Source organism: Saccharothrix sp. ALI-22-I, from assembly GCF_001984175.1.
Classification (GTDB): domain Bacteria; phylum Actinomycetota; class Actinomycetes; order Mycobacteriales; family Pseudonocardiaceae; genus Actinosynnema.
This window is the reverse complement of record NZ_MTQP01000048.1, coordinates 1-115343: the sequence shown is the minus strand read 5'-3', so window position 1 is coordinate 115343 and position 115343 is coordinate 1. Positions and strand designations below refer to the sequence as shown.

Genomic DNA, 115343 nt, shown 5'->3' with positions numbered 1-115343 from the left:
GCCGCCGAACTGGCGGCGCGCCACGGGCCGTTCGGCCCTGAGGTCGTCGCGGTGCTCGCGTACTGCATGGCCGCACCGATCGCCCAAGAAGTCGCGGCGCTGTGCGGCGCCATCCCGCTCGTGCTGTTCGACGGTGAGCCTTCGACGCCCGCCGGGATCGCCGACCAGTACGAGGTGAGCGTGACGCAGGTCCGGGAGCAGTTGGGGCTGCCCGCAGTCGACCGCGGGCTGCCGTTCGAGGACGGGTTGCTGTCCGAGCGGCCGGGTGAGTGCCTGGAGTCGATGCGTCGAGCGTTCGTCGAACTGGCCGTATCCGCGTTGCGCGCGGACAGCGCGGACGAAGACGCGGAGGTCGTCGCCGCCCAAGTCGCCGACTTCTACCTCGATTGGCTGAGCCACCTGGTCGCGGCGCACAACGCGTCGTGGCCCGCTTGGGGCGGTGAGGTCCTGCACATCGCGTCGCGGCGGCATTCCTTCACCGAGGACTGGCCTGGCGCGCGTCGGACCACGGTTCACCGGGTGGACACCGAGCGGAACGATCTGCTGCGGCACCCGCACACCCTCGAACTCGTGCGCTCGTTCCTGGCCGAAGCCGGCACGGGCGACGGTGCGCGCTTCGACCGGAACGAGGCGCGGGCATGACGGCCGTGACCGAGTGGCGTGTCGTCCTCGACGGGGCAGGGCGGCCGAGTGTGTGGCCTGCGGACCGCGCCGTGCCAGCCGGCTGGGAGCCGACGAGTTTCACCGGCACCCGCGACGACTGCCTCGAAGACATCGAGACCACGACACCCGGTGACTGGTCACCGGGTGTCCGGGCGTCCGACGCCGGCACAGTGGTGGCGTTGTTCGAGCGCACGGTCCGACACCACCCGGACAGGACCGCGGTGAGCGACGACCGCGGTGCCATGACCTACCGGGAGCTCGCGAACCGCTCGGACGGTTTGGCGCACGAGCTGCGTCGTCGTGGAGTCCTCAGGGAGAACCGGGTCGCGGTCCACATGTCGTCCTCTGTGGACCTGTTCGTGGCGGTCCTGGCGATCCTCAAGGCGGGCGGGGCGTACGTCGCGGTCGACGTGCGCTACCCAGAGGTCCGCCGGAACCTCATGATCACCGCATCCGGCGCGCGATTGGTGGTCACCACCTCCGAGCTCGCACCCGCTCTGGCCGGACTCGGCGTCGACGTGTTCGACCTCGGTGCGACGCGGGACACCGTGGCGCAGGACGGTCCGCCGCTGCCGGACGTGGACGGTGCTGACGCCGCATGCGTCCTGTTCACCTCCGGCTCGTCCGGCGAGCCCAAGGCGGTCGTGTTGGAACACCGCAACCTCGTGCACTTCGCGGACAACCGGGCACTGCCCCGGCTGCGGCCGACCGACCGGGTCGGACAGGTGTCCAGCCTGTCGTTCGACGCGTTCCACTTCGAGACCTGGTGCGCGTTCGCGGCAGGCGCCGAGGTCGTGGTGCTGCCCGGCATGGCTGAACTGGTGGCCGACGACCTGGGCCGGGAACTGCGCCGCAGGCGGATCACCGCACTGCTCGCGCCGACCATGGCGGTCAACCACGTGGTGCACGTCGACCGCGAGGCGTTCAGCACGCTGCGGGTGCTGCACACCGGCGGTGACGTGCTCCAGCCCGCCGCCGCACGCGCGCTGCTCTCCGGGGATTTCGCCGGCGAATTCTGCAACCTGTACGGCCCGACGGAGGCCACAACCGCTTGCACCGCCCACCCGGTCGCCAACGTGGCCGCGGACGCCACGTCGGTGCCGATCGGCCGGGAGCTGGACGGCGTCTCGGTGCACCTGCTGGACGCCGATCTCACGGAAGTACCCGCCGGCTCGGTGGGCGAACTGCACATCGGTGGACGCGGGGTGGCACGCGGCTACCTGGGGCGTCCCGGACTGACCGCCGAGCGGTTCCTGCCGGACCCGTTCGCCGCCGGTGGCGGTCGGATGTACGCGACCGGTGACCTCGCCCGCCGTATCGAGGGCGGCTCGCTGGATTTCGTCGGCCGCGCCGACGACCAGGTGAAGATCCGGGGTTATCGGGTAGAGCCGCACGAGGTGGAGCGCGCGCTACTGCGCCACCCCGACGTGCGGGACATCGCCGTGATCCCTACCGGCGAGGGACACGACCGCAGGCTCGTCGCGCTGGTCGTGTCGCCACAGCGGTTGGCGCCGAAGCAGTTGCGCGCCTTCGCCGTGCGAGAGCTGCCGGACTACCTCGTGCCGAGTTCCTTCGTTCGGGTCGCCGAGATACCGGGTGACGACCACGGCAAGCGCGACCTGCGGGAGCTGCGCCGGGTGGCCGCCGAACAACGCGGCAGGCAGTCGCGCAGGGTGGCGCCTCAGGACGATGTCGAGCGGTACTTGGCCGACCTCTGGGAGGAGCTGCTGGCCGTGGAGTGGATCGGCGTGGACGACGACTTCCTCGGACTCGGGGGCAACTCGATGCAGGCGTTCCGGCTGCACCGACGGATCAAGCACGACCTCGGCGCGGTGGTGCAGGTGCGGGAAATCCTGGAGGTCCGCGAACTCGCCGGCCTGGCGAAGCTGGTGCGCGAGCGGTCGGTGCGGCCGTGACCGGAACCGGGACCATCGACCTGACCGACCTGGACCTGTTCGAGACGGAACGCCACCACGAGGCGTTCGACTGGTTGCGCGCGAACGATCCCGTCCATTGGAACCCGACCCCGGACGGTTCCGGCTTCTGGGCGCTGACCCGGTACGACGACTTGGTCACCGCCTACCGCGAGCACTCCACGTTCAGCTCGGCGGGCGGCGCCGTGTTGGGTGGGTCGATCGGCGGCGCGGGCGACAGCGCCACCGGACTGATGCTGGTGGCGTCCGATCCACCGCGGCAACGCCAGCTGAGGCAGGTGTTGCACCAAGCGTTCACCGCGCCCGTGCTGGACGCGATCGCCGAGCGGGTAGCCGAACTCGTGGACCGGGCGATCGATACCACGCTGACCGACGGCGGGTGCGACTTCGCGGTCGACGTCGCGCCGGAGCTCCCGGCGGGCGCGCTAATGGCAATGATGTCGTTGACGCACGACGAGGCCCGCCACCTGGTGGACCTGACTCGCCGGATGATCGGTTTCAACGATCCACTGGTCGTAGGCGGGTCCGGGCACGATCGCCTTGGTCTGGCCGAGACCCAGGCCGAGATATTCGACTTCTTCGCCGACCTGCTCCCGGACCGGCGGTACGCCGATGGTCGCGGTCTGCTGGGAATGTTGCTGCGCGCGAAGGTGAACGGACATCCGCTGTCGGAGGAAGAGATCCTCTATAACTGCATGAACGTGGCGGTCGGAGGCAACGAGACGTCGTCCTACACCGCGTGCGCCGGGCTCCGGGCGCTCATCGAGCACCCGGAGCAGTGGGAGCTGCTGCGCAGGTCCGCGGTGACGCCCACCACCGCGATCAACGAGATGCTGAGGTGGGCGTCCACCAATGCCTACGTACAGCGGGTGGCCAAGCACGATTTCACGTTCGGCGCGACGACGATCCGCGCGGGCGATGCGGTGACGCTGTGGAACGTCTCGGCCAACCGCGACGAAGCCCGGTTCCCCGAGCCGCACCGGTTCGACCTCACCCGCACCTCCAATCGGCACCTGTCATACGGCAGCGGGATCCACCGCTGCATCGGCGCCCAGGTCGCGCATGCCGAGCTGTCTTCCCTGTTCGGACGGCTGATCCGGGACGAGGTGCGCTTCGAGTTCGCCGGCGAGGTACGGCGGTTGCGGTCCAACTTCATCCTCGGCATGACGAGGTTGCCGATCACCGTCGCCGGACGACGCTGAAGTGAGCCCGTCACGATACGGACCGCCGCGTCGGCGCTACGCGGTGGCGTGGGCACGGCGGTCGAGCAGGTCGGCGTACATGAGCCACTGGTCCGCACACATGCGGGCCAACGCCGACACCGCATCCGCACAATGCGCCGGCACGTCGTTCACGAGCCGCTGCCAGTCCTGATTGCCCACCGCGTGCACGTCGAGCATCCGGAGCAGGCTCCGGCCCGACTCGTTGAACCGTATCGACGGGTCCTGCCGCAACCTCGACATCAACGCGGCTACATCTGGTCGGTCGCTTTCCCTCGCGTCGGGCACGGTGCCGCGCCGTGCGGAAACCGGATTCACGCCGGTGCGAATCCTCTCGCGAACGCTTCGCACCGTCCCGGGTGACACCCCGGCCTCCCGTGCAATCTCGCGCAGTGACGCGTCCGGCTTAGCCGCGATCAGTTCACTGGCACGCTGCCGTCCCACTGAGGCGTCGAGCGGACGACTGCGGCCGTCACGCCCGACCCGGGCGTGCAACTGCGGAGTTTCCTCGGTTGCACGCCGCCGGATGGCGGCGACGGTCTTCGCCGACAGGCTGGTGACCGCAGCGACGGCTCGGTCGGACCAGGCGGGTTGCGACCGGATGATGCGCACGGCCGCAGCAGTACGATCGGCAAGCGTCAGCGGAAGTCCGTGCGTGACGTTCTCTTTGACGGCAAGCACGAAAGCGTCCTCGTCGTCCCCCTCGAAAAAGCGCACGAGGATCGTCTCCTCGCCTCGGAGCATCGCAGCACGCAACCTGTGCATCCCGTCAATGATCCGCATCGAAGGCCGGTGCACGAGGATGGGTGGCAACACCGCATCCGAATCGGCGAGCAGACGCACGTGCGTGTCGTCTTCACCGGACCGTCGAGGCGAATCGGCGGCCACCAGCGCGCCAAGCGCCACCTGCGCTGGTGTCAGATCGGCGCATCGCCCGTCACGCGGCCACCCGACGCAACTCTCGCACGGCTCAACCACAACAGCATCGTCAGTGCTCACCTTCACAGATCCCCCCTTGCGGCCGAATAAGTCCGCCGCATTCCACTCCGAAACCATCCACACCCACATGCGGACGTACTCCCGATTAGCGATACATCGAAGTGCGTGGGACTACCCTCCCGTCATCGTGGTCAGCACGATCCCCCGGCTCGGGAACACTACGAAGCAGCCCTCACACTGTGGTCACATCAGCTCACTCGTGGGTCACATCAGCTCACTCGTGCCGCGAGCGCTGGACCTCCCGACTCGCTTCCTCCGGGTCGCAGGCATCTGCTGCGACGTCACAGTGACGTCGCGTGTATGGCCGCTTTCCTTGTGCACAGCCAACACCGATACGTCTTATCCGGATCGGCCAGGAACTCCTGGTCCAGCAACACCACCACCGTGCCCACAGTCGCGCCTGCACTGCGCCTGGAGGTCTTGAGAGGGGGTCGCTCCCCAAGAGCGGCTGGCGCCGCGAGTTGCTTCGACGGGACCGGGTGGTCGCCGCGACGGAGTCGCTGTCGCACGTCCTGCGCCGTCGCAGGCGAGATGCCTGCGGCTTGAGCGATCTGCCGCACCGACGCGCTCGGCGTCTCCGCGATCAACTTGCTGGCCAGTCGCCCGCCAACTCACACCACCACAGCCGGAACACCCGATCGCAGAGCCGGGCTGCACGTCGACACGTCGCCGACCAGTCCTCGGCGGCCTGATCAACGAGCACGAACCCGCAGCAGCCTGAAGCGCAGGTCAGACCACATGGCCGGCTCTAGGCACCCCACAGGGATCACGCGATAATCAGGGGAACCGCACACCGGACGGACCCGACCCGGAGGACTGCCGCCGTGACGACCGCCGCAGTGGTCGGCAGCGGGCCCAACGGGCTTGCCGCCGCCATCACCCTCGCCACCGCCGGGCTGCGCGTCACGGTCCTGGAGGCGGCGTCCACGCCCGGCGGCGGCACGCGCTCCGGCGAGGCCACGGTGCCCGGAGTCCTGCACGACGAGTGCTCCGGCTTCCACCCGCTGGCGGTGGACAACGCGTTCACCCGCGCGTTCGACCTGTCCCGGCACGGGCTGCGGTGGGCGTGGCCCGAAGTGCAGTACGCGCACCCCCTCGACGGCGGCCGGGGCGCGGCGGTGTGGCGGTCGGTCGAGGAGACCGCCGCGGCGCTGGGCGAGGACGGCGCGGCGTACCGGCGCACGTTCGGACCGCTCGACGCCCGCTTCGACGCGATCGCGGAGGAGTTCCTCCAGCCCGTGGCTCACGTGCCCCGGCACCCCGTGGCACTGGCCCGGTTCGGGCTGGGCGCCGCGCTGCCCGCCACTGCGCTGGCCCGCCGGTGGCGCGGTGAGCCCGCCCGCGCGCTGTGGGCGGGCGTGGCGGCGCACGCCTTCCGCCCACTGGGGACGGTGGCGTCGTCGGCCATCGGGCTCGCCCTGGGCACGGCCGCGCACCACCACGGCTGGCCCGTGGCGCTCGGCGGCTCGCGGTCGATCGCGCGGGCGATGCTCGCGCTGCTGGCCGAGCTGGGCGGGCGGGTCGAGACGGGCGTCCGGGTCACCTCGGTGGCCCAGTGCGAGGCCGACGTGGTCCTGTTGGACACCTCCCCCGCCGACGCCGTGCGGATCCTCGGCGACCGGCTGCCGCCCCGCGTCCGCCGGTCCTACCTGCGCTACCGCCACGGGCCGGGCGCGTTCCAAGTGGCGTTCGCGGTGCGCGGTGGTGTGCCGTGGACCTACGAGCCGGCCCGCCTGGCGGGAACCGTCCACATCGGAGGTTCCCTCGCGGAGATCGCGGACGCCGAGCGCGCGGTCTGGCGGGGACGGGCGGTCGAGCGCCCGTTCGTCCTCGTCGGCCAGCAGCACCTGGCCGACCCCGGTCGATCGGCGGGCGACGTGCACCCGGTGGACGTCTACGCCCACGTGCCCGCCGGGTACGACGGCGACGCGACCGAGGCGATCACCGCCCAGGTCGAGCGGTTCGCGCCGGGGTTCCGCGACCGCGTCGTGGCCAGGTCGGTCCGCACGACCCGCGCCATCGCCGGGCACAACCCGAACTTCGTCGGCGGCGACATCACCACGGGCGCGAACACCGCACGACAACTGCTCTTCCGCCCACGAGCGGTGGCCGACCCGTACGCCACCGGTGTTCCCGGCGTCTACCTGTGCTCGGCCGCCACGCCGCCCGGCGCGGGGACGCACGGCCTGTGCGGGCACCACGCCGCCAGGTCGGCGTTGGCCGACCTGGCCCGGCGTCGCTGATCTCGCGGACGCGCTGTCGCCGGGTGGCGGACCGTGTGCCGCTCGAAAAGTCATCGTCGCTGGTAGAGCGAGGATGTCAGCGTGTTGAGAGCATGTCATAGTGATCGTGTCCCTGCTGTACAAGGTGACCCGGAAGCTGCTGTCCGTCCCGTCGATGGTGCTGCGAGGCGAGGCGGCCAAGGACGCTGAACTGCTCGTGCTACGGCACGAGAACGCGGTCCTTCGCCGGCAACCAACGGGTCCGGTCCGCTACGAGCCCGCCGATCGGTTTTGGTTCGCCGCTCTGTCCGGGCTGGTGGATCGTCGCCGTTGGCCGGAGGTCTTCCCGGTCACGCCGGGCACCCTGCCCGCCTGGCACCGCAGGTTCATCACCCGCAAGTGGGACTACGCCGCACGTGGACGCACCGGACGCCCAACGACACGAACGGCGATCAAGACGCTCGTACTGCGGCTCGCCGGAGAACAACCCGCGGTGGGGCCATCGGCGGATCCAAGGCGAACCGGCCCGGCTCGGCCACAGGATCGCCACCTCGACTGTCTGGCAGACCTTGCACGACGCGGGCATCGACCCGGCACCACGCCGCGGTGACCCGACCTGGCGAGAGTTCCTCACCGCCCAAACCGAGAGCATCTCGCGGCGGATTTCCTCCACCTCGACACCGTGCTCGGCAAATCGCCTTTGCGCACTGGCCTTCCTCGAACACGGCACCAGGCGCCTGCACATCACCGGCGTCACCGCCCACCCGACACAGGCACGGACAGCACAACAGGCCAGAAACCTCGCCGCCAACCCTTGGACAGCGGATGGAGTCCCTACACTTCCTGCTACGCGACCGCAACGCCAAGTACAGCCAGACGTTCGACACCGTCTTCCAAGCCGACGACCTGCACGTGCTCACAACCGCGCCGCAGGCACCCCGGATAAACGCCCACTGCGAACGGGTCATCGGCACCATCCGACGCGAACTCCTCGACCACATCCTGATCACGGACGGGAGCCACGCACATCAGGCCTTCAAGACCTACGAAGACCATTACAACCGACACCGGCCTCACCAAGCCCGCGACCAGCGACCACCCGAGGCTCAGCAGCGCTCCACAGCGGTACACGACCTCGACACCCACAGAGTGCTACGCACCCGCATCCTGGGCGGCCTCATCAACGAGTACAGACATGCCGCTTGACCAGCAGCGCTGACTTCTCGAGCGGCACACGCTCCAGGAAGATCTCGCCTGGGCCGTCAACGTATATCGCGCGATTCCCGTTACCGCGCGCCCGAACGGTCGATGTCTCGTACCGAAGTCCCGACCAGCACGGACTTCAGGCCGCCCTCGGCGTCGCGTCGCGCACCCGTCACGAGTCGTAGTATCCAGGAGCAGCGACAAGCACCGACTCGAAATACCACCCCTCATGCTCCTCGGCGCTGTCGGACCGGAACGGTCGCGCCAGAGCAAGGAGCAGGTCCGGCGCCACGACGTGGGTCCCATCGCCCTCGACCTCCAGGCGCGTGATGTCTGAAAGACGCCGAATTACCTCGTCGGCAGGGGTGTCGAACACCGCGATGTCCCCGAACAGGACGGTGACGTCGCGCTCCGGTCGGTAGAGGTCGACGGCCTTCACCCTCCCGTCCCGGTCAGGGCCGAGCGAGATGGTCAGCTCGGACTCGTAGTGCGCGAACCCGGGCGAGCTCTTGTGTCCAGGACTCGGGGAGCGATACCCGTCGAGGGAGCGCAGCAGTTCGACCGCCTCGTCGAACGGCATTCCGATCCTCAACGGCCCCACCGCTCGCGGTGGGTCGATGACCAAGTCCACTGGCCCCTCCTGCTCGACGGGTCTCACCGTAGCGTCAGCCCGCCGAGGTCATCGACAAGCTCGGGCTCTGGTGACCCCTGTGACCACGCCCGCGTTCACCGCGCCCGGCTCGGTGCTTACCGTGATGGCCCACCCCGACGACGCCGAACTGTGGGCCGGGGGCACGCTGGCCCTGTGCGGCGCCGCCGGGGCCGCCGTCACCATCGCCGTCCCGCGCCATCCCGAACCGCGCGCCGCCGAGGCCGCCGCCGGGGCGGCCGTACTCGGCGCCGGGCTCTACCAGCTCGAGCAGCCCACCACGGCGGCCCCGCGCGAGCTGCTGCTCGAGACCCAACCCGAGGTCGTCATCACCCACCCGCTGCGCGACGTGCACGCCGACCACCGACGCATCGCCGAAGTCCTGCTCAACGCACTGCCCGAGGTGGTCATCACCACCGGGCATCCTCGTCGCGTCTACACCGCCGACACCTACAACGGCCTCACCCTCGACGGCACCATCCCCGCGCACACCGTCGTCGACATCAGCAGCACCTGGACCACCAAGCAACGCGCCCTGGCCGCGCACGCCTCGCAACCGCAGGGCCTTGGCCGACCACCACGTGCCGCACGACCCCGGCCTTGGGGTCGCGGACAGCACGGAGCGGCGCGAGGGCTACGACCACGTAGGATCCGGGTCATGGCCGGAAGCCCGAACAGCAAGTCCGACCGGGTGACGCCCGAGCACCTGGGGCACGACTGGCCGGCGCACGGTGGCAACCCGTTCGACGCGGACCTGCCCTGGGCGGGCCGGCTGTACTGGGCGCGGGCCAAGCCGTCACGGGTGTTCCCGCCCGACCGGGAGCCCGCCGGGGACGAGCTGTACGCGGCGATCCCGATGGGCTACACGACGCTGGCCACGCTGGAACGGCTCGCGCTGTTCCACCGCGGCCGGCGACTGGCCGCCTGGGAGCAGGGGCCGCCGTCGTCGAACGTCCAGTTGGCGGGGTTGCAGCAGTACCAGGTGCTGCTGCCGCCGGACGACGAGGGCCGGTACCAGCTGGTCGGCGTGAACTGGCCGGAGCGGTTCGCGGTGGGTGCCGCCGAGCAGTTGTCGGGCCGCGTCGACGGGCCCGTGCTGCTGTGCCGGGTGGTCGACCACTGCGGCTGGCACTGACGGGCTCGGGGTTCGACCGGCCGGCAGACTCGCCCGGCCAGGCTCGGGGTTCGATCTGCCAGGCTCGGGGGTCGATCGGCCGGCAGGCCCGCCCGGTCAGGCTCGTCGGACGGCGGCGCGCACGTCCTGGTGGGGCGGGTGGACCGGGGTGAAGCCGGCGGCGCGCAGGTCGGCGGTGATGGCGGCGCGCGGGGCGGGCCCCTGCCTCGCCCGCCATGCCGCCGCCGTAGAGGTTCTCGCTGGCGGCGAGCGTGCCCGTCATGAGCTTGACCTGCTCGACTTCGGCCCATCCGATGCTGTGCCGCTCGAAGAGTCATCGTCGCTGGCAGAGCGCGAGATGTCACCGTATCGAGAGTGTCGCTCGCCCCAAGCCCGTCGCCGCCTCACCGACGGAACGGGCGCCGTGGGTCGCGTGGTGTCATGTGGTCGAAGGTCGTGAACCAGGCCGGTGGGGTGTAGTCGCCCATCCCGATGCTGCGGTTCTGCTCGTCGTCGGGATCTTCGATGCCGTCGCGGCCCGGGTCGAAGAGTTCGAGGATGTCGTGGTCCTTGAACAGCACGTCCGCGAGCAGCGTCCACTGCAGGTCGTTGTCGTATACGGGCAGGTGGGCGAAGTGGGTGTCCAGGCCGGACGTGCCGTCGTCCGCCAACTCCTCGCCGTAGCGCAGCATCAGGTGCAACGCCATCTCCTCGGCCGGGCACGTCGGCTGCGGCCATCGCCCCGCCAGCAGGTCGGCGGCGAGATCGTCGAAGGCGCGGGCCGCCCGCCGACGCCAGATCGCGTCCTGCAGCCAGGTGATCCTGGGAAACTCGTCGAACACCGACCACATCGGGTCGTCGGGCTCCACCGGGTCGTCGCCGTGCTCGATCACGTCGTCGTAGGCGTGGTCGGCGAGCAATCCGGCCATCCCCCACAGCACCGCCGCCGTCCGAGGGGTCACGTGATCGGACGCGCAGTCGTCGCAGTCCGGCATGTCGCATCCGCACACGGGGAACAGGGTGGCGAAGTCCGGCCACGACGGGACCGGGCGATCGTGTTCGTCGACTTCCACGGCCTCGCACTCGGAGCCGGAGAACTCCACGCCCTCGACATCGACCATCAGGTACGGATCGACCAACTCCAACAACGCGCCCTCGACATCGCCGCGCACCCTGTCCCGCTCCTCAGCACGCACCTCGTCGACGCTCGGCCCGATGTCGTCGACGCAGTAGTCGACCTCGTCGATGTGCCGCAACGCGGCCCGCTCCAACGCCACGGGATCGGTCACCTCGACCACCACGGCCACCGTTACCCGCAGCCTGCGCACGATCGCGTCGGTTCCGGTCATCCGGCGAGCCTACGACCCTGGTCAGGCCGGATACGGGCGGTTGGGAGAGCTTGACGCCGGTTCACTCCAGCGGGTGATGTTTGGCGTTGGTTGGGCGGATTCACCCGTTCGAGGCGACCCCATTTGGCGTTGGTCAAAGATCCGGAGCCACCCGCTCCTGATTTCGCTCCTTAACAGCGTTCACCAAGATCGCGAAGTTACCGTTCCGTTACCGATTCAAGATCGATACCGGCGCACAAAAAAGCCCGCTGACCTGGGAAAACTTCCAGATCGAGCGGGCTTCTTCAGACCGTCGGAACGACAGGATTTGAACCTGCGACCCCTTGACCCCCAGCGGGACAAGGGGTGTCCACAGTGGTTCGTTCAGGTCCGTTGTGGCTGGTCGAGTCCGGCGGCAGTCCAGGTCAGGGCCTCCATTCCGGCCCCGTCTAACAGGTTCGTGAGACGCCTGTGAGACGGGACCCGAGCACCAGAGGTCCTGTTCACGATGAGCACCACCCACTTCTCCACATCCACCACGCCGCTTCGACGGCCACCGCAGCGCCTTCGTCCACCCTTCGACATGGAAGACGTCGGGCATCTCGATGACCGACGGCCGGGTGAGAACACCGGCCAGTGGCGCGCTCGCCGCCACACCGACCGCGTCGCCGCTCTCCTGGAGCCGCTGGACGGTATCGAACTGGGCGAGCACGACCGCCGCATCATCGAGTGGCTGGCCGACCACGACACGTCCGTGGTGGGCACCGTCGCCAGCCTCCTCTACCGCGCCCGCACCGCAGGCGGTGCCTGGTGAGCATCGAGGCCATCGACTGGGCACTCAACCACGCCCCCATCCCCACCGACCGCAAGGACGCCTCGACGCTGGCGATCACGCTGATCGCGCTCGCCAACCACGCAGGCCCTGACGGCCGTGATGCCTTCCCTTCGGTCGAGCGCATGATGCGCTACACCCGACTGTCCCGGCGGACCATCCAGCGTTCGCTGCGCTCTCTGGAGGAGCCGGGCCTGATCCGCTTGGGCAACACGCGCGTGCGCGACGCCAAGATCCCGGAAGCAAACTCACGGCCCCAGGTCTACAACCTCGTCCTGTCCGCGAAGTTGTCCACAGCCTCGGACCAGGGGCGTCAGGATGACGCCCCACTGACCAGCAGGGGGCGTCAGCAGAAGCGTCCGGGGGCGTCAACAGAGACCAACGGGGGCGTCACCACGACGCCCAAACCGTCCTTTAGCCTCCGACACCGGCATCAAGGTCGTGAAAATTCCACCACGCTGCCCGAGAGCCAACGCCTACGCCGAACGGTTCGTCGGCACCGTCAGACGCGAAGTCACCGACCGACTGCTCATCATCAACGAACACCACCTGCAAGCGGTCCTGGACCGCTACGCGGCCCACTACAACCACCGCCGACCACACCAGGCGTTACAGCTCGCACCACCGCGACCAGACCAGCCGATCACAGAGCCGAGCTGCACCTCGATACGCCGCCGACCAGTCCTCGGCGGCCTGATCAACGAGTACAAACCCACAGCAGCCTAACCGCAGGTCAGGCCATGTGGCCGACTTTCGGCACCCCACAGGATGAAGAAGACGACCGCGGCCACCGTGACGAGGGCGGCGGGCTGAGCATCGGCCGGTCGTCGGCACGGGCACGCGCAAGGCTGCCGAGCACTGCAACGAACGGCGGTATTCGAGACGCCGTCCGCTTCCCGGAGTGTGGATCAGGGCGTCCGCCTCTATAGTTCGGCCGCCCTGATCCACGTTCGGAGGGAATACGACCATGTCGAGACGATTAAGACGAGCATTGCTCTCGTTGTCCGGCTGCGTGGCGCTGCTCGTCGCCGCGAACGGCACGGCTTCCGCCGACGGCACGGCTTCCGCGAGCGGTTCAGCGTGGCAGGCCATCGCCGCCGTCAATCCCGTCGTCGGCACCCGGCTCCAGCCCAACGAGGGCCTGTTGAGCGCACCGACCTCGATCACCACCCCGTTGCCCGCCGACCCGGTCGGCGCGCTGGCCACCGCCGTCTCCGCCCTCTCCGCCGGGGTCGGCCTGCCGCAGGACGCCGCTGCGGCCATCGGCTCCTCCGGCCTCTCCACCGAGGTCGCGGGCCGGGTGGCCAACCTGCTCACCGCGATGGCCACCTGTCAGCAGGTCACCGAGACGCGCTTCGCGGCCATCCCGACCGGCCTGCTGCCGCTCGTGCTCAAGACCGGCGGCGCCCTCGACCCCTTGGCGCACGCCGGGATCCGCGCGTGCGCCGAGCCCGTGTGGCGGCGGACGGTCGAACTGCAGCTCACGCTGGACGACCTGGCGTCCCAGCCCACGGTCGCCTCGTGCGCCGTGCCCGGCACCACCGACCTCGACCTCTGGCCCGTGCTGCGGCTGGACGGCAGCACGTGCGGCGACAACACCTACGCGCACGACTACATGCTGATCATCGACGTCGGCGGCGACGACACGTACCGCAACAACGCCGGCGGCAACATGGTCGACCTCAACTTCTCCCCCGCCGGGTCCGCCGTCACGGGCTTGCGCGGCACCGGTCCCGCGCAGGGCTGCCAGCGCGCCATCCCCGGCCTGACCGCGATGGACTGCGTGCCCGCGGTCGGCGTCCTGCTCGACCTCGCGGGCCAGGACACCTACGGCGTCAAGGAGACCCCGGACCACGACACCGGCTGCACCACCGACCCGGTCGTGCGCCGGATGATGACCGGCGGCGCGGGCTTCCTCGGCGTGAGCGTCCTGCGCGACTCGGGCGGCACGGCCGACACCTACACCGGCAAGACCGGTTCGCTCGGCGCGGGCCACATCTTCGGCGTCGGAATGCTGTCGGACGACGGCGGGAACGACACCTACTCCGCCGTGCGCAACAGCCAAGGCTTCGCGCTGGTCGGCGGTTTCGGCCTGCTGCACGACCAGGCGGGCGCCGACACGTACGACTACTACATGCCCGCACCGATCAACCCCTCCGCGCCCAACCAGACAGAGGGAGCGGGCGGCGTACGGGACGACGAGGGCGAGGGCCTGTGCGACCGCATCCCGCGGTTCGTCCAGGGCACGGCCAACGTGCTGCCCGGAACCACCGGCATCCTGATCGACGACGCCGGCGCGGACAGCTACCACGGCGCGTTCGCCGGTGAGTTCGTCGGCCCGATCCAGAACCCGAGCACCAGGGCGGGCAGCCTCGGCTTCGGCAACAACCAGGGCCTCGGCGTGTTCCTCGACCGCGCGACCACCGACGACACCTACGTGGTGGACGGCGAGCCGACGGTCGTGGGCGTCCCGGCGCGCGGCGACAACGTGACCGTGCAACCGGGCAACGACTCCTCCGGCTCCGGCCTCGGGCAGGGCTTGTTCATCGACCAGTGACGCCGGACGGGTTCCGTGCCCATCCCTGTCCGGGTGGGCACGGAACCCCGCTCGCCTACTGGAAGACGACGTCGCTGCAGAAGTAGTACGACTGGTCGGAGTGGCTGGCCTGCCAGATCGTGTAGACCACGTGGCGGCCGGTGCGGCTACCCGCGTCCACCGCGACCCGGTAGTGGTCCGACGGCGCGGAACGGCCGGTCGTCGCGACCAGGTCCAGGTGGTTCCAGCCCAACGGCGTCGTCGTCGCGTTGTAACCCTGCTTGGACACGTACACCCGGAGGTAGTCCACGCCGTGCCGGGCTTGGTCCCAGATGTCCAGGGTGAACTGCCGCGGTCGCGCCCGAGGATCAGGTGCGGGTCCACCTCTGGTTGGTGCCGCCGTGGCAGTCCCAGATGATGACCTTCGTCCCGTTGGCGGTGGCGCCGCCGTTGACGTCCAGGCACTTGCCCGATGCCACCGCCGTCACGCTGCCGTCGGAGTTGACGCGGAACTGCTGGTTGCCCTGGCCGTTGCAGTCCCACAACGTCACGGCGGTGCCGTTGGCCGTGCCCTGGTCGTAGACGTCCAGGCACTTCGCGCCGTCGTAGGCGCGCAGCTCGCCGGCCGCGGTGGTGGTGAAGCGCTGGTTGGTCTGGCTGTTGCAGTCCCAGATCTGGGCCAGGGCGCCGTTGGTCGGCGTGCTGCCGGGGATGTCCAGGCAGCGGCCGGAGCTCTGGCTCACCAAGGAGAACGACGTGGGCGCGGGGCCCCCGCCGCCGCTGACGACGTACACCGCCGTGCCGTGCGCCGGGACGCTGGCCGAGATGGCGCCGGAGGTGGTGGTCGTGCCGTTGGTCCAGGCGTCGCGCAGCGTGAACGAGCTGCCCGACAGACCGATCGCGCTCGCCGTGGTCGAGACGGTGGTCGTGCCGCCGCCCTGGTTGAACAGGGCGACCGCGACGTTGCCGTTGGCCAGCCGCTTGGCCAGGACGCGGCGGGTTCCGTCGTTGGAGATCTGCCGGGCTTGCAGGCCGAGGCTGTCCTGGTTGATCGCGATGAGGTTCGCGTTCTTCAGGATCGTGGACGTGGCGGCGTTCATGTTGCGCAGGTCGTTGCCTGCGATCAGAGGTGAGGCCATGATCGCCCACAGGGCGAAGTGGCTGCGCATCTCGGTGTCGGTCATGCCGCCGCGGCCGACCTCCATCATGTCGGGGTCGTTGAACGCCCCCGGCCTGGCGTAGGAGGCGAGCGGCACGGTGACGTTGACGATGTTCTGGATGCCCATCGGGTAGCCGTTGGTCTGCCCGGTGTCCCACTTGTTGGTGATGTCCTCGGTGGTGCGCCACATGTTCGCCACGTCGCCCCAGTCGCGACGCGGCCCGGTCTTGTCGTGGATGCTGTTGGAGTTGATGCTGTAGACGATCGGACGCCCGGTGGCGGCCAGCGCGTCGCGCATCTTGGCGAACGTGCGCACCTGGTCGTCGATCGTCCCGCTGGGCGAGCACCAGTCGTACTTGAGGAAGTCCACACCCCAGGCGGCGAACTGCCGGGCGTCCTGCGCCTCGTGGTTCAGGCTGCCGGTGGCGCCGGGGTAGGAGTCGAAGTACTGCGCGCACGTCTCGGCCAGCGGCGCCTGGTAGATGCCGAACTTCAACCCGCGGGCGTGGATGTAGTCGCCGAGCGCCTTCATGCCGCTGGGGAACCGGCTCGGGTCGCCCTGGAGGTTGCCCGACGAGTCGCGGTTGGGGTTCATCCAGCAGTCGTCGACGACCACGTACTGGTAGCCGAGCTCACGCATCCCGGAGCCGGCCATCGCGTCGGCCATCTGCCGGATCAACGTCTCGTTGATGTTGCAGCCGAACGTGTTCCACGAGTTCCACCCCATCGGCGGGGTGCGCGCCACTCCGTTCTCCAACGCCTGCGCGGACGACGCGTGCAGTACCGCCGTCACCGCGGACAGCAGCAGCATGCCTGCTGCCAACAGCGTTGCCGCCCTGCGGGGACGGGGAAGTCGAGTTGCTGTCACCTGATTTCACTCCTCGGTGCGTACGACATTCCGGCTGCCATCCGTGCTGCCGCACGGCCGGGCGAAGCGTTGCCCATTGCTCCGGAATTCCGGGTCGAACAGGTCCGCCGGCGGGCTGTGACGGGGCGGCTTCCGTCAGGGGCGCAGGCTTTGACGGAGCCAGTGTCGCACCCGTTGTTCACGCTCACAAGAGCCTCCCGGTGAAAAGGAGTTTTCGTTGGCTGGCGCGAGGTCTCTATTCGAGACGGTACGCTCGCTTGCGGCCGTAAACCGCACCTACCTGCGGTTATGTGATTTTGAGGTCAGGTGCTTCGACGATGATTCGACGACATTAGGCATAGGTGAGCGCTAACAATTTAGCTGAGGTGGTGCGTTGACTCTCTGCCCCCTCCATGGCTACATTGGCTCGCGAGTCACGGCCCCGCGATCCAGTACGGCACTCGCGGCGACCTCCCGTCGATGACGACGTTGGGAACTGCCATGCGAACACTTCTCCCGGCGCGAATCCGCGCCGCACCCGTGCCGTGCACGCTCGGCCCTGTCCACGCGATCGTCGCGTAGCCGATTCCCGAAACCGCGCGTACGACGACACGACCTCCTCCATCACCCCTCGCACCCCCGGCCATCGCACGGTGGCCGGAACGCCGCCGCGCCCGCCGCCCTCCACCCGTCGACGCGGCAAGCGGCGACATGCCCTGAGGGGCGGTGATGACGGCGGTGGTCCACTCAGGAGCCACACATGAGACGAATGCTCACCACCCTGTTGACGATGGCGTCGCTGCTGTCGCTCGTCCTGGGCGCCGCGCTGATGTCGGCAGGGCCCGCGGCGGCCGCCACGCTGACCCGCGTCACCGACTTCGGCGCCAACCCCACCAACCTCGGCATGTACGTCTACGTGCCCGACAACGTCGCACCTCGTCCCGCCTTGCTGGTCCTCGTGCACTACTGCGGTGGATCGGCCGACGCGATCTTCAACGGCAACGGGCGCGACTTCGCCACCGCCGCCGACCGGTACGGCTATGTCGTCGTGGTGCCCGAGGCCACCCGCGAGGGGCACTGCTTCGACGTGTCCACCCGCGCCGGGCTGATCCGCAACGGCGGCAGCGACTCCACGGGCATCATGTCCATGGTCGGCTGGACCCGCCAGCGCTACGACGTCGACCCGGCCCGCATCGTCGTCAGCGGGTTCTCGTCCGGGGCCATGATGACCAACGTGCTGGCCGCCCAGTACCCGGACGTCTTCGCCGCGGCCTCCGCCTTCTCCGGGGTGCCCGCCGGGTGCTTCGCCACCACCAACGGCTCGCTGTGGAACAGCCAGTGCTCCAGCGGGAACATCGTCAAGACCCCGCAGGAGTGGGGCAACCTGGCCCGGTCCATGTACCCCGGCTACACCGGCTCCTACCCGAGGATGCAGCTGTGGCACGGTGACCAGGACACCACGCTGGCCTACCGCAACTTCGGTGAAGAGATCAAGCAGTGGACCAACCTCCGAGGGCTGAGCCAGACACCCTCCTTCACCGATCGCCCGCAGTCGAGCTGGACGCGGACCCGCTACGGCGACACCGGTACCAGGGCCACGGTGGAGGGCATCAGCATCACGGGCACCGGGCACACCCTGCCGCAGGCGGGGATGCTCGCCTACGCCATCGCCTTCCTCGGGCTGGACGGCGGCGGTGGCGGCGGCGCCACCGGTCCGCTGCGCTCGGTGGGCGCCGGGAAGTGCCTTGACGTGCCGAACCAGTCCACCACTGCCGGCACCCGGCTCCAGATGTGGGACTGCTGGAACGGACCCAACCAGCAGTGGACGTCCACCACGACGCAGGAGCTGGCCGTCTACAGCACCGACTCTCGGCGCTGCCTCGACGCCGAGAACGCCGGCACGACCGCCGGCACCCTGGTGATCATCTGGACGTGCCACGGCGGCACCAACCAGAAGTGGCGGCTCAACACCGACGGCTCCATCACCGGCGTGCAATCGGGACTGTGCCTGGAAGTCACCGGCGGTTCGACCGCCAACGGCGCGTCCGCGCGGCTGTGGACCTGCAACGGTCAGAACAACCAGAAGTGGAACCGCGTGTGATGCGGTGACGAGCCGAGGTCGACTCCACGGCCTGCGCAACACCACCGGTACCGCGCCGACGGGCTTGCGATGCCCGTCAGCGCGGCACCGGGCACCCCTACTGAAGGAGGCAACCGTGCAACGTCGAAGGCGCCTGCTCGCCTGGGCCGTGGGTGTCATATCGGCCCTGGCGCTGCTCCCGGCCACGGCCAGGGCCGACAACCCCATCGTCCAGCACGTCTACACCGCCGATCCGGCGCCCATGGTCCACAACGGACGCGTGTACGTCTACACCGGACGTGACGAGGACGGCTCGACCACGTTCAACATGCGTGAGTGGCGGGTGTTCTCCTCCGCCGACATGGTGAACTGGACCGACCACGGCGTGCCGATGAACCTCGGCACCTTCGCGTGGGCCGACGCCAACGCCTGGGCAGGGCACACGATCGAGCGCAACGGCAAGTTCTACTGGTACGTCCCGGTCCGTCGCCGAGGCGGCGGCATGGCCATCGGCGTCGGCGTGGCCGACAGCCCCACCGGCCCGTTCCGCGACGCCATCGGCCGCCCGCTGGTGGAGAACGGCGAGATCGACCCGGCGGCGTTCATCGACGACAACGGCGAGGCGTACCTCTACTGGGGCAACCCGAACCTGTGGTACGTGCGGCTCAACGCCGACATGATCTCCTTCTCCGGCAGTCCCACCCGCATCCCGCTCACCGCGGCAGGATTCGGCGCCCGCACCGGCAACCCGAGCAGGCCCACGCTGTACGAGGAAGCACCCTGGGTCTACAAGCGCAACGGCCTGTACTACAACGTCTTCGCGGCGCAGTGCTGCTCGGAGTTCATCGCCTACTCCACCGCTCCCGGTCCCACCGGACCCTGGACCTACCGCGGCACCGTCATGCCCACCCAGGGCTCCAGCTTCACCAACCACGCCGGCATCGTCGACTTCAAGGGTGGCTCCTACTTCTTCTACCACAACGGCGCCTTGCCGGGCGGGGGTGGTTACACCCGCTCGGTGGCGATCGAGAAGTTCGCCTACAACAGTGACGGCACCATCCCCAGGTTGACCATGACCACCGCCGGGCCCCCGCCGGCGGACACGCTCAACCCCTACGTCCGACAGGAAGCCGAGACCATCGCCTGGGGCTCGGGCATCGAAACCGAACCGGCCTCCGAAGGCGGTATGAACATCGGCTCCCTCCAGAACGGCGACTACACCAAGGTCCGCAACGTGGCCTTCGGCACGGGTGCCTCGTCGTTCACCGCCCGGGTCGCCTCCGCCGGCTCCGGCGGCACGATCGAGGTGCGCCTGGGCAGCGCCACCGGCACCATCGTGGGCCGCTGCGCCGTGCCCAACACCGGTGGCTGGCAGACGTGGCAGTCGGTGACGTGCCCCGTCAGCGGCGCCTCCGGCAACCAGGACCTGTTCCTGCGCTACACCGGCGGCAGCGGCTACCTGTTCAACGTGAACTGGTGGCAGTTCTCCACGGGTGGCTCGTCCGGCGACGTCACGTCACAGCTGCGCGGTGTGGGGTCCAACCGTTGCGTGGATGTCGACAACGCCTCCACCGCCCTGGGCACGACCGTGCTGCTGTGGGACTGCGGCACCGGCGCCAACCAGCAGTGGACGACCACCCCGAGCGGCGAGGTCCGGGTCTTCGTGGACCGCTGCCTGGACGCCTACGAGCAGGGCACGACCAACGGCACCAGGGCGGTCATCTGGTCGTGCAACGGTCAGGACAACCAGAAGTGGACGTTGGGTTCGGACGGGTCGATCCGCAACGTGCGTGCCGGGCTGTGCCTGGACGCCGACGGAGCGGCCACCGCCAACGGCACGCGGTTGATCCTGTGGACCTGCAACGGTCAGAACAACCAGAAGTGGAACCGCGTCTGACGGTGCCGGCTGACGGTGCTGGAGTGCCGCGCGCCCGTCCTGACCGACGGCGCGCGGCACTCGCGGTCAGGCGCTGCCGCCGCGCAGGAGTTCGGTGGGCAGCAGGAGGCCGGGGTCGTCGTCGCGGCCGCGTTCGACCTGGCGCAGGCAGCGGGTGACCAGTTCGCGGGAGATGCGCTCGACGGGGATGCGGGCGCCGGTCAGGGTGGGTTCGGTCGCCAACGCGACGGCACCGCCGTCGAAGCCGGTGATCGCCACGTCCGTGCCGACCTTGAGGCCGAGGGAGTGCGCGACGCCGATTCCGACGACATCGCCTCGCTACGCAAGAACGGCGGCCTACCCCACCACGTCCGCACACGCATCACCGTGCTACCCCGGCAGCGCGTCCTGGAGATCCTGGTCGAGGGCCTGTCGGTCGAGAACGACCCGAACCGCACCACCAGCCGCGAGGTGATGAACACCCTCTTCGAGCTGGCCGGCGACCACAACATCATCACCCTCGACGCCGCCTCACCGCCACTGTTCACCCAGCGGATCGTGCTGGTCGACCACCACGGGCACCCGTTCGCCGCGAAGGTCGGCGCGGGCATGGGCGAACCCGAACCGTTCATGCCGCTGTATGTTCTGCGCGGAGACGAGCACGGTCTCTAGGTTGACGAGCACGGAGGCCCTTGCGAGAACCTTGGGTTCTAGCGGTGGTTGCAACACCTGACTTGTTCAGGGGTTGCGGTGTTCGAGATCCGCGAGGACCGGTCGCCTCAGGGGCCGACGAAGTTGTCAGCCGAGCGCCACGCTTATCTTGATCTTGTGGCGCGAGGAGTGGGAACCGCCGAGGCGTGCCGGATCGTCGGGATCAACCGGCGGACCGGTCACCGGTGGCGGAACGGGCGAGTGAGCCAGGCCAAGGCCGGGCAGGAGCCGGATCGACGGCCTCCCGCCCGGCCTGTCCCGTCCTCGGACCGGTTCCTCTCGGTCGAGGAGCGGATCACGATCGCCGATCTGCGGCGCGAGGGCCGCTCACTGCGGTCCGTCGCCGCCGAGCTGGGACGCGACGTGTCCACGATCAGCCGGGAGGTGCGCCGCAACGCCCATCCCACCTCGGGCGACTACCGGCCGCATGCCGCCCAGGCCCGCGCCGACGCCCGTCGCCCGAGGCCCAAACCCGGCAGGATCGCGGCGAACCCGGAGCTGCGGGCGCTGGTGCAGGACATGCTCGAGGAGAAGTTCAGTCCCGAGCAGATCAGCCGCCGCCTGCGCCGCGCCCACCCCGACCGGCCGGAGCTGCACGTGACCACCGAGACCATCTACCAAGCGCTTTATGTCCAGGGCCGCGGCGAACTGCGCCGCGAGCTCACCCGGGCGTTGCGCACCGGACGCACCGTGCGCAAACCCCGCCGCACCGGCGGGCAGCGCCAACCCCGCTTCGCGCACCCGATGGTCATGATCAGCGACCGGCCGGCCGAGGCCGACGACCGCGCCGTGCCCGGCCACTGGGAAGGCGACCTGATCATCGGCGGCGGCGGCACTTCGGCCATCGGCACCCTCGTGGAGCGCGCCACCCGCTACGTGATGCTGGTCCACCTGCCCGAACGCCACGACGCCGAAACCGTCCGCGACGGCCTGGTCTCGACCATGACCACCCTGCCCGCACACCTGCGCAGGTCCCTGACCTGGGACCAGGGCTCCGAGATGGGCCGCCACCACGAGTTCAGCCTCGTCACCGACATGCCGGTCTACTTCTGCGACCCGCACTCGCCCTGGCAACGCGGCTCCAACGAGAACACCAACGGCCTGCTCCGCCAGTACTTCCCCAAAGGCACCGACCTGTCCGCCCACACCCCAGAGGACCTGGCCGCCGTCGCCGCCCAACTCAACCGCCGCCCACGCAAAACGCTCGGCTGGGACACCCCAGCCGAGCGCTTGGCTAAACTCCTGGCCGAAGCCAGTTGATCATCTGTGTTGCAACGACCCCTGGAATCCGCCCACCGGGGCCTCCGCGCAGGAGGGAAGACGCCGGGTACAGGCCCGTGACGTGACGAGCGGAGCGGAGCAATCCAACGCCGCCCGATCCCGATGAGTCTCTCCCGACCCGGCAGTCTGTACTGCCATGGGAAAGCTGACCTATGGCATGAACGTCTCGGTGGACGGCTACACCACCGATGCGAACGGCGACCTCGGCTGGGGCGTGCCGGACGACGAGTTGCACCAGTACTGGAACGACCGGACCCGGGACATCGCGCTGTCGCTGTACGGGCGCAAGCTGTACGAGCTGATGTCGGCCCAGTGGCCGACCGCCGGCCAGGCGCCCGGCGTGCCCCCGGTGGAGGCCGAGTACGCCCGGCTGTGGCTCGCGATGCCGAAGGTGGTGTTCTCGCAGACCCTGGAGTCGGTCGACTGGAACTCCAGGTTGGAGCGGGGTGACGTCGTCGAGGTCACGAAGAGGCTCAAGGCCGAGACCGACGGCCTGATGGAAGTGGGTGGCGCCACGCTCGCCGCGCCCCTGGTCCGGGCCGGCCTCGTGGACGAGTTCCAGGTGCTGGTCACACCGGTCGCGATCGGCGGCGGCACCCCGTTCTTCCCGTCACTGGACAAGTGGCTGAAGCTGGAGCTGGTGGAGAACCGAACCTTCTCGTCGGGCGCGGTCCTCCTGCACTACGAGCCCGTGCGCAGCTAGGAGACGCCGACGACCGGGAGCCCGTCCCGGCGGTCTCCCCGCCTCCTCGGCGATGCGCATGGCGCTGGAACCGGAGGCGCTCGACGAGCGCGAGCGGCTGCGCGAGGCCCACGAGCAGGGTGACCGGCCGCCCCGCGCGGCTGCTTCGCACCGTGGGGCAGAGATAGGAGACCAGGGCCGGTTTGGCACTCTTTCCGCGGTATCCGATCAAAGATCGGACAACTGTCATCTGCACGCGGAAACTGTCATTCTTGCGCGGAAACTACACCTCCTGTGCTTTCCGCGTGAACATGAGCAGATTCGACCGCACGACGTGGTGTTTCCGGGCAAAATGATCGCTCGGCAGTCCACCGCTGCGATGGTGAAGTCCGGACGGGTTGCGAGATCAACGAAGGAGAGCACTCCCGGAGGCTACGAGGAGGAAGTGACAGTGACTTAACGGTAGTTTGTTAAGTCAGGAGATAGGGATTCAGTGTATGTCCATTAGCGACGGTGTCGAGCAATGTCTGCAACTCCACGGGCGGGGGCCTGGTTGACCACGCTCGCCAGTAGCGCTGAAGCAATCTCCAGGGGGCCAGCCAGCCACGGACTCGCCGTAGAGCTCGTGGCCAGGACGGGCGCGGGATCGTTCTGTCCGCTGCGGACTCCGCCGTGGATCCCCCTCTCTCGCCGGTCCGGTCGTGTGGCCGGGACCGGCCGCTGCCTCACAGGGTCTGGTGCCGTCGGTGCCGGATCGGCGAACCAGGCGTTCCAGCAGAAGGAGAACGCGGCGTTGACCAGGCATTGGTGCCGGCGGATCGCGGTGTCGGAACGGACCCTGGAAGTCGGCCCATCCGAGTTCGTCCTTGACCTGCTTGTAGCTCTGCTCGATCCAGTGCCGGATGCCGTAGAGCCGGACGATCTCGGCCAGATCCGCGGGTGGGTGGGGGCCGTCGTGCTCACGAGGGCCGCCGGGGCGGGACAGGTTCGTGGTCAGGTACCAGGTGGACTTGTCCGGCAACATGCCCGGGTCAGTGGTGGCCACGACCAGCCGTATCGCGCCGTCCGGTCCCCACTGGCCCAGCCGGGCGTCGGCGGCCCACCAGGTCCGGGTGTGCCCGTCGCGGAACACGCGGGTGACCTCGACCCAGTCGCCTGGATCCTCGGGGCCGGTCCCGGCCAGCGCGAGGGCGGCGTCCACCGGAGTATGCGCTTCGTCCTGACGGGCCCAGGTTCCCCGCTTCGGCCTGAGTGCCATCACGAAAGGCAGCCCCGCGCGCGACAGGTCACCGCGGAAGGCGTCCTGGTCGCCGTAGGCGGCATCGGCCACCACCGCGCGGAAGGCGACGCCGGCCGCGTGCGCGTCACGGGCCAGACCGGCGCCGATCTGTAGCTTGGTACGGAAATCCGGGTCGTTCTTGTCTTCGGGGAAGCAGGAGGCCGGGGTGTAGGGCACCGAGTGCAGCGGGTAGTACAGGTTCTCGTCAGCCCACAATGTGGTCACGGTGACGATCCCGCGGTCGATCTTGCCGTATCGGCCCAGGTACTGACTGCCCACATGCGCGGTCGCATTGCCGTCCTTGCGGTCACCGGAATCGTCGACGACCAGCACACCGTTCCCGTGGGGCGCGGTGGCGGGATCGGCCAGCAGCAGCTCCAGACGCCGGGCATCGACCGCCTCGACGTCCCAGGCGGACTCACTGAGGAAGAACTGCAACCGTTGCACCGCCGGATGCTGCGCACCGGTCACCGGCTGGCCCCGGCCAGACAGGTCAGGGTCTTGTTCCGCTCCCGGGGCGACAACAAGCCCGTCAGGTACTCCCGAAACCCCCGCCGCTGCGCCAACGAGCGGAACAGGTCATCGAACCCGGCCGCGTACTCCTCCAACGGCCCCGGCGCAGGCGGACACGGCCGACGTGGCGTCATGGCACTCACCTCACGCCACGATTGCCCATTTTCCGAGGTCAACAAACTACCGTTAAAGATCTTTCGGTATTTGAGTGAGGGCTGTCATAAGCGGAGGCCGGTGTGGTCGAGGAAGCTGAAGCACAGCTGGTAGCTGCTGCCGACTCGTTCCAGGCCGGCCTGTGCGGCGATGTGGGCCTCGTCGAGAGTTCGTTCGCGCAGGATCGTCCAGGTCTGGGTGGTCGAGTACCGCACTCCGGTGACCCGCTCGATCACCTCCGCGACCCGGGCCAGGGTCCACAGGTCGGTCGGGAACCCGTGGGCCTTCGGGCCTTCGGCCAGCTTCGTCTCCACTGCGGCGAGTTGGTCGTCGGACAGCCGGGGCAACCGCCCGGCGCGACCGGCGCCCGCCAGCGCCTCCCGGCCGCCGGCCAGCCAGTCCCGGTGCCACCGCGACGCGGTCTGCGCCGAGACCTCCAACTCCACCATCACGTCGACCTGCCGCCAGCCGCGGTCGAACATCTCGGCACCACCGCCACCCACGCCGACCGCGGCCCGCAAGAACCCCCGAACGGAGGACATGGTTCGCTTTAGCCAACGCGACCCCATTTCACCCCGCGCGACGCGATCCTCCCAAAATCCTCCCGCTAGGCGTGTTACCTGCCAGTACGGTCCACAGAGGACAGCTATCTCGAGATCGACACGAGCGCGCGAAAAAGCCCGCTGACCTGGTAAAACTTCCAGATCGAGCGGGCTTCTTCAGACCGTCGGGACGACAGGATTTGAACCTGCGACCCCTTGACCCCCAGGGTGGGCCAGATCATGACGTGACCTGCGGAAACATCGAATCAGCAGGTCATCACGGCGCAGTTGGATGCACTTGAGCCCAGCTCGATCCTGTTGCCGCGCCTTGACTTCTCCCAATTTCCTCCCATCTTCCTCCCACGATGGGCCTGTGTCGACCGCTGCGGGCGTCGAACGCCTGTGCGCACTTCAGCGCAGTTCGCTCCGAGCCAGCAGCCGTCACTCTCGACAGCGGCGGACTGCCACCAGCAGTTCGAGGAAGTGCACTGCCCCTGTCTCACCGACGCGACGGATGAGCCAGGACTCGATCGATTCACCCGGCCGACTCCCGGTTGGCCGGTACGGACCAGGAGTCCAGAGCCGCAACGCGTTCACCGGAGCGCTACGCAGCCGGTCGGGCAGCGGCATGGCGTCGAGGAGCGGACCGGCATCACCCAGGTAGGCGAGACCGATCGCCCGACCGTGCACAGCGCCCTCCTGCCGCAGATCGCACAGCACCCGGTGGACTTGGTCGACCTCGGGGTCACCCGGGTCGCAGTCGTATCGGAGGCGTGCCAGGTATCCCAAGGCGGCGAACGTTTCCTCGGCGATGTGCTGGCGGCGGACACCGTCACGAGCGGACGACCGCCACACCGCGGTCTCGTCGAGGATCAATTCCGCCACCAGGCGACGCACGACAGGCAGAGCTTCGGTCAAGCCCGCGGTGGCTGCGGCGGCGATCCAGCGGACGACCTCGGCCGGTGCGGCCTCTGCGACCGGCATCGCCGCCAGCAGGTTCCGGCGCGCTCGCGCACTGTAGTCATGGTCGGGACGAGGTGCGGCATCCAGGGTGAACCGGGCGGTCGACAGGGCCTCCACCGCGCTGGTGACGTCTTCCTCGACGCACAACATCGCGTCCCACTGGGCGGGTGTTCCACGCCAAGTGGCGAGCGCGGTCACCCATGGCCGGCAATGCCTCTCCGGCAGGTCACGCAGCACCAACGTGCGCGCCACCCTCCAGGCGGCTCGAACACCTCGTTCCGAATCGGCCGCACTGATTCCGGCTACCAGCGCCGCCAGGCATTCCACCTTGCCCGCGTCGGCCTCGGCAGCCACCCCGTAGAGCAGTTTCTCGGCGGCGTCGAGGTCGTACCTCGACGCACCGGCCGCGATCAGCAGCCGATGACGAGGTGCTGCCGGGCCGACGTAGGAGAAGAGCGCCGATGCGACTTCGGGTGCCTCGCCGAGCAGGCGATGGGCAGCGGCGAACGCGACTTCGGGTTCCGCGGTGTTCACCTGGTCAAGCCACTCGGTGGGAAGGCGGGAGCCGTTGAGGAGCGTCCGAACCGGATCGTCACCGTCTGCCGAGCGCATCCTGTCGATCATGCGGCCCACCTCGACGCCAATGTCGAAGGCGAAGCGCATCGACAGCAAGGCGCGCACCTCTCCCGCCTCCGCGAGCGTCGACAGCAACGCAGTTCGTTCGTCGGCCAACGTACTGGCAACGTCCGGGTTCACCGGCCCGTCGAGGGCGGCAGCCACCGTTCTCAGGCGGTCCGCGCACGCGCTGAGGTACACGGCCGTGCGCTCGGGGCCGAGGTGGCGTCCGAGGTCCGCGATCGTCGACACCGCTTGGCGCACGACCGACCACTTCTGCCCGGGCACGATCTGAGCCGCAACGTCCTGGGCCAAGACGGGGAGGTAGGCTTGGGCCACCGCACGCAGTGTCGCGACCGTCAAGGCGGTACCGGTGACCTCCTCGATCAGTCGACTGACGAGGTCGTTCAACTGCCGGTAGTCTCGGCCCACCTCCAGCACGGCGTCGAGCGCGGCCGCGCGGGTACCTTCGGCCACCCCGTCGTCGCCGGCCACGTCCACCAGTCGTCCGACCTCGCCGAGGGCAGCCAGCACGCGGACACCGACAGCCGCTCGGCCGGAATCGTCCGACCTCACCCAGGTCGACGCGTCGGTCACGACGCGTTCGACGATGCCGCGGTGCATCGACTTCGCACCGGACAGAACACCGGCGGCCTGCACCGGATGCTCGGGCAGGAGTGCGGACGCCAACAACACCACGGTGTTGTCCGTTGTGGCCTCAAGCGCGGGCAAGACACCCAATGGCCCGTCCCAACGGCTCCAGTGCTTGGCGGGTGAGGACCGGCCGTCCGCGAGCTGGCGAACCAAGGCTGACGCGGCGTGCAGTACGCGGGCCACCGGGTCCACGAACGCGACGAGGCTCCGCTCGCAACGCAAGACTCCGGCCTCTCGCAGACGCTCCAGCTCCCCGGTTGGGACCGGCACCACCTCCACCGGTAGTTCCGCGACCCCGTTGTCCGTCAACAGTTCAGCGATTTTCTCGGCATTCACCCGGTCCAGAGCGGACAGACCTCGATAGTACGTCCGCGCGAAGACCACACCGGGATGGACAGGCAGCTTCCAGGTCGCGTCCACGTGGCGCAGCAACAGGTCCAGGACCGCAGGCTCCTTGAGATCGACGTGTTCCCAGGAGATGTTCGACAGCACGGCCAACTCCAGCACGGCATCGCGTTCCGACTCGGCGTGCAGGTCGAGCCTACTGAGCACCATTTTCCGTACCGTCTCCACGTCTAAGGGCACCAATCGGTACGCCCTGAAGCCCGACGGGGGTTGGCAGGGACTCGAAGAGCAGAGAAGGATCGCCATCGCGGGGAACTCCTGCTCCACCTCCCCGAGCCACCGGTCCAGCACGGCGCGGGCCTCGGGCTCGTCCTGGCCCCAGTCGGTGATCACCAGGTGGAAGGTCCCGAGAGTCGCCGCCTGTCCGGCGATCGCGACCCAAGGTGCACCCGCTGACGCCTCCAGCGGCCCGGTGACGCTCGGCGATGCGCCGAGCGATCGGACGAGGTCCCCGGCGGCGACCATCAGCGGCAGCCGGTGCCCTGAGCCGGCGAGCGCATCGGCGGCGAGCCGTCGAACGACCTGATCCGCGACCCTGGCGGCCTCTCCCGGTTGCGCACCGGTGAGGAACACCCGCTGCTCATCGACCAGGGTGGACACCGCAGGCAGTGGACGGGAGCCGCGTGCACCCGGTTGATCCGTCACGACCCGCCGCTCGACCCGGCAGCCCGAATCCCCAGAAATCAACCGCCGCAGCCACTCGGTGCGCGAGACCCTGCCTGCCAGCACCTGCCTGCCCAGTTCACGCGCGTCGCATGGGGACACTCCGGCACCGAACAGCTGTGCGGCGAGGTGCACGGTCTGGTCAGAGCCGAAGTGCGGCTGCTCTTTCATCGCCGAGCGCGCAACAGCGATGTCGGCATCCGGCCAATTCTCGAACGGTGACACGTCGTCGTTCAGCCACTCACCGGCCACACCGGCGATCGCCGCCGACACCCGGAGCTTGTCAGGGGTCTGAACCGGACCCGTCCACCTCAGCGACCGATGCGCGGCTATCAGGAGAACGTCCAGGTAGTCACGCCACCACCGCACGCGTTCCTGCTCACGGTGGCGATCGAACAGCTTGCGCCGCACCGCGAACAGCACGCGGAAGGCGGCGGACTCCGCACGCGTGCCGTCCAGAAGCGGCAGGGCGCACCGCTCGGCTTCGTCCCCGCCGCATTCCGACATCAACGCCGATGCCAGGGCCGCCGCCCGCTGGAGCCTGAGGACCGCCTCGAAGCCCAGCCCGGCCAAGACGTTCCGCACCAGGTTGACCTCCAGCCACGCGAAGTCCGTTTCGAGCAGGCCGGGACTGGTGCGGTCGTAGTCGATCACGGACACTCCATCACCCGCGAGCAACACGTTGTCCGCATTCAGGTCGCCGTGCACGACCTTCCTCGGCCGCGTATCCCGTTGTGCGGTGAGAGCGGGCAGCAGTGCCGCAAACGGACTCGCCATCGACAGCCCGTCCACCGACCAGTGGTCGTCGGACTCGGTCAATGCCGGTCCGAACGCTTCACGGAGCAGCTCCAGGCGGTCGACGCCACGCACACTCACGACCTTGCCGCGAACGTTCACCTCCTCTCCCACAGCGAACCCGAAGCGCAGCGTCGAGCGGATCAAGACCGTGAAGTCGTCGCCCCGCAGCACCAGTTCGGGCTCGACCTCCTTGACCTTCAGTCGTAGCAACACGACCAGTCGGCCTTGCCCGAGCAGCTCTTCCTTGTGGTTGTTGGCGAACTCTATGACGTCAAGACCTGTGACAAAGGCGTCGCGTGCCACACCCGTGCCGTGGTAAGACAGATCCGGTCCTTGGACCCTGTCGACCTCCAGCGTGAGGCTCGGACCGAGATCCACGTTCAACGCCCGCAGCGTGACGCCGCTGTCGCCTGTCGGCACGTCGTGCAAGAGCCGGAGCCCGTCGAACAGTCGCCCGATCAGGCGAACCACCGGCTCTACGTCCTGGTCCCCGAAAACCGCTCTTCGGACGCCCTCTCCCAGCGACGTGCACTGCTGCCCTCCTCCACCGAGGTGGTCGGCGACGTGCCGGTAGACCAGCGCGGCCAACGGACGGACCTCGTGGTGTGAAGGGGAAGCGACGAGCGATGAGTACGCGACTATCGGGCTGTACTGGGCGTTGCCGGTCGGGAGGACGTGCTCGTTGAAAGCGTTCCACTCCTGGGCGAGCTTCTCCGCATGATCGACTTTCACGACGTGGCGCAGCCATCGGCCGAGGCTCCGCACACGGGCTTCGAGAACCACGGCGCCGCTGCGCCCTCCGTTCAGCACACCGCAGACGTCGATCTGCTGAACCGACATCGGCCACCCGCCGGGGGCGGGCCAGTCGCCGATGTCCGCGAGCGCGGTTCGAACGGCACCCCTGGTCTCCGTGTCGATGCCCTCGGCGCTGAAGGTAATGTCTGGCTTCAACCCGTTCCCTTGCTGACGGCAGCGGCCCAGCCGCGTGAGGCAGTGGTGTTCACGTATGACCGACGAGCGCGAGTCCATTGAGCAGGCGCACCTCTGCGCCAACTTCAGCCGACTCCTGGTGGCGGCTTCCCAACTCGGGGAAAGCGACCGCCTGTACGAGCTCAGGGACACCCCCGGGACGACCATGGCCGAATGGCGGCGATTCCAGGCCGACCTCCACGCGCGTGACGCCTCGGTGAAGGCGTTCGACGGCCGCGACGGCTGGCGTGCGACCGACGTTGCCTGGTACCGGTTCGGGGAGACGTTCGCGTGTCCGCAAGCCCGGTGCTCCCGGTTGGAGCGCCGGACCGATCTCGGCTACGTCCCTCAGTGCGGAGTCCTGAACATGCCGATGGTGCGGGCCGACTGACCGCGCGGTGGGGGGCTCACCAGGAAAGGTCACCGAGATCCCCCAGCTCGAACGGGTCGTCGTGGCCCACAGTCGCCGCCACTTCCCGCACCGCGCGGACCAGATCCGGGTCCTCCAGGCAACGGAGCAACCGCTGGTCCGCGGCCAGGCGGATCGACTCGACGGTCGTCAGCCCTTCCTCGACCAGTGCCCGGCAGTGCGGACGAGTCAGCCGACTGCCCAATCTGGCGACGAGGGGAGCGGGCCCGGCGCGGACCCCGAACTCGAGCCGGGTACCCAGGAGCGCCAGGTTCCCGCCGAACTCCGCCTCCGGCCAGCAGCTCTGCGCGATCTTCAGCACCGTGTCGATGACGTCCGCGGTGCGCGACGTGACCTGGCGAAACGGTCCAGGGTCCGCCTCTGAGGTCTTGGAGTTCAGGATGTGGCGCTCGATCTCGATCCGTTCTACGCCGGAGATCCACGCCAGACATGCGTCGGCCCGCCGCAACCGGTGCACCGCCTCCTCCCGGAGCACGCCTTGAGCGGCTGCCGTCGTGAACTCGCGCGGTAGCCGGTAGTTGTCCATCCGACTTTTCAGCTCTGGGAGGTTCCGTCGACCGAACAGCGGGATCTCCCCCAGTTCGTCCGTCAGCTGCGCGGCGAGGATCAGGACGGCCTCGTCGACCCGACGCACCGACTGGCCCACACCGCGCAACGTCGAGCCGAGTCGAGACGCCGATCGCAGGCTCAGGCTGCCGGTCGCGACCACTTCGCCCAGTTCGGTGAGCACGAGATGGGGTGGACGGTCCACCACGTACTGGTGTTTGTCGAGGCGTGCGATGACCTCCATCACCACACCCTCGATCGGCAAAGGGTTCCGGGTCGCCACCCGCTTGCAGTGCGCGGCGAACGTGTTGGAGAACATCTCGGTGATCGACTTGATGGTCACAGGTCCCCGCGCGTGCGCTTGGAGGGCGGCGATGGTCCTCAACACCTGGGTGTCGAGTTCGGCGTCTTGGTCGAACAGCGGCGAGTACAACGGCGGGATGGTCGCGGTGACGTACTTGTTCCAGACGTCCTTAGCGGCGTCCTTGCTATCGGTCACCGTGATCACGAGCCCCGGCCGTTCCTTGCCGAGTTCGTCCATGCCGAGACGTCCGGTGCGCCCCGCAATGTTGCGGTAGAGAGCGGGCGAGTACGGCTCGTCGGCCGCCCCGCCCTCGTGGTGCAACTCCGCCACGACGACCGCGGTCGGGCGCACGTTGACCCCGTGCGCGAGCGTCGTTGTGGACACCACCGCGTCCACGTGGCTGTCCTGATCCCGGAACACCCGCGCCACGGATTCCTGCTCGACCGGGGAGAGGTCACCGATGTGCACTCCCACTCCATGAGCAAGGCAATGGCGGAGCGTCCGCCCCGCAATGCTCCGTTCGACCGAGGCAAGCGCATCGAGAGACGACGGACTCGACTGTAGGCGCAATTTTGCGGAAATCTGTCGAGCGCACCGAAGAGCCCGTCCCCTGGTGTTGCGGAACACGAGGACGCGGTATTTCTTTCGAACCAACGCGACGACAAGTCCGACCACTGCGTCATCAATCGACATCGAGCGTCGGAAATGGAACAGGTGTTCGAGTCGCGGGACCCCTTCGGACACCCCGGCAGGAAGGCAGCCACCGGGGAACAGGACCCGATGGACCAGCGGAACCGCCGGTTCCCGCTCACGCACGAGAGCAGCACCGTCGAGCCAGGAACCCAATCCCCCGGATTCGTCCACGGCAGCCGACAGGGCTACGACCCTCGGGGTTCTCCCGGATTCCCGGAACGCGTGCATCGCCAGGGTCAACAGCAGATCCAGCGTCGGACCGCGCTCCCGGTCCGCCACGTGGTGCACCTCGTCCACGACGAGCAACGAGATCCGCGCCAGCAGCCGCCGCCTGGTCGAGGCGAGCCGACCGAGCATCTCGAAGGTCATCACGGCGACGTCGAACCGGCCGGCCAGGATGTCTCCGACCTGGTCCAATGTCTGACCGGTCGCGCGCACGACCCGCATCCAGTCGCCGTAGGCCTCCACCAGCTCGCCGTAGCGCTCGTCCACGAGCGCCCTCGTCGGCGCCAGGTAGACGGTTCGGCCTCCGTTCTGCTTGGTCCGGATCGTGGCCATGTCCGCGATGAGGGATTTGCCGGACCCTGTGGGCGCCAGCACGAGCACGTTGCCGTCGCCCAGAATCCCGCCCTCGTTGACCGCTCGCACCTGCACGTCACTCAGTTCGCGGACGCCCATGCGCTCCCAGGTGTCAACCACCGATGACGGGATCCCTAGTGGCACCAGGCTCCGAGGGTCCCGCGTGGCCGTGTCCTCGCGGTGATCCCGGTGGACGTTCCGGTACCGCTGCCCCTTGAGCAGTACCGGCAGCGCCAGTTCCCCCGCACCTCGGGTCACCGCGCTGGGACGTTGGACCTGCCGGTACAGCGCCGAGGCCGCTTCCTGGACCTCTCGGGTCACCGAGGCCAGCACATCCGCGAGCGGCAACGCCGCGAACCCGCTCCACTCCCCGGCGCCGGTCAGGGCGCGGCACAGCGCGTCCGTCAGCAGTCCGTGACGCAGTCGCCGGCCTTCCAGTGCCTGTTCACCGATGGCCGAAGCGCTGATCAGGTACCGCTCGTCGGCGGGCACACCGCGGTCCAGGCTCAGCTCCGGCGCTCGGGCGTCCGAGTGGCAGCAGTCGAGCACGACAACCACCCGGTGCGCCCGCAGCGACCGGAGGATCTCGGCCAGTTGCGCGAGCGGGAGGGCCGTACCCACGGGGTCGTCGGGGTCGGTGTCGACGAGGTAGAGGTACTGCTCATCGGACGCGTGACCGGAGAAGGTGAAGACCACCAGGTCCGCCTCCGTGCAGCTGTCCACCACCCGGCGGAGTTGGTCGAACACCGCCTCCCTGGTCGCCCGGCCTTTCACTAAAAGTGCGGATTCCTGCTCGTACGTGTCCGAGAACAGCGCCCATAGAACTTCTGCATCACGCTCGGCGTTGCCCAGGTTTTTGATCTTGCCCGAACGGTAGTCGTTGATTCCGACGAACACGCCGCGCAGGGTTCTCCAAGTCGGTTCCAACCGGCCTCCTCGAGTTCCGTGAGCATCCTACTCAATAACAACACTGGGCCAATAGGGTGACACCGGTGAACCGCAGTTGCCTCGGCCTGCTTTCGCCCGACAGTATCTCCCCGATTTCATACGACGGTCGCCGGGACGGAAGTTCCCGGCTCGGGTGCTGAAGGCCCGGTGAGACTGATAACCACCTCGGAATCCGCTGCGACGACCAAGCGCGGCCTGGACTACCTGATCCTCACGCTGCTGGCCTCCGGCTTGGCGGAAATCGCCCGCAGGCGGCACACCTCCGACCGGGCCACCGGCTCCCGACGCCACGTCCCGTACCGCCCGCTGCCGCTGCCGGATGCGTGGCGGGAGGCGTCCGCCCGGCTCTGGTGGCACTACCACGAAGCCGGGAAAGTCCCACCTGCCGACGACTTCGAACTCCTGGAACTGTGCCGCACGGCGTTCGACAAGTGGGACGCGCCCCTGGAACTGTCGCCGGTGGACCGCCAATCGAGTCTTCTGGACGGGGACGAGATGACGGACCTGGCGACCGAGGCCGCGCGGGCAGGCACGAGGGACCCAGGCGCCCGGTTCGCCGAGGAGCAGGCGTACGACGCGCTGGTGACGACCGCCGAACTGAACGGCACCTCGGAAGAGGACATCCAGCGCAACTACGTCAGGCTCCGCAGGTGCCTGATTGAGCACCCCGTCGTGACGGACAACGAGGTTCGCAAGCTCATGAAGGTTTTCCCCGCAAGCGCGACCCAGGCCCAGCCCGTCGTGCTGCAGCTGATCGACTCGGCGTACGAACGACACGTCACGGGCGGTGCCCCCGTGACGATCCGCATCTGCGGCGACTGCGGGAACCTGGTCTCCTACAGCTCGGACCGGTGCGGCACCCCTGGATGCGTGGGGCAGCCTTACGCGGACACCCTACGACCGCTGGACGCGTACTACGTGCAGAACCGCGGTGTGCGCAAGTACATCCATGATGCCGGGCGGCTCGACGTACGGCTGCACGACAGCCTCCAACGGGATCTCCTCGATGAACCGGTTCTGCTGGAACTCTGGCCGGGGCGCGACACCCTGGACCTCCTGGTGTCGTTCCTCGACCCCGACAACCCGGACCCGGCGCACCCTGTGGAGGTATGGGGGGCAGACGGGAAGGATCACGCGGCGCCCGGCTTGCTCGGTGCCCGGTTCACCTGGAACTCGCGGATCCCGTGCGACCGGAAGTTTCTGGTGCTGCCCGAGCACAGGCTCGACCAGCCGAACTACCTGGTAGACCTCGTGACCACGCTCGAAGGCAGGGTCCCCGACGTCCGGGTGATGGGCGAGAAGGACTTCGCCAAGCGGGTCGTGAGGCATTGGAGGGAGATCAGGAGCCGATGAGGGACACGTCCGGCTGGTACAAGGAGTTGATCGAACCCCTGCGGCAGCTGCTGGCGAAGGTCAGGGCCGAGTCGCCACAGCTGAACGACGACATGCCCATCAAGGACTTCTTCTCCGTCGAACTCGGTCTGCGCTTCCTCTCCACGCACTTCCCCGGAGAAGGGGTCGGTGCGCTGTGGGCGCTGATGTCCGGGTACCTCCCGTGCCCGGAGCACCTCGTTCCCGTGCTGCGCAGGTTGCGGATGCGCATGGGCGAGGTGGGGCACAGCAACTACTTCCTCATCTGCCTCAACCGGTACGTCGGCGTCGACGAGCGGGTACGCGGCTTCGCGACTGCCGAGGAAGTGGCGCGGGTAACCGATTCCACTTCGTTCCGGCAACTCGACCCGGCCCAACTCGCCGATCGTTGGAAGTACTACGACGACGCGCTCGCCACCCCGGTGCCCTACGTCGCGTCGACCACCCGCGCCCTGGCCGAGTCCGGCGAAACGTACACCTTCACGAGACGGGACCGCCGGGTCGAAACCGTGCGCATCCCGGAGGTGCCCGCAGGCTCGGCTCCCCCCAAGCTGCCCTCGAAACCGACGCGAGAGCGCCACGCCGCGAAGATCTGCCGCGACGAGCTCAAGGCAACAGCCGAGGAGATGGACGACGATCTGCGGAAGGCCGCGGTGAAGCATCACGGCGTGCCGGAACCGTACTTCACCGCCTTCTGGGAAGGTGTGCAGGGCTCCTCGGAAGGCGTGCAGGACTTCGTCTTCGAGCCTGGGACGGACGAACTCGTCCAACCGGCGTCGATCGAGATCGACGGGCTCATCCACGAGGTCGGGCTGATGAACAGCGGGAAGTCCACCAAGGCCCTGATCCTCGTGGTCAACCGGGTGCGGAAGGCCGGCTGGCACGTGACGCTCGTCGTGAAGTCCGTGATGAAGGTGTACGAGGCGGTATCGCTGCTGAGCTACCTGGGCATCAAGGCAGCACCACTCGTCGGCCGGTCCAGCCGCACCGACCACGTCGCCGCGTACTGGCAGTCGGTGCTGTCCGACTCGGCCACGACGTTCCCGACCGGCGAGGACCCGGCGGCGGTGTTCACCAACAACATCTGCCTGCTGGAACCGGGGTGGCGACGCATGTCCAACAGCCCTGATCTCGAACCGCTCCACCCCGACGACTACCCTTGCCGGGGACGGCTGCGGAAGATGGACGACGACAGCGGCCATCCGGAGCGCTTCGACTGTCCGCTGCTGGCGGTGTGCCCCACCCAGGCCGCGGAGAACGCCATCGCCGAGGCCCGCGTGTGGGTCACCACCCCGCAGGGCCTGGTGCGCAGCCGAGCCACGGCGATGCAGGACGACATGCGCTGGCTCGAAGCGTGCCAACACCACACGGACCTGATCGTCGTGGACGAGGCCGACCAGGTTCAGCAGACCTTCGACAGCCAATTCATGCAGGCCGAACTACTGGTCGCCGCCGAGACCGGCTGGGCGGACAACACTTTCACCCAGTCCCTCCAAGGCCGCATCCGGCAGGACCGGCTGCCGATGCAGAGCACGGAGGTCAAGCGCTTCTGCGGCTACAGCCGAGACCTCCTGGAAGCGGTCGACGAGCTGTACAGCCTGCTCGTCGACGACACACCGACCAGTGAACGGCTGCGGGACGTCCTCGACAAGACCCCGTTCACGGGGTACAGCCTGCTCCGGAGACTCGCCTGGGGCGTTCGCGGTCTGCCGTACGGCAAACCCGCCGAGGACGGGGCCGACGAAGCCGCCGAGGCATTCCTCCGCAAGGTGCTCGGCCCGCTGGCCCTGGACCCGTTCCGGCCGCCGAAGGGCGCGCTGCGACGGGTCGCCGAGGCGGTCATCGGCCGCTACCGCGATACCGAGCGGACCTCCGTGATCGACGACTGGCTCATCGCACAGGCTCCCGAGGAGAAGAAGGAGCAGGTCCGCGAGCGAGTCGACTACCTGCGGCTGCTGCTGCGCGCGGCGATGTGGAGCAGCCGGATCACCGCCGTCTTCCTGGAGATGTCCACCCTGTACCCGGCGGTTGCCGACGACCTGCAACTGCCCGACGGCGACAGCTTCTGGCAGGGACAGCCACCCGAGGACTACCAACCCCTGGTGCCGGAAGCGCTCATGGGCAACCTGATGGCGTTGCAGTGGAACCGGAAAGGCGACGGATTCACCGGAGACCTGCGGCTCATGTGGGTGCGCGGTGTCGGGCGTTGGCTGCTGCACCACCTGCACGACCTGTTGGAGCCCGAAGGGATCCAGGGCCCGCATGTCCTCCTGACCTCAGCGACGAGCTGGACGCGCCACTCGTCGCTGTACAACATCGACATCACGCCGACTGCGTTCGTCCGCGAACCGCCGCAAGACCGCGAGGCGCTCCACAAGTCCACAATGGAGTTCCGACCGGTTGATCACGAGAACACCCGGGTCTTCGTCTCGGGTCGAATGGGGGACGAGCGAGAGCAGGCGCTGAACCTGCTCGCCACCCACCTCACCGTGCCCGGCCGCCACCAACCCACCTCATGGCTGGACGACCTACGCGCATCGCTTCCCGCCGGACGGAAGAAAGTCCTGTTCGTCACGCTGAGCGGTGACGACGCCGAACGCACCGCGAGGTGCGTGAACGACCACAGCGCGTTCACGGCGCACCACGTGGTTCCGAACAACCTGCACCCCGGGGAGTTCGGACTTCACCTGCGCCGGGTCGCCACCTTCGGCAAGTCCGACACCGACATCCTGGTCGCTGCGGAGCTGGCCATCCAACGCGGGCACAACATCCTCAACGCCGAGCGGACGGCCGCTCTCGGCGCACTGTGCTACCTCGTTCGCCCCCACCCGCCGGCGTCCGACCTCTCTTTCCCTCTCTCCCTCATGAACCGCGACGCGATGCGCAGGATCCTCTCGCCCCCGGCAGGAACGGGTTCACTGGCGGCCGAAGCGCGCAAACTGCGCAAGCAGTCCCGAGAACGCTGGCACGGTCTCCTCGGCGAACAAGTGATCTTCCGGCGGCTGCGCAAGGACGCCCACCTGGCGTTCGTCGCCAACAGCTTCGTGTCCATCTACCAGACCATCGGGCGCACCATCCGCGGCGGCACCACCACACGGGTGTACTTCTGCGACGCGGCCTTCGCCCCGAGAGGCGGACCGGGCGGTGGCCGGGGCACGGACTCGGACACCATCCACACCAGCCTGCTCCTCGCGATCGCCGCCATGCTCGACGGTCTTGTGGAGCCGCCCGGCCGCAAGGCCAGCCTGGAACAGCGCCGCGACCACGTCGTCAACACCACGCTCTTCGCACTCGCACACCGGTTGTTCGACTCGATCACGTGGCCCGAACCGAGGAGAGTCCCTTGAGCACCGACAAGAAGGCAACACCCACAGGTGACAAGTCGACGATCATCCTGCCGGTGTTCGAGTTCGACCGCCCCGGCCCGGAAATGCACTTGCGCTCCCTGGCATTCCCACCGCGATGGATCACACTGCTGAAGAAGGCATGGCACCAGCGCGGGAAGCCTTCCGGTTGGAACCTCCCGACGACTTCGCTCATCGAGCTGATGTCCAGCCTGGACGTCCACATCCTCGGGATCAGCCGCAACATCCACGACGAGCACTGGATCCGCGCCTACCGCGACGTCGACCCCACAGTGATCCACATCGCGGTCGCCACGTGGGCGGCGACCGCGGTGACCCCGGACGACGCCTCGCTCGACTGGGAGGAGTTGCTCGACCCCGGCCTGCTCCGATGGCAGGACGAGCACCTCGTCCTGGCCGAATGGGGAACCCGCGCCAACGGCACAGCCGATGTCTCGCCGCACACCTACCAACTCCTCCCCGCGTACCTGGCGAGCACCGTCGTCGACCAGGGCCTGCTGCTCGGCGGTGTCGAGCGGAAGTTCGTCCTGGGCCCGCTGGACCCCGGTGGTCCGCGAAGCGCCGTCTCGTGGCCTCCCGAGAAGCTGCCCGGCAAGAAGGCCGGCGACGCCTGGTGGTCGATCGAGATCGTCTTCCGCGTCCGTACCGTCCCCGGGCACCCCGTTCCCAGGGTGCACGCAACGCTGGGTGTGGTCCGGTACTCGTACGAGCCGGTGGTCTACGTGCCCGGGAAACCCAAAGGCGTGACGCTGTGGATGTTCGCCACGCAGGGCGCGCTCCGGTCGAAGGAAAGACCGACGCTGCTGGCCGCAACGGCGGGGTGCTACAAAGTAGCGGGCGAATGGGCATGGCGTTGGAACAGCCGCCTCGCCCGAACGCTCGGCAACCTCACCACCCGGGCGATGCCCGACCCCGCTGCCGTCCTTCACTCGCCCCGCGACCACCACCCCGACGCGGTCGGTGACGGACTCGCCGCGATGGCGATCTACCGCAACGGCACCAAACTGGCCCTGCCGACCACTGAGGAGGCCGGCGACGACGCCGGTAAACCGAAGGCCAAGCACTTCCTGCACGAGGCCGGAACCGGGTTCCAACCGGGCGACCACATCGAGGTCCACGAGGAACTCGGCCGGATCTTCAAGTCCGCAGGCCTGATCGCGGCGGGATCGATCGAACGCCGGAAGAGCACCGCCGTGGGAGACCGACTGCCGCGACAGCAACTGCCGGACCAGCACTATCACCTGGAGCTGTGGACGCAACCAGGCGACACGCTCGACGCCCTGCTGACCGTCATCACTCATGAGAAGGGGCTCGGACTCGAACCAGGCCCCACGCAAGAGGGCAGGTTGTCCTTCACCGGGGACTACGGCCTCTCGGTTTCCCTCCACAGCATCGGCCGACTCGCGGACGGTATCTCCGCACGACTGGAAAGCGACGACGATCCCGCCGCATCCCGCGACGCCGAGCACGCGACCGCGGAGCGCATCGGGGACATAATCGAGACGCTTCCCCCCGTCGCCGAGAGGACTGCGGCTCTGGTGGAAATCGACAAGCCCTTGACCTACCTCGCGCAGGGACGAGTCGATCCGTACAAGGCGATCAAACTCGGCTTCCTGCGGTCCGGTCGGCTGCCCCAGTGCCTGCACCCGATCAGGAAGCAACCCGATCCCGCGCCCAAGGCCACCCAGCCGGACGACGGGGAGGCAAAGGCGTCCAAGCGGAAGGAGAAAGCCGATCGACGACTCGACGGAACGCAATATCGGCCCGGCGACGCCAAACGGGCCGTGCTGGCGATCTCGGACAGCCTTCGGCAACTGGGCCGCAGCGCAGTCCCGCCCCCGCTCCCCGGCATCGACGGCCACTTCGAAGTCACCGGGATCTGGTTGGAGCAGCGCGGGAAACAGCGGGTGCCGATCATCGTGACCGCCGATCGCACCGGTGCTGTCCGAGCGCGCTTGGTCGACATCGGCGAGTTGACCGTCGCCGAACTGCCGGCGGCGCTGGACGCCGGTCACGGCCGGCTGGATCCGGAGGTCGAGACAGCTGACCGGCAATTGGCCGGGTTCATCACGAGCGGGCTGGACCCCGACGCGACCCACGATCGATTGGTGCTGCTGAGAGCCGCCAACATCCGCAACCGCGGCTGGCGCTGGCTGCAGGACCAGCACATCACCCGCGACTCGCTAGTCCTCCCCGGTCACAAGCCGGACACCAGGGGGCTTTCCCCGGCCGATCTCCCGGGGCTGCGGTTCGTCCGCCTCCGCGAACACGACAATGACGACGAGGTGCCCAGGGCGTTCGTCTCGTACTGGGACACGAAGGATGATGATCCCGAGCCGATTCGTCGAGCCGCCCGCACCAGAGGCGTGTTTCCTTTCAGCGATTGGGTTTTCTACGGAATCGCACCCCGGTCCGATCAGGCGCAGACACCGCTCTCCGTGTCCAAACTGGACCCTCTGCGCGCGGTGGATGCACGGAAACCGGGCTACAACTCGAACCCGCTGGAGATCGTCACTGCTTTTCTCCAACCCGGTGATGCACCCCTCGACTGGGCGGCCTACACGCAGTCGTTGAGGCGGGCGCACTTGCACACCGACATCGCGACGGTTTTTCCCGTGCCGCTGCACCACGCCCGCCTCGCGGCCGACTACCTCATGTGACGCGACGGGTTCGTCGCCGGACCCCCGGGAACGTGGAGCCACGCTTGACTGTGAAACCGCTTCGCGGGGAGGTCGATGGTCACGGGCGTGAACTCTGCCGGGGAAAGCCCTCCGTAGCCGTGTCGGACGACGTCCTGGAAGACGGTGTCCGACACGGCCAAGACGAAGTCCGGGTCGCGATCGGCAGCCAGCGCCGACCGCAGCGGGGGCGAGTCGAGAATCCGGTGGACGCCTACCACCACATCACCCACCCAACCGTTCGAACCCCGCTGCACCACACCGCGGTCGAGGGCCACTCGCAGCCGAAGTCGGGAACCGCTGTCCAAACACCGGTTGAGGTCGGCGAGGGCGATGCCTATGCCCCTGACCAGACGCGGGAGCGTCACCACTTCGTCGAGCGCTGCGGGGAGGATGGCGAACTGACTGTCCCCCGCCCCTTCGAAGACGACCGCTCGTTCATCGATGCCGGCATACCTCCGTGCCGACTTCAGCACGTCGAGCAGCCGTTCCTGCGCGCGGGCCGCTTCCGGGTTCCGGAAACGGCTGTAGCCTTCGATGTCCACGGCCAGGCACAAACGCACGCCCAGGCCCGCCCGGACCATCGGTGCGGGCCTTGGGGGTGGTAGGTCGGGAGCGGTGTCGTCGGCGGGCAGCGTCAGGGGGAACGTCCACAGGCCCGCCGGCCCGCAGTGGGTCAGACGGCGCCGGAACATGGTACGTGCGGCCGAGAGGTCGACACGGACTGTGAGGGCGACTTCACGAGGTTGTGCAGTCGAGGCGGCCATGAGGACAGGCGAAAGCGGAGAGGTGTCCAACCAACCGCGGTCGAAGTCGCCACAGTTCCATTCGACGATCAGTTCGGAGCCGTCGACTCGTGCGTGCACACCGGACATGTTCGACAACTCGACCACGTCGACCGCGGGGACGATCGCCCACCGGATGGAAGCTGCCACGTAGCGCCATCCCGGCGCGAGGCGCCCGAGCGACACCGGGAGCCTGATGGCCACGGCACCCGCGACGGCTGTGACGTCGACAGGCCCGCAGTCCGGCTCCGAGAAGCACCGTCGGCGTACCGGCGGTCGAACCGGCGAACCGAGCCTGACTGCGACCGCGCTCATCGGATCGGCGGTAGGTCGGGCCGCGTTCGCACGCCTCCCACCAGATAGGCGGTATGCGGTGTGATGAGCGCTCGCCCGGCACGACCGTAAAGGATGTCATCGGAGGACGCCCCGATGACGGTCGTGACACCTTCGTCCTCCGCGAGCCTGAACAGGGCTTCGCGCAGTCTCAGCGATCGACGGTCGGTGCACACGAGGTCGTAGAACTCCAGGTGGCGCAACTGCTGGTACGGCTTGTGCGGCAACGGGGCAGGTCCCTCGACAACCGTGCGGATGTGCGCGAAGCGAATTCCACCGAGGTCGTCGGCCAGCTCCGGGAACCCGACCTCGCCCAGTTCCTCGGCCAGTTCGCGGATGAGACATTCTTCGGACGACTCGCGGTACGCACCGCTGTCGAACCAGCGCAGGAAACCCGAGACACCGCTCGCGGGGAGGAAGCCCCTCAGGTCACAGCGCATGGCGACCCCGAGGTCGGTCCACCGCTCCGGGTGAAATCCCAGGCGGTCGAGCAGGTCAGTGGCGGCATCGAAGTACTTGAAGACCCCTCCGGGTGGAGTGAAAGCTCCCGGCCTGGAGTTCGCGTGGAACAGCACGTGCGTGTTGTCGTCACGGACCCGCAGGACTGCCGCGCACGAAACCCTCATCCGTCTCACACGACGCTCCGGGGTCACCTGACCTCGCTGTCGTATCACGACCGGACTCGGCCTTCGCCCCACGACAACCCCCTGGTCCACGCTTCGACGCCCCGACGTTCATTGTGCGGAACCGACGACTGCCCTGGGACGCGCTTCACTCGGTTGCAGGACACCCACTCGTCCTTTCCCCTCCGCATTTCCGGAACCGTGACGTCCGGTTCGTCCAGTCGTTGGAACGAGTGGGGTCGGACGACGGAAGGCGGCGGTATGGCGGGCGAGCGGGTGCGGTTCTAGGAGGGGATCGAGTTGCACCTGGTCCGGACTGGGCCGGTGGGTGCGGCGGTCACTGTTATGTTGGCGCACGGGTATGCGTTGGACCGTCGGAGTTGGCATCGGGTTGTGGCGGGGTTGCCTGACGAGGTTCAGGTTGTCGCCTACGACCACCTGGGAGCACGGTGAGTCCGGGGCTGCTACCGCCGAGACCGAGGCTATCGAGCAGCTCGGCGACGACCTCGACGAGCTGATCGAGAAGGCCGTTCCTGAAGGTCGAGTCGTGATCGTCGGGCATTCCAACTCGCCGAAGCCGAGCAGCGCATCCAGCACGCACCCAACCCGGACCTCATCGACACCCTGCCCGTGACCAGGATCGAACTGGACCGGCTACCCGAAGACCTTGCCCGCGCCCTGTTCGAGGCACTCCGCCTGGAGATCCACTACGACCGCGACACCAACACCGCCATCTACCACATCACCCTGACCGGCCCTGTGCCGCTCGAAAATTCATCGCCGCTGGTCATGCAGCATGAACCGATTTTCGGCACTGGCCCACCGCAGGAGTGACACATCCAAGCCGCGTGGTGAGGTGGCGACAAGTGCCACGAGCACGACCTGCGGTGTCGTCCTCGGTGGTCGCGGTGTGGTCGCATGCGGCACACGCTCGTGTTCCACCTCCAACACGGGAGGCGGAACACGAGAGAAGGTCATGATGAGCAACCCTCAACGTGGGCGCGTGTATCGACGGTGTGGCTGTAGGGACCACACAGGCAGGCAGCTCGGCGCCCGCTGCCCCGAGCTGGCGAGCGGCAGGCACGGGCGGTGGGCGTTCGCGGTTGACCTGCCGTCGTTGGACGGGCGTCGGCGGACCATGCGGCGCAGCGGCTTCGCCACCAGGACAGAAGCTCAGGTCGCCCTGGCCAAGGTGCTGGAGTACGAGCGGACCGGCATCGTCACCGACGACAAGCAGACCGTCGCCGACTACCTGACCACGTGGCTACGCGACAAGGCATCGACGCTCAAGCCGACGACCACCGCCCGCTACAGCGACTACGTCTGCAAGAACCTCGTTCCCGCCCTGGGCGCGGTGCGGCTGGACGCGCTCAACCACCAGCACATCACGCTGTTCATCCACGACCAGCTGGCCGCCGGGCGCGGTCCGGTCACCCTACGGCGCTGCGTCGCCACCCTGTCCAGCGGCCTCACCGACCGTCCGACAACGACGACTGGCCCACAACCCCGCTCGCTACGTGCTGGTGCCGCAGCCGCCGAAGTACGAGCCCGCCTGTTGGTCACCGATCGAGGCCGCACGATTCCTGCGCTATTGCCACGACCACGATGACCCGCTGACCGACCTGTTCGAAGTCATCATCGGCACCGGCCTGCGCAAAGGCGAGGCGCTCGCCCTGCACTGGGACGACATCACCCTCGACGACCAGGTGGCGTTCATCCGCTACACGCTGTCCAACATCAACAACACCACACCGGTCCTCACCGCCCCGAAGACCAAGAGCAGCCGTGCCTGGATCGGCCTGTCCGACCGCGTCGTCACCGCGCTGCGCCACCAGCGGCTCCGCCAACCCGGCGACGGCCTGGTGTTCCACCGCCGCGACGGCAGGCCACTGCGCCCCGAGTACGTGCTCCGGCACTTCCACCAACTCGCCGACGCCGCCGGACTGCCCAGGATCCGCGTGCACGACCTACGGCACTTCGCCGCCACCACGATGCTCAGCTCACGCGTGCCGCTCGCCGTGATCTCCCGCGCGATGCGCCACTCGACCCTGTCCACCACCACCGAGGTCTACGGCCACCTGCTGCGCCACGTCGCCCACGACGCGGTCGACGTCATCGCCCATGCGCTGAACGAGGCCGACGTCGCCTGACCGGCCGACTGCGACCACATTGCGACCACAACAGCCGAAAACGACACCAGCGGGCTTGCCTCGAAAGGCAAACCCGCTGGTCACTGGCCGTCGGGACGACAGGATTTGAACCTGCGACCCCTTGACCCCCAGTCAAGTGCGCTACCAAACTGCGCCACGTCCCGGCCGCATCCCGTTGTGGGGTGCGTGGATAGCTTAGCGCACTCGCAACGGGCCCCCGACGCGGGCCCCTGGATTGGGGGGTCAGGCGGTCTAGCTGGGGGAATGACAGAGGCCCGCCAGGGGCGGGCCTCTGTGCTCCCCTCGGTCTCACCGCTCCCCCGGATCGACGCCTACCTACTGTGCGTTCGCGGGGTTTCGTGCACTACCGCCGAAAGTCGAGTCATCTGTGTCAACTTTCGACGGACCCGTGGGTAGGTTCGCGTCCAGTGCGAAGCTGCCGTCTGGTCGGGGGGTGGTGGTCAGGGTGCCGCCTACCAGGGTTACGCGTTCTCTTAGGCCGTGTAGGCCGTGGCCGCCTTGGTCTGGTGGTGGCACGTGGGTTGTGGGTGGGTCGTTGACGATGGACACGTGCAGGTGTCCGTCCTGTTTCGACAGTCGCACTTGGACTTCGGCGCCGGGAGCGTGTTTGGTCACGTTGGTCAGGGCTTCTTGGATCACCCGGTAGACCGCTCTGCCTGTGGCCGGTGGTGGCGGCGCGCCGCTTTGGTCTTCGTAGCGGACGGTGAGGCCTGCTGATCTTGCGCGGTCGATGAGGGACTGGATGCCTTCGAAGCCTGGTGTCGGTTCGGTGTTGAGCAGGCCCAGGGCTGCGCGCATTTCGGCTAGGGCTTCCTTGGCCAGTGCGCGGAGGCGTAGGGCTGTGTCTCGGGTCTTTGTGTCGTCTGTGGTGGCGGCTAGGGCTGCTGATTCGACGGCTATGAGGGTGGCGTGGTGGCCTACGGCGTCGTGGATCTCGCGGGCTATGCGGGCGCGTTCGGACGCTCGGGCGCCGTCTTCGCGTGCCTGCAGTTCGGCGGTTCGGGCGCGGGAGGCTTCGGCGAGGCTTGCGGTGAGTTCGCGTCTGGTGGTGATCAGGGCGCCTAGGGCGGTGGGGGCGCCGGACATGAAGAGGCTGAACGCGAACGTCAGGAGGGCGGCGCTGGGGGGTAGGGCTTGGGTCACTACCACCAGGGTGGAGGGGAGGATGGTCGCGACCGCTACCCACGTGATCATCACCGGTACGGGTGTTTTTCGGCCGATGCGGTACATGGCTATGACGGTGGGTGGCCAGCCGAGGCCGCCGATCAGGCCTGGTAGGCAGAGCAGGGCCGCTGTCCAGGGGCGCCAACGGCGCAGTGGGAGGAGCAGGCACGCCGCCAGGGCCGTGGGGATGGACCACGTGTACGGCACGTAGTCGGCCATCAGCACCATCGCGGCGGGCACCGTGACGACCAGGAACTCCAGGAAGATCACCACGTGCCCACCTGGTGCGCCACCAGGGCGGCTTGGACGCGGTTCTCGACTCCTAGTTTGGTGAGGACCGTGGAGACGTAGCTCTTCACCGTGGCCTCGCTGAGGCCTAATGCGGCGGCGATCGCGCTGTTCGGTTGGCCGCTGGCCAGCAGGGTCAGGACCTGGCGTTCGCGGGCGCTCAGGCCGTTGAGGTGCGGGTTCTCGCGCAGGCGGGTGGCACGCAGCTTGGGCAGCAGGCGGGCGGTGATCCGGGGGTCCAGGACCGCTCCCCCGGCGGCCAGGTCGAGCACGGCGCGGGCCAGGGCGTCGGGTTCGGCATCCTTGAGCAGGAAGCCCTGGGCTCCCAGCTCCAACGCCGTCGCCACGTATTCGTCCAGGTCGAACGTGGTCAGCACGGCCAACGCGGGCGGGTCGGGCCACGCCAGCAGCGCCTTCAACGCCGTCAGCCCGTCCATGCCCGGCATCTGCACGTCCACCAGCGCCACGTCCGGCCGGAGGCGGCGCACGGCTTCGAGCAGGCCGGCGCCGTCCGCGGCCTCGCCGACGACCTCGACCCGGCCGTCGGCCTCCAGCAGCACTTTCAGCCCTCGGCGGAGCAGCGGTTCGTCGTCAGCGAGGACCAATCGCACCGGCACGGTGCCAGGCAACCGCATTCCGCCTGCCGGAGCAACCGGATCACTTCTTCTGGCGCTTCTCCCGCACCCGCACCGAGATGCGCACCGGGCTGCCCGCGAAGTCGAACTCCTCGCGCAGCTTGCGCTCGATGAACCGCCGGTACCCGGCCTCCAGGAAACCGGTCGTGAACAGCACGAACGTCGGCGGACGGGTGCTGGCCTGGGTGGCGAACAGCACCTTCGGCTGCTTACCGCTGCGCACCGGCGGCGGGGTCGCGGCGATCAGGTCGTTCAGCCACGAGTTCAGCCGCCCGGTGGGCACCCGGGTGTCCCAGGATTTCAGCGCGGTCCGCAACGCGGGCGCGAGCTTGCGCACCGAACGCCCGGTCAACGCCGAGACGTTCACGCGCTCCGCCCACGGCACCCGGACCAGGCCCCGCTCCAGCTCACGCACCATCGCGTGGCGCCGGTCCTCGTCCACGAGGTCCCACTTGTTGAACGCCAGCACGCACGCCCGACCAGAGTCCACGACCATGGTCAGCACCCGCAGGTCCTGCTCGCTGATCGGCTCGGACGCGTCCAGCAGCACGATCGCGACCTCGGCGGACTCGATCGCGGCCTTGGTGCGCAGCGACGCGTAGTACTCCGCGCCGGACGCGAAGTTCACCCGCTTGCGCAGGCCGGCCGTGTCGACGAACCGCCACACCTCGTCGTCCAGCTCCACGAGGGAGTCGACCGGGTCGACGGTGGTGCCCGCGACGTCGTGCACGACGGACCGGTTCTCACCGCTGAGGCGGTTGAGCAGGGACGACTTGCCGACGTTCGGCCGGCCGACCAGCGCCACCCGGCGCGGGCCACCGCGAACGGCCTCGAACGTCTCGCGCGGCGTCTCGGGCAGGGCCTTCAGGATCGCGTCGAGCATGTCGCCCGAACCGCGACCGTGCAGGCCGGACACCGGGATCGGCTCGCCGAGGCCCAGCGACCACAGTGACGCGACCTCGGCCACCAGCCGCTCGTCGTCGACCTTGTTGGCCACCAGCAGCACGGGCCGCTTGGACCGGCGCAGCAGCTTCACCGCGGCCTCGTCGTTGGTGGTCGCGCCGACGGTGGCGTCCACCACGAACAGGATCGCGTCGGCGGTGGCCATGGCCAGTTCGGCCTGCGCGGCGACCGCGGCCATCATGCCGACGGCGTCGGGCTCCCAGCCGCCGGTGTCGACCACGGTGAACTTGCGGCCGTTCCACAGCGCGTCGTACGCGACCCGGTCGCGGGTCACGCCGGGCACGTCCTGCACGACCGCCTCACGGCGGCCGATGATGCGGTTGACCAGGGTCGACTTGCCGACGTTGGGCCGGCCGACCACGGCCAGCACGGGCATCGGCGGCGCGCCGCCCTCCTCGCCCTCCACCGTCTCGTCGAACGCGGTCCAGTCGGACTCGTCCGCCCAGGTGCCGTCCAAGTCCGTCATCTTGCTTCTCCTCGCTGGCTGTCGAGCTCGGCCACCAGCGTGGCCAAGCGGTCGCGGACCTGCTCGGTGGCCTTGTCGAGCGCCTGACGACCCTTGTCGGTCGGCAGCTCGAACGGCTCACCCACGAGCACGTCCACCACGGGCCGGAACCGTCGTCCGGTTCCGGCCGGGCGCAGGGTGCCCCGGCACGCGACGGGCACGACGACCGCGCCGGACGAGCGGGCGAGCCACGCCGCGCCCTTCTGGGCCTCGGTCACGTCGCCCGAGCCGCGGGTGCCCTCGGGGAACACGCCGACCACGCCACCGGCCCGCAGCACCTTCTGCGCGGCGAGCAGCGGCGCCCGGTCGGGCTCGCCGCGCCGCACGGCCAGCTGGCCGATCTTGCGCAGCAGCGTGCCCACCACGCCTTTGAACATCTCCTGCTTGATCAAGAACACCACACGCCGGGGCAGGGCGCCGAACAATATCGGCCCGTCCACCATCGAGCTGTGGTTGGCCACGACGACCACGGGGCCTTCCAGCGGCATCCGCTCGGCGCCGTGCACCCGTACGCGGAACGGCGTCCGGAAGGGCCCGCGCGAGATCCATCGGCCGATGTCGTGCAGCCAGGGCGCCGAACCCTCGGGGAGCTGATCGGTCACCCGCACACCCGTCCGCTCGGCTGGGCCAGCAGCCCGTGCTCGTCGACCAGGTCCAGCAGCGCGTCCAGCGTGCCCGGGAGGTCCAGTGCCGTCGTGTCGAGCACCACCGCGTCGTCGGCGGCACGCAGCGGCGACACCGCGCGCGACGAGTCGTAGGCGTCGCGGCGCTGCACGTCGGCGAGCGTCGCGTCCAACGTGGACTCGCGGCCGGACGCGCTGTCCTGCTTGGCGCGGCGTTGGGCGCGGGCCTCGGCGTCGGCGGTGAGGTAGACCTTGAGCGGCGCGTCGGGCACGACGGCGGTGCCGATGTCACGGCCCTCCACCACGATGCCGCCCGCCTCGTCCAGCGCGGTGGCGATGATGCGGCGTTGTCGGTCGACCAGCAGCCGGCGCACCGCGGGCACGGCCGAGACCGGCGACACGGCCAGCGTCACCTCGGGACCGCGGATCTCGGCGCCGACGTCCTCGCCGTCCAGGAAGGTCGTCGACCGCTCCGGGTTCGTGCCCTGGACGACGACCGCCGCACCGGCGACCTCGGCGACCCGCGCCTGGTCGGTGAGGTCGACGCCGGCGCGCAGCACGGCCAGCGTGATGGCGCGGTACATCGCGCCGGTGTCCAGGTAACGCGCGCCGAGCGTGGCCGCGAGTCGGCGTGCTGCGGAGGACTTGCCGGTGCCGGACGGCCCGTCGAGGGCCACCACGCCACGCAGCTCACCGTGTCCCACGGGGTTTTCCTCCTCAACGCGACGACGGTCGTCAACCTCCAATTGTGCCTGGTGCGGCCCGTCACACCCGCATCAGGTGGCTAGTGCCCGCCGCGGTCGAGCAGCGGTTCCTCTTCAGGTGATGCCGGACACGGCCGGTGGGGCGAGGAAGACCACGGCTGCGGCCGCCTCTTCCGGCGTCATCGGGCGGCGCAGCGGTGTGCGCGCCGCCACGTCGGAGACCTGACCGCAGGGTCGCTCGGACTTGTCCACAGGCGCACGGCCGACCCTCGAAATTGTCGGACCCCGCCGGCAAGATCAAAGCAGGGGTCCCCTGGGCGGGTACCCCTGCGAAGCCTTGGACGCGCTCGTCCGGGCCGGTCCGGGGCAGGGCCGGTCCGGGGCGGGGCCGCTCGGGGTTCTGGTGACTCGGACCAGTCAGTCCAGGTCGGCGAGCAGCAGGCCGCTGCGCGGCTTCGGGGTGAAGTAGGTGCTCTTGCGCGGCATCCGGCCACCGGCGGCGTGGACGGCCAGCACGTCGGCCAGCGGCACGGGGGCTATCAGCAGGACTGCGTCCGCCTGCGCGCCGTCGGCCAATGGAACGTCACCGGTCACCGGGCGTACGTGCGGGCTCTCGGGGTCGAGTCCGAGCGCCTTGTCCAACAGCACGGCCTCCACGAACGCGTGGTCCACGCCGGCTGACGGCAGTTCGACGCGAACGGCGGAAGTACCGGCCACCGCGATCAAGATCCCGGGCGACGGACGGGTCGCGACGTCGACCGGGGTGACCGTCAGGCCGACGCCGCGCCACGCGACGGTCAGGTCCGCCAACGACAGGCCGGTGCCGACCACGGCTCGGTGAATCGGTCCGATCCGCACGTCCGGACCGGCTGTGACCAGCGCCAACAGTCCGGACAGCCCGGCCGACGCGGCTACCCGGTGGTTGCCGTCGGCGACCATCAACGGGTGCTCGCCGGCCGCGGCCAACAGGGCGTCCTGGCGTTCACCAGGCCCGACCAGCCACAACCAGTGCCGTCGCCCGCCTGGATCGACCACGGACACGGCGGGCTCGTCGTCCACCTCCGCCACCAGCCGGGTCAGCCGGACCTCGCGTGCGACCGGCACCAGCATCGCCGCGCTGGTCACGCAGCCGAGGCCGGACAGGACGCGGGCGCGCTCGGCGACCACGTCGGGGTAGACGTCCTCGGTGTGCCCGACGGCCGCCGGGTCGACCATGCACAGCAAGCCGTACGCGGTGCCGTCCGGGCCGTCCACGCGGTACGGCGCGACGACGTCCCGCACCTCGCGGTAGGCGTTGCGGCGCAGGTGGGCGAGTTCGGCGCGGGCGTGCGGCAGGGCGTCGAGGAGGCTGGAACCGGCGGCGAGCGCGGTGGGCGTGCGGTGCGGGTGCTGCACGGCGAGCAGCGTGCCGGGACGGGCGCGGGCCAGGGCGGCGACGATCCGCTCCGGTTCGGCGAACTCGTCCACGTCCGGTCCGGGCACGCGGTCGCGGACGACCCAGCCCCGGCTTATCGCCCGTACCCGTCCCATCACGCGATTATGATCGAACGGGTGAACGTCGAGGTGACGCCGCTACCGGGGATCGGCACCCGTCAGGACTTCATGATCCGCGCAGGCCGTCGGATCGGGGTGATCACGCACCGGGACGGCAAGTTCGAGCTGATCGTGTCGAGCCTCGACGACCCCGACGACTGCATGGCGTCGATAGCGCTGACGCCCGCGGAGGCGAGCACCCTCGCCGGGCTGCTCGGCGCGCCCAACCTGGTGGCGCAGTTGCAGGAGCAGCACCGCGACGTCGAGGGCATCTCGACCAAGCAGTTCCCGATCGTGCCCGGTTCCCGGTTCGACGGCCACGCGTTGGCCGAGACCGAGCTGCGCACCCGCACCGGCGCGTCCATCGTGGCCGTCGTGCGCGCCGGCGCGGTGCACCCGTCGCCGCGTCCGGACTTCGTGTTCGCGGGCGGTGACCTGGTCGTCGTGGTCGGCACCGCGGACGGTCTCGCCGCAGCGGCCGAACTGCTGGGCGGTGGCTGAAACCCTTGGAGAGCACCGCAATCGCACTCATCCAATTGGGCGCGGTCTTCTTCGGGCTGGGCCTGCTCGGCAAGATGGCGTGGCGGATCGGCATCTCCCCGATCCCGCTCTACCTGATCGGCGGTCTGGCCTTCGGGCAGGGCGGCCTGGTGCCGTTGCACGGCATCGAGGACTTCACCCACATCTCCAGCGAGATCGGCGTGATCCTGCTGCTGCTCCTGCTCGGCCTGGAGTACTCGGCCGCCGAGTTGGTGACGGGGCTGAAGCGGTCGTGGACGGCCGGTGTGGTGGACATCGTGCTGAACGCGACGCCGGGCGTGATCGCCGCGCTGATCCTGGGCTGGGGCGCGGTCGGTGCGCTGGCGATGGGCGGCGTCACCTACATCTCGTCGTCCGGGATCATCGCGAAGGTGCTCGGCGATCTGGGCCGGCTGGGTAACCGGGAAACGCCGGTGGTGCTGTCCATCCTGGTGTTCGAGGACCTGGCGATGGCGGTCTACCTGCCGATCCTGACCGCCGTGCTGGCGGGCGTGAGCTTCCTCGGCGGGCTGAGCGCGGTGGGCATCTCGCTCGCCGCCATCACCGTGGTGTTGATCATCGCACTCAAATTCGGCCGGTACGTGTCGGCACTGGTGGACAGCCCCGAACCCGAGGTGTTCCTGCTCAAGGTGCTCGGCGCGGCGCTGCTGGTCGCGGGCGTGGCGTCGCAGTTGCAGGTGTCGGCGGCGGTCGGCGCGTTCCTGCTGGGCATCGCGATCTCCGGGTCGACGGCGGAGAACGCCACCCGGATGCTGGAGCCGCTGCGGGACCTGTTCGCGGCGATGTTCTTCGTGGTGTTCGGACTGAACACGGACCCGGCGTCGATCCCGCCGGTGCTGGCGTTGGCGGTGGCGCTGGCCGTGGTCACGACGTTGACGAAGGTCGCGACCGGGTGGTGGGCCGCACGGCGGCAGGGCGTCGGGCGGATGGGCCGGGCGCGGGCGGGCGCGGCGTTGGTGGCGCGGGGCGAGTTCTCCATCGTGATCGCGTCGCTCACGGTGGCGTCCGGCGCGGTGGACGGGCGGTTGGCGGCGCTGGCCACGGCGTACGTGCTGCTGATGGCGGTGCTGGGGCCGGTCGCGGCACGCGTGGTGGAGCCCTTGGCCAGAAAGTTCACCCGAAAGCCTGGTACCGCGCCGGCGGCGGCCTGACCTGTATCTCTGCGCCGATCGGGGCCTCCAGTAGGGCATACGAACCACGCTTGGGCCAGGCCGACTCGTATGGGCGATTGAGTGCAAGCGTGATCCGGCGTTACACCTGACTGCCGTTCCAAACCCCGAAGGGGATCGTCATGTCACAACCAACGGGTGCCGAGACCACCGGCCGCTACCTGGTGCTCCTCGAAGACAAGTCGGTCGCGGCCGGCGCGCGGGAGATGAACCGGGTCGCCGGGATCTCCGCCGCCAGCACCGCGGACAACGCCAGCAGCGAAGAGCTCGCCGCGGCCGATGGCCTGATCTTCCAGGACCTGGGCATCGCGGTGGTCGACGCGACGCCGGACCAGGTCTCGCAGCTGACCCGGGCGGCCGAGGCGCCGGGCCCGATCTCCGTGGTCGAGGCCGAACGGGTCGTGCACGCCATCTCCGCTCCGCCTGAGGCCGGCACCGATCAGGCCGCGGCCCCCGCCGTGGACGAGTCCGTGTTCACCTGGGGACTCCAGGCCGTGGGCGCGAACCTCAGCTCGGCCACCGGCAAGGGCGTGCGCATCGCCGTGCTGGACACCGGTTTCACCGTCGCGCACCCGGACTTCGCGGGCCGCGTCGTGATGACGCAGTCGTTCATCACCGGTGAGACGGTGGACGACGCGCACGGCCACGGCACGCACTGCATCGGCTCCGCCGCCGGCCCGCGCCAGCAGGGCAAGGTCCCCGGCTACGGCGTCGCCTACGAGGCCGAGATCTACGCGGGCAAGGTGCTGTCCAACAAGGGCAGCGGCACCGACAGCGGCATCCTGGCCGGTATCGAGTGGGCCATGGCCAACGGCTGCGCGGTCATCTCGATGTCGCTGGGCGCCGCCGTGCGACCGGGCACGCCGCACTCGCAGATCTTCGAGCAGGCCGCGATGCGCGCGATGGCCAAGGGCACGTTGATCATCGCGGCGGCGGGCAACGAGAGCAACCGGCCGGGCACGATCGCGCCGGTCGGCCACCCGGCCAACTGCCCGTCGATCCTCTCCGTCGGCGCGATCGACGTGCAGCGCGCGATCGCGTTCTTCTCCTGCGGGACGGTGGACACCGTCGGCCAGGTCGACCTCGTCGGGCCGGGCGTGGACATCTACTCCAGCTGGAACAAGGAGGACGGCAGCCTGGGCATGCACAAGCGCATCCAGGGCACCAGCATGGCGACACCGCACGTCGCGGGCGTCGCGGCGCTCGTCGCGGAGAAGTACGGCGCGCGCGGGTGGGAGCTGTGGGCGAGGTTGTCGCAGACTGCTCGTCGGCTGGGCTTGCCTTCCACGGATGTGGGTGCAGGATTGGTGCAAGCTCCCTAGATGCCCTGAGGAGCCGGATCACTGACGGAGGCGCCGTGGACAAGGTCGTGGTCTCGGTAGCCGACGACAACCTGGCCGATCTGCCCACCGTGGTGTCCGCGTTGCGTGACGCCGGGATGGTGGTGGACGACGTGCTGGAGACGCTGGGCATGGTGACCGGGTCGGTCGCTCCGGGGGTGGGCGACCTGCTCGGTGCCGTGCCCGGCGTCTCGCGCGTGGAGGTGGACCGCACCGTGCGGCTGCCACCCGATCCCGGTGTTTGACCTGGTGGTTCGGCCTGGTGTTCGACCCGATCTCCTCGGGTAACCGGTGCGCGAGAGATGAACCGGTCGTCCGAGGAGGTCCAAGACGATGAAAACCCTGCTCGCCGCGCAGACGGTGCAGGCTCAAGGCATCGGTGACGCCACCGGTGACGCCCTGCGCTCCGTGGTGACCTTCCTGCCGAAGCTCGTCGGTTTCCTCGTCGTGCTGCTCATCGGGTGGATCGTCGCCCGGGTGCTGCGTGCGGCGGTGAACAAGGTGCTGGAGCGGGTGCACTTCGACCGCGCCGTGCAGCGCGGTGGCATCAGCGACGCGTTGGCGCGTTCGAAGTTCGACGCCTCGGGGCTGGTCGCGCAGCTCGTGTACTACGCGGTGCTGCTGATCGCGCTCCAGATCGCGTTCGGGCTGTTCGGGACGAACCCGGTGAGCACCCTGCTGACCGAGATCGTGGCCTGGCTGCCGCGGGCGATCGTCGCGATCGTCATCATCGTGGTCGCCGCCGCCATCGCGCGGGCCGTGCGCGACATCGCCACTCGTGCGCTCGGTGGGCTGTCGTACGGTCCGATGCTCGGCAAGGTCGCCTCGTGGTTCATCATCGCGCTCGGCGTGATCGCGGCGCTGAACCAGATCGGTGTCGCCACCGCGGTCACCACGCCGATCCTGATCACCATCCTCGCGACGGTCGGCGGTATCGCGGTCGTCGGTGTCGGCGGTGGCCTGATCAGGCCCATGCAGCAGCGCTGGGAAGGCTGGCTGACGAGGGCGGAGAACGAAGTGCCGCAGGCCAAGGCACAGGCCGCGGCCTACCAGCGCGGTCGTGAGGACGTGCAGCGGACGGCCCAGGTCGCGCCGGCCCCGGCCGCCGAGCAGACGACCCGGATCACCGAGACCCCGGCCCACGCGTCCACCATGCCGACGCCGCCGGTCGGCCGGCCGGTCCAGCCCCACCCCGGCCAGTACCCGCCGGGTGAGCAGCGGTGACCGCATCCGGTGACCGCGGCCGGTAACGGCAGGCGGTAGCCCGGTCGAACGCTCGCGCAGGGGTCCTCGCCAAGGGGACCCCTGCTTTTATTCTGCCGGCGGGGTCCGACAATTTCGGCCTCTCGGTCCGCCGGGAGGCTCGACTGGTCGGGCCTGGCGGTGCCTGGCAGTGTGACGGGATGTCGGGGAGCGCGTCTCCCGCACAGTGGATGAGGGTGACCTGGGCGGGGACGGGGCTCAGCTCACCGCCTGCCGCACGAGGGCGGCGATGCGCGCCTCCACTTCGGCCGTCACCTCGGTCAGGGCGAAGCTGGTCGCCCACATCGCGCCCTCGTCCAGCTTCGCCTGGTCGCTGAACCCGAGCGTCGCGTAGCGCGCCTTGAACTTCTCCGCGCTCTGGAAGAAGCAGACGACTTTGCCGTCCAGCGCGTAGGCGGGCATCCCGTACCAGAGTTTCGGCGCGAGCATCGGGGCATTGGCTGTGACGACGGCGTGGACGCGCTCGGCCATGATCCGGTCGGAGTCGGACATCTCAGCGATCTTCGCGAGTAGGTCCCGTTCCGCCTCCGCCGCCTTGTCCGCGCGCGAACCGCGGCGCGCTTCCTTCTTCGCATCCTGGGCGTGGTCCTTCATCGCGGCCCGCTCCTCGGCCGTGAATCCTTCGTACGTGCTGGTCTTGGTGCGGCTCATCGTGAATTCTCCTCAAGGAACGCGGTGTGCCGGATTTCATCCCGACCTACCACGCTGACCAGGTGTTTTTCGGTGACTGGAAGTGTGATGACGTCAACGTCAGGTCGACGGTCGGCGGGCGGGTCGGCTGGGGACTCGGCGCTGTCCCGGGTGAGTGCGGCGACCATGCCGAGCAGGTGGTGGCACATCAGAGCGTGGCCGCCATGGAGGTGGGCTCCCAGGTGAACCCGTCCGGGTCGGTGAAAGGCTCGACAGCGCCGCCGACCGCGATCCGGTGCGATCCGGTGCCGTCGGGGGAGACGCCGGCGTCTTTGGCGAGGGCACGGCGCCGGTACAGCGCCAGCTTGACGGAGCTCGACCCGGTGGTGAACTCGACGTACATGCGGCCGAAGCTCTTGGCCACGGTGAGGCCCCGGTCGAGGTAGAACCGCTTGCTCGCGGCCACATCCGAGACTCCGAGCAGGAGCACGATGCTGTCGATCCGCCGGGTGGCGGGGCCGGTGTTCTTCTTCGCCGAGGTCACGACCTTCCAGATCGTTCCGTCCGGGGCCTGGACGACCCCGCCGTAGCCCCACAGCGATTTCGCGACGGGCTTGAGCACCGTGGCCCCCGCGTCGAGGGCGGCGTCGATCAGGGCGTCGACATCGGACGGCTGGGACACCGTCAGTGACAGGGTGAACCCGCGAAAGCCGGTGGTCGGTTCCTGCGAAGCCCGCAGGTGCAGTTGGGCGTCCAACCCGAAGGCGGCGGTGTAGAAGCGTTCGGCGGCCGCGGGGTCGGCCACCTCAAGGGTGATGGTGTCGGCTGAGGTCATGGCAGCAACGCTAGGCGGGCCCCGATGACCGGTGCTTCTTGATTCCTGACCGGTCTCGAAACGGTGCCACGCACGGACTCCGCGAACCGCAAGCAGTCCGCGCCCGATCGGCCCTCAGCGCCGAGTCCGCCTGCTCTCCGGGTGGACGTTGCCCTGCGGGCAGCGGTTCCGCCGGGAGCGGAACCGCTGCCTCCGGGTGCGGGACGTGGGCCAGGATGACGGTATGGCGGACATCCTTCCCTTCCACCAGAAGCGCATCCGCACGCCGGATCGCGAGCCGGGACCGCTGTGGCGTGTGGTGCTGGGCCGGAGTCTGCGGGCGGCCAGGGAGGAGCGGGGCAGTCGTCTTGTCGACATCGCGGAGCGGGCCGGTATCTCGCCGCAGTACCTGTCTGAGATCGAACGCGGTCGCAAGGAACCCTCCAGCGAGATGATCGCCGCGGTCACCGGTGCGCTCGGTGTCGATCTGGTCGACCTGCTCGCCGACATCGCGAGCGACGTCCGGCGGCGGCGCGGCGCGGGTCCCGCGGTCGGGCGCCGTCCGACGGGACCCGTGCTCATGGCCGCCTGAGGCCGCGGTCTCAGATCCGGTGTTCGAGGACGTGGTCGGCGAGCCCGTAGCCGACGGCGTCCACCGCGTCGAACACGCGGTCCCGGTCGGTGTCGTGCCGCAGGTCCGCGACATCGCGACCGGTGTGTGCCGAGAGGATCTCCTCCAGTTGGGCGCGCACACGAACTACCTCGTCGGCCTGGAGGATGAGGTCCGGGATGGCGCCGCGGCCCTGCGCCGCGGGCTGGTGCAGCACCACCCGGGTGTGGGGCAGCACGAAGCGGTGCCCGGCCTCGCCGGCGGCCAACAGCACCGCACCGGCCGCGACCGCCTGGCCGACGCACGTCGTCGCCACCGGCGCTTTGATGTAGCGCATGGTGTCGTACAGCGCGAGCATCGCGGACGGGTCGCCGCCTTCGTTGTTGATGTACAGGTTGATCTCGCGTTCCGGGTTGTCCGCCTCCAGGTACAGCAACTGGGCGATCAGCGCGTTGGCCACACCGGAGTCGATCGCGGTGCCGAGGTAGATGATCCGCTCGGACAGCAGGTGCGAGTAGACATCCATGATCCGCTCGCCGCTCAGGCTGCGGGTGATGACGTTGGGGATGGTGTACGTGCTCATGCGCGGGCTCCCGTCGTCGGACCGAGGCCGAGGCCGAGTTCGTGCGTGCGCACCGGCACGACCTGGCCGAGGCTGTCGACGATGTGGTCGATGAAGCCGTAATCGAGTGCTTGCCCGGTGGTGAACCAGCGGTCGTGCAAGGAGTCGGCGAAGATCCGGTCGATCGGCTGGCCGGTGTCCTCCGCGATGATCCCGAGCACCGTGTCCCGGGTGTGCCGCAGGTCGTCCGCCTGCACCTGCACCTCGACCGCCGATCCGCCGATCCCCGCCGATCCCTGGTGCATCAGGATGCGGGCGTGGGGAAGGGCGAAGCGTTTGCCCGGTGTGCCCGCGGACAGCAGGAACTGCCCCGCACTGCACGCCAGTCCCAGCGCGAACGTGGCCACGTCGCACGGCACGAGCCGCATCACGTCGCGGATGGCCAGCATCGCGGGGACCGAGCCGCCCGGCGAGTGGATCCACAACGCGATGTCCTTCCCCGGATCGTCGGCGGCGAGGGAAAGCAGTTGGGTGGCGAGCACTGTCCCGTTGTCGTCGTCGAGCGGGCCGTCGAGGACCAGTACTCGTTGGCTGAAGAACCGTTCTCGAAGTCGGTGGTCGAACAGCGACTGCTTCTCGTTGTCGGTCATGCTCCGACAATGCCGACGCCCCGGTGCGATCCGCCGGTCTCGCTGCTGTGGGCAGATCAGCTCTCAGCAGGCCGGAACCTCACCCGGCCCCGACAACTCGCAGACCGCTTGGAGGCATACACCACCACGGACTCGACAACGCCCTGATCAGCGCCGGGCGTGACCGCCAGGGCCAGACGCGGGCAGAGCGGCGGTTCCTAGGCCTCCAGGGCGGGCTGGTCGTGGCGGGCCAGGTGGCAGACGGCGGCGAGTCTCAGGGTCAGCCAGTCCGCGTTCGACCAGTCCACGATCGCCGGCAGCCGCCAGCCCTGGGCCGCTGCCTCGTCCAGCACGCCCTTGGCGTAGCCGGCGAGCAGGACCACGCCCGCCACCGCCGCCGCCGCGGGCACGCCGAAGGCGAGGATGTCGCGCACCGCGGCACCGTGCTGGTCGACGGCGGCCAGCACGCCGGGCGCCAACACGCCCGGCGCCAAGACCGCCGCGATACCGAGTTCGTCGCTCAACCGGTCCAAGAACCGGCGAGCGGAGAAGTCCCTCCAACCGCTCACAAGCTCGACACCCTACGCTGTGCGAGGCAATCGACCCCACCATCGAACACGTGTTCTATGATCACGCCCGGGTCGAGCCGGATGCGCAGAGAGGAAACGAGAACGTGCAGGCGGACACGCTCGTGGAACAGGAAGACAAGGTGGACGCCGAGGCGCCCGCCGCACCCGTGCAGCAGGAGGTCGCACCCGTGCCGCAGGAAGAGTCCGAGGCCAAGCCCGCGACGAAGCGGCCGAAGTCGACGGCCAAGAAGACCCGCACGGTCGAGCTGACGCTCACCGTCACCGGGACCGCCGACGGCGAGTGGCAGGCCGATCTGGTGCACGGCACCAAGCGGGTCGTGCAGGGTCTCGTCATCTCGGCCGCGGCGGTGTCGCGGGCGGCCAAGGAACTGCACGACGACATCGCCGGCGGCATCGACGAGGTCATCGAGGCGGCCCGCAGCCAGCACCGCACGCGGATGGAGGAGCTGGAGGCCGAGCTCGCGAAGGTCAAGGCCGCACTGGCCGAGTTGAGCGACTGAGCGAGGCGAACATCCGGGACGGGGGCCGCCCGCTGGCGAGTGGCCCCCGGTCCGCGATCGCGTCGACGTGACGCTGTCGACGTGACGCTGTCTGGGTGACGCTGTCAGCGTGACGGGTCCAGCACCAGCTTGCCGGTGGTGCGGCGGGCCCGCAGGTCCTCGTGCGCCCGGCGCACCTCGGACAGCCCGTACTCGCCGCCCGGCACGGCACGCAGCTCACCGGCCAGGACCAGGTCGAACAGCTCGCCCATGGCCCGGTGCACGACGCGACCGGGCAGCTTGAACGCGTGCGGCAGCCACATGCCCGCGATGGCCGTCGAGTGCACCAGCAGGCGGCCCGGGTCGACCGGGGTCGGCTTCTCCCGGCTGGCCATGCCGTAGAACGCGAGTCGCCCGAACGGCGCGAGTGCGGCCACGCTCTGGTCGGTCACGGCGCCGCCGGTCATGTCCAGCACGACGTCGACCCGCCGTCCGCCGTTGGCCTCGCGCAGCACGTCGGTCATGTTCTCCGCGGTCGAGTCGACCGCGACGTCCGCGCCCAGGTCCAGCGCCAGCTTGCGCTTGTCCTCGGTGCTCGCGGTGGCGATGACGCGCCCCGCGCCCCACTTCTTGGCCAGCTGCACGGCCAGCGACCCGACCCCGCCCGCGGCGGCGTGCACGACGACGGTCTCACCGGGCTCCATGTGGGCGCTGCGGCGCAGCAGCAGCCACGCGGTCGTGCCCTGCACGACCATGCTCAACGCGGTGAGGTCGTCCACGCCTTCGGGCACGTCGAACGTGGTCGCCTCGGGCACCACGGCCTTCTGCGCGTACCCGCCGTGGTTGGTCAGGCCGACCACGCGGCGGTCGCCCGCCATACCGACGACCTCGCCGCCTGGCACCATCGGCAGTTGCATCTTGGCCAGGTACGAATTCTCCGCCTGGTGGGTGTCGGCGTAGTTCAGGCCCGCGCGGCTGACGTCGACGAGCAGTTCGCCGGGACCCGCGACGGGGTCGGGGATCTCGACCTCGTTGAGGACTTCCGGTCCGCCGAACTCGGTGATCTGGATGGCGCGCACGGTGTCAGTTCTCCTTGGTGGTCAGCGGGGTGAGGTCGAGGTTGACGCGCTCGCCGTCGGCGGTGCGCGGGCCGGGAGGGTTGGGGAAGGTGAACGGCGCGCTGGGACGTCCGGCCTGCACGAACCAGCACTCACCGGGCTTGCCGTCGCGCAGCACGGCGACGAACGCGTCGACCACGTCGTCCACGCTCATCACCGGCATGCCGGAGGAGACGAGGGCGTCTTTGAAGCTGGAGATGATCGCGGTGTCGGCGAACGCCGGGCAGACGGCGTTGACGGTGATGTTGTCGGCGGCGAACACCGGGCCCAGGCCGCGGACGAGCCCGACGACGGCGGCCTTGTTCGCGCCGTACAGGGGGTCCATGGGCATCGCCATCAGGCCGGCCATGCTGGCGGTGGCGACGATGTGCCCGCCGCCGCGCTTCTTCAGCTCGGCCGACGCCGCGTGCACGCCGTACACCACGCCGTCGAGGTTGATGCCCATGACGGTGCGGTACCGCTCGGGGTCGAAATCGTCGCCGAGGCCGAACCCGGTGCCGATGCCCGCGTTCAGCACCGCGATGTCGAGGCCGCCGAACCGCTCCACGGCCGCCGCCACCGCCGCTTCGCTGTGCAGGGGGTCGCGGACGTCGCAGTGCACGAACAGGCCGTCCACCTCGTCGGCCACGGCTTGGCCCCGTTCGTCGTCCACGTCGGCGACGACGACGGACGCACCGGCGGCGGCCAGTCTGCGCGCCACCCCCGCTCCGATGCCGTTCGCGGCCCCGGTGACCAGTGCGACCTTGCCCGAGAACTCCACCGTGCCTCCTCTGGCTGACATTCCGACCAGTCGGTATGGTTCCCCTGACTGACCCTGGCGTCAAGACGACGTCGCCGGTAGGTTACTAAGCGGTTGCTTAGGCCCGCAGATCAAGGAGGATTGACCGTGGCCGAGACGGACGCACGGGTGGCCATCGTCACCGGTGCCGCATGCGGCATCGGCGCCGCCGTAGCCACGCGGCTCGCGCAGGACGGCTTGGCCGTCGCACTGCTCGACCTCGACGAGGGCAGCTGCGCCGAGGCCGTGGAGAAGATCAAGGCCTCCGGTGGGACGGCCATCGCGGTGGGTGTCGACGTCAGCGACAGCGCGGCGGTCGACGCGGCGGTGCAGCGCGTCGCCGACGAGTTGGGCGCGCCGACCGTCCTGGTCAACAACGCGGGCATCCTGCGGGACAACCTGCTGTTCAAGATGACCGACGACGACTGGGACGCGGTGATCAACGTGCACCTGCGCGGCTCGTTCCTGATGAGCCGGGCGGTGCAGAAGTTCCAGACGGCGGCGAAGTGGGGCCGGATCGTCAACCTGTCCAGCACGTCGGCGCTGGGCAACCGGGGTCAGGCGAACTACTCGGCGGCCAAGGCGGGCCTGCAGGGGTTCACCAAGACGTTGGCGATCGAGCTGGGCAAGTTCAACGTGACCGTGAACGCCATCGCGCCGGGGTTCATCGCGACCGACATGACCGCCGCGACGGCGGCCCGCGTCGGCGTCGACTTCGAGGACTTCAAGAAGGGCGCGGCGGCGGCGATCCCGGTGGGGCGCGTCGGCACTCCGGAGGACATCGCGCACACGGCGTCGTTCCTGGTCAGCGAGGGCGCGGGGTTCGTGTCCGGCCAGGTCGTCTACGTCGCCGGCGGACCGAAGGACTGAGGGCGGATGCGGGTATTCGCGAACCTCGACGAGCTGGCGGCGGCCAAGGGCGAGCACCTCGGTTTCGGCGAGTGGCACGAGATCACGCAGGCGGAGATCAACCTGTTCGCCGACGCCACCGGTGACCACCAGTGGATCCACGTGGACCTGGAGAAGGCCGCCGCCGGGCCGTTCGGCGCGCCGGTCGCGCACGGTTACCTGACGTTGTCGCTGATCCCGCTGCTGGTGCGGGACATCTACAAGGTCGAGGGCCTGTCCATGGGCGTGAACTACGGGTTGAACAAGGTGCGCTTCCCCAGCCCGGTCGTCGTCGGGTCGCGGGTGCGGGCCGGTGCCGAGTTGGCCGAGATCGCCGATGTGGCGCAGGGCAAGCAGGCGGTGGTGAAGGTGACCGTGGAGATCGACGGCAACCCCAAGCCCGCGTGCGTGGCGGAAACCGTCGTCCTGCTGGTCCCCTGACCGCAAGCGGCCACGCGCGCCGCGGGGCTCCGATCGTCGAGGACGATCGGGAACCGTGAAGGGGCGCGAAGGTCGGGAGCGGATCACGAACGTCCCGCGCAGGCCTGCCCGGCGCGGGACGTTCGTCGTCCGCCATCGGTTGCGGATCGGTGGTCTGGTCAGCGGTGCCTGCCTGCTCGCCGGGCTGGCCGTGCTGACCCTGACGGTGTTGAGCACCCCGTGGTGGATCGTCGACATGTTCCGGCCCGTCCAAGGCGTGGGCGGGTTGCTGATCGCGCTGTTCGCGTTGCTGATCGTGCTGGGCCTACCCGCGGTGGTCGCGCTGCCAGCGGGCATCCGCCCGGGTAACGCCGCCCTGCGCCGACGGGTGCTGGCGATGGACGGCGAAGGCGTGTGGATCTACGAGTCGGCGCTGTGGTGGTCCGCCCCGTACGTGGTGCCGTGGCGCGATGCCGGCCTGATCCGCGCGTCCACCCGTGATCACACCGACGTCGACGCGGCGGAAACCGGACCGACACCGACGCTCGTGCCGTGGGACTACCTGGATTTCGGCGATCCCCCGCGGGCGGGCGTACACCTGCGGTGGCTGACCGCGACCGCCGAGGAGATCGTCGAGCAGGCCCGGCTCCGCCGACCGGACCTCGTCTTCCTCGACCGGCGGACACCGCCGCCGGCGGGTCTCGGCGGGTGGGTGCTGCGGCGCCGGCGCAGTGGCCGCCGGCCCCCTTTCCTCCGATGACCCCGCGGTGCTACTGGAGCCCTGACCACATGTTCCGGCTGGTACGGCTTCGCAGGGGTCCTCGCCAAGGGGACCCCTGCTTTTACCCTGCCACAAAGGACCGACGATGTCGGGCGCGCAAGCGCCACCTGTGGACAAGTGCGAGCCGATGGATAACGGCAATGGGTGGTGCGCGAGCGGTCAGGCGTCGGCCTCGCGGGCCACGCGTTCCAGGCGGGCGCGGTAGTCGTCCCACCAGGGGGCGTCGCCCGGGGGGAGGTTGTCGTTGTCCGGGCGCAGGCCGGCTGTGCCGTCGATGAGTTCGCGGACGATGTCGGCGTGGCCGGCGTGGCGGTTGGTCTCGGCGATCATGTGGATGAGGATCAGGTGGAGGGTGACGGTTCGACGCTCCTCCGGCCACCACGGCACGGCGCCGGTCGAATCCAGGTCCAGCGCGTCGATCGTCACGTCGGAGTGCACGCCCGCCCGCTGGTAGAGGGCGACGATGTCCTCACGCGACTCGTCCGCCGTGGCCCACATGTCGGCGTTCAGCTCGGCTTCGTCGCTCATCCACGGCAACGGCTCGGGGAACGGGCGGCCGAACGTGTCGCCGAAGTACCCCATCTCCACCCCGGCCAGGTGCTTGACCAGGCCGAGCAGGTTCGTGCCGGTCGGCGTCAACGGACGTCGCACGTCGTACTCCGACAGGCCGTCCAGCTTCCACAGCACCGCCTCACGCGCGGTCCGGAGGTAGCGGTGCAGGTGGGACTTCATGACGAGCCCTCCACGGGGCGCAGTGACGCGAGGAGCAGGTCGGCGAAGTGGCGGCCCACCTGCTTGGCCGACAACGGACCGTCGGCGCTGTACCACTGGCCGAGGTGGTGGACGGTGCCGAAGAAGTAGTGCACGGTGAGGTCGGCGGGCACGTCGGTGCGGAACACGCCCGCGGCCTGTCCTTCCTCCACAAGCGACCGGAACCGCTCGTGGTAACGCCGCCGTTCCGCCCGCATCTCCCGCCGCTTGTCCTCGGCCAGGTGGTCGGCGGACCGGAAGTACACGCGGGCCTGGTCGAAGTTGTCCACCGACGTGACCACGACGTCGACCGCCGCCGCGTGCAACCGCTCGGCCACCGGCGCCGACCCGGACGCGAAGTGGTCCAACCGCTCCGTCTGCATCCGCAGCAGGCTGCCGTAGATCTCGTGCAGGAGGTCGTCCTTGGACCCGAAGTAGTGGTACATGGCGCCCTTGGTGACGCCCGCCAGGTCCACGATCTCCTGCACCGCGACCCGGTCGAAGCCCTTCGCGGCGAACAACCGCGTCGCAGCGTCGATCAGCCGCTCCGGTACCGATGCCATGGGCCAAGCATCCCACGACCGTTCACTGGAACATCGCGATCGGCCGGATCACCAGCTGCTGGGAGTCCGCCTTCCACGACTGCACCTTGCCCAGGCACCGCGCCTGGAACCCGCCCTCGGGCACGACGTCGTCCCGCAGCCCGGCGTTGTAGCACTCGACCCGCACCTGCGGCCCCTGCTCGGGGTCGTCCGGGTCGCCGAACGGCGCCAGGAACACCGTCGTGCCGTCACCGTCGGACGCCACCCGGAACACGCCCTTCACCGACACGTACGAGTCGATCCGCCGCAACCGCACCGTCTCGGACGACTCCAGGTGCTGCTCCAACGCCGTGTTCCGCAGCAACGTCAGGTCACGCAGGTCCACGTGCACGACACCGGAGGCGGACTCCAACGCGTCCAGCAGCACGCCGACCACGGCGATCGGCTCGTACTGCTCGATGTAGGTCTTCACCACCTCGCGCCCGGACGTCCGCACGCCCTCGACGCCCAGGTCCAGGCCCTTCAACGCGATCTTGCCGTCCTTGGTGACGCCGACCCGGTCCACCACCTCCTTGGTCATCGCGTCGCCGTACCGCCCGACCTGGTAGAGGTCCATCACGGACTTCTCGTGCAGGTAGATGGTCAACCCGGGCACCTCGCGCGGCGGCGCGAACCGGTGCCGGGACCGCCACGCCCACACACCCACCCCGGCCGCCACGACGAGTGCCAGCACGGTCGCGATCCACACGATCGCCCACGGCCACCACACCGACCACCACAGTGCTCTATCGACAGCCACGGATCTCCTTCACCGCCTCCAGCAGTGACCCGGTGGTGGCGTCCACCACCCGCCCGCCGGTCGCCCGCGCCACCCGGTCCAGCTCCACCGGGTCGGCCTCGCCGAACCGGATCGCGTACGTGCGCGCCGGCGGGTCCGGCCACGCGGCCAGGAACTCGTCCGCGCTCATCCCGGCGTTGTTCTCGCCGTCGGTCATCAACACCACCGTGCCGTCGCCGACGACCCGGTAGGCGTGGTCCAGGGCCGACCAGATCGCGGTGCCGTCCGCCAGTCCGGAGGACGCCAACGCGCCCGCCAACGCCTCCAGGTCCGCCGCACCTCGGACCACGACACTGCGCTCCTCCATCACGGTCCCCGCGAACCGCACCAGCACGACCGTCTCCCCCACCCGGAACCGGTCGAACCCGCCCGCCCGGCTCAGCGTCGCGAACGCCTCGCGCAGCCCGGCGATCCGCCCGCCCGCCATGGACGTCGAGTGGTCCAGCACGAACACCACCCGGCCCGGCTCACCCGCCCGGTCGTAGGCGGCGAGCAGGGTGTCCACGACCTCCTGCGTGCCGGGGAAGTACAGCGCGGTGCCGATCGGCTCGCGCAGCTTCTCCGTCCGCTCGACCTGCGGGTCCACCGGCCGGCGCGAGGTGCGTTCCATGATCGCCCGCTGCGCGGACGGCGAGCGCAGCCACTCCACCACCCGGTCGTACGCGGCCCGCTTGTCCGGCTTCAGCAGCATCAACGGGTAGTCGGAGAGCACGATCCCGTCACGCGGGTACACGACCTCCAGCGGCTCGCGGAGCTGCCCGGACGCGTTCAGGGACAGCACCGCCGACTCGTACGTGACCACGGCGTCCACCTCGTCCTGCCGCTTCACGTACTCGTCCACGACCTCCGCCGCGCCGGACGCGCCGAACGCCCGTCCGGTGAGGAACCCCTGGAGCTTGTCGCAGGTGACGTCCTCGCTCCGCAGCGCCGCACCGGTATCGGCGGCGGCCGTCGCCACCCCGATCAACGCCGCCATCCCGCTGCCGGACACCCTCGGGTCGGCCATGCCGAACCGCAGCTCCCCCGCCGCCGCACGGCCCGCGATATCGGCCCACGACGCGCCGCGCAGCGGCCCCGCCCGGCTCGCCTTCACGCCCAGCACCAGCGGCGACAGCATCGTGGTCGCGGACGGCGGCAGGTCCACGTTCTTGAGCTTGAGGTACCGGTTCGTGGACAGCCACGCCAGGTCGTGGTCCACACCCGCCGCCAGCTCCTCGCCGGCCCGCACCGTGCCCCGGTAGTCCAGCCGCAGCTCCACCCCGGTGTCCCGGCGCAGGTCCTCCAGCACGGACGAAAGGTCGGCCAGCTCCGAACTGGCCAGCACGGTCAACGTGGTCTGTTCGGGCGTGCCCGAGGTGCACCCGGCCAGCACCGCCACCACCAGGAGGAGAACCGGCAGCCTCATATCGGCACCCGGATCTCGGGGCAGCGGCCGACCTCCCGGATCATCGTCTCCAGCTCCGGCGGCTTGGGCAGGAACCCTTCCGTGAGGCTCGACACCGGCTCCGGCAGACCACGTTGCGCCAGCAGTTCGTTGAGCGCGGTCGAGTCCTGGTTGTCGAGCCGGAACCCCAGCTCGAGGGCACGTTGGCGCAGGTCCGGATGGCTGCGCACCAACTCGCCGACCCGCTCCCCCGCCGCGCTGAACGCGATCAGCCACGGCTCGGTGCGGTGGTGCGTGTCGGGGTAGAGGAGAACGCGCTCGTCGTCGGGCCTGCCGTTCTTCGCCACCTCGGCGAGCTGGTGCGCCATGTACTGGTGCTCGTACATGACGCCGACGGGCGCGGTGGTGCGTCCGTCCGGGTGGAAGAACGTGGTGCCGATGCCCGAGCCGTGCAGGCCCTCGATCTCGAACACCGGCCTGATCCTCTGCGCCACCGGCAGCGCGTCCTGCTCGGTCGGTGCGACGGACTTGTTCGCGGCGAACGCGACCAGGCCCATCCAGGCCGAGCCCGAGTAGGAGTCGCACGGGTTGGGGGTCTGCGCGACGATCTGGTTGCGGCTGGCGACGGGTTTGTTCTTCAGCTGCTGCCAGGTCTTCGCCGGTGCCCCGTCGTCGGGCAGGGACAGCTTGACGAACGCCACCATGTCCAGGGTGTAGTAGAACCCCTGCCCGTTCTCCTGCTTCGTCGCCACCCCCTCCGCCTCCAGGGCTTCGGCGTACTCCCTGAACGCGCCCAGCACCAACGGGCTGGCGAACGGGAAGAACACCCGGCCGCCGAACCGGTCCCGGATCAGCTCGCCCGCCGCCTGCCCGGACGGCATCACGAAGTCGAACTCGCGGACCCGGTCCTGCCGGTCGCGGGCGATCTCCCGCGAGCCGCCCGAGTCGGTGACCCGCACGTCGATGCCGTTGGCCATCAGGATGCGGCGGACCTCGGGGTCCTGGAAGTACACCGACTTGGACGCCATCATGGCGCTCACCACGGTGATCTGCTGGAACGGCAACACCACCGTGCCGGACGCGAACAGCGCGACGGCACCGGCCAACGCGATACCCGCCGATACGCCGAACGGCAGCAGGAAACGCTTGCGCCGGAAGACGGACCTGGGCGGATCGAGGATGGTGAAAGCGGGTTCTTCGGTCGAGCTCTTCGCGACCACGGATTCCCCCGTGCGGACGGCGATCTCCCCTGGTACCAGACTAGATCGCCATGCCGCCGGGGTGGGTTACAAGTCGACGATCAGCCGCCGAGCGTCGCACCGCCGTCCACCACGAACGTAGCGCCGGTGGTGTAACCGCCTGCCGCCGAAGCGAGGAACACGACCGCCGCGGCCAGCTCCTCCGGATCACCCACCCGGCCCATCGGCAGCCGCGAGATGTGCGATTCGAGGTAGCCCTCGGGGTACTGGTCGGTCATCTCCGAGGCGAAGTAGCCGGGCGCGAGCGCGTTGACCCGGATGCCCTTGCGCCCGGTCCACTGCTGCGCCAGGTCACGGGTCAGGCCGAGCAGACCGGCCTTCGACGCGGAGTACGCCGCCTGCGGCAGACCACCGGTGACCAGGCCGAGCACGCTGGAGACGTTGATGATCGACCCGCCGTCGGTCATCACGGCCGCCGCGGCCTGCGCCATCCAGTACGCGCCGTTGAGGTTGACGTCCATGACGCCCAGGAACTGCTCGGGCGTCTCCCGGGACGCGGGCACCGCCGACGCCACGCCCGCGTTGTTCACCAGCACGTGCACCGGGCCGAACTCGGCCGCGGCACGGGCCACCTCACGGCAGTCGTCCGGCTGCGCCACGTCGGCCTGCACGATCAGCGCGCGCCGACCGGTGCTCTCGACCACCTGCGCGGTGTCCTTGAGCTTTTCCACCCGCCGCGCGGCGAGCACGACGTCCGCGCCCGCCTCGGCCAGGCCCTTGGCGAACGCCACGCCCAGACCGGAGGACGCACCGGTGACGATCGCGACCTGCCCGTCCAACCGGAACCTGTCCAGAATCCCCATCAGATCCTCTCTGTGTTTGATTGCCGCTGCTCCGCAGACGGCGGGCGAGGTCGCCTGGGAAGTCGCGACCTCGCGTGGTGGTTGCGTGGTGGTGCGTGATGGTGGGTGGTGGTGCGCGGGCGCGATCACAGGCCGAGGTCGCGGCCGATGAGTTCCTTCATGATCTCGTTGGAGCCGGCCCAGATCTTGGTCACCCGGGCGTCCATCCAGGCGCGGGCCACGCGGTACTCGGTCATGTAGCCGTAGCCGCCGTGCAGCTGCACGCACGCGTCGATGACGTCGTTCTGCACGTCCGCGCTCCAGTACTTGGCCTTGGCCGCGTCCACGGCGCTCAGCTCGCGCCGGGTGTGCGCGTCGGTGCACTGGTCCAGGAACGCCTGCGTCACGTCGATCTTGGTGACCAGCTCGGCGAGGGTGAACTTGTTGTGCTGGAACGAGCCGATGGCCTGCCCGAACGCCTTGCGCTCCTTGGCGTACTCGATCGTCTCGACCAGGATCTGCTTCGCGTGGGCCAGGTTGGAGATCGCGCCGCCGAGGCGTTCCTGCGGCAGGCGTTCCATCATGTAGATGAAGCCCAGGTCGACCTCGCCGATGACGTTCTCCTGCGGGACGCGGACGTCCTCGAAGAACAGCTCGGCGGTGTCGGACTCGGGCTGGCCGACCTTGTCCAGCTTGCGGCCGCGCTCGAAGCCCTTCATACCGGTCTCGACGGCGAACAGGGTGATGCCCCTGGCCTTCTTCGCCGGGCTGGTGCGGGCGGCGATGACGATCATGTCGGCGGAGAAGCCGTTGGTGATGAACGTCTTGGAGCCGTTGAGGATCCAGTCGGTGCCGTCCTGGACGGCGTTGCTCTTGAGCGCCGCGAGGTCGGAGCCGCCGGACGGTTCGGTCATGCCGATGCCGGTGGTCATCTCGCCCGCGCAGAACCGGGGCAGCCAGCGCTGCTTCTGCTCCTCGGTGCACAGGTCGACCAGGTACGGGGCCACGACGTCGCTGTGGATGCCCAGGCAGGAGGCCATGCCGGCGCTGGACTTGGACACCTCCTCGGCGAGGACGGCGTTGAACCGGTAGTCGTTCGCGCCGCTGCCGCCGTACTCCTCGGGGACCTCCAGGCCGAGCAGACCCTGCTTGCCGGCCTCCAGCCACACGTCGCGGTCGATGTGGCGCTGCTCGACGAACTTCTCGTAGTTCGGCTTGAGGGTGCGGTCGACGAACGCCTTCGCGCTCTCGCGGAACGCTTCGTGGTCGGGTTCGAACAGCGTGCGGCGCACTCTCAGGCCTCCATACTAAGCGGTTGCTTAGGGCTAAGCGTATGCTTAGCCTGCGGTATCGTCCGGTTCGTGTCAAGGAGGGCGCATGACGACGACCCAGGGTGAGTTCGCGCGCCTGGATGAGACGTGGTCCTCGGTCACGCCCCCGGCGGCCAGGCGGATGCTGATCGCCGCCGCCGCCGCGTTCTCGGTGCGCGGGTACCACGCGACCACGACACGGGACATCGCGGCGCAGGCCGGCATGTCGCCCGCGGCGGTGTACATCCACTACCGGTCCAAAGAGGAACTGCTGTTCCAGATCTCGCGGATCGGGCACGCGACGTCGTTGGCGGTGCTGACGGACGTGACCGAGGTCGATCCGGTGGCCCGGCTGGCGACGGCCGTGCGGGCTTTCGCGTCGTGGCACGCGGAGTACCACACGACGGCGCGGGTGGTGCAGTACGAGTTGAGCGCGTTGACGCCGGAGCACCTGGCCGAGGTGGTGGAGCTGCGCCGGCGGATCGAGGCGGCGGTGCGCGGGATGATCGAACGCGGCGTGGCGGCGGGGGTGTTCGACGTGCCGGACGTGCGGGGGGCGACCCTGGCGGTGCTGTCGCTGTGCATCGACGTCGCCCGCTGGTACCAGCCGACCGGTCGGCGCACGCCCGCGGAAATCGGCGACCTCTACGCCGACCTGGTGCTGCGCATGGTGGGTGTCCACGCGTCGTCGTGAGGTGCCGGCTCAGCCGATGTCGTCGAGGTCCTGCCCCGCGAACCACTCCTCCACGGTGCTCGTGCGGTCGTCCATGGACATGGTCATCGCCTCGACCCTCTTGCCGATCGCGGGACCGTGCCTGCCGAGCAGGTCCGCGGTGTGCCGGTCCTGGTGGCTCATCCGCCGCATCTCGTCGAGTTGGCCGATGCTCATGCCGGTGATCACCTGCCAGGCGTCGAGGTCGGTGACGAACTCGGACGTCCGCTTCGCCATCGCCGCCGCCATCAGCGTGTAGAACGCGTCGGTGGACGTGACCGGCTCCCGGCGCCGCAGGATGTCGAGGATCTGCCGCAGCTGCTCCGCCGTCCACGGCTGGGCGGGCAGGGTCGCCATCGCCCAGGCGACCTCGGTGGTCAGCGCCCGGTTCGGCACCACCGGCGGCCCCACCAGCGGGACCTCCCCGATCGCGCCCACCCGGCGCAGCGCGGCGACGGCCCACCCGATCCTGGACCAGTCCAAGGCCTCACGCGAGTTCGCGTCCAACCCGTCGACGGCACAAGGCCCCCCGGAACATTCCGGGAGGCCCTGTCGGTCGGGTCCTGGGGCTAGCGGACGGATTTCCTGCCGTAGAAGCCTGCGACGAGGCTGACGCCGACGGCGGCGATCACCACCTGGACGATGATCTCGATCCAGTCGATGCCAGGCGTGTCCTCCACGCCGAACGCCCGGGCGACGAACGTGCCCAGGAACGCCGCCACGATGCCGACCACGATGGTCAGCCAGATGGGAATGGCCTGCTTGCCCGGCGCGACGAGCTTGCCCAGCAAACCGATGATGAGGCCGACGATCAGAGCACTGATCACACCGCCGATGCCCACTGTGCCTCCTGCGGGTTAGTCGCCTTCGAAGAAGTCCCCGATCTCGTCGAGGGCCTCACCCATCATCATCCCACCGAAAACGCCGGCCGCATTACCAGCGACCACACCACCCGCGCCGATTCCCCCGCCACGGTGACCGCCGCGGCCTCAGCGGTGACCGCCGTGCATGCCGTAACCGCCGGACGATCGCCTGCCGGAGACCTGGTCCATCCACTGGTGCAGCAGCGCCGCCCAGTCCGTGCGGATCACCTCATCGTGCGACATGGCGAAATGCCCGAACGAGTCACCGCCCTGCCGGAACAGCCCACCGCGGCGGTCCGCCTCCAGCACCACGTACAACCGGTGCGGGTCGGTCACGAACGTCAGCTCCAGCTGGCTGATCTTGCCCAGGAACTGCTGCGGCGGCAGGAACTCGATCTCCTGGTAGAACGGCAGCTGCTGCGGCACGCCGTGGATGCGCCCCGACTCGTTGTCGGCCCGCTGGAAGCGGAACCCGAGCGCGCCGAACGCGTTCAGCACGTGCTCCTGCGACCGGGTCGGGTGCACCGCCACCGGGTCGAGGTCACCGGGGTCGACCGCGCCGCGCACCTCCAGCTCGGTGCGCAGACCCATCGTCATCCCGTGCAGGTGCTGCCCGTGCACCACGGTCACCGGCGTCTCCAGCGGCACCGGGAACTGGAACGGCAGCACCAGGTTCTGCTTCGGCGCGACGCTGATCCGCTGCCCGACGACGATCCGCGCGAACTCGACGTTGCGGTTGTGCTCGTTGTCGCCGCTCTCCACCTCGACCCGGGTGACCAGCGACAGCTTGACCTGGTCGATCTCGGCCGGGTGGTCACCGCCCGCGATGCGGACCTCACCGGTCACCACCTCACCCGGTCGGGTGTTCGGGTTGGTCAGCACCGTGTCGACGGAAGGACCGCCGACCCCGAACGCCCGCAACATCCTCTTGAAAACCACGGTGGTGCCTCCTGGCCTGCTTTTGGGTCACGCTCTTGGGCGGTTTGCCCCAAGGACGCCTCGGTAGGTGGATCGGTTCCCACTGGACTAACGCTAAGCGCAGATGCCAGTATGCGACGGCGGTCACATACTAAGCGGTCGCTCAGTAGACTCGCCCAGGAGGCTGAAGTGCCCACGCTGCTCGTCGCCAACCGGGGGGAGATCGCCGTCCGGGTGCTCCGCGCCGCCGCGGACCTCGGCTGGCGCACCGTCGCCCTGGTCACCGACTCCGACGACGCCCACGGCCGGTTCGCCGATCGCGCGGTCCGGTTGCAAGGCTCCTACCTGGACGTGGACGCCGTGCTCGCCGCCGCCGGCGGGTGCGATCTGGTGCACCCGGGCTACGGGTTCCTGGCCGAGAACGCCGGGTTCGCGCGGCGGTGCGCGGAGGCCGGCCTGACGTTCGTCGGCCCGCCGCCGGAGGTGCTGGAGCTGCTCGGTGACAAGAGCCGTGCGCGGGCTCTGGCGGCCGAGGTGGGCGTGCCGGTGCTCGCGGGCGCCGAGGACGGGTTCGAAGCGTTCTTCCGCGTGCACGGAGCGGTGGTGGTGAAGGCCGTCGCCGGTGGTGGCGGCAAGGGCGTGCGGGTGGTGCGGCGGCTCGCCGAGCTTTCCGGCGCGGTCGAGCGGTGCCGGGCGGAGGCGCTGGCCGCGTTCGGCGACGACACCGTGTTCGTCGAGGAACTGCTCGAACCCGCCCGGCACGTCGAGGTGCAGTTGGTCGGCACGACGGTGCTGGGCGACCGCGACTGCTCGTTGCAGGTCCGGCACCAGAAGCTGATCGAGGTCGCACCCGCGCCGGACCTCTCCCCCGACCTGCGGACCGCGCTGCACGAGGCGGCGGCGACGATCGCGCGTGCCGTCCGGTACACCGGGCTGGGCACGGTGGAGTTCCTGGTCGCACCGGACGGCCGGTTCGCGTTCCTGGAGGCCAACCCGCGGCTCCAGGTCGAGCACACGGTCACCGAGCAGGTCACCGGGCTGGACCTGGTGCGCGCCCAACTGCTGCTGGCGACCGAGGTCGAGCCGGACCTGACCCACACGCCGCGCGGCAGCGCGATGCAACTGCGCGTCGGTCTGACCTCGACGGGACGGCTGTCGGCGTTCGTCCCGCCGTCCGGGCCGGGCGTCCGGGTCGACACGCACGCGTCCGTCGGCTACCGGGCGGGCCTGGGTTTCGACCCGTTGCTGGCGAAGGTCGTGGTGCACGCCGACGACCTGCACACCGTGCTGCGCCGGGCCCGCCGTGCGCTGGACGAGTTCACTGTGGACGGTGCCGGGACGAACATCGGCTTCCTGCGCGGGTTGCTGGACCACCCGGATGTTTTGGCAGCGCACACGGGTCTGGTGGATTCGCTGCCCCGTGAGGACACGGGAGCGCGCGCTCCCGTGCAGGGCACCGTCGTGGCGATCGAGTCCGGCTCGGTCGTCGTGGAAGCGATGAAGATGCAGCACGTGGTGCCGATCGGTGACGCGCGGGTGCTGGTCGAGGTCGGCGACACGGTCGCGGAAGGCGCGTTGCTGGCCGAGGGCGTGGATGTGGCGGTCGAGGAGAAGGCCGTCGAGGTCGACTTGGACGACGTGCGGCCGGATCTCGCGGAAACGTTGGCGCGGCACGACTTCTCACGTCCCGAGGCGGAGGCGAAGCGGCACGCGGCCGGGCGGCGGACCGTTCGGGAGAACATCGCCGACCTGTGCGACGAGTTCGTCGAGTACGGCGGGTTGGCCATTGCCGCGCAACGCCGACGGCGGTCGTTGGACGAGTTGGTCGAGCGCACGCCGGCGGACGGGTTGGTCGCGGGCGTCGGCACGGTGAACGGCGGCCAGGTCGTCGCGATGTCCTACGACTACACGGTCCTCGCGGGCACCCAGGGGCTGCGCAACCACGCCAAGAAGGACCGGATGTTCGCGTTGGCCGAGCAGCGGCGGCTGCCCGTGGTGCTGTTCGCCGAGGGTGGCGGCGGCCGGCCGGGTGACACCGACCACGGCGGCGTCACCGGGTTGGACTGCATGGCGTTCCACCTGTTCGCCAAGCTGTCCGGGCTGGTGCCGCTGGTCGGTATCGCGTCGGGTCGGTGCTTCGCCGGGAACGCGGTGCTGCTGGGCACGTGCGACGTGGTGATCGCGACCCGCGACGCGACGATCGGCATGGGCGGCCCGGCGATGATCGAGGGCGGCGGGCTCGGCGTGTTCCGGCCCGAGGAGATCGGGTCGGTCGACGTCCAGGTGCCCAACGGCGTGATCGACGTGCTCGTGTCAGATGAGGCCGAGGCCGTCGCGGTGGCCAAGAAGTACCTGTCGTACTTCCAGGGCGCGGTCGACGGCTGGGAGTGCGCCGACCAGCGGCTGCTGCGGCACCTCGTACCGGAGAACCGGGTGCGCGCCTACGACGTGCGGACCGTGGTGGAGACGATCGCCGACACCGGGTCGGCGCTGGAGCTGCGGCGCGAGTTCGGGCGCGGCATCGTGACCGCCCTGGTCCGGGTCGAGGGCCGGCCGCTGGGGCTGATCGCGAACGACCCCGGCCACCTCGGTGGGGCGATCGACGCCGACTCGGCGGACAAGGCCGCGCGGTTCCTCCAGCTGTGTGACGCGTTCGACCTGCCGGTGGTGTCGCTGTGCGACACGCCGGGGTTCATGGTCGGCCCGGACGCCGAGCGGACCGCGACCGTGCGGCACCTGACCCGGATGCTCGTGACCGGCGCGAACCTCGACGTGCCGTTCGGGTTCGTCGCGTTGCGCAAGGCGTACGGGCTGGGTGCGCAGGCCATGGCGGCGGGCAGCCTGAAGGTGCCCCTGTTCGCCGTGGCGTGGCCCAGTGGCGAGTTCGGCCCGATGGGCCTGGAGGGCGCCGTGCGGCTCGGGTACCGGCGCGAACTGGACGCCATCGACGACCCGGCGCAGCGCAAGGAGGCCTTCGAGGCGATGGTCTCGGCCGCCTACGAGCACGGCAAGGCACTCAACGTGGCGTCCGCGTTCGAGATCGACGACGTGATCGACCCGGCCGACACCCGACGCTGGATCACCACCCTGCTCACCGGTCCGGTCGCCGATCGGACGACAAAAAAACGCCCATTCGTGGATACCTGGTGACGGCTACGCGCCACCAAACGCGAACTCGCTTTCCCGGCTTGCATTTAATCTCGTCTGGCAAGTACGATGCGGCCGCTCAACCAGAACACCGGAGATGAGGACCAATGCACGCGAATCTGCCTGGGGGCGGAGAAAGCGGCAATGACGGTTAGTCGTCGGTCGCGGAATGCCGAGGCGGCGGGGTGCTCTCAAGCCGGGGTACCCCGCCCCTTGAGTTGGAGCCGCATACCCAGGGACTGGTGTTCCGGCAAATCGAATCCCTCGAAGAGGAAGACCGGCTGACCGCTCTCGTCTTTGCCCGGACCAGCGGCGAAACCGTTCTCGTACTCCTCGAACCCGATGGGCTCGTGATATGCGTCGTAGCCGCGTGGCAGCACGACCTTGTACCGCGCGTACCCCACAGGGGTGGCGAACCGGAGCGTGAACTTGTCCGGGACGCGGTCCCGCATGAGCGGTGCGCACATGCCCGGCCAGGTGAACTCCACCGCGATGGTGATCTCGCTGTCGACCCGCGGCGGCTCGGGGAAGTGCACCATCAGGACGAGTTGGCCGTCCTTCAGCCACGCGACCGTGGTGCTCAGGCTCGCTCCGGGCAGGTCGCCGACCAAGAGCTTGCGCACTTCGACGCCGATCTCCCGCCGGTATCTGGCAGGTTGCGCCCAACCGCACCCCTGAACCAGGCGCATGACGCGCAGGTCCGCCAGGACCTTGGCCCGGATGGTGACCAGTTTGCGCGCATCGCCGTTCACCTCGATGGTGGCATGTTCCTCCCAGGTGATTATCCGGTATTGGGAGTGCCCGTCCTCGGCGACTATCTTGGAGTACCTCGAAACGAGGTTCCGATGCTCCTCGACCTGCCGGACCAATGCCCTGCGGTCGGCGAGCAGGATCAGCCCGAGCGAGAGCACGACGAGGATGCTTGTGACGAGTGCGCCCGCTTTGACGGCCGTGTTGCCGAAAACGGCACCCAAGAGCACCGCGAATGACATGATCCCCAGAACGGCCTTGACCACCGCCGGCACGCCCTCGTCAGCGAGCAGGTCGTCGAGCCACTGCACGAACCGCTTCAGCACTTCGCCCCCTGAGAGAGACGCAGTCACCCTTTGGGGTCAGAGAATATCGGTCAGTAGTCACGATTAGTACCACTCAGGCGGCCTACGGCTCGTAGCGTCGGATGTTCGCCCACTTGGCAGCAACCGGCCCGCACTTCTACGGCCGACCCGGACCAAGATCGACTGGCTCGCAGAGTGACTCGCAGAGTGAACTGTCAAACGGGTGACGTGCGGAACGTTGCGCGCGTGCCGTACGTTGCCGTGCCGTGACGACTCTCCTGGGACGGTTCAAGCAGCGGCTGCGCCGGTTCGCGCAGAAGCCCGGCTCCGCCGACCTCACGCCCTACCGGAAGCTGCTCGACGAGGTCAACGAGCAGGCCGAACGCGTGAAAGAGCTGAGCGACGAGGAGCTGACCGCCGCGGCCGCCGAGCTGCGCGGGAAGTCCGAGTTCGGCCGTCCCGAACTGGTGGAGGTCTGCGCGCTGGGCCGTGAGGCCGCCGACCGCGCGCTGGGCCTGCGCCCGTTCGACGTGCAGATCCTCGGCGCCCTGGGCCTGCTGGAGGGCCACGTGGTCGAGATGGCCACCGGTGAGGGCAAGACGCTCTCCGGCGCCATCGCGGCGGCCGGTTTCGCGCTGCGCGGCGACCACGTGCACGTGGTCTCGGTCAACGACTACCTGGCCCAGCGCGACGCCCAGTGGATGGGCCCGCTGTACGCCCTGCTGGGCGTGAGCGTCGGCTGGATCGACCAGAGCTCCAAGCCGGAGGAGCGCCGCGCCGCCTACCAGGCCGAGGTCACCTACGCCTCGGTCTCCGAGATCGGCTTCGACGTGCTGCGCGACCGGTTGGCCACCGACGAGGGCGACATCATCGTGCCCAAGCCGCGCGTCGCCCTGGTGGACGAGGCGGACTCGGTCCTGGTGGACGAGGCCCGCGTGCCGCTGGTCCTGGCGGGCTCCACGGCGGGTCCGGCGGTCGACCCGGCGCTGGCCGACCTGGTCAAGCGGCTGCGCCGCGACCTGCACTTCGAGATCGACGACGAAGAGCGCAACGTCTACCTCACCGGCGCGGGCAGCGAGCTGGTCGAACGGTCGCTCGGCGGTATCGACCTGTACTCCGACGAGCACGTCTCGACCACGCTGAGCAAGGTCAACGTGGCCCTGCACGCGCAGGTCCTGCTGCACCGGGACATCGACTACATCGTCCGCGACGGCAAGGTGCACCTGATCAACGACACCCGCGGCCGGATCGCGAAGCTGCAGCGCTGGCCGGACGGCCTCCAGGCGGCGGTCGAGGCCAAGGAGAACGTGGCCACCACGGACGCGGGCGAGGTGCTGGACTCGATCACCGTCCAGGCGCTGCTCAGCCGCTACCCGACGGTGTGCGGCATGACCGGCACCGCGGTGGCCGTGGCCGAGCAGCTGCGCGACTTCTACCAGCTGGAAGTGCTGGTCATCCCGCCGAACGTGGAGACCATCCGGGAGGACGAGGCGCCCCGGCTGTACGCGACGCTGGAGCAGAAGGAAGCCGCGATCGTCGCCGAGATCAAGGAGGTCCACGAGACGGGCCGCCCGATCCTGGTCGGCACGCTCGACGTGGCCGAGTCCGAGCGGCTGTCCCGCAAGCTGGCCGAGGCCGGCCTGAGCTGCGTGGTGCTCAACGCGAAGAACGACGCCGAAGAGGCCTCGATCATCGCCGACGCGGGCTCGTTCGAGCGGATCACCGTGTCCACCCAGATGGCGGGCCGCGGCACGGACATCCGGCTCGGCGGGCACGACTCGACCGACCGGGACCGCATCGCCGAACTCGGCGGCCTCTACGTGATCGGCACCGGGCGCCACTCCAGCAGCCGGCTGGACGACCAGCTGCGCGGTCGCGCGGGCCGTCAGGGCGACCCGGGCGGGTCGGTGTTCTTCTCCTCGTTGCAGGACGAGCTGGTCACCCAGTACGTGCCCGACCACGACGAGCCGGCCGAGGTGGACGACGACGGCCGGATCACCGACGCGGGCACCCTGCACACCGTGGAGCACGCGCAGCGCATCGCCGAGGGCGTGCACCTGGAGATCCACCGCAACACCTGGCGGTACAACAAGCTGATCGAGCACCAGCGCCAGCTGATGCTGGAGTACCGGGACAAGCTGCTGCGCACCGACCTGGCGTGGAAGGAGCTGTCCGAGCGCAAGCCGGACCGGGTGCACGAGCTGAAGGACCTGGACGAGGAGATCAAGGTCCAGGCGGCTCGGCTGATCGGGCTGCACCACCTGGACCAGCGGTGGAGCGACCACCTGACGTTCCTGACCGACCTGCGGGAGGGCATCCACCTGCGGGCGCTGGCGCGGCAGAACCCGTTGGACGAGTTCCACCGGGAGGCCATCCCGGCCTACCACAAGATCATCCCGGACGCGTGGGACGAGGCCGAGGAGACCTTCGCCAAGGTGGAGATCGACGCCGACGGCGCGCACCTGGCCGAGGCGGGCGTGCAGCGGCCGAACACCACCTGGACGTACCTGGTCAACGACAACCCGTTCTCGTCCGGCCTGGAGGAGACGTTCAAGGGGTTGGTGAAGCTCGTCCGCCGTCGCTAGGACCTCCCGGGGGAGTCCGTGCGGGCTGGGAGCAGGCCCAGCCCGCGCCGGCGTCAGCGAACGGGTGCGGAGACCTTCGTATCCTCGACCGGCTCCGCCTGGCGGGGCAGAGTCGTCGATCTCGGCATCCGCTGCGCCACCGCCTGCTCGGTGAGCGCACGGATCTCCGCCAGGATGTCCAAGTGGTGCTGGGACGGTGGCGGACCGACGAGGTTGGAATGGTCGAACGCGGTGCGTTCGGCGCGGTGGGCGAGGTTCTGGATGCGCCGGATCAGGTCCCACTCCTGGTCTTTGCGCTTAGAGCGCCGTTGCTCAGTCACCCCGGAAGCAGACACCTCACGCCGGGTGAACGTAAATCACCTGGCAGTGCGAACTTCGCTGGGTCAACTCAGCTACTCCTGCCGAGGTCTGCAAAAATCACCCGCTCGTGCGACTAAAGGCTCCACTGCTGGGCGAGGTACCACGCCGCGCAGGCGTTGACGTCGAGCACATATGCCGTCGCTGCGCCACATTGCTGCGACCCCGTACCGGGATCGACAGGTTGACCATGACCCATTCCAGTGACGGTGTGGGTTTCCACGACCGGTGACCCAGCGCTATCGCGGTAGACCGCATGGGGGTAACCCGCCACGGTGTCGGTGACATCTGCGGTGGAATCGGTGCCGTGCACGTCGGTCCACTGCTCGACGATCTCCCGCTGGTTGGCCACCGCGACGGTGTAGTCCGCGGTGCCGTGCCACACGGTCATGGTCGGCCACGGGCCGCGGTGGGCACTGGCCGCGCGCACCTTGTCGCCCCACTGCCGGGCGGTGAGGTCCTTGCCCGGGCTCATGCAGCTGTAGGCGTCGATCACGGTGGTCACCGGGCAGCCGAACGGCAGCCCGGCCACGACGCCGCCGCCGGCGAACACCTCCGGGTACGTGGCGAGCAGCGCCGACGTCATCCCCCCGCCCGCCGACAGGCCGGTGGCGTAGGTCGTGGACGTGCCGAAGTCGGCCTTCATCCGCGTCACCATCGACGCGATCGACGCGACCTCGCCCTGACCGCGGGTGGTGTCCGCGGCCTGGAACCAGTTGAAGCACTTGCCGAGGTTGTTCGCGCTCTGCTGCTGCGGCAGCACGACGGCGAACCGGAGCCGTTCGGCCAGCGACACCCAGCCGCTGGACGTGCCGTAACCGGCGTCCTGGGAGCAGCCGTGCAGCACGACCACCAGCGGTCGGCCGGCGGGCAGGCCGTCCGGCACGTAGCGGAACATCTTCAGGTTCCCGGGGTTCGACCCGAACGCCGGGACTTCGGTGACACTTGCGGCGTGGGCCTGCGGCACCGGCGCGATCAGTAACGCGGCCGTCAACAGGGCGACCAGTGTCGGAATGCGCATGCGGACCTCCTTGTCCGCTTCTCGACCGTAGAAGGCCTTGCGGGGCGGCACGATGGCTCACCGCACCACATCGGCGCGGCCCGGCATGGCGGCGGGAGCCATTACGGCGCAACGTGAACGGTTTTACGGTGCCAGGGGTGAACATCGCCGTTCCGCTGATCGCAGCACTCCTCGCGACCACGGCGCAGGCCGTTCCCGCGTCCGCCCAAGGATGCGGGACCCTGCGCGTTCCCGGTGCCGCGCACCAGGAACTGACCCACCTCGCCGACCTGTCCACCGCGGGCGGGCGCACCGATCCCGCCGACTGGGCCGGGCTCACCCCGGCCGGCCTGCCCGCGCCGACACCCGTGCCGGGAACGCAGGTGGACGGCTACTTCCCCGACACCTCCACCGGCAACACCAACCACGGCTGGGCGCACGACTCGCAGTTCGTGATCCGGCTGCCGGAGCGCTGGAACGGCGGCCTGGTCGTGGCGGGCTCCCCCGGCGTGCGCGAGCAGTACGCCAACGACCGCGCGATCAGCGATTTCGTGCTGGCCCGCGGGTACGCGTTCGCGTCCACCGACAAGGGCAACACCGGTGCGGCGTTCCACCGGGACGGCACGCGGCCCGGTGACGCGATCGTGGAGTGGAACCACCGGGTCACCCAGCTGACCCGTGCGGCGAAGACCGTGGTGGCGCAGCGGTACTGCCGCCCGCCGTCCCGGACCCTGGCCACCGGTATCTCCAACGGCGGCTACCTGGTGCGCTGGCAGCTGGAGAACCACCCCGAGCTGTACGACGGCGGCGTCGACTGGGAGGGCACGCTGTGGACCACGCGGGGCCCGAACCTGCTGACGTTCCTGCCGCCGGTGTTGACCGGGTACGCCACCGGTGACCGGGCGGCGGTGGTGGCGGCCGGGTTCCCCGCCGAGTCGGAGTTCCTGTGGCCGTTCCACCACCAGTACTACTGGGACCTGACCCAGCGGATCTACCGCGAGGAACTGGACCCGACGTGGGACGGCGGGGTCGAGGCCGGCACCCCGTTCTGCGCGCCCGGCACACCGCTGTGCGACGCGGACTACGACTACTTCTCACGACCGGAGGCGCAGCGGGCCGTCTCACGGATCGCGTTGACGGGACGCATCGGCAGGCCGCTGCTCACCCTGCACGGCACATTGGATGTATTGCTGCCCATCTCCCAGGACTCCGACGTGTACGCGGACATGGTGCGCCGGTCAGGGCGAGGCGCCCTGTTCCGCTACTACCGGATCGAGGGAGGCACCCACGTGGACTCGCTGTTCGACGCATTCCCAGACCGCCTACGACCGCTGACCCCATGCCACCGCTCAGCGTTCACGGCATTGGAGGGCTGGCTGTCGGGCACCCGCCCACCCGCGTCGACAACCGTCCCCCGTCCGGCAACGGTGCACACAACGGAGTGCGCCCTGTCCTGATCGCGGGGTCCCGCCGCTCGGCGTGCTCTGGGGGCGGCCGAGCGGCGGGACCTACCGCGCGGATCGCGGGGCCGCAGGTTGTGCCGGGTCATCTCCAGAACCCTCTCCATGACCTAGCGAACCAACGGCGAGGGGCCGGAATTGTCGGTGGTCACCGGCAGGATAAAAGCAAGGGTTCCCCTTGGCGGGGACCCTTGCGCAGCGTTCGCCGGTGTGCGCCCGGTTCGACGTCAGGGCTCGGGTCAGGTCAGGACCACGCATCCTCGCTGCTCCAGAGCCGTCAGCAGCGACGGCGGGGGTTCGCACGGGTTCCAGCGCAGGTCCAGTTTCTCCAGTGAGGGCATCCGGACGAGCCAATCCGGCAGGTGGGTGAGGTGGTTGCTCCTCACGTCGAGTTGGCGTAGTCGCGGGAGGGTGGCCAGCGTTTCCGGCAGTTCGGCGAGGGCGTTCTCGCGCAGGTCCAGGTGGCGTAGTTCGTGGAGGTCGACCACTGACGGTGGCAAGCGGTCGATGGCGTTGCCTCGGAGCCAGAGTTCACGCAGGTTGCGGAGGTGGCCGAGGCTGTCGGGCAGGGTTGTCAGCTGGTTGTGTTGGGCCCGGAGCTCGATCAGGTCGGTCATCCGGCCGATGGCCTCCGGCAGGGCGGTGAGCGTGTTCTCGCCGACGTTGAGGTAGCGCAACCGGGTCAGGTTGGCCAGTGAGTCCGGCAGTCGGGGCAAGTCGTTGTCGTGGAGGTAGAGACAGCCGCTGAGGGCCGCCAGGTCGCCCAGTTCGTCGGGCACGGACGTGAGGTTGTTGTGGCCGAGATCCAGGGTGGTCAGCCGGCGCAGCCGCCCGATCCCTGGTGGGAGGACCGTGAGGCCGTTGTCGGCGAGGATCAGCACCTCCAGCTCGGTGCGTTGCCAGACTGAGTCGGGCACTTCTCCGAGCTGTTGACGCCACAGGTTCAGCACATGCCGCACGCGGCTTGGTTCCTCTCGTCTCGACGGCCGGTCCGTCGCGTTAGTGGCCGAGCACGCGCATGAGCTTCAGCGCGAGTTGGACCTCCAGCACACGCTCCGGTGACTGCCAATCCTCGCCCAACAGGCTCGCCACCCGGTCCAGGCGCTGCACGACGGTGTTCACGTGCACGTGCAGCTCGTCCTTCGCCCGGCTCAGGTTCGCGCCACAGGCGAAGTACGCGGTGATCGTGCGGACCAGTTCGGTACCTCGGCCGGCGTCGTAGTCCAGCAGCGGGCCGAGGGTGGAGCGGACGTAACCGGCGACGTCGGCACGGTCGCCCAGCAGCACGCCGACGAACCCCAGGTCGGCGAGCGTGCCGCCGGTACCCTGCCGGTCCAGTTGGAGCAACGCCTTCAGGCACCGCACGGCCTCGGCGTGCGCGGTGGCCACGCCCTCCGGACCGTGCGCCGGTCCACCGGAGCCGACGGTCACCGGCAGGCCGACCGCCTTGCCCAGCATCCGCGCCGCGTCCTTCGCCGCGCAGGACAGGTCCGCGCCGGGCAGCACCAGCACCACGTGCTCGCCGTGCACGCCCGCCAGACCACGAGAAGCGGACGCGTGGTGGGCGGCGGCGGCGAGGAGGCGGTCGCGGGGACCGTCGGCGACCAGGACCACGTGGTCGGCGGCCAGTTCGACGCCGACCCGGCGGGCACGGGCGCGCAGTGCGACCGAATCGACCGCGGACGTCAGCAGGTCGGTGATCAGCTCGCCGCGCACCTTGTTCTCCGCCTCCGCCACCGTGCGGCGCAGGAGCAGGAGCAGGGCGGTGACGACGCCCGCGCGTTCGAACAGCCTGCGGTCCGCGTCGCCGAGGTCGGGACGGTCGGTGAGCGTGATGCTGCCCAGCAGTTCGCGGCCCGCCAGCACGGCGCACACCCACGTGCCGTCCTGCGGGATGGCACGGCCGCTGGCGCGGGAGGCGTTCACCGCAGCACGTGGCGTGAGGGCGCGGGACGTGCCGATGCAGGCCAGTTCCGCGCCGTCGTTGTCGTGCACGACGATCCCGCCGTCGAGCACCTTGGCCACGGCCGCCGCCACCTCGGGCACGTCCGCGCCGCGCAGCACCAGGTCGGTGAGCCGGTCGTGGGCGTCCTCCGCACGGCGCATGGCCTCGTTGTGCGCGCGGATCGTCTCGCCCGCGGTGCGGGTCTCCTCCAGCAGGTGAGCGGTGTCCAGCGCGATGGCGGCGTGGTCGGCCAGCGACGACAGCAGCGCCACTTCGTCGGGCGGGAACTGGCGCGGTGAGCGGTTGGCCGCGTAGAGCACGCCGATCACCCGGCGGTCCAGCTTCAGCGGCACGCCCAGGATCGCGACCAGACCTTCGTCGCGCACCGCCGAGTCGATCGGGCCGGTGTGGTTGAACCGGTCGTCGGCGAAGTAGTCGGCGGTCACGTAGGGCTGCGCGCTCTGCGCGACCAGCCCGCCCAGGCCCTCACCCATGCCGAGCCGGACCTGTTGGAACAGCGCGGAGATCGAGCCGTCGGTGACCCGCATGTACGTGCCGCGCTCGCCGGGCTCGTTCATGCTCAGGTACGCGATGTCCGCGCCCAGCAGCAGCCGGGCGCGGCGGACGATCGACCGCAGCACGGCGTCCGGGTCGCGCACGCCGGCCAGGTCGTTCGCGGTGTCGAACAGCGCCTCCAGTTCGGCTTCACGGCGGCGGTGCGCGGTGAGCGTGCGGCGAATCCGCAACGCCCACTCCGTGGCGCGGGCGATGCGGTCCAGCTCGCCGTCCGGCACCCCCGCCGCACGGGCCGCGGGGAGCACCGCCGCCAGCCGCTCACTGCCCGCGTCGGTCGCGAGCAGTCCGAGCAACTCCAACAGGTGCTCCACCGCGTCCGCCCCATCGGTCATCGGTTCCCCAATCGGCGGATTGCGACGTCCATGACCGGATCCCGTCGACGGTTTCGGCTAGTTTGATCCCGTGTCGCGCTATCGGCTCGCACCCACCCTAGAACAGGAAGCTCTGCTTCTGGAGCACTGCGCGCACGCGCGCTTCGTGTGGAACCTCACGGTCCAACAGCACTCGTACTGGCGTCCTGGGCGCGCCTCGGCTCCGGACTACCACGAGCCCCGTCAGCTGACCGAAGCGCGTGGCGAATTCGCGTGGCTTCGTGCCGGGTCTCATACGGTGCAGCAGCAGGCGTTGCGCGACTTTCACCAAGCCGTACGGCACTTCCTCAACGGCACACATCGTCGTCCGACTTGGCGGAAGGCCGGCCGTGACGAAGGGTTTCGTCAGGTCGCCGTACAGCAGGGGCACATCCAGCGGCTGAATCGCAGACACGGCCGGGTCTGGGTGCCCAAAGTGGGATGGGTTCGGTTTCGCTGGTGCCGTGAGGTACCCCACGGGGTCAAGTCCTACCGGGTTACCCGCGATCGTGCACGACGCTGGCACATCGCATTCGCCACGACGCCGGAGCCGATTCCGGCACCGGGGAACGGTGCGACGGTTGGAGTGGATCGCGGTGTGGTGGTGTCGGCCGCGCTTTCGACCGGAGACCTCCTCAGGTGTCCGGGCTTGACCAAGCACGAACAACAGCGATTGGTCTCGTTGCAGCGAAGGCTGAGCCGGTGCAGACCTGGCTCCCGACGACGTGAGCGCGTGAGGATCGCGCTCGCCAGGTTGAACGCACGCTTGGTGGACCGCCGCAAGGACTGGGTCGAGAAGACGTCGACCACCCTCGCGCGCGAATTCGACGTGATCCGGATCGAAGATCTCCGAGTCAGGAGCATGACTCGGTCGGCCAAGGGAACTGTCCACGAACCGGGTCGACGGGTCCGGCAGAAAGCCAGCCTCAACCGCCGCATCCTGGCAAACGCTTGGAGTCTGCTGGTGACCCGCCTGCGGGAGAAGGCTCCGGGACGGGTGCAGAAGGTCAACGCCGCGTACACGTCGCAGCAGTGCTCTTCGCGCGGACATCTCGCACCGGAGTCCCGCAAGAGCCAAGCGGGATTCCGGTGCGTCGCCTGCGGATACAGCTGCAACGCGGACGTGAACGCGGCCAGGAACATCGCCGCCGGACGGGCGGTGACCGCACGGGGAGGCGGGGCAGTGGCCCCGCCTGTGAACCGTGAACCTCAACCTGCTGCCCCGCCTCCCAGCGCTGGTAGTGAGTTGGAATCTCACGTTGCTCGATTGTGAGAGGACGTCAAGCTGACACCGATGTGGGCTCGGTGACGGTTCGGTTCAACGAGGTGCCCTTGGTTTCCTTCGCCGCCAGCACGGCGATCACGGTCAGCACGCACATCCCCAGCACGTACAGCACGACCGGGAAGGTGCTGTCGTACGTGGCGAGCAGTGCGGTCGCGATGAGCGGCGCCACGGCGCCCGCCGCGATGGACGCCAGCTGGTAGCCGATGGACGCGCCCGAGTAGCGGACCTTCGTGCCGAACAGCTCGGAGAAGAACGCGGCCTGCGGGCCGTACATCGCGCCGTGCAGCAGGAGTCCGACGGTGGCGGCCAGCGTGATCGGCAGGAACGACTTGGTGTCCAGCAGCGCGAAGAACGCGAACATCCACAGGCCGATGCCGACCGCGCCGATCAGGTAGGTGGTGCGGCGGCCGATGCGGTCCGACAGCGCGCCCCACATCGGGATCGTCACCAGGTGCACGGCCGAGGCGATGAGCACCGCGTTCAGGCCGGTGGACCGCGTCATGCCCAGTTCCGTGGTGATGTAGACCAGGATGAACGCGGTGATCACATAGTACGACACGTTCTCCGCCATGCGGGCGCCCATCGCGATCAGCACCTCGCGCCAGTGTTCGCGCACGACCGTCACGATCGGCGGCTTCTCCTGGATCTTTTGCGCTTCGGCCTTCTTCTGCGCTTCCAGGAACACCGGCGACTCGGACACGCTGAGCCGAATCCACAGTCCGATCAGGACGAGCGCGCCGGACAACAGGAACGGCACCCGCCAGCCCCACGACAGGAACGCCTCGTCGCTCTGCACGCCGGCCAGCACCGCGAGCACCGCGGTGGCCAGCAGGTTGCCCGCCGGCGCACCCGCCTGCGGCCACGAAGCCCAGAAACCACGCCGTTCCGCGCTGCCGTGCTCGGACACGATGAGCACCGCGCCGCCCCACTCGCCGCCCAGCGCGAAGCCCTGCACCAACCGCAGGAACGTCAGCAGCAACGGCGCGCCGACGCCGATCGCGGCGTACGTGGGCAGCAGGCCCATGGCGAACGTCGCGCCGCCCATCAGCACCAGGCTGAGCACGAGCAGCTTCTTGCGGCCCAGCTTGTCGCCGAAGTGGCCGAACACCAGCCCGCCCAGCGGACGGGCCAGGAAGCCGATCGCGTAGGTGGTGAACGCGAGCAGGGTGCCGGTGAGCGGGTCCGCCGTGGGGAAGAACAGCTTGTTGAACACCAGGGCGGCGGCGGATCCGTACAAGAAGAAGTCGTACCACTCGATCGTGGTGCCGATCAGGCTGGCTATGACGACCTTGGCGAAGGAGGGTTTCGGCGGTACCTGTTGGGCGGCGTTGCTCATGTCGGTCACCACTTCGTCGGGGGTGGGGGACGCGGGCTTACTGGGCGGTCCAGCCGCCGTCGATCGTGAAGGAGGAGCCGGTGACGTGGCCGGAGTGCGCGCCGCACAGCCACAGCACGACGGAGGCCACCTCGGCCGGTTCGATGAGCTGCTTGATGGCGTGCCGGGTGAGCAGCACCTCGGACAGCACCTGGTCCGGCTCGATGCCGTGCGCCCTGGCCTGGTCGGCGACCTGGTTCTCCACCAGCGGGGTGCGCACGTAGCCGGGGCTCACGCAGTTGCTGGTGACGCCGTGCGGCGCGCCTTCCAGGGCGATGACCTTGCTCAGCCCCTCCAGGCCGTGCTTGGCGGTGACGTAGGCGGACTTGAACGCGCTGGCGCGGGAGCCGTGCACGCTGGTGACGTTCACCACCCGGCCCCAGCCGCGCTGGTACATGTGCGGCAGGACGTGCCGGGCGAGCAGGAACGGCGCGGTGACCATGACGCTCTGGAGCAGCCGGAACCGGTCGGGCGGGAATTCGTGGATCGGGGCGACGTGCTGCAGGCCCGCGTTGTTGACCAGGATGTCGACCTCGGTGGGCAGGGCCCGGGCGGGGTCGGGGTCGGCCAGATCCACCACGTGCTCGGTGCCGGCGGTCTCGCGGGCCGCGTCGGTGACCGAGTCGCGGTCGCGGTCGACCAGGTGCACTTTCGCCCCGGCGCGCGCGAGGGCGATCGCGCAGGCCCGGCCGATGCCGCTGCCGGCGCCGGTGACCAGGGCGGTGCGACCGGACAGGTCGTCACTGTGACCGGGGACACTCGTCATGACCGGAAACGCTAGGTGACCTGCGGTGCACCGCCCATGTGAGCGGGCGCCACAACCTGTGGCCGGCAGGTGTGTTTAGCCGACAGTTAGCCTGGCGGTGATCCAATTGTCGAATACCGGGTGAAGCGAGGGTGCGGCCATAGGTAGGCTGCTTTGGCCCGTTCGGGGGGACGAACCACGTTTTGGGGGTTACCAAGTGTCACTCACGCCGATCTACGACGATCTGCTGCGCCAGTTCGAGGGGATCATCCTCGTCAGCGAGGCCGCCGAGGCAGTGCAGACCGCCGCCGCCGTCGCGGAAGCCACCGTGGAGACCGCGACGGAGGCACCCGACGAGCACACCTCCGGCGACGTGCTGGACGCGAGCTGACGACGACCGACGTGCCGGCGTGGCTGCGGGAGATCGAGGACTCCTGGGGCTGGTTGGCGCCCGAGGCGGACGAGTACGACGACCTCGTCACGATCCGGCTGGCCCGCCTCGGCCGGTCGTTCACCGAGCGGGTGGCCGAGTTGACCGAGCGGCAGCGGGCGGAGCTGCTCGGGCTGCTGGACCGCGTGCTCGCCGGTGACGACCCGGTCGGCCGGGACGCCGTGGCCACCGGGTTCCTGGAGGCCGTGCTGTCCGCCTGGGACGGCGGCTTCGACTTGCGTCCGGTCTGGCCGCACGTCGGCCCGCACGCGCGGGAGTACTGCCTGGCCTGGAACGACTTCACCGGCGTGCCGTCGCCGGACTGGATGAGGTGACCCGGGATCAGGTCACCGAGGACTCCTGTGCGGCGATGAGGGCTTCGACCTCCCGGTCACCGCGGCCCAGCGCGCGGCCTGGAAAAACGGCCGCCGGGGGCGTGAATGCCCCCGGCGGCCGGTCGTTCGAGAACTGCTACTTCGGCTGCGGGAGCAGGTCGGTCGGCACCGGCTCGTCCTTCTCCAGGGCGCCGAACAGGCGCAGCGCGTTGTCCCGGTCCCACTGCACGACCGAGCCCGCGCCCGGCACGGTCGGTGTGCCGCCCACCGGGACGGTGACCGTGTCCACTCCCCCGCCCATGGCGAACGCCATGCCGGCGAGGTTGTGCAGGTGGTCGTCGGAGTTCACCGAGATCGAGTCCGTGCCCGCGAACAGCAGCGGGAACGCCTTGAACGGGTTGACCAGCGTGCCGAAGCTGGTCGCCTTCTCCGACAGCGCGGCGAGGAACTTGCGCTGGTTCTCCACCCGCTGGAGGTCGGCCGTGGCGAACGCCCGCGAGCGGACGAAACCGAGCGCCTGCGTGCCGTCCAACTCCTGGCAGCCGGGCTGGAGGTCCAAGCCAGCCAACGGGTCCTGCATCGGCTCCTCGATGCACATGTCCACGCCGCCGACCGCGTCCACGATCCCGGCGAACCCGCCGAAGCCGATCTCCATGTAGTGGTCGATGTGGATGCCCGTGGCGCCTTCGACGGTCTGCACCAGCAACGGCGCGCCGCCGAACGCGAACGCCGCGTTGATCTTGTTCTTGTCGTTGCCCGGGATGTCCACATAGGAGTCGCGCGGGATGCTGACCAAAGTGGAGTTCCCGGAGCCGTCCGGGATGTGCAGCAGCATGATGGTGTCCGTGCGCTGCCCGCCGGCGTCACCGGTGGACAGCTGGGCCTTCTGCTCCTCGGTCAGGTCGTCGCGCGCGTCCGACCCGACCAGCAGCCAGTTGGTGCCCGGGGTGTCGGCCGGCCGGCCCTCGTAGTCGCCCAGCGCGTCGAGCCGGCGCAGCGACGAGTCCACGTAGAACCACATGCCGATGCCGAACGCCAGCAGGACGACCAGCACGACGGCGATCATCCGCCCGATTCTGGGCCTGCGGCGCTTGGGCGCCGGCACCGGACGTCGTCCGGCCTGCTGGTACCCGGCCTGCGGCTGCTGGTACCCGCCCTGCTGGGGACCCCGCTGCCGGGGACCGCCCTGGCGCGGTTGCCCGCCCTGTCGGTATCCGCCCTGCTGATACCCGCCCTGCTGGTATCCGGCGCTCATCAAGCGACCCCGTCCGTGTGTCGGTCACTGCTCGCACCTAAAGACGCGGTGCGCTGCGAGAGGTTGCCACCTTAGTGGTCAGGGGGGAGAACGAGCGCCGCCAGCAGGCGGTTCAACTCGGCCTCCGGATCATCGGTGAGGCCGGTGTGCGTGGGCGAGGTCTGGATGATCGTGCTGCGCGGCGCGGTCAGCCAGCGGAACCGCTGGCCCGGTGACGTGCGGGACACCGGGCCCGCCGTCGGCACGCCGTCGCACGACAGTCCCAGGTGATCCAGGTTCGCCCGCAGCACCTCCACGTCCAGGAACGGGTCCAGCGCCAGGACCCGCTGCTCGTCCACGTGCACGCGGGCGCCGAGGAAGTCCAGCGCCGGGCAGTAGACCAGCACCCCGACGTTGACGAACTCGCCGCGTTCCTGCCGCGGCACGGCGCGCAGCAGCGCGTACTCAAACACGTGCGGCACGTGCGGCCTCCAGTGGTTCGACCCACGTCCGCGGCGCGGCCAGGCGGGCGGTGAAGAACGATTCGTACGCCCCGCGCACGGCGTCCGGTGTGCCGAACGTCTCGTCCTTGGCGAGCCACTGGTCCGGCACCAGCGCCAGCACCTCGCGCACCAGCTCGGGCGTGACGCGGGCGGACAGCTCGGCGTCCGCCTCGGCCAGGTCGCCCGCGAACGGCAGCATCAGGTGGTCGGCCACGTCGAACCGGTAGCTCGCCGCCGGGAACCTCTCCGGCCGCCACGAGTGGTGGAAGTACAGCGAGGCGCCGTGGTCGATCAGCCACAGCTCCCGGTGCCACAGCAGGGTGTTCGGGTTGCGCCAGCTGCGGTCCACGTTGAGCGTGAGCGCGTCCAGCCACAGCAGCCGGGCGGCGAGGTCGGCGCCGGGCTCCCGCACCACCGGGTTGTAGTCGAACGAGCCGGGCAGGTAGTCCAACCCCAGGTTCAGCCCGCCACTGGCTTTGAGCAGCTCCTGCACCTCCTGGTCCGGCTCGGACCGGCCCAGTTCCGGGTCCAGCTCGACCAGCACGATCTCCGGCACCCGGAAGCCGAGGCGGCGGGCGAGTTCGCCGACCACGATCTCGGCGATCAGGGCCTTCACGCCCTGGCCCGCGCCGCGGAACTTGAGCACGTACATACCGAGATCGTCGGCTTCGACCAGGCCGGGCAGCGAGCCACCCTCCCGGAAGGGCGTGACGTAACGCGTGGCCGCGACCTGCCGAAGCCCATTCGTAGGGTTCACGCCCGGCATCATCGTCAATCGACACCCCAGGCCGCCAATTGGTTATGAGGTGGCTGCGGTCAGCTCCGGGAGGTAGCCGGACTCGTGGCCGGCGCGGTTCGGGTGGTACGAGCGCTCGACGGGGACCAGCACCAGGCCGTTCACCCACGGCTCGTCGGCGCACGCGCCGTGACCGTCGAACGCCTTGCGGACGTCGACGAACCTGAACCCGGCCGCACGGGCCCGCGCGCCCGTCACGTCGGCCATCAGATCGGCCGCACGGTTCACCGCCTGCCGCTTCGCCCCGCTCATCAGGCACCACGACTCGAACGAGAACAGCCGCGGGTAGCCGAGCACGACCACCTTGGCCGACGTCCGGTCGCGCACCGCCTCGTACAGCGCGTCCAGCCGGCCGGGCAGCTCGTCCCGGATGAACCGCTCCGCCGTGCCGGTCCGCTGCACGCACTCGTCGTCGCCGCTGATCGTGCAGGTCGTCATGACGTCCGTGAACCCGGCGTCGTTGCCGCCCGCCGTGATGGTGACCAGCGTGGCGGACGGCGTGATGCGCTCCGCCTGCTTGGCCACCGCGACCGTGTCGGCCCCCGAGCACGCGGCCGGCACCAGGGACGCGCCGTTGCGCCGCGCCCACAGTCTCGGGTGGGCGTGCGGACTCTGCCGGCAGGCGTCGGACGCCTCGTCGCCCGCGCCGGTGCCCGCCGCGTAGGAATCACCCAACGCGACGAGCTCCGGTGCGGCCGGGGCCGGGGTCAGGGCCATCAGCAGTGCCAACGCCAGCATCTTCATGAACCCGGCGTACCACTGTGGACTGTGCCACCGGCCGAAGTTAACCCGACGGGAGTTAACCCTTCAGTGCGACGCACACCGGGATCGGCGCGTCGACCGTGCCTACCTGGCGCAGCTTCCCGGTCGCCCGGTCGACGGCGAACGTGGTGATGTTGTCGGAGTTCTGGTTGGCCGCGAGCAGGAACCGCCCGGTCGCGTCCAACGTGATGTGCCGGGGGAACTTCCCGCCCACCGGCGTCGCCTCGACCAGCCGCAGCGCCGCGCCACCGCGTTCCACCGCGAACACGGCCACGCTGTCGTGGCCCCGGTTGGACAGGTAGGCGAACCGGCCGTCCGCCGACACCAGGATCTCGGCCGGGTAGTTGCGCGGTGTGGTCGGCGCGCCGGCGGGCAGCGTGCTCACCTTCTGGCCGGGCTTGAGCGCACCGCGGTCGTAGGCCGCCACCACGATCGTGGAGTCGAGCTCGTTGGCGATGTAGGCGAACTTCCCGGACGGGTGGAACGCCAGGTGCCGCGGCCCCGCGCCGGCGTGCACGCGGGCGGTGCCGGCCGGGGTGAGCTTGCCCTGGTCGCTGAGCCGGTAGCTGTAGACCGAGTCGGTGCCCAGGTCGACGGCCAGCACGAACTCGCCGGTCGGGTCGGGCAGCACCTGGTGCGCGTGCGGCGCCTCCTGCCGGTCCGGGTCCGGTCCGGCGCCCCGGTGCACGGCCAGGTCGGTGCGCTCGCCCAGCCCGCCGTCGGGCCGCACCGGGTGCACGGACACGCTGCCCGAGCTGTAGTTCGCCGACAGCAGGAAACCCTTGTGCAGGGCCAGGTGGCACGGGTCCGCGCCGCCGGTGCTCTGGCTGTTGATCACCTTCGGCACGCCGTCCGGGCCGACCGCCAGCGCGGTGACGCCGCCGTCGGACTGCTCGTTGACCGCGTACACCCGCCGTCCCGCGGCGATCACGAACGACGGGTTCGGCACGTCCTCCACCACGCCGGTCACGCGCAGCCCGCCGGTGGCGGTGTCGTACGCGCCGAGCCCGATGCCCGTGCCACCGCCCGGCCAGGAGGTGTAGGTGCCCAGGTAGACGCGGACCTCCGCACGTGACCCGCCCGCTCCGCCCTCTTCCGCTCCGGCGACACCCTCGGTCATCAACATCCCCGCTCCCACACCAACGGCCCCCAGGAACCGACGCCTGTCCACAACCACACCGAACCTCCGCTCGATCACCCGCGGCGGGTCCCACAGTGGACTGGATCACGACGTGAAAGCAAGAAGCGCAACGAAGATTGCGTTCAGCGCAACGGGTCGGATTCCCGGAGCCGTTCCAACTCGACGGCCGGATCGTAGGAGAACTCCGGGTACGCGGGCGCGAGATCGCGCAGCGTCTCCAGGAGCAGCCGGGCCACGACCCAGTTGCGGTACCACTTGCGGTCCGACGGCACCGCGAACCACGGCGCGACCGGCGTCGCGCACTTGACCAGCGCGTCCTGGTAGGCCAGCTGGTAGCGGGAGAACTTGGCCCGCGCCTGGAGGTCCTGCGGGTTGTACTTCCACCGCTTGAGCGGGTCCTCCAGCCGGGCGACGAGCCGTTCCCGCTGCCGTTCCGGCGAGATGTGCAGGAAGCACTTGATCGTGGTCACGCCCTGGTCGGCCAGTTCGGCCTCGAAGGCGTTGATCTGCCGGTACCGGCGCCGCCACTCGGTCGACGGCACGAGGTTGTCCACCCGAGTGACCAGCACGTCCTCGTAGTGCGACCGGTCGAACACGCCGATGTAGCCGGGCAGCGGCACCCGCCGGCGGACCCGCCACAGGAAGTCGTGCCGCATCTCGGCGCGGGTCGGCTTCTTGAACGAGGAGATGTGCAGGCCCTGCGGGTTGACCAGGCCGGTGACGTGCCGGATCGTGCCGCCCTTGCCGGAGGTGTCCATGCCCTGGAGCACCAGCAGCACCCGCCGACGCCCGCCGCCGACGCCCTCCGCGTACAGCGCCTCCTGGAGCGCGTCCAGCTCGTCGCCGATCGTCCTCATGTCCTCGGCGGCCTCGGCCTTCGACTCCGGGCCGACCGGCGTCGCGGCCGGATCCACCTTGGCGAGGTCGAAGTCCTCCGGGTGCACCCGGAAGGTGTCGGATACCGACTGGACCTGCGTGGACTTCTTGGCCATCGTCGGAGGGTAGCCGTCCGGCCAGGGCTCTACCCCCGGCACAACGGATCGCCGCGAAACAGCTTGATTGCGCAACGAACATGCCGGACGCGCAACGGCCGGCGGATGAAATCGCTGGCGCGGGCCCTTTAGCCTGGTGACATGACCGCCACCGTCGCTCCCACCTCCCAGCAGTTCATCGCGCTCGACGAGGAATGGAGCACGCACAACTACCACCCGCTGCCGGTGGTGATCTCCCACGGCGAGGGCGCGTGGGTCACCGACGTCGAGGGGCGCCGGTACCTGGACTTCCTGTCCGGCTACTCGTCGCTGAACTTCGGGCACCGCCACCCGGACCTGGTGGCCGCCGCGGTCGAGCAACTGGGCCGGGTCACGCTGACCAGCCGCGCGTTCCACCACGACCAGTTCGGCCCGTTCTGCCGCGAGCTGGCCGAGCTGACCGGCACCGAGATGGTGCTCGCGATGAACTCCGGCGCGGAGGCCGTGGAGTCGGCGATCAAGGTCGCCCGCAAGTGGGCGTACCGGGTGAAGGGCGTGCCGAACGGCACCGCCGAGATCGTGGTCGCCGGGTCGAACTTCCACGGCCGGACGACCACCATCGTCTCCTTCTCCACCGACGACGTCGCGCGCAACGACTTCGGGCCGTTCACGCCGGGCTTCAAGGTCGTCGAGTACGGGTCGCTGGACGCGCTGCGGGACGCGATCACGGAGCGGACGGCGGCCGTGCTGCTGGAGCCGATCCAGGGCGAGGCGGGCGTGGTCGTGCCGCCGGCGGGGTACCTGGCGGGCGCGCGGGCGCTGTGTGACGAGCACAACGTGCTGCTGATCGCGGACGAGATCCAGTCCGGGCTGGGCCGCACCGGGGACGTGCTGGCGCTGGACCACGACGGCGTGCGGGCCGACCTGTACACGCTGGGCAAGGCGCTGGGCGGCGGCATCGTGCCGGTGTCCGCGGTGGTCGGCAGCCGCGCGGTGCTGGGCGTGCTGCGGCCCGGTGAGCACGGCTCGACGTTCGGCGGCAACCCGCTGGCCTGCGCGGTCGGCCGGGCGGTGGTGCGGCTGCTGGCGACCGGCGAGTTCCAGGAGCGGTCCCGCGAGTTGGGCGCCCACCTGCACGCGCGGCTCGGCGAGCTGGTCGGTCACGGCCTGTCCGGGGTGCGCGGGCGCGGGCTGTGGGCCGGTGTGGAGATCGCGCCCGGTGGGCCGCGTGGCCGTGCGGTGTCGGAGGCGCTGGCCGGGCTCGGCGTGCTGTGCAAGGAGACCCAGGACACCACCCTGCGTGTCGCTCCTCCGCTCGTGATCACGCGTGAGGAGTTGGACCGGGGGATCGACGCTATCGGCGAGGTGTTGAGCACGCAGCGTTAACCCAGGTCACAGACGTGTCGAGGTAGGCGTATCTGGTCGTCCCGCCAGGCATCCTTACCCACATGGGTGAACGGAAGCGGGCTGAAGCGGCCGTCGCGCTGGGCCACTGGGTCGAACCGGAAGAGGTCCTGGCGCGCGGCCGCGAGTTGCGTGCGGCGGTGAGCCACGAGGCGCACCGCAAGATGCCGCTCGCGCCGGACCGGCCGACCGTGGTCGAGTTCATGGGCACGTCGAACGCCGGCCGGCTGCCCGAACTGGTGCCGCTGCGGACCGGCCGGATGCTCGCCTCGCCGTTCGCGTTCTTCCGGGGCAGCGCCGGGCTGATGGCGGGCGACCTCGCCGTCGGCGCGCGCAGCGGGCAGGACGCGCAGTTGTGCGGCGACGCGCACGCGGCGAACTTCGGCCTCTACGGCACGCCCGAGGGCCAGATCGTGATGGACATCAACGATTTCGACGAGACGCTGCCCGGCCCGTGGGAGTGGGACCTGAAGCGGCTGGCGACGTCGCTGGTGCTGGCCGGCCGGGAGGGCGGCGTATCGGAGAAGGGCTGCCGCGACGCGGCGTCCGACGCGGTGCACGCCTACCGTGACGCGGTACGCCACCTGGCCCAGATCCCGTTCCTGGACTCGTGGAGCGCGTTGTTCGACGAGTCGGTGCTGACCAAGACCAGGGCCGACGACCTGCTGGACAACTTCAGCAAGGCCGCGTCCAAGGCGCGCAAGAACACCAGCGCCCGGGTGGCGGCGAAGTGGACCCGGCGCGAGGGCGAGCACATCCGGTTCGTCGCCGACCCGCCGGTGCTGACCCGGATCTCCCCGGAGGCCGCACAGTCCGTCGTCGACGCCTTGCCGTCCTATGTGGACACTCTGCGTGAGTCCCGGTACAACCTGATCATGCGCTACGGCGTGTCCGACGTGGCGTTCCGCGTGGTCGGCACCGGCAGCGTCGGCTGCCGCAACTTCCTGATCCTGTTGCACGGCAACGGTGAGGAGGCGCTGGTGCTCCAGGCCAAGGAGGCCAGGCCTTCCGCGCTGGCGCCGTTCCTGGGTGCTCCGGCGGTGAAGCACGAGGGCAAGCGGATCGTGCACGGCGCGCGGCTCGTGCAGGCGGAGACGGACATCCTGCTCGGCTGGACCACCATCGACGGACGCCCGTACATCGTCCGCCAGTTCCGCAACCGCAAGGGCGAGATCGACGCGACCACGTTGAAGCGGGACGACCTGGACGACTACGGCCGACTCGCGGGCGCGCTGCTGGCCCGCGCGCACAGCCGGTCGGTGGACCCCCGGCTGCTGGCCGGGTACTGCGAGGACGGCGACGAGCTGGACGAGGCGATCGCCCGGTACGCGCTGGACTACGCCGACCAGACGTCCGCCGACCACGAGGCGCTGGCGGCGGCGGTCAGGTCCGGACGGCTGCCGGCCGAGATCGAATGAGCTCCCTGGCCACCAGGAACAGCACGACCGCGTTCAGCAGGTGCCAGAAGTAGTGCGTGCCGCTCGGCCACACCCCGCACAGGGGCTGGTCGAGCGTCCGCAGGGTCACCGACACCACGAACACACCGGCCGCCCGCGCCAGGTCGTGCCACGGCAGGCCACGCGCCCAGGCAAGGGCCGCGATGACCAGCAGTGCCAGGAACGGCGCCAGGTAGATGCCCGAACCGCCGGGGACGAGGCCGCCGAGGGGTGCGGTGGCGACGGTCAAGACGACGAACGCCGGCGCGGCCAGCCAGGCGAGCGCCCACCGGACGTCGAGGTAGTAGTGCGTGAACACGATCAGGCACCAGATCACGTAGACCGCGATGAAGCCGACATCGAACGTGCTGGTGAGCGTGTCGGCCAGGGTGTGGAAGCTCAGGCTGCCCAACCCGACCAGGGCGAGCAGCACCGGCAGCGCCCTGAGGCTCTTCGGTTGCGGCCGGTAGCGCCACCACAGCAGCGCCGCGGCGATCAGGAAGGCCGCGTTGCTCACGGCGTTGAGCGGTTCGGCCCAGAGACCCGGCGCCAAGCGTTCGCAGTACGCGTCCACGTCGTCCACGGGACGCAGTTCTACCGCGCCCGGGTGAACACCAGGGAGTGCCCGCGCGGTGCCGGGCGGCTAAGTTGGCTGAGGTGGACTCTTTTGGGGTGGACTCTTTTGGGGTGGACTCTCTTGGGGTGGACTGGATCGGATTGATCAGGCACGGCGAGAGCAGCGGCAACGTGGCGTGGGAGGCCGCGGAGTCGGTCGGCCTCGATGCCATCGACATCCCGGAGCGCGACGCGGACGTGCCGCTGTCCCCCGAGGGTGAGCGGCAGGGCCGTGCGCTGGGGCGGTGGTTCGCCGCGATGCCCCGCGAGCAGTGGCCGGACCTGGTGGTGTCCTCCACGTACCGGCGCACGATCGACACCGCGCGACTCGCCCTGCGCGGCCATCCCCGGACCCTGGTGGACGAACGGCTGCGCGACCGGGAACTGGGCGTGCTGGACCAGCTGACCAGCCACGGCGTGGCGAAGCGGTACCCGGACGAGTCGGTGCGCGAGCGGCGGCTGGGCAAGTTCTACTACCGGCCGCCGGGCGGCGAGTCGTGGGCGGACGTGGCGTTGCGGCTGCGGTCGCTGCTGCGGGACCTCGACGGGCCGCGGGTGCTGCTGTTCGGGCACGAGATCACCGCGTACCTGCTGCGCTACCTGCTGGAGGGCGTGCCGGAGCGGGACATCACGGCGTTCGCGCGCAACTCGGTGGTGCCCAACGGCTCGTTGACGTCATGGCGGCGCGAGGACGGGCTGTGGGTCCTGGAGCGGGAATTCGAAGCCGGTCACCTGACCGAGTACGGCGCCGAGCCGACGGAGTCCGAGGACGCCGCGATCCGGACGGCCTGAGCGCTAAGCCCGGAACGTCCGCACGACCAGGTGGGCGGTGGCCGCGACCACCAGCGCGGCGGTGACGACGTGCGCCGCCACCAGCGGCACCGGCAGCGCCAACGCGTCCTGGAACCCGCCGATCACCCCTTGGGCGACGATGACGGCCAGCAACGCGAACACGGCGCGGTTGCGCAACCGCGCCGCCAACCCGGACACCAGCCCGACCAGCATCACCACGGCGGTGCCGTGCAGCGCAGTCAGTTCGCCGGCGTCGAAGCCGAACCGGCGCGCGTTCTCGTCACCCGCGTGCGGACCGCTGCCGGTCACCAGGGAGCCCAGGACCAGCACGGCGGTCAGCACCACGGGCAGCACCGCCACTCCCCACCGGACCCGGAGGTCCAGCGCCGGGGTCCGCAGCACGGCGTCGGGCCGGGCGAGCAGGTCGACCAGCACGGTGAGGGCGGCGACAAGCACCATGCTCACCAGGAAGTGCGAGGCGACGATCTCGGGCGCGAGTGCCCGACGCACGCTGAGCCCGCCGATCAGACCCTGGACCCCGACGCCGACGAGCACGCCGACAGCCAGCGGCAGCGCCTTCGGCGGGCGGGCGCGGTGCCGGACGACCGCGACCACGAGCGCCAGGGTGATCAGGCCGACCACGATCCCGAGCACCCGGTTGCCGAACTCGACGACCCCGTGCACGCCCATCTCCGGCGTGGTCACGAACGAATCCCCGGTGCAACTCGGCCAGGTCGGACAGCCCAGCCCCGAGCCGGTCAACCGCACCAACGCGCCGGTCAACACGATCAGCACGTTGGCCACCAGCGCCGCGACGGCCGCCGCACGAGCGGTCGCACCGTGCCGGGCAGGAAGCTGCACAGCGTTCACGTTTGAAGCCTAGGGCTCGCTATCGCGCCCGCTTCACCCGTGTCTCGTCCCACACCGGCTCGTCCACCTCGACGACCTCGCCGTCCGACCGGAACAGCAGGAACCGGTCGAAGCCGCGGGCGAACCAGCGGTCGTGCGTGACCGCGACGACCGTGCCGGTGAAGCCCTCCAGCGCGTCCTGCAACGCCTCGGCCGAGTTCAGGTCGAGGTTGTCGGTCGGCTCGTCCAGCAGCAGGAGGGTCGCGCCGGACAGCTCCAGCAGCAGCACCTGGAACCGCGCCTGCTGCCCACCGGACAGCGTCTCGAACCGCTGGTCGCCCTGCTTGCCCAGGCCGTAACGGCTCAGCACGGCCATCGCCGCGCCGCGGTCGCGTCCCGCGCGGCCGTCCGAGCCGTGCCAGAGGATGTCGACCAGCGTGCGGCCGATCCACTCCGGGTGCTGGTGGGTCTGCGCGAACAGGCCCGGCACCACCCGCGCGCCGAGACGGCACACACCGGTGTGCGCGACGTCGCCGCCGCCGAGCAGCCGCAGGAAGTGGCTCTTGCCCGAGCCGTTCGAGCCGAGCACGGCCACCCGGTCCTCGAAGAAGATCTCCGTGTCGAACGGCTTCATCAGGCCGGTCAGTTCGAGGTTCTCGACGGTGATCGCGCGCACGCCGGTGCGGCCGCCGCGCAGCCGGGGCGTCACCTTCTCGTCCGTCGGCAGCTCCGGCGGCGGGCCGGCCTCCTCGAACCGCTCCAGCTTGGCCCGCATGACCCGGTACTTGGCCGCCATCACCTCGCTGATCCGGGCCTGGATCTGGAGGGTGCGGACGAGTTCCTTGAGGTGGTCGTGCTCCTCGTTCCAGCGGCGGTGCAGTTCGGCGAGGCGTTCGATGCGGGACGCGCGGGCGGCGTGCCAGGTGCCGAACGAGCCGGGGTGCGTCCACGCCGAGTGCGCCTCCACCGTGACCACGTGGGTGGCGGCGATGTCGAGCAGTTCCCGGTCGTGGCTCACCAGCAGCACGGCCTTGCCGGTCTCGCCGAGCCGTTCCTCCAGCCACCGCTTGCCCGGCACGTCCAGGTAGTTGTCCGGCTCGTCGAGCAGCAGCACCTGTTCCGGCCCGCGCAGCAGCGCTTCGAGGACCAGGCGTTTCTGCTCGCCACCGGAGAGGGTGCGGACCTCGCGGAACCGGGCCCGGTCGAACGGCACGCCCAGCGCGGCGACGGTCACCGTGTCCCACAGCACCTCGGCGTCGTAGCCGCCGACCTCGCCCCACGCGGTGATCGCGTCGGCGTAGCGCATCTGGGTCGGCTCGTCGTCGGTCTCCATGAGCTGGAGTTCGACGGCGTCCAGTTCGGCGGCGGCCACGCGCAGCGGCGCGGGTGACGCGGCCAGCAGCAGGTCCCGGACGGTGCTCTCGTCCCGGACGGAGCCGACGAACTGCGGCATCACGCCCAAGCCGCCCGTCACGCGGACGCTGCCCGCGGTGGGCACCAGCTCGTTCGACAGGATGCGCAGCAAAGTCGTCTTGCCGACGCCGTTCGCGCCGACCAACGCCACCACGCTGTTCGTGCCGACTTTGAACGACACGTCGCGGAACAGCTCACGGCCGTCCGGCAGTCGGAAGGCGAGGCCGTTGGCGTCCAGGTATCCCACCCGCGCATGGTGGGCCATGGCCACGCCTCATGGCCACCTGATTTGGCGGTATCGGCGAAGTGTGACGCGGGTCCCTGGTCACCGGGCGCAGGCGGATGAGCTCGCCGCGACCCGGTGCCCGGCGGACCGGGCACGCTCAACGCCAGGTATAGCCGCGTGTCAGGACGAGAACCGCGCCGAACCCCAACGAGGCCAGCGCGGGACCGAACGCTCCAAGGAACAGCAACAGCACGCCCAGGACGGTGAAGATCGCCACGAGGGCGTAGCTGAGCACCGGGTGCCGGGTTTTCCCGGCGACGAGCGCCGAGGCCAGGCCCGGCTCCTCGTCCGCGAGTCTGCTCTCGATCTCACTCAGGGTGCGGCGTTCCGCTTCGCTCATCACGGGCGTGGGATACCCTGCGCCCAACCCGCAAAACCACCGCTGAGCGGGGGTTTCACCGGGGAAACCCGGCGAATGGCTCAACGGGACAGCGCGACGAGCCGGGACACCGCCCGCAGGTACTTCTTGCGGTAGCCGCCGCGCAGCATCTCCGCCGTGAACAGCTCGGACAGCGCCTCACCGGACACCGCCACCGGGATGTCCCGGTCGTAGAGGCGATCGCCGAAGGCCACCAGCCGCAGCGCCACCGCCTGATCGGGCGCGGGCCGGACGTGGCGCAGGTGCACCGCGGTCACCCCGTCCACCAGCCGGCCGTAGCTGGACGGGTGGATCTTGGCCAGGGCGGCGCACAGGTCGGCGAAATCGTCCAGCGTGCTGCCCGGCGTGCTCTCCGACTTGGCCACCAACTCCTCGTCGGCCATCGGCGGCGGCGCGTCGGGCAGGCCGCGGTGGCGGTAGTCGGGTCCGTCCACCCGGACCACGGTGAACTTCGCCGACATGGACTGGATCTCGCGCAGGAAGTCCGCCGCGGCGAACCGGCCCTCGCCGAGCTTGTCGGGCAGCGTGTTCGACGTCGCCGCGACCGACACGCCCGCCGCGGTCAACTCCTTGATCAGGCGGGTGACCAGCATCGTGTCGCCCGGGTCGTCCAGCTCGAACTCGTCGATCGCGAGCAGCTTGTGCGCCGACAGCCGGCGCACCGTCTCGGGGAAGCCCAGCGCGCCGACCAGGTTGGTCAGCTCCACGAACGTGCCGTACGACTTCGGGCCGGGCACGGCGTGCCAGATCGAGGCCAGCAGGTGGGTCTTGCCCACGCCGAACCCGCCGTCCAGGTACAGGCCGGGCTTGGCGTCGTCGTCCTGGTTCGACCGCTTGAACAGCCCGCCCAGCCAGCCCCGGCTGCCGCCCTCGGACACGCGTTCGGCGAACTCGCGGCACGCCCGGACCGCCGCGGACTGGCTCGGCTCGTCGGGGTTGGGCACGTAGGTGTCGAAGCGGACGCGGTCGAAACGGGGCGGCGGGACCATCGCGTCCACCAGTTCGTCCGCGTCTACGTGCGGAATCCGATCGGACAGGCGCGGCGGGGCGGACATGCTCGGATGGTAACGGCGTGCTGGGATGTGGTGGTGCGGATGTTGTGGCCACCACGTGATGCCGAGATCACCGACGACGAGCTGGAACGGCTCTACGACTACCCCGACGGGCTGGACCGGCCCTGGGTGCAGGTGAACTTCGTGTCCAGCGTGGACGGTGCGGTGTCGGTGGCCGGCCGGTCCGGGGGGCTGGGCAACGAGGCCGACCGCAAGGTGTTCATGCTCGGCCGCGACCTGTGCGACGTGGTGCTCGTCGGCGCGCGCACGGCCCTGGTCGAGGGCTACCACGGGGTCAAGGCGGGCGAGGTGCGCGCGTCGCGGCGGGCCCGGCTGGGACTGGCGCCCGTGCCGCCGATCGCCGTGGTCACCGCGCGGTGCTCGATCGAGCCCACGTCCACGCTGCTGACCAGCACGTCCGTGCCGCCGATCATCCTCACCACGGACGCCGCGCCGGTCGAGCGGCGGGACGCGCTTGCCGACGCCGGCGCGGACGTGGTCGTCGCGGGCGACGAGTTGGTGGACATGGCCGTGGCACTGGAGGCGCTCGACGACCGCGGGCTGCGCCGGGTCGACTGCGAGGGCGGGCCGAAGGTGTTCGGCGCGCTGATCGAGGCGGACCTGGTGGACGTGTTGTGCGTGACGTTCGCCCCGCTGCTCGCGGGCGGCGACTCGGGGCGGATCGCGAACGGGCCGCTGCCGCCCGCGCCGCGGTCGATGGAACTGGAATCCGTCCTGCACTACGAAAGCGCCCTGCTGCTGCGCTACCGCAAGTCGGGCACCTGAGCCGAACGCGTGCGCGAGGCCGGCTCGCCAGGCAGGATGGCCGGGTGGCGCTCCCGTTGACCCCTCCCGTGCAGCCGATGCTGGCCAACGCGGTGGACCGGATTCCGACCGGCGTGGACCTGGTGTTCGAGCCGAAGTGGGACGGCTACCGCTGCCTGGTGTTCCGCGACGGCGACGAGGTGTTCCTCCAGTCCCGCAGCGGCAAGCCGCTCAACCGGTACTTCCCGGAGGTGGAGGCCGCGCTGCGGCGCACCCTGCCGCCGCGGATCGTGATCGACGGCGAACTCGTGGTGGCGAAGAACGACAAGCTGGACTTCGACGCCCTGTCCGAGCGCATCCACCCGGCGGCCAGCCGCGTGCTGCTGCTGTCGGAGTCGACGCCGGCGAGTTTCGTGGCCTTCGACGTGCTGGCCGTGGGCGACGACGTGCTGCTGGAGCAGCCGGGCACGAAGCGCCGTTCGACGTTGGAGAGCCTGATCACGCCCGGCGACGGCCTCTACCTCACGCCCGCGACCACCGACGCCGAGCTGGCGCTGCAGTGGTTCGAGCTGTTCGAGGGCGCGGGCCTGGACGGGGTCATCGGCAAGCCCGCGACCGGCGAGTACACGCCCGGCAAGCGCACCATGATCAAGGTGAAGCACGCCCGCACGGCCGACTGCGTGGTGGCCGGGCTGCGCTGGCACAAGGACACCGAGCCGGGCACGGCGGTCGGCTCGCTGCTGCTGGGCCTGCACGACGACGCCGGCGTCCTGCACCACGTGGGCGTGGTCGGCTCGTTCAAGGCGGACGAACGGCGTGCGCTGGCGGAGGAGTTCCAGGGCCTGATCACCTCCGAGGACCACCCGTGGCTGGTGGAGCCGGACGGCCGCCGCCTGCCCGGCGAGATCAACCGGTGGCGCGGCAAGCACGCCGATTGGGTGCCGTTGCGACCGGAGCGGGTGCTGGAGATCTCGTACAGCCAGACGGAGGGCGCGGCACCGGTCCGCCTGCGCCACAACGGCCAGTTCCGCCGCTGGCGGCCGGACCGCGAGCCCTCCTCGTGCCGCTACGACCAGCTGGAGCAGCCCGCGCGCTACGACGTGGAATCGGTGCTACGAGGCGAAGTTCGCCCCGCGTGACGCCGCGGGTGAGTACCGTGACCGGCTGTGGCTGATGTTGAGGCGCTCATCCAGGAACTCGACGACCGCATGCGGCTGGACTGCAAGCGGCTGTCGCTGTGGCGGGTCGTGCACCGGACGACCGGGCTGCTCTACACCGTGGTGCTGATCTTCGTGCCCGCCGTGCTGGCGGTGGGTTTCACCTCGTCCGAGACGGTGCTGGGCAAGGTGCTGCTGCTCACGGCGGCGGTGGTGGGCGGCTTGAACGTGACGTTCAAGCCCTACCTGCACAGCCAGAGCCGGCGCGCGGCCGTGAACACCATGCGCCGATTACGGGACGAGTTCCGGGCCGAGGTGGTCGGGACGGGCGACGGTGACGTGCTGGCCGTCTACCGCAAGTACTCGACGGCCTACGCGACGATCTTCGAGCAGCGCGGCGGGGAACTGGTCGACGGGCGGCTGAGCGTCGAGGAACCCCCGCCGAAGTCCGCGGAACTCCCGATCAAGCCCACCGAGGAACCCCCGCCGAAGCCCCCGGAGGCGCCGGCCTAGGGCCGCTCACGCCTCCGGTCTCGCGGTCCGGGTCGCGCCGACCGACGCCAGCACCACGCAGAACACCGCGGCCCACTGCGCCGGGTGCAGCGACTCGTGCAGCACGACCAACCCGGCCAGCGCCGCGACCGCCGGCTCCAGGCTCATCAGGATGCCGAACACGCGCGGCGGCATGCGGCGCAGCGCCTCCAGCTCCAGCGAGTACGGGATCACCGACGACAGCAGCGCGACCGCCGCGCCCGCGATCAGCACCACCGGGTCGAGCAGCATGGTCCCGGCCTCCGCCACGCCGAACGGCAGCGCCAGCGCCGCGCCGAACACCATCGCCAACGCCAGCCCCTTGCCGTCCGACGTGCGGCTGCCCAGCGCCGCGGTCAGCAGGATGTACCCGGCCCAGCACGCGCCCGCGCCCAGCGCGAACAGCACGCCCGGCAGCGCCAGCCCGCCGTCGGCCCTGGTCAGCAGCAGCACGCCGGCCGCCGCGAGCAGCGCCCACAGCCCGTCCAGCCAGCGCCGCGACCCGAACACGGCTACCGCCAGCGGCCCGAGGAACTCGATGGTGACCGCCGCGCCCAGCGGGATGTGCTTGATCGCCTGGTAGAAGCTCAGGTTCATCGCGCCCAGCACCAGCCCGTACCCGGCGATGACCAGGTACGTGCGCCTGTCCAGCCGCAGCGACGGCCGCCACACCACCACCAGCACGACCGCGGCCAGCACGAGCCGCAACGTGACCGTGCCCGCGGCACCCGTCAGGGTGAACAGCTGCTTGGCCACCGCCGCGCCGACCTGCACGCTGATCACGCCCAGCAGCACCAGCGCGGGCGGCGGGATCGCGCCGAACGCCCTGGCGGCGAGCGTGAACGGCCTCGATCGGTCGTACCGGCGTTCGGGGATGCCTTCGGTGTGTGCCATGACCACCCGGCCATCCTCCCAGCCCGCTCACCGAAGTCTCACCTGGACTGTGTGAGGCTCCGTACCAACCCATCGGGCAACCAGCCCCTTTGGGTAACCGAACGCTGTGTGGAGAGAGCGAGGGACCGCTGTGCCGCGTCGGCGTCACGCCACCTTGATCCTGGTGGCACTGAGCGCGCTGGCCGCGTGCAGCGCGGGTCCGTCGACCCGTCCGGTGATCGCCGTGCACGGTGACGGCGATGAACCGTCGGTCGCCACCGTCCCGTCCGGTCCGCGCGAGGTGCCGCCGCTGGAGAACTACGAGTCGACCGGCATGTCCTGGTCGGAGTGCACCGACGACACGAAGGCCCGGATGGGCGGCACGGCGCCGGCCGGCAACTGGGAGTACGAGTGCGCGCGGCTGAGCGTGCGGCTGGACCTGCCGAGCCGGCCCGGACGGGGCAGCCTGGGTATGTCGCTGCTGCGCGTCGGCACCGGCGGCAGCCCGCTGGTGGTCGTCGGCGACGCGGGCGGCGAGCCGGGCACGGTGAAGGCGGCGCGGCTGGCGGCGAGCCTGCCGGCGCAGGTGCTGAGCACGTTCACGCTGATCGGCGTGGACCGGCGGGGCACCGGCGAGTCGGACGCTGTGCAGTGCGTGCCGGACTCGGCGCGGGTCGAGATCGTGGAGGCCGATCCGGGCGACGAGTCGCACGAGGAGTTGGCCGACGCCTACACGCTGGCCAGCCGGGAGTGCGTGCTCGACATGGAGAACCGGCTGCCCGCGGTGGACTCGTGGCGTGCGGCGGCGGACCTGGAGCAGCTGCGCGAGGCGCTGGGCGTGCCGCACCTCAACGGCATCGGCGTCGGCGAGGGTTCGAAGGTGCTGTCGGTGTACGCGAGCCGGTACCCCGACCGGATCGGGCGGATGGTGTTCGACGGCGCGCCGGACCCGACGCTGGACGTGCCGAGCGTGGCGGAGTCGCGGGCGGTCGCGGCGGAGCAGACGTTCCGAGAGTTCCAGAAGGACTGCGTGATCCGGGGCTGCCCGCTGGGCGCGGCGGCGACGGACCGGTTCAAGGCGCTGCTGGAGTCGTTGCGGAACACGCCGTTGCGCGGTGGTGACTTCGACCTGACGCCGGGCACGGCCACGGTGGCGGTGCTGGCGGGTCTGGCGGACCGGTCGCGGTGGCCGGCACTGGCCGACGCGCTGGTGGCGGCCGAGGGTGGCGACAAGACCAAGCTGAGCGCGTTCGTCGATCCGCTGCTGGTCGGCGCGGAGGACGACCCGCCGTGGCTGGACGCGGGGATCATCACCAGCTGCAACGACACCACGAGCCGGATTCCGCCCGAGCGCGTAGCCGGGTACACCACGGACTGGCGGGCCAAGCACCCGTTGTTCGGCGCCTACTTCGCCCGCAAGCTGCTGGCCTGCGGTCCGTTCCCGGTGCCGCAGCCGGCGAAGGTGCCCAGGCTGGTGGGCGCGCCGCCGATCCTGGTGCTGACCACGGCCGCCGACCCGGTGACGCCGCAGGCGGGCAGCGAGCGGGCCGCGCAGGCGTTGCCGGCCGGGATCGTGATCGGGTGGCAGGGCGCCGGGCACGGCGCTCTCGGCCAGTCGGCGTGCGCAACGGCGGCGGCCGAGGAGTTCCTGGTGAACGCGAAGGTGCCGACGAGCGGCATCGTCTGCCCGCCGTGAGCCGACCGCTCACCCGGGCCGGCACACCACGGCCCCGGCGCGCTGGGGCGGCCGGGGCCGGGCGTTCGGCGTTCACGGGCGTGACCGTCACGGCGCGGCGTAACGGGTCACGGGCCTAGCAGCTGGAACAACACCCGCAGCCGGGTCCCGTGCAGCCGTTGCAGCAACCACAACTGCCGGCGAGCCGGACCTGCTCCGCCGTCGTGCTCTCTACCACCATCCTGGCCTCCCCTGGATCGAGCGGACCTCCTGCGACCGAAGTAGGTCCGAAGGTATTTCGACCTCACCGTCTGCCCTACCGCTGGGCAGGGGAAGTCCCCTCACCCGATCGCGGAACGCCAATCATCAATACGTTGCAATACGTGTTCACGACCCCTCAGCCGGTCAGCTCGTCCAACGCCCGTTGGGCCGCTTCCAGCTCCGCGCGCAGTTGCTCGACGCGGGCGAGATGGCGTTCCCGCGCCGCGCTGAGCACGCTCTCCACCGCCTCGTCCACCTCCGCGGGCAGCAGTTTCGCCGCCTGCGACACCGCCGACGCAGCCACCGGGGCGGCCTTCAACGTGCGCTTCGACCCCCACTGCACGTCGACCGTCCACTCGCCTTCGATGGTCGACACCAGCGTCACCGTCACCTCCGCCGGCTTCGCCTGCTTGCGCACGGCCGGCTTGCGCTCGGCGGCCGGCTGAGCGGACGCGGACGCAGGAGCGGGCGCGGGCTTCGGCTTCGCCGGTGGCGGCGCGGGCGTGTAGATGTGCTCGACCGGCGCGGGCGCCTCCGGTTCGGCCGCCGCCGCGGGCGTGGGCGCGCGTCTGCGCGGAGCGGGTTTCTCCACCGTCAGCTCGGCCGGGGAGAACGACAGCTCGTCCTTCTCCCCAGTCGGCCGCACCTGGATGAAATCACCCTCGGCGGGTTCGGTGAACGCCACCACCTTCGCCGACCGCCCGGCCTCCACCCCGACCGCGGCGGAGGTGAACCAGACCGCCGGCGGGCGCCCCGCGGCCAGTTCCGCGCGCAAGTGGTCGATGTCCTGGGGGGACAACGAGCTCTGCTTCGCCTTCGCCATCGGTACCTCCACGACTTGCACAAGATTTGTCGGGTGCAGCTTGCCCTACCCCACCGACAGTGTTGGATTGCCGCTGCTCCGCAGACGGCGGGCGTGGTCGCCTGGAAGTCGGCGACCTCGCTGGGTGGTTGGGTTTCTTGCTCACGGCATGGTTTGGCAGGTCGTGGTGGCGCGGCGGAGCTAGGAGCCGAAGGTGATCCAGTTGAGGTTGACGAAGTTCGCGGGTTGGCTGCTGGTGAAGGTGATGTAGATGTCGTGTTTGCCGGTGAGGCCGGTGATGTTGGCGGGCACTGTGCGCCAGCTCTGCCAGCCGCCGGTGTTGGCGATGGCGAAGCTGCCGACCGGTGTGGCCGTCGGGCTGCCGATGCGGACCTCGACCAGACCGCTGACGCCGCCGGCCGCGCCGCCGGCGACCCGGGCGACGAACTGCCGGCCGGTGCGGGTGCCGAAGTCGACGCCGCGGTAGAGCGCCCAGTCGCCGTTGGCCGCGGCGGCGATGTTCTGGCCGCCGTCGGTGTCGGTGGTGGTCTCCTTGAGCAGGCCGTTGTGCTGGTCGTAGGACTCGGCCTGGATGGTGCCGAAGGCGTCACGGGTGACCGGCGGGGCCGTGGTGGTGGTGGTGGTGGGGTTCACGCCGCCGGAGCCCGAGTCCGTGCCGCTGCCCGCCGGCCCGCGCCACGCTGTGGACGACGCCGGCACGGACAGGGTCTGCCCGTCGGAGAACGTCACCGTGGTCGCCTCCGTGCCGGGGTTGTAGGCGACGTACGTGCGGGCGCCGTTCTTGCTCAGCACCGCGTAGGTCGGCACGTTCGCGGTGACGGAGGTGTCGGGCGTGCCGTAGGTGTCGAGTGCGGTGATCCAGTGGTAGGCGTGCGCCCGCGAATCGCCGTCCTCCGGGGTCAGGCCGCCGCCGTAGTTGGCCAGCGCCTGCGCCGGGTCGGCGATCGCCAGGAACTGGGTGATGACGTCCTTCCACTCGACCTCGGTGCCGCCGTTGTTCGCCCGCAGTTCGTTGACGTTGGCGATGATGTCGGCCTTGTAGTCGGCGTGGTACAGCGAGCCACCGGTGATCGGCAGCATGTTGATGCCGTGGATCTCCTCCGGGTTCGCCGTCCACCACGTGCTGTAGCTGCCGCCCGCGCCCCACACGATGCCGAGCGTGTCGTGGCCGAAGGACGACGGGAACACCGCGTTGTCCTTGTCGAACCAGTACTGGCCGATCGTGGTCTCCTGCGTGGTGTGCAGGTAGATGCCCGCGTCACGCAGCGCGGTGTCGCCGGTGGCCTGGCCGAACAGCACCGCGGCGGTGGCGAACATCATCGCCTCGGACGACGACTCCTCGTTGTTGCCGTGCGCGAAACCGGCGTGGCCGGACGCCCAGCCGTGGCCCGCGTAGGCGTCGAAGTTGCGCAGGAACGGGAAGCGAGTCTCCGCGCGGTCGTAGTTGTTCGCGTCTTTGACCAGCAGTTTCACCATGCCGCCGTACCGGGAGTCGGACGCCCACGCCGGGTCGTGCTGCGCGAGCACAGCGGCGGCCAGCACGTAGTAGCCGTAGTGGAAGTGGTGGTCGTTCAGCTCGGCGTCGGTGCCGTAGGACGCGCGGTAGCCGATCAGCGTGCCCCACGTGGCGTCGTAGGCGAAGTGCTTGTCGGCCTCGCCGGGCGTCGCGGTGAGCCAGTCGGTGAGCCGGTCGCGGACCAGCGCGAGCAGTCGGTCACGGCCCGCCGTGTACCCGATCTGGTTGGCCACTCGGGCGAGGGCGGCGAGGCGCCACAACGCCTTGCCGGTCCAGTAGGTGTCGGCCGCGCCCTTCCACGGGTCGGTGGCGTTCAGCTCCTGGTCGATCTCGGCCCGCAGGCGGTTCCGGTCGGCTGCCGAGGACAGGGGGAGCGCGGGCAGGACGCCGTTGAACGTGCTGCGGGTGGTGAACGACGCGCCCTCGCGCAACCGCATCTCGCCACGCGGCGAGGTGTAGCGGTGGGCGGTGACGGTGTCGGCGGAGTTGAGCCACTGGTGCCGGTAGAGGGCTTGCAGAGTGCCCGTCTGGGTGCCCTGGCGGGCCGTGGTCGTGGCCGTGTAGGTGGCCGTGAGCTGGGCGTTCGCCGAGTTGTAGGTCCAGTTGACCAACGTGCCGGTGACGAAGGAGAACGCGTAGCGCTGGAACAGGGGCAGCGCGTCGCGGTTCGGCAGCACGGCCACCGAGAAGAAGGCAGCCGACGCCGTGGCCTCGGTGGTGCTCACCGACCAGGCGCTGCCGCTCGGGGCGAACAGCGCGTAGTCGCGGCCGTTGACGGTGACGCCGAGAGTGGTGCCGGTGTTGCTCCAGACCGTGGTGGTGCCGTTGAAGCCGACCCTGGCCGCGCCGCCGGTCGCCTCCGCGTACACGTACGGCGAGCCGTGGCCGATGGTGGTGCGCAGGGTGCGGGCGCCGTCGGTCCACAGTGGAGTGACGGTCCAGTCCGACCAGCCGTCGACCTCGGTGCGCGGCGCGTTGAGGCCGCTGACGCCGACGAAGAGGTCGTCCTGGTGCATGAACTCGTAGAACCTGCCGTCGGAGGTGACGTTCGGGCTGGTCGGGTAGCCGACGCCGAGGCCTTGCGCGGCCGCGTGGAAGGTCAGCGGGTGGGCGTACATGTTCTCGGAGTAGGGGTTGCCCGGGTAGCGCTGGAAGGCCAGTGACGACCACCAGTCGTTGGTCGGGACCGGGCGGCCGGCCATCCGGGAGGTGACCTTCGGCGTGACGGGCGCGCCGTCGGCGTTGGACGGGCCCACCGCGCCCGCCGGGCGGGTGGTGGCGTAGCTGCCCGCGCCGACCGTCACGGCACCGGCCGTTCCGGGCAGGGCCAGGGGTATCGCGGCAGCGGCGGCCACGGCGACCACGGCGGACGCCAGGTGGGGTCGGATTGAACGCACAGGGACCTCCAGCAGGGACTCACAACTCTGTGAGAGCGCTCTCACGCACCGCAAACGGTAAACCGCTCGTAGCCGCGTGTCTACGGTCCGTCGTCGGTGAGCTAGTCCTCGACCCGGAGGCGGTACTCGCAGCCGTACTCGACGGCGTACTCGAGGTCGTAGTGGTGCACGATCTTGGGGCCGCTGTGCAGGTGGACGTGGGTCAGCGTCTGCTTCGGGGTCTCGGGCGGCTTGGCGTGCGAGTCGACCCGGCCGTCCAGGGGGCCACCGACGAACCGCACCACGTACGCATGCGTCATCGACTTGCCTCCCTCTTCGGCGTTGCCGTCCATGGTACGAGAGGACCAGCGGGTTCGCGGCTGAACACCGGCCAGAAACAGCCGGTTGGCGGAAAGTCAGTGCCCGAACCAGTGCTCGGCCAGTTCGTCCAGCGTCCTGGCCTCGGTCGGCAACTCACGGAGGTACCAGGGCAGGTTCGAGTAGACGTGCAGCAGCGTGTAGGCGAGCACCTTGCGCGGATCGACCGTGCGGCCGTAGCCGTTGTGCAACGCCCGGTTGTCCTTCCGGTCACCACGGGTGAGGAAGACGCCGGTGGCGACGAACTCGTACTCGCGTGCGGCGTGCATGGCCGGTTCGAAGTCGAACAGCCCGGTCAGCCGTCCGCCGTCGATGAGCAGGTGAGCACTCATCACCTCGGTGTGCGCCAGCACCAGCTCGGGGCGACCCAGGTCCACCCCGTCGAGGAAGTCCGGGATCTGCTCCAACCACTCCGCCCCGAGCCCCCTCGTGCGCTGCCGTTCAACGCAGCCGTCCCGTTGAGTACGCACGAACCCGGCCCAGTCCTCCGGCTCCAACTTTGGCGGCACGATCATGTGCAGCGCACTCAACGCCTCACCGACCTGCCGCGACACGTCCTGCCGTGCGTTCTCGCCCAGACGCGGCCAAACGTCCTTCAGGCTCTCACCGCGCAGGCGTTCCATGAGGACATACCCCCCACCCCCGAACTCCCCGGCGCCGTACAACCGCGGCGTAGGCACCGGCAACCGCCCCTGCACCGCCGCCAACACATCCCGCTCCGTCGCAACCTCGTCCATGTGGACGGTGGGGAACAACTTGAGCACATGTCCATCCCCCACCGCATAAACCGGCAACGCCCCCTCCGCGAACCGCTCCACGTCACCGGACACCCCGAGGTGCGCACACAACGCCCCCACCCCGGGACGCTAGATCGTTCCGCCAGCCGGGGCGAACGGATATCACCGCGCCCACGGGAAGGCACCCACGTCGGCGGCGAACCCGGCGTTCATCCCGACATCACTGATCCGCCCGTCCGCGCGCACCGAACCGCAGCAGCCCACCGCGCCGGTTCTAGTTGCGTTCACACAACTCTAGTTGCGCTTGCGCGACGGCTGCACGCGCATCGGCTCGCCGGGCATCTTCGGGTAGTCGGGCGGGTACGGCATCTCGCCTCGGCCGTCGGCCTCGTACCACTCCAGCAGGGTCTCGATGCCGAACGCCTCGTCGTCCAGGCCCACGTGCGGATCGCCGTTGTCCGCCAAGTACTTCGGCACGGTGAACACGTCGAAGTCGCCGGGGTCCACGGTGGACAGACGCTCCCACGTCACCGGCGTCGACACGGTGGCGCGCGGGGTGCCTCGGACGGACCAGGCGGAGGCGATGGTGCGGTCCCGGGCGGCCTGGTTGAAGTCCAGGAACACGCGCTCGCCGCGGTCCTCCTTCCACCACGACGTGGTCGCCTTGTCCGGCACCCGCCGCTCCACCTCACGAGCCAACGCGATCACGGCATGCCGCACGTCCACGAAGTCCCACTCCGGCCGGATGCGCACGGCCACGTGGACGCCCCGGCCACCGGACGTCTTGGGGTACCCGGTGATCCCCAACTCGTCCAGCACCTCCCGCAGCACCATCGCCACCGCGACCGCGTCCCGGAAATCCGTACCCGGCTG

At 69.7% G+C, this 115343-nt stretch carries 106 protein-coding genes, 1 tRNA gene and 2 pseudogenes (1 of these 109 running past the window's edge); 46 read left to right on the top strand and 63 right to left on the bottom strand.

What is annotated here, in order from left to right; translation table 11 throughout:
• The 3 genes in view from ALI22I_RS09560 to ALI22I_RS09550 are tightly spaced (each overlapping or abutting the next) and all read left to right on the top strand, a layout consistent with a single transcriptional unit that may run on beyond the window.
• Positions 1-642, top strand: the 3' portion of a protein-coding gene (locus ALI22I_RS09560) for a hypothetical protein (RefSeq protein WP_143532090.1). Its footprint begins 147 nt before the window's first position; the window shows 642 of its 789 coding nt (coding positions 148-789); its start codon lies beyond the left edge, outside the window; its stop codon occupies positions 640-642.
• Positions 639-2579, top strand: coding sequence for an amino acid adenylation domain-containing protein (locus tag ALI22I_RS09555; RefSeq protein WP_143532089.1), 1941 nt, complete (start codon positions 639-641; stop codon positions 2577-2579). Before ALI22I_RS09560 ends, ALI22I_RS09555 begins: the two co-directional genes overlap by 4 nt.
• The gene (locus ALI22I_RS09550) at positions 2576-3799 is read left to right on the top strand and encodes a cytochrome P450 (RefSeq protein ID WP_077005099.1); all 1224 of its coding nucleotides are present in this window, start codon (positions 2576-2578) and stop codon (positions 3797-3799) included. The genes ALI22I_RS09555 and ALI22I_RS09550 overlap by 4 nt, the downstream gene beginning before the upstream one ends.
• A gap of 36 nt (positions 3800-3835) precedes the next feature.
• Here the strand turns inward: ALI22I_RS09550 and ALI22I_RS09545 are convergent, their stop codons facing one another.
• Entirely contained in the window at positions 3836-4816 is a 981-nt protein-coding gene (locus ALI22I_RS09545) for a ParB/RepB/Spo0J family partition protein (RefSeq protein ID WP_238598241.1), read from the bottom strand.
• A gap of 824 nt (positions 4817-5640) precedes the next feature.
• On the opposite strand from ALI22I_RS09545, the gene ALI22I_RS09535 reads away from it, so the two are divergent.
• Positions 5641-7059, top strand: a complete 1419-nt coding sequence (locus tag ALI22I_RS09535; protein ID WP_077005097.1) for a phytoene desaturase family protein — start codon at positions 5641-5643, stop codon at positions 7057-7059.
• Between the two features lie 804 nt (positions 7060-7863).
• Positions 7864-8244 carry an integrase core domain-containing protein gene (locus ALI22I_RS52320; protein ID WP_202970899.1) on the top strand — a complete coding sequence of 127 codons (381 nt, stop codon included), beginning with the start codon at positions 7864-7866 and terminating at the stop codon, positions 8242-8244.
• A gap of 169 nt (positions 8245-8413) precedes the next feature.
• Here the strand turns inward: ALI22I_RS52320 and ALI22I_RS09525 are convergent, their stop codons facing one another.
• On the bottom strand, positions 8414-8899 hold the full coding sequence (locus tag ALI22I_RS09525) for a hypothetical protein (protein WP_143532088.1): 486 nt from the start codon (positions 8897-8899) through the stop codon (positions 8414-8416).
• A gap of 43 nt (positions 8900-8942) precedes the next feature.
• Here ALI22I_RS09525 and ALI22I_RS53390 point away from each other — a divergent pair, with 43 nt between their 5' ends.
• Positions 8943-10025, top strand: coding sequence for a PIG-L deacetylase family protein (locus ALI22I_RS53390; RefSeq protein ID WP_238598240.1), 1083 nt, complete (start codon positions 8943-8945; stop codon positions 10023-10025).
• Between the two features lie 383 nt (positions 10026-10408).
• On the opposite strand, the gene ALI22I_RS09515 is transcribed toward ALI22I_RS53390, so the two are convergent.
• Positions 10409-11353, bottom strand: coding sequence for a hypothetical protein (locus ALI22I_RS09515; protein ID WP_077005095.1), 945 nt, complete (start codon positions 11351-11353; stop codon positions 10409-10411).
• 487 nt (positions 11354-11840) lie between these two features.
• On the opposite strand from ALI22I_RS09515, the gene ALI22I_RS09510 reads away from it, so the two are divergent.
• The 4 genes and pseudogenes from ALI22I_RS09510 to ALI22I_RS09495 all read left to right on the top strand — a co-directional run bounded on the left by ALI22I_RS09510 (position 11841) and on the right by ALI22I_RS09495 (position 14721).
• The gene (locus ALI22I_RS09510) at positions 11841-12146 is read left to right on the top strand and encodes a hypothetical protein (protein WP_143532087.1); all 306 of its coding nucleotides are present in this window, start codon (positions 11841-11843) and stop codon (positions 12144-12146) included.
• Positions 12062-12352, top strand: a pseudogene (locus ALI22I_RS47570) (helix-turn-helix domain-containing protein); the annotation flags it as partial. The gene ALI22I_RS09510 and the pseudogene ALI22I_RS47570, both read left to right, overlap by 85 nt.
• 253 nt (positions 12353-12605) lie before the next feature.
• Positions 12606-12890: an integrase core domain-containing protein gene (locus tag ALI22I_RS09500; RefSeq protein ID WP_202970898.1), complete on the top strand. Its 285-nt coding sequence runs from the start codon at positions 12606-12608 to the stop codon at positions 12888-12890.
• Between the two features lie 241 nt (positions 12891-13131).
• The gene (locus tag ALI22I_RS09495; RefSeq protein ID WP_143532086.1) at positions 13132-14721 is read left to right on the top strand and encodes a hypothetical protein; all 1590 of its coding nucleotides are present in this window, start codon (positions 13132-13134) and stop codon (positions 14719-14721) included.
• Positions 14722-14776: 55 nt separating this feature from the next.
• Here ALI22I_RS09495 and ALI22I_RS09490 read toward each other — a convergent pair.
• Together ALI22I_RS09490 and ALI22I_RS09485 are read right to left on the bottom strand one after the other, a co-directional pair.
• Positions 14777-15088: pseudogene (locus tag ALI22I_RS09490) on the bottom strand (lytic polysaccharide monooxygenase); the annotation flags it as partial.
• On the bottom strand, positions 15069-16670 hold the full coding sequence (locus ALI22I_RS09485; protein WP_077005092.1) for a glycoside hydrolase family 27 protein: 1602 nt from the start codon (positions 16668-16670) through the stop codon (positions 15069-15071). The gene ALI22I_RS09485 and the pseudogene ALI22I_RS09490, both read right to left, overlap by 20 nt.
• 796 nt (positions 16671-17466) lie before the next feature.
• Between ALI22I_RS09485 and ALI22I_RS09480 the strand changes: the two genes are divergently transcribed.
• The gene (locus ALI22I_RS09480; protein ID WP_077005091.1) at positions 17467-18807 is read left to right on the top strand and encodes an extracellular catalytic domain type 1 short-chain-length polyhydroxyalkanoate depolymerase; all 1341 of its coding nucleotides are present in this window, start codon (positions 17467-17469) and stop codon (positions 18805-18807) included.
• A 115-nt stretch (positions 18808-18922) separates the two neighbouring features.
• Entirely contained in the window at positions 18923-20683 is a 1761-nt protein-coding gene (locus ALI22I_RS09475) for a family 43 glycosylhydrolase (protein WP_077005090.1), read from the top strand.
• Between the two features lie 66 nt (positions 20684-20749).
• Here ALI22I_RS09475 and ALI22I_RS09470 read toward each other — a convergent pair whose 3' ends face one another.
• The gene (locus ALI22I_RS09470; RefSeq protein ID WP_077005089.1) at positions 20750-20941 is read right to left on the bottom strand and encodes a substrate-binding domain-containing protein; all 192 of its coding nucleotides are present in this window, start codon (positions 20939-20941) and stop codon (positions 20750-20752) included.
• 27 nt (positions 20942-20968) lie between these two features.
• Between ALI22I_RS09470 and ALI22I_RS09465 the strand changes: the two genes are divergently transcribed.
• The 3 genes from ALI22I_RS09465 to ALI22I_RS09455 all read left to right on the top strand — a co-directional run bounded on the left by ALI22I_RS09465 (position 20969) and on the right by ALI22I_RS09455 (position 23357).
• A complete protein-coding gene (locus tag ALI22I_RS09465) occupies positions 20969-21334 on the top strand; it encodes a hypothetical protein (protein WP_077005088.1) in 366 nt (121 codons plus the stop codon).
• 123 nt (positions 21335-21457) lie between these two features.
• Positions 21458-22633 (top strand): IS30 family transposase, encoded by a 1176-nt coding sequence (locus ALI22I_RS09460; RefSeq protein ID WP_443216913.1) that lies wholly within the window; start codon positions 21458-21460, stop codon positions 22631-22633.
• 157 nt (positions 22634-22790) lie between these two features.
• Positions 22791-23357 (top strand): dihydrofolate reductase family protein, encoded by a 567-nt coding sequence (locus ALI22I_RS09455; RefSeq protein WP_077005086.1) that lies wholly within the window; start codon positions 22791-22793, stop codon positions 23355-23357.
• A gap of 469 nt (positions 23358-23826) precedes the next feature.
• Here the strand turns inward: ALI22I_RS09455 and ALI22I_RS09450 are convergent, their stop codons facing one another.
• The 4 genes from ALI22I_RS09450 to ALI22I_RS09440 all read right to left on the bottom strand — a co-directional run bounded on the left by ALI22I_RS09450 (position 23827) and on the right by ALI22I_RS09440 (position 30872).
• Complete coding sequence (locus tag ALI22I_RS09450; protein ID WP_202970897.1) at positions 23827-25062, bottom strand: IS701 family transposase; 1236 nt, start codon at positions 25060-25062, stop codon at positions 23827-23829.
• 20 nt (positions 25063-25082) lie between these two features.
• The gene (locus tag ALI22I_RS52310) at positions 25083-25262 is read right to left on the bottom strand and encodes a hypothetical protein (protein ID WP_202970896.1); all 180 of its coding nucleotides are present in this window, start codon (positions 25260-25262) and stop codon (positions 25083-25085) included.
• A gap of 84 nt (positions 25263-25346) precedes the next feature.
• Positions 25347-25823, bottom strand: a complete 477-nt coding sequence (locus tag ALI22I_RS50615) for a helix-turn-helix domain-containing protein (protein ID WP_083751589.1) — start codon at positions 25821-25823, stop codon at positions 25347-25349.
• Between the two features lie 441 nt (positions 25824-26264).
• Positions 26265-30872 carry a hypothetical protein gene (locus tag ALI22I_RS09440; protein WP_077005085.1) on the bottom strand — a complete coding sequence of 1536 codons (4608 nt, stop codon included), beginning with the start codon at positions 30870-30872 and terminating at the stop codon, positions 26265-26267.
• Between the two features lie 55 nt (positions 30873-30927).
• Between ALI22I_RS09440 and ALI22I_RS09435 the strand changes: the two genes are divergently transcribed.
• A complete protein-coding gene (locus ALI22I_RS09435; protein WP_077005084.1) occupies positions 30928-31281 on the top strand; it encodes a hypothetical protein in 354 nt (117 codons plus the stop codon).
• A 16-nt stretch (positions 31282-31297) separates the two neighbouring features.
• Here the strand turns inward: ALI22I_RS09435 and ALI22I_RS09430 are convergent, their stop codons facing one another.
• Positions 31298-34369: a DEAD/DEAH box helicase gene (locus tag ALI22I_RS09430; protein ID WP_083751588.1), complete on the bottom strand. Its 3072-nt coding sequence runs from the start codon at positions 34367-34369 to the stop codon at positions 31298-31300.
• Between the two features lie 168 nt (positions 34370-34537).
• Between ALI22I_RS09430 and ALI22I_RS09425 the strand changes: the two genes are divergently transcribed.
• From ALI22I_RS09425 to ALI22I_RS09415, 3 genes are read left to right on the top strand one after another with little or no spacing between them, the layout of a single operon-like run.
• A complete protein-coding gene (locus ALI22I_RS09425; protein WP_077005082.1) occupies positions 34538-35743 on the top strand; it encodes a restriction endonuclease-related protein in 1206 nt (401 codons plus the stop codon).
• Entirely contained in the window at positions 35740-39108 is a 3369-nt protein-coding gene (locus ALI22I_RS09420; RefSeq protein ID WP_077005081.1) for a hypothetical protein, read from the top strand. Before ALI22I_RS09425 ends, ALI22I_RS09420 begins: the two co-directional genes overlap by 4 nt.
• Positions 39105-41786 carry a pPIWI_RE module domain-containing protein gene (locus ALI22I_RS09415; RefSeq protein ID WP_077005080.1) on the top strand — a complete coding sequence of 894 codons (2682 nt, stop codon included), beginning with the start codon at positions 39105-39107 and terminating at the stop codon, positions 41784-41786. The genes ALI22I_RS09420 and ALI22I_RS09415 overlap by 4 nt, the downstream gene beginning before the upstream one ends.
• On the opposite strand, the gene ALI22I_RS09410 is transcribed toward ALI22I_RS09415, so the two are convergent.
• Both ALI22I_RS09410 and ALI22I_RS09405 read right to left on the bottom strand, forming a co-directional pair.
• A complete protein-coding gene (locus ALI22I_RS09410; protein ID WP_143532085.1) occupies positions 41774-42904 on the bottom strand; it encodes a hypothetical protein in 1131 nt (376 codons plus the stop codon). The genes ALI22I_RS09415 and ALI22I_RS09410 overlap by 13 nt on opposite strands.
• The gene (locus ALI22I_RS09405) at positions 42901-43548 is read right to left on the bottom strand and encodes an SMODS-associated NUDIX domain-containing protein (RefSeq protein ID WP_077005078.1); all 648 of its coding nucleotides are present in this window, start codon (positions 43546-43548) and stop codon (positions 42901-42903) included. The genes ALI22I_RS09410 and ALI22I_RS09405 overlap by 4 nt, the downstream gene beginning before the upstream one ends.
• A 627-nt stretch (positions 43549-44175) precedes the next feature.
• On the opposite strand from ALI22I_RS09405, the gene ALI22I_RS09400 reads away from it, so the two are divergent.
• From ALI22I_RS09400 to ALI22I_RS09390, 3 genes are all read left to right on the top strand, one after another.
• Positions 44176-44379, top strand: a complete 204-nt coding sequence (locus tag ALI22I_RS09400; RefSeq protein ID WP_077005077.1) for a hypothetical protein — start codon at positions 44176-44178, stop codon at positions 44377-44379.
• Positions 44380-44548: 169 nt separating this feature from the next.
• Entirely contained in the window at positions 44549-45154 is a 606-nt protein-coding gene (locus tag ALI22I_RS47565) for an Arm DNA-binding domain-containing protein (protein ID WP_179118168.1), read from the top strand.
• A complete protein-coding gene (locus ALI22I_RS09390; RefSeq protein WP_077005075.1) occupies positions 45063-45695 on the top strand; it encodes a site-specific integrase in 633 nt (210 codons plus the stop codon). Before ALI22I_RS47565 ends, ALI22I_RS09390 begins: the two co-directional genes overlap by 92 nt.
• A 90-nt stretch (positions 45696-45785) precedes the next feature.
• Here the strand turns inward: ALI22I_RS09390 and ALI22I_RS09385 are convergent.
• From ALI22I_RS09385 to ALI22I_RS09355, 8 genes are all read right to left on the bottom strand, one after another.
• Positions 45786-45859, bottom strand: a tRNA-Pro gene (locus ALI22I_RS09385).
• A gap of 172 nt (positions 45860-46031) precedes the next feature.
• Entirely contained in the window at positions 46032-47153 is a 1122-nt protein-coding gene (locus ALI22I_RS09380) for a sensor histidine kinase (protein ID WP_238598238.1), read from the bottom strand.
• Positions 47147-47803 (bottom strand): response regulator, encoded by a 657-nt coding sequence (locus tag ALI22I_RS09375; RefSeq protein ID WP_077005074.1) that lies wholly within the window; start codon positions 47801-47803, stop codon positions 47147-47149. Before ALI22I_RS09375 ends, ALI22I_RS09380 begins: the two co-directional genes overlap by 7 nt.
• 22 nt (positions 47804-47825) lie before the next feature.
• Entirely contained in the window at positions 47826-49232 is a 1407-nt protein-coding gene (gene der, locus ALI22I_RS09370; RefSeq protein WP_077005073.1) for a ribosome biogenesis GTPase Der, read from the bottom strand.
• Positions 49229-49873, bottom strand: coding sequence for a lysophospholipid acyltransferase family protein (locus ALI22I_RS09365; RefSeq protein ID WP_083751598.1), 645 nt, complete (start codon positions 49871-49873; stop codon positions 49229-49231). The genes der and ALI22I_RS09365 overlap by 4 nt, the downstream gene beginning before the upstream one ends.
• A complete protein-coding gene (cmk, locus tag ALI22I_RS09360) occupies positions 49870-50598 on the bottom strand; it encodes a (d)CMP kinase (RefSeq protein ID WP_077005071.1) in 729 nt (242 codons plus the stop codon). The genes ALI22I_RS09365 and cmk overlap by 4 nt, the downstream gene beginning before the upstream one ends.
• A 114-nt stretch (positions 50599-50712) precedes the next feature.
• Positions 50713-50850 (bottom strand): hypothetical protein, encoded by a 138-nt coding sequence (locus tag ALI22I_RS50610; protein ID WP_179118167.1) that lies wholly within the window; start codon positions 50848-50850, stop codon positions 50713-50715.
• Positions 50851-51015: 165 nt separating this feature from the next.
• Positions 51016-52128, bottom strand: a complete 1113-nt coding sequence (locus ALI22I_RS09355) for a DUF1015 family protein (RefSeq protein ID WP_077005070.1) — start codon at positions 52126-52128, stop codon at positions 51016-51018.
• A gap of 21 nt (positions 52129-52149) precedes the next feature.
• On the opposite strand from ALI22I_RS09355, the gene ALI22I_RS09350 reads away from it, so the two are divergent.
• The 5 genes from ALI22I_RS09350 to ALI22I_RS09330 all read left to right on the top strand — a co-directional run bounded on the left by ALI22I_RS09350 (position 52150) and on the right by ALI22I_RS09330 (position 56404).
• Positions 52150-52632, top strand: a complete 483-nt coding sequence (locus tag ALI22I_RS09350) for a cation:proton antiporter regulatory subunit (protein ID WP_179118166.1) — start codon at positions 52150-52152, stop codon at positions 52630-52632.
• Between the two features lie 5 nt (positions 52633-52637).
• Positions 52638-53822, top strand: a complete 1185-nt coding sequence (locus tag ALI22I_RS09345) for a cation:proton antiporter (protein WP_077005068.1) — start codon at positions 52638-52640, stop codon at positions 53820-53822.
• 140 nt (positions 53823-53962) lie between these two features.
• A complete protein-coding gene (locus tag ALI22I_RS09340) occupies positions 53963-55162 on the top strand; it encodes a S8 family serine peptidase (RefSeq protein ID WP_077005067.1) in 1200 nt (399 codons plus the stop codon).
• Positions 55163-55197: 35 nt separating this feature from the next.
• Positions 55198-55425, top strand: coding sequence for a hypothetical protein (locus tag ALI22I_RS09335; protein WP_077005066.1), 228 nt, complete (start codon positions 55198-55200; stop codon positions 55423-55425).
• 88 nt (positions 55426-55513) lie between these two features.
• Entirely contained in the window at positions 55514-56404 is an 891-nt protein-coding gene (locus ALI22I_RS09330; protein ID WP_083751585.1) for a mechanosensitive ion channel family protein, read from the top strand.
• Between the two features lie 237 nt (positions 56405-56641).
• Here the strand turns inward: ALI22I_RS09330 and ALI22I_RS09325 are convergent, their stop codons facing one another.
• Complete coding sequence (locus ALI22I_RS09325) at positions 56642-57094, bottom strand: iron chaperone (protein WP_077005065.1); 453 nt, start codon at positions 57092-57094, stop codon at positions 56642-56644.
• Between the two features lie 187 nt (positions 57095-57281).
• Entirely contained in the window at positions 57282-57908 is a 627-nt protein-coding gene (locus ALI22I_RS09320; protein WP_077005064.1) for a VOC family protein, read from the bottom strand.
• Between the two features lie 223 nt (positions 57909-58131).
• On the opposite strand from ALI22I_RS09320, the gene ALI22I_RS09315 reads away from it, so the two are divergent.
• A complete protein-coding gene (locus tag ALI22I_RS09315; protein WP_077005063.1) occupies positions 58132-58479 on the top strand; it encodes a helix-turn-helix domain-containing protein in 348 nt (115 codons plus the stop codon).
• A 10-nt stretch (positions 58480-58489) separates the two neighbouring features.
• On the opposite strand, the gene ALI22I_RS09310 is transcribed toward ALI22I_RS09315, so the two are convergent.
• From ALI22I_RS09310 to ALI22I_RS09300, 3 genes are all read right to left on the bottom strand, one after another.
• Positions 58490-59080 (bottom strand): ClpP family protease, encoded by a 591-nt coding sequence (locus ALI22I_RS09310; RefSeq protein WP_077005062.1) that lies wholly within the window; start codon positions 59078-59080, stop codon positions 58490-58492.
• On the bottom strand, positions 59077-59709 hold the full coding sequence (locus ALI22I_RS09305) for a ClpP family protease (protein ID WP_077005061.1): 633 nt from the start codon (positions 59707-59709) through the stop codon (positions 59077-59079). Before ALI22I_RS09305 ends, ALI22I_RS09310 begins: the two co-directional genes overlap by 4 nt.
• A gap of 197 nt (positions 59710-59906) precedes the next feature.
• Positions 59907-60257, bottom strand: a complete 351-nt coding sequence (locus ALI22I_RS09300; protein ID WP_077005060.1) for a DUF6401 family natural product biosynthesis protein — start codon at positions 60255-60257, stop codon at positions 59907-59909.
• A gap of 50 nt (positions 60258-60307) precedes the next feature.
• On the opposite strand from ALI22I_RS09300, the gene ALI22I_RS09295 reads away from it, so the two are divergent.
• Positions 60308-60778, top strand: coding sequence for a DUF6319 family protein (locus tag ALI22I_RS09295; RefSeq protein ID WP_443216911.1), 471 nt, complete (start codon positions 60308-60310; stop codon positions 60776-60778).
• Between the two features lie 104 nt (positions 60779-60882).
• Here ALI22I_RS09295 and ALI22I_RS09290 read toward each other — a convergent pair whose 3' ends face one another.
• Entirely contained in the window at positions 60883-61836 is a 954-nt protein-coding gene (locus ALI22I_RS09290; protein WP_077005058.1) for a quinone oxidoreductase family protein, read from the bottom strand.
• A gap of 4 nt (positions 61837-61840) precedes the next feature.
• Positions 61841-62635: an SDR family NAD(P)-dependent oxidoreductase gene (locus tag ALI22I_RS09285; protein ID WP_274522778.1), complete on the bottom strand. Its 795-nt coding sequence runs from the start codon at positions 62633-62635 to the stop codon at positions 61841-61843.
• Between the two features lie 126 nt (positions 62636-62761).
• On the opposite strand from ALI22I_RS09285, the gene fabG reads away from it, so the two are divergent.
• From fabG to ALI22I_RS09270, 3 genes are read left to right on the top strand one after another with little or no spacing between them, the layout of a single operon-like run.
• The gene (fabG, locus tag ALI22I_RS09280; protein ID WP_077005056.1) at positions 62762-63523 is read left to right on the top strand and encodes a 3-oxoacyl-ACP reductase FabG; all 762 of its coding nucleotides are present in this window, start codon (positions 62762-62764) and stop codon (positions 63521-63523) included.
• A 6-nt stretch (positions 63524-63529) separates the two neighbouring features.
• Positions 63530-63982, top strand: a complete 453-nt coding sequence (locus tag ALI22I_RS09275) for a MaoC family dehydratase (RefSeq protein WP_077005055.1) — start codon at positions 63530-63532, stop codon at positions 63980-63982.
• Between the two features lie 55 nt (positions 63983-64037).
• On the top strand, positions 64038-64721 hold the full coding sequence (locus ALI22I_RS09270) for a hypothetical protein (protein ID WP_077005054.1): 684 nt from the start codon (positions 64038-64040) through the stop codon (positions 64719-64721).
• Positions 64722-64901: 180 nt separating this feature from the next.
• On the opposite strand, the gene ALI22I_RS09265 is transcribed toward ALI22I_RS09270, so the two are convergent.
• The 7 genes from ALI22I_RS09265 to ALI22I_RS09235 all read right to left on the bottom strand — a co-directional run bounded on the left by ALI22I_RS09265 (position 64902) and on the right by ALI22I_RS09235 (position 71589).
• Positions 64902-65474 carry a DinB family protein gene (locus ALI22I_RS09265; protein WP_077005053.1) on the bottom strand — a complete coding sequence of 191 codons (573 nt, stop codon included), beginning with the start codon at positions 65472-65474 and terminating at the stop codon, positions 64902-64904.
• A complete protein-coding gene (locus ALI22I_RS09260) occupies positions 65471-66055 on the bottom strand; it encodes a TetR/AcrR family transcriptional regulator (RefSeq protein ID WP_077005052.1) in 585 nt (194 codons plus the stop codon). The genes ALI22I_RS09265 and ALI22I_RS09260 overlap by 4 nt, the downstream gene beginning before the upstream one ends.
• Before the next feature lie 22 nt (positions 66056-66077).
• Entirely contained in the window at positions 66078-66833 is a 756-nt protein-coding gene (locus ALI22I_RS09255) for a hypothetical protein (protein ID WP_077005051.1), read from the bottom strand.
• The gene (locus ALI22I_RS09250; protein WP_077005050.1) at positions 66820-68277 is read right to left on the bottom strand and encodes a substrate-binding domain-containing protein; all 1458 of its coding nucleotides are present in this window, start codon (positions 68275-68277) and stop codon (positions 66820-66822) included. The genes ALI22I_RS09255 and ALI22I_RS09250 overlap by 14 nt, the downstream gene beginning before the upstream one ends.
• Positions 68274-69476 (bottom strand): hypothetical protein, encoded by a 1203-nt coding sequence (locus tag ALI22I_RS09245; protein ID WP_083751584.1) that lies wholly within the window; start codon positions 69474-69476, stop codon positions 68274-68276. Before ALI22I_RS09245 ends, ALI22I_RS09250 begins: the two co-directional genes overlap by 4 nt.
• A gap of 80 nt (positions 69477-69556) precedes the next feature.
• Positions 69557-70318 carry an SDR family NAD(P)-dependent oxidoreductase gene (locus tag ALI22I_RS09240; RefSeq protein WP_077005049.1) on the bottom strand — a complete coding sequence of 254 codons (762 nt, stop codon included), beginning with the start codon at positions 70316-70318 and terminating at the stop codon, positions 69557-69559.
• Positions 70319-70443: 125 nt separating this feature from the next.
• Positions 70444-71589: an acyl-CoA dehydrogenase family protein gene (locus ALI22I_RS09235; RefSeq protein WP_077005048.1), complete on the bottom strand. Its 1146-nt coding sequence runs from the start codon at positions 71587-71589 to the stop codon at positions 70444-70446.
• Positions 71590-71674: 85 nt separating this feature from the next.
• Between ALI22I_RS09235 and ALI22I_RS09230 the strand changes: the two genes are divergently transcribed.
• Complete coding sequence (locus ALI22I_RS09230) at positions 71675-72301, top strand: TetR/AcrR family transcriptional regulator (protein ID WP_077005047.1); 627 nt, start codon at positions 71675-71677, stop codon at positions 72299-72301.
• 9 nt (positions 72302-72310) lie between these two features.
• Here ALI22I_RS09230 and ALI22I_RS09225 read toward each other — a convergent pair whose 3' ends face one another.
• The 3 genes from ALI22I_RS09225 to ALI22I_RS09215 form a co-directional block, all read right to left on the bottom strand.
• The gene (locus ALI22I_RS09225; protein WP_077005046.1) at positions 72311-72826 is read right to left on the bottom strand and encodes a hypothetical protein; all 516 of its coding nucleotides are present in this window, start codon (positions 72824-72826) and stop codon (positions 72311-72313) included.
• A gap of 62 nt (positions 72827-72888) precedes the next feature.
• Positions 72889-73161, bottom strand: a complete 273-nt coding sequence (locus ALI22I_RS09220) for a GlsB/YeaQ/YmgE family stress response membrane protein (protein WP_077005045.1) — start codon at positions 73159-73161, stop codon at positions 72889-72891.
• A 147-nt stretch (positions 73162-73308) separates the two neighbouring features.
• Positions 73309-74121, bottom strand: a complete 813-nt coding sequence (locus ALI22I_RS09215; protein ID WP_077005044.1) for a sporulation protein — start codon at positions 74119-74121, stop codon at positions 73309-73311.
• 168 nt (positions 74122-74289) lie between these two features.
• On the opposite strand from ALI22I_RS09215, the gene ALI22I_RS09210 reads away from it, so the two are divergent.
• Complete coding sequence (locus ALI22I_RS09210) at positions 74290-77250, top strand: acetyl-CoA carboxylase family protein (RefSeq protein WP_077005043.1); 2961 nt, start codon at positions 74290-74292, stop codon at positions 77248-77250.
• 188 nt (positions 77251-77438) lie between these two features.
• Here the strand turns inward: ALI22I_RS09210 and ALI22I_RS09205 are convergent, their stop codons facing one another.
• Entirely contained in the window at positions 77439-78323 is an 885-nt protein-coding gene (locus ALI22I_RS09205) for a hypothetical protein (RefSeq protein WP_077005042.1), read from the bottom strand.
• A 245-nt stretch (positions 78324-78568) separates the two neighbouring features.
• Between ALI22I_RS09205 and secA2 the strand changes: the two genes are divergently transcribed.
• Positions 78569-80887: an accessory Sec system translocase SecA2 gene (secA2, locus tag ALI22I_RS09200; RefSeq protein WP_077005041.1), complete on the top strand. Its 2319-nt coding sequence runs from the start codon at positions 78569-78571 to the stop codon at positions 80885-80887.
• Between the two features lie 53 nt (positions 80888-80940).
• Here secA2 and ALI22I_RS09195 read toward each other — a convergent pair whose 3' ends face one another.
• Both ALI22I_RS09195 and ALI22I_RS09190 read right to left on the bottom strand, forming a co-directional pair.
• Complete coding sequence (locus ALI22I_RS09195) at positions 80941-81207, bottom strand: hypothetical protein (RefSeq protein WP_077005040.1); 267 nt, start codon at positions 81205-81207, stop codon at positions 80941-80943.
• Between the two features lie 113 nt (positions 81208-81320).
• A complete protein-coding gene (locus ALI22I_RS09190) occupies positions 81321-82265 on the bottom strand; it encodes an extracellular catalytic domain type 1 short-chain-length polyhydroxyalkanoate depolymerase (RefSeq protein WP_077005127.1) in 945 nt (314 codons plus the stop codon).
• A gap of 137 nt (positions 82266-82402) precedes the next feature.
• On the opposite strand from ALI22I_RS09190, the gene ALI22I_RS09185 reads away from it, so the two are divergent.
• Positions 82403-83701, top strand: a complete 1299-nt coding sequence (locus tag ALI22I_RS09185; RefSeq protein WP_443216910.1) for an alpha/beta hydrolase family protein — start codon at positions 82403-82405, stop codon at positions 83699-83701.
• 242 nt (positions 83702-83943) lie between these two features.
• Here ALI22I_RS09185 and ALI22I_RS09180 read toward each other — a convergent pair whose 3' ends face one another.
• Entirely contained in the window at positions 83944-84663 is a 720-nt protein-coding gene (locus tag ALI22I_RS09180; RefSeq protein ID WP_083751582.1) for a leucine-rich repeat domain-containing protein, read from the bottom strand.
• A 40-nt stretch (positions 84664-84703) separates the two neighbouring features.
• Positions 84704-86557, bottom strand: a complete 1854-nt coding sequence (locus tag ALI22I_RS09175; RefSeq protein ID WP_077005038.1) for a helix-turn-helix domain-containing protein — start codon at positions 86555-86557, stop codon at positions 84704-84706.
• A 70-nt stretch (positions 86558-86627) separates the two neighbouring features.
• Between ALI22I_RS09175 and ALI22I_RS55500 the strand changes: the two genes are divergently transcribed.
• Positions 86628-87848 (top strand): RNA-guided endonuclease InsQ/TnpB family protein, encoded by a 1221-nt coding sequence (locus tag ALI22I_RS55500; protein WP_077005037.1) that lies wholly within the window; start codon positions 86628-86630, stop codon positions 87846-87848.
• Positions 87849-87855: 7 nt separating this feature from the next.
• Here the strand turns inward: ALI22I_RS55500 and ALI22I_RS09165 are convergent, their stop codons facing one another.
• Together ALI22I_RS09165 and ALI22I_RS09160 are read right to left on the bottom strand one after the other, a co-directional pair.
• The gene (locus ALI22I_RS09165) at positions 87856-89196 is read right to left on the bottom strand and encodes an MFS transporter (protein ID WP_077005125.1); all 1341 of its coding nucleotides are present in this window, start codon (positions 89194-89196) and stop codon (positions 87856-87858) included.
• A 37-nt stretch (positions 89197-89233) separates the two neighbouring features.
• A complete protein-coding gene (locus ALI22I_RS09160; RefSeq protein ID WP_077005036.1) occupies positions 89234-90001 on the bottom strand; it encodes a 3-hydroxybutyrate dehydrogenase in 768 nt (255 codons plus the stop codon).
• A 196-nt stretch (positions 90002-90197) separates the two neighbouring features.
• Between ALI22I_RS09160 and ALI22I_RS50605 the strand changes: the two genes are divergently transcribed.
• Positions 90198-90371 (top strand): hypothetical protein, encoded by a 174-nt coding sequence (locus ALI22I_RS50605; RefSeq protein WP_179118165.1) that lies wholly within the window; start codon positions 90198-90200, stop codon positions 90369-90371.
• 11 nt (positions 90372-90382) lie between these two features.
• Entirely contained in the window at positions 90383-90745 is a 363-nt protein-coding gene (locus tag ALI22I_RS09155) for a hypothetical protein (RefSeq protein WP_077005035.1), read from the top strand.
• 136 nt (positions 90746-90881) lie between these two features.
• Here ALI22I_RS09155 and ALI22I_RS09150 read toward each other — a convergent pair whose 3' ends face one another.
• The 6 genes from ALI22I_RS09150 to ALI22I_RS09125 form a co-directional block, all read right to left on the bottom strand.
• Positions 90882-92000, bottom strand: coding sequence for an LCP family protein (locus tag ALI22I_RS09150; protein ID WP_083751581.1), 1119 nt, complete (start codon positions 91998-92000; stop codon positions 90882-90884).
• Positions 92001-92071: 71 nt separating this feature from the next.
• Complete coding sequence (locus tag ALI22I_RS09145; protein ID WP_077005033.1) at positions 92072-92461, bottom strand: DUF3037 domain-containing protein; 390 nt, start codon at positions 92459-92461, stop codon at positions 92072-92074.
• A complete protein-coding gene (locus ALI22I_RS09140) occupies positions 92445-93248 on the bottom strand; it encodes a HipA family kinase (protein ID WP_077005124.1) in 804 nt (267 codons plus the stop codon). Before ALI22I_RS09140 ends, ALI22I_RS09145 begins: the two co-directional genes overlap by 17 nt.
• A gap of 33 nt (positions 93249-93281) precedes the next feature.
• Positions 93282-94022, bottom strand: a complete 741-nt coding sequence (locus ALI22I_RS09135; protein WP_077005032.1) for an SGNH/GDSL hydrolase family protein — start codon at positions 94020-94022, stop codon at positions 93282-93284.
• Positions 94023-94077: 55 nt separating this feature from the next.
• Positions 94078-95160, bottom strand: a complete 1083-nt coding sequence (locus tag ALI22I_RS09130; RefSeq protein WP_238598237.1) for a lactonase family protein — start codon at positions 95158-95160, stop codon at positions 94078-94080.
• Between the two features lie 143 nt (positions 95161-95303).
• The gene (locus ALI22I_RS09125; protein WP_077005031.1) at positions 95304-96173 is read right to left on the bottom strand and encodes a PPK2 family polyphosphate kinase; all 870 of its coding nucleotides are present in this window, start codon (positions 96171-96173) and stop codon (positions 95304-95306) included.
• Between the two features lie 141 nt (positions 96174-96314).
• On the opposite strand from ALI22I_RS09125, the gene rocD reads away from it, so the two are divergent.
• Complete coding sequence (gene rocD / locus ALI22I_RS09120; protein WP_077005030.1) at positions 96315-97538, top strand: ornithine--oxo-acid transaminase; 1224 nt, start codon at positions 96315-96317, stop codon at positions 97536-97538.
• A gap of 62 nt (positions 97539-97600) precedes the next feature.
• Positions 97601-98974: a DUF2252 domain-containing protein gene (locus ALI22I_RS09115; protein ID WP_077005029.1), complete on the top strand. Its 1374-nt coding sequence runs from the start codon at positions 97601-97603 to the stop codon at positions 98972-98974.
• Here the strand turns inward: ALI22I_RS09115 and ALI22I_RS09110 are convergent.
• Positions 98940-99575: a hypothetical protein gene (locus tag ALI22I_RS09110; RefSeq protein ID WP_077005028.1), complete on the bottom strand. Its 636-nt coding sequence runs from the start codon at positions 99573-99575 to the stop codon at positions 98940-98942. The genes ALI22I_RS09115 and ALI22I_RS09110 overlap by 35 nt on opposite strands.
• 119 nt (positions 99576-99694) lie before the next feature.
• Between ALI22I_RS09110 and ALI22I_RS09105 the strand changes: the two genes are divergently transcribed.
• Positions 99695-100399: a histidine phosphatase family protein gene (locus ALI22I_RS09105; RefSeq protein ID WP_238598236.1), complete on the top strand. Its 705-nt coding sequence runs from the start codon at positions 99695-99697 to the stop codon at positions 100397-100399.
• A 3-nt stretch (positions 100400-100402) separates the two neighbouring features.
• Here ALI22I_RS09105 and ALI22I_RS09100 read toward each other — a convergent pair whose 3' ends face one another.
• From ALI22I_RS09100 to zapE, 4 genes are all read right to left on the bottom strand, one after another.
• Positions 100403-101269 (bottom strand): COX15/CtaA family protein, encoded by an 867-nt coding sequence (locus ALI22I_RS09100; RefSeq protein ID WP_083751579.1) that lies wholly within the window; start codon positions 101267-101269, stop codon positions 100403-100405.
• Between the two features lie 19 nt (positions 101270-101288).
• Positions 101289-102926 carry an ABC-F family ATP-binding cassette domain-containing protein gene (locus ALI22I_RS09095; protein ID WP_238598235.1) on the bottom strand — a complete coding sequence of 546 codons (1638 nt, stop codon included), beginning with the start codon at positions 102924-102926 and terminating at the stop codon, positions 101289-101291.
• 118 nt (positions 102927-103044) lie between these two features.
• On the bottom strand, positions 103045-103287 hold the full coding sequence (locus tag ALI22I_RS09090; RefSeq protein ID WP_077005024.1) for a DUF3040 domain-containing protein: 243 nt from the start codon (positions 103285-103287) through the stop codon (positions 103045-103047).
• A gap of 80 nt (positions 103288-103367) precedes the next feature.
• A complete protein-coding gene (gene zapE, locus ALI22I_RS09085) occupies positions 103368-104381 on the bottom strand; it encodes a cell division protein ZapE (protein ID WP_077005023.1) in 1014 nt (337 codons plus the stop codon).
• A 39-nt stretch (positions 104382-104420) separates the two neighbouring features.
• On the opposite strand from zapE, the gene ALI22I_RS09080 reads away from it, so the two are divergent.
• From ALI22I_RS09080 to ALI22I_RS09070, 3 genes are read left to right on the top strand one after another with little or no spacing between them, the layout of a single operon-like run.
• Entirely contained in the window at positions 104421-105164 is a 744-nt protein-coding gene (locus ALI22I_RS09080) for a pyrimidine reductase family protein (RefSeq protein WP_077005122.1), read from the top strand.
• A gap of 44 nt (positions 105165-105208) precedes the next feature.
• Complete coding sequence (locus tag ALI22I_RS09075; RefSeq protein WP_077005022.1) at positions 105209-106282, top strand: ATP-dependent DNA ligase; 1074 nt, start codon at positions 105209-105211, stop codon at positions 106280-106282.
• Between the two features lie 27 nt (positions 106283-106309).
• Positions 106310-106813, top strand: coding sequence for a hypothetical protein (locus tag ALI22I_RS09070; protein WP_077005021.1), 504 nt, complete (start codon positions 106310-106312; stop codon positions 106811-106813).
• A 6-nt stretch (positions 106814-106819) separates the two neighbouring features.
• Here ALI22I_RS09070 and ALI22I_RS09065 read toward each other — a convergent pair whose 3' ends face one another.
• The gene (locus ALI22I_RS09065; protein ID WP_077005121.1) at positions 106820-107725 is read right to left on the bottom strand and encodes an EamA family transporter; all 906 of its coding nucleotides are present in this window, start codon (positions 107723-107725) and stop codon (positions 106820-106822) included.
• 163 nt (positions 107726-107888) lie between these two features.
• Here ALI22I_RS09065 and ALI22I_RS09060 point away from each other — a divergent pair, with 163 nt between their 5' ends.
• Positions 107889-109400 (top strand): alpha/beta hydrolase, encoded by a 1512-nt coding sequence (locus tag ALI22I_RS09060; protein ID WP_238598234.1) that lies wholly within the window; start codon positions 107889-107891, stop codon positions 109398-109400.
• A gap of 376 nt (positions 109401-109776) precedes the next feature.
• On the opposite strand, the gene ALI22I_RS09055 is transcribed toward ALI22I_RS09060, so the two are convergent.
• The 6 genes from ALI22I_RS09055 to ligD all read right to left on the bottom strand — a co-directional run.
• Positions 109777-110463 carry a DUF6319 family protein gene (locus ALI22I_RS09055; RefSeq protein WP_077005019.1) on the bottom strand — a complete coding sequence of 229 codons (687 nt, stop codon included), beginning with the start codon at positions 110461-110463 and terminating at the stop codon, positions 109777-109779.
• A 180-nt stretch (positions 110464-110643) separates the two neighbouring features.
• Complete coding sequence (locus ALI22I_RS53385; protein ID WP_077005018.1) at positions 110644-113376, bottom strand: glycosyl hydrolase; 2733 nt, start codon at positions 113374-113376, stop codon at positions 110644-110646.
• A 101-nt stretch (positions 113377-113477) separates the two neighbouring features.
• Positions 113478-113675, bottom strand: a complete 198-nt coding sequence (locus ALI22I_RS09045) for a hypothetical protein (RefSeq protein WP_077005120.1) — start codon at positions 113673-113675, stop codon at positions 113478-113480.
• Positions 113676-113771: 96 nt separating this feature from the next.
• Positions 113772-114590: an aminoglycoside phosphotransferase family protein gene (locus ALI22I_RS09040; RefSeq protein WP_077005017.1), complete on the bottom strand. Its 819-nt coding sequence runs from the start codon at positions 114588-114590 to the stop codon at positions 113772-113774.
• A gap of 42 nt (positions 114591-114632) precedes the next feature.
• Positions 114633-114758, bottom strand: a complete 126-nt coding sequence (locus ALI22I_RS54585) for a hypothetical protein (protein ID WP_274522732.1) — start codon at positions 114756-114758, stop codon at positions 114633-114635.
• 6 nt (positions 114759-114764) lie between these two features.
• The coding region (ligD, locus tag ALI22I_RS09035; protein WP_338013479.1) for a non-homologous end-joining DNA ligase LigD at positions 114765-115343 on the bottom strand (579 nt) is incomplete at its 5' end.

Bases quoted from the DNA above. Each gene is read 5' to 3' on its own strand.
- ALI22I_RS09555 (WP_143532089.1), top strand. From the start codon at position 639: ATGACGGCCGTGACCGAGTGGCGTGTCGTCCTCGACGGGGCAGGGCGG.
- ALI22I_RS52320 (WP_202970899.1), top strand. From the start codon at position 7,864: ATGGAGTCCCTACACTTCCTGCTACGCGACCGCAACGCCAAGTACAGC.
- ALI22I_RS09515 (WP_077005095.1), bottom strand. From the start codon at position 11,353: ATGACCGGAACCGACGCGATCGTGCGCAGGCTGCGGGTAACGGTGGCC.
- ALI22I_RS09510 (WP_143532087.1), top strand. From the start codon at position 11,841: ATGAGCACCACCCACTTCTCCACATCCACCACGCCGCTTCGACGGCCA.
- ALI22I_RS09495 (WP_143532086.1), top strand. From the start codon at position 13,132: ATGTCGAGACGATTAAGACGAGCATTGCTCTCGTTGTCCGGCTGCGTG.
- ALI22I_RS09485 (WP_077005092.1), bottom strand. From the start codon at position 16,670: ATGCTGCTGCTGTCCGCGGTGACGGCGGTACTGCACGCGTCGTCCGCG.
- ALI22I_RS09480 (WP_077005091.1), top strand. From the start codon at position 17,467: ATGAGACGAATGCTCACCACCCTGTTGACGATGGCGTCGCTGCTGTCG.
- ALI22I_RS09455 (WP_077005086.1), top strand. From the start codon at position 22,791: ATGGGAAAGCTGACCTATGGCATGAACGTCTCGGTGGACGGCTACACC.
- ALI22I_RS52310 (WP_202970896.1), bottom strand. From the start codon at position 25,262: ATGACGCCACGTCGGCCGTGTCCGCCTGCGCCGGGGCCGTTGGAGGAG.
- ALI22I_RS50615 (WP_083751589.1), bottom strand. From the start codon at position 25,823: ATGTCCTCCGTTCGGGGGTTCTTGCGGGCCGCGGTCGGCGTGGGTGGC.
- ALI22I_RS09435 (WP_077005084.1), top strand. From the start codon at position 30,928: ATGACCGACGAGCGCGAGTCCATTGAGCAGGCGCACCTCTGCGCCAAC.
- ALI22I_RS09420 (WP_077005081.1), top strand. From the start codon at position 35,740: ATGAGGGACACGTCCGGCTGGTACAAGGAGTTGATCGAACCCCTGCGG.
- ALI22I_RS09410 (WP_143532085.1), bottom strand. From the start codon at position 42,904: ATGAGCGCGGTCGCAGTCAGGCTCGGTTCGCCGGTTCGACCGCCGGTA.
- ALI22I_RS09405 (WP_077005078.1), bottom strand. From the start codon at position 43,548: ATGAGGGTTTCGTGCGCGGCAGTCCTGCGGGTCCGTGACGACAACACG.
- ALI22I_RS09375 (WP_077005074.1), bottom strand. From the start codon at position 47,803: ATGCGGTTGCCTGGCACCGTGCCGGTGCGATTGGTCCTCGCTGACGAC.
- der (WP_077005073.1), bottom strand. From the start codon at position 49,232: ATGACGGACTTGGACGGCACCTGGGCGGACGAGTCCGACTGGACCGCG.
- ALI22I_RS09355 (WP_077005070.1), bottom strand. From the start codon at position 52,128: ATGGGACGGGTACGGGCGATAAGCCGGGGCTGGGTCGTCCGCGACCGC.
- ALI22I_RS09340 (WP_077005067.1), top strand. From the start codon at position 53,963: ATGTCACAACCAACGGGTGCCGAGACCACCGGCCGCTACCTGGTGCTC.
- ALI22I_RS09330 (WP_083751585.1), top strand. From the start codon at position 55,514: ATGAAAACCCTGCTCGCCGCGCAGACGGTGCAGGCTCAAGGCATCGGT.
- ALI22I_RS09325 (WP_077005065.1), bottom strand. From the start codon at position 57,094: ATGAGCCGCACCAAGACCAGCACGTACGAAGGATTCACGGCCGAGGAG.
- ALI22I_RS09320 (WP_077005064.1), bottom strand. From the start codon at position 57,908: ATGACCTCAGCCGACACCATCACCCTTGAGGTGGCCGACCCCGCGGCC.
- ALI22I_RS09315 (WP_077005063.1), top strand. From the start codon at position 58,132: ATGGCGGACATCCTTCCCTTCCACCAGAAGCGCATCCGCACGCCGGAT.
- ALI22I_RS09310 (WP_077005062.1), bottom strand. From the start codon at position 59,080: ATGAGCACGTACACCATCCCCAACGTCATCACCCGCAGCCTGAGCGGC.
- ALI22I_RS09305 (WP_077005061.1), bottom strand. From the start codon at position 59,709: ATGACCGACAACGAGAAGCAGTCGCTGTTCGACCACCGACTTCGAGAA.
- ALI22I_RS09275 (WP_077005055.1), top strand. From the start codon at position 63,530: ATGCGGGTATTCGCGAACCTCGACGAGCTGGCGGCGGCCAAGGGCGAG.
- ALI22I_RS09265 (WP_077005053.1), bottom strand. From the start codon at position 65,474: ATGAAGTCCCACCTGCACCGCTACCTCCGGACCGCGCGTGAGGCGGTG.
- ALI22I_RS09260 (WP_077005052.1), bottom strand. From the start codon at position 66,055: ATGGCATCGGTACCGGAGCGGCTGATCGACGCTGCGACGCGGTTGTTC.
- ALI22I_RS09250 (WP_077005050.1), bottom strand. From the start codon at position 68,277: ATGAGGCTGCCGGTTCTCCTCCTGGTGGTGGCGGTGCTGGCCGGGTGC.
- ALI22I_RS09240 (WP_077005049.1), bottom strand. From the start codon at position 70,318: ATGGGGATTCTGGACAGGTTCCGGTTGGACGGGCAGGTCGCGATCGTC.
- ALI22I_RS09230 (WP_077005047.1), top strand. From the start codon at position 71,675: ATGACGACGACCCAGGGTGAGTTCGCGCGCCTGGATGAGACGTGGTCC.
- ALI22I_RS09190 (WP_077005127.1), bottom strand. From the start codon at position 82,265: ATGCGCATTCCGACACTGGTCGCCCTGTTGACGGCCGCGTTACTGATC.
- ALI22I_RS09175 (WP_077005038.1), bottom strand. From the start codon at position 86,557: ATGACCGATGGGGCGGACGCGGTGGAGCACCTGTTGGAGTTGCTCGGA.
- ALI22I_RS09165 (WP_077005125.1), bottom strand. From the start codon at position 89,196: ATGAGCAACGCCGCCCAACAGGTACCGCCGAAACCCTCCTTCGCCAAG.
- ALI22I_RS09160 (WP_077005036.1), bottom strand. From the start codon at position 90,001: ATGACGAGTGTCCCCGGTCACAGTGACGACCTGTCCGGTCGCACCGCC.
- ALI22I_RS09150 (WP_083751581.1), bottom strand. From the start codon at position 92,000: ATGAGCGCCGGATACCAGCAGGGCGGGTATCAGCAGGGCGGATACCGA.
- ALI22I_RS09140 (WP_077005124.1), bottom strand. From the start codon at position 93,248: ATGCCGGGCGTGAACCCTACGAATGGGCTTCGGCAGGTCGCGGCCACG.
- ALI22I_RS09135 (WP_077005032.1), bottom strand. From the start codon at position 94,022: ATGAAGATGCTGGCGTTGGCACTGCTGATGGCCCTGACCCCGGCCCCG.
- ALI22I_RS09130 (WP_238598237.1), bottom strand. From the start codon at position 95,160: ATGACCGAGGGTGTCGCCGGAGCGGAAGAGGGCGGAGCGGGCGGGTCA.
- ALI22I_RS09125 (WP_077005031.1), bottom strand. From the start codon at position 96,173: ATGGCCAAGAAGTCCACGCAGGTCCAGTCGGTATCCGACACCTTCCGG.
- rocD (WP_077005030.1), top strand. From the start codon at position 96,315: ATGACCGCCACCGTCGCTCCCACCTCCCAGCAGTTCATCGCGCTCGAC.
- ALI22I_RS09115 (WP_077005029.1), top strand. From the start codon at position 97,601: ATGGGTGAACGGAAGCGGGCTGAAGCGGCCGTCGCGCTGGGCCACTGG.
- ALI22I_RS09095 (WP_238598235.1), bottom strand. From the start codon at position 102,926: ATGGCCCACCATGCGCGGGTGGGATACCTGGACGCCAACGGCCTCGCC.
- ALI22I_RS09090 (WP_077005024.1), bottom strand. From the start codon at position 103,287: ATGAGCGAAGCGGAACGCCGCACCCTGAGTGAGATCGAGAGCAGACTC.
- zapE (WP_077005023.1), bottom strand. From the start codon at position 104,381: ATGTCCGCCCCGCCGCGCCTGTCCGATCGGATTCCGCACGTAGACGCG.
- ALI22I_RS09080 (WP_077005122.1), top strand. From the start codon at position 104,421: ATGTTGTGGCCACCACGTGATGCCGAGATCACCGACGACGAGCTGGAA.
- ALI22I_RS09065 (WP_077005121.1), bottom strand. From the start codon at position 107,725: ATGGCACACACCGAAGGCATCCCCGAACGCCGGTACGACCGATCGAGG.
- ALI22I_RS09055 (WP_077005019.1), bottom strand. From the start codon at position 110,463: ATGGCGAAGGCGAAGCAGAGCTCGTTGTCCCCCCAGGACATCGACCAC.
- ALI22I_RS09045 (WP_077005120.1), bottom strand. From the start codon at position 113,675: ATGACGCATGCGTACGTGGTGCGGTTCGTCGGTGGCCCCCTGGACGGC.